The following is a 112,096-nucleotide window of genomic DNA, read 5'->3' as shown; positions in this document are numbered from 1 at the left end:
CTGGCGAACCTGCGCCTCGGGACGACCATCCTCACGGCCGCCCTCCTCGGGACCGTCGGCCTCGCCGTCGTGGCCTGGGATCCCCCGGTCGTCGTCCTCCTCATCGCAGCGGCAGGCTGGGGGCTCGCCTTCGGCGCCTACTCCGTGCTCTTCCAGGTGGCGATCGCGCGGGTCGCCGGGAACGCCGCGGACGCGGCCCAGTCGGCGCTCGTCACGGTGTGGAACTGCTCGATCGCCACCGGCGGGGCGGTCGGCGGGATCATCCTCGGCACCTGGGGTGCGTCCCTGCTCCTCCCGGCTGCGGCCGCGCTGACCATCGTCGCCATCCCCCTCTGCGCCGTGATCGCACGCGCCGTCCGCCGCGGGTGAACGACGGAGGACCCGGCACGCCGCAGCCGGGTCCTCCTAGACTCGATGCGATGCCCGTCCCGTTCCTGCACTCGCCGAACATCCTGTTCGACACGGTCGTGGAGCGCACGGAACGGCTGTCCCCCGGCTTCGTCCGCCTCACCCTCGCCGGTGCCTCGCTCGTCGACTTCGCCCCGTACGAGCGGGACCAGCGGATCAAGATCCTGCTGCCGGGAGACGACGGCGCGTACCCGGACGGACTCCACGACGGCCTGCCGGAGCACGCGTGGCGGCGCGCCTGGCGAGCGCTCCCACCGGCGGACCGCCCGGTGATGCGCAGCTACACCGCCCACCGCGTCAGGCCGGCGCAGCAGGAGGTCGACCTCGACGTGTTCATCCACGAGCCGGCCGGTCCGGCGAGTCGTTGGGCGCTCGGGGCGCGGCCGGGCGACCGGTTGCTCGTCTCGGGGCCGGACGTCCGTCGCGGCGACCCGACGCACGGTGTCCAGTGGGCGCCCGGTACCGCGACGACCGTGCTCATCGCCGCCGACGAGACGGCCTTCCCCGCCATCCACGGGATCCTGCGCTCCCTCGACGAGGACGTCCGCGCGCACGTCCTCCTCGAGCTCGGCGATTCCGCCGACACCGCCCTGCTCGGGCCACTGCTCGAACGTCACACGGTCGAGGTCCATGAACGGGCCGGGCGGCCGGGCGGTGACGCGCTCGTTGCCGGCATCGAGCAGTGGCTCCATCTGCACGGGTCGTCGGCGGCGACACTGGGCACTGACTTCGCCGCCTGGCTGGTGACCGAGAGCACCCGGATCCCCCTCCTGCGCGCTGCGACGACCGACCACGGGATCGATGCCGAGCGCGTGCACGGGCAGGGCTACTGGAACGCTCGCCCCAGAACCACGCCCGAATGAAGGTTATGCTTGCCTTACTCGGTCGCGTCCGTCGCGGCCCGTTCGAAAGGTGATCCGTGCCCCTCCCCCTCGCCCATCGTCGACGTCTCGTCGCCGTCGCCGCCCTCTCCATCGCCGCCCTCGGCCTCTCCGCCTGCAGCAGCTCGAGCGCCTCGACCCCCTCGGACACCGCGACGAGCGCGACCCACGTCATGGAGCACGCCCACGGCGAGACCAGCATCCCCGACGCACCCAAGCGGGTCGTCGTCCTCGAACCCGTGCAGCTCGACACGACCGTCGCGCTCGGCATCACCCCGGTGGGCGCAGCGGTGCTGAACGAGACCGCCGGCGTCCCCGCCTACCTCGGCGAGGAGGCCGCCGACATCCCCACCGTCGGGACCGTGGCGGAGCCGAACGTGCAGCTGATCGCCGCCGCGAAGCCCGACCTCATCATCGGCACCGAGTCACGGCACTCCGCCCTGTACGACCAGTTGTCCGAGATCGCGCCGACCGTGTTCATGGCGACGCAGACCGATCCCTGGCGCGACAACGTGCAGTTCGTCGCCGAGGCACTCGGTGACCCGGACGGCGCGGACGAACTCCTCGACGCCTACGACGCACGCTGCGCGGAGATCGCGAAGGAGCACGACACCGCCGGCAAGACGGCACAGCTGATCCGCCCGCGCGACGGCGTCCTCACGCTCTACGGCCCCACCTCCTTCGCCGGCAGCACCCTCGAATGCGCCGGGTTCACGACGCCCGAACACGCCTGGGAGGACATCTCCCTCGACCTCTCCCCCGAGCGCGTACTCGAGGCGAAGGCCGACCAGGTCTTCGTGACGAGCGTCGACCCCGACGACACCTCGACACTGCCGGCCTCCCTCACCGCGAACTCGGACGCCTTCCCCGAGCTGCACCTCGTCGACCAGTCCTTCTGGATCACCGGCGTCGGCCCCCTCGGCGGCATGGCCGTCCTCGACGACCTCGACCGGCTGCTCTCCGACGGGTCGTGACGAAGCCGACCGCGATCCTGACCGCCCGCGACACCTCGGTGAGCGGGCGGGCGCCGCAGCGACACCGTTTGCTCGTCGGACTGCTCGCGGGCGTCGCGGCGCTCGCGGTCGCCGTCCTCCTGTCGCTGTTCGTCGGCGCGAACCCGATCGCACCGGATGACGTCCGTGCCGCGCTCCTCGGCACGGGCTCGGACGAGGCGGACTTCGTCGTGTGGGATCAGCGGGTGCCGCGCACGGTCGCGGCGCTGGCCGTCGGCGCGGCCCTGGGCGTCGCTGGCGCGCTCATGCAGGCGTTCACCCGGAACCCGCTCGCCGACCCCGGCATCCTCGGGGTCAACGCCGGGGCAGGCTTCGCGGTCGCCGTCGGCCTGGCGTTCCTCGGCGTCCGGGCGCCGGGCGACATCGCCTGGCTCGCGTGCGGCGGGGCGCTCGTCGTCACCCTCGTCGTGTACGCGATCGGTTCGGGCGGGCGCGAGCAGTCCTCCACCGCTCGCCTCACCGTCACGGGTGTCGCCTTCGGCGCCGTGCTCGCCGGGCTGACGACGGGGATCGCGATCACGCACCCCGACGCGTTCGACCGGATGCGCGGCTGGAACGCCGGCAGCCTGCTCGAACGCGACCTCGGTGTCGTCGTGCCGGTCCTCCCCTTCCTCGCCGTGGGGCTCGTCCTGGCCGCGGCGAGCGCGCGGAGCCTCAACGCGATCGCCCTCGGCCCGGACGTCGCCAGAGCACAGGGCGTCAGCGTCACGCGCAGTCGCATCCTGGTGCTCGCCGCGGTGACGCTGCTCGCCGGCGGCGCCACCGCGATCGCCGGGCCGATCGCCTTCGTCGGCCTCGTCGTACCCCACCTCGTGCGCTGGTCGGTCGGCAGTGATCAGCGACGCATCCTCGGGGGTTCGGTCCTCGTCGGCTGCGTCCTCGTGCTGTGCTCCGACGTCGTCGGACGGATCGCGGTGCTCCCGGGCGAGATGCCCGTCGGGCTCGTGACCGCGTTCGTCGGGGCGCCCGTCCTCATCGCGCTCGCCCGACGCAGAACGGCCTCGGGCCTGTGAGCACGACGCGGGAACGGGAGACCGCACGTCCGATCACCGGGCGCCGACCGGCACGACGGACCCTTGTCGTCTGCGCCACCGCACTCCTGGCGATCGTCGTCGCGGCGATCGCCGGTCTCGCGCTCGGCGACTACCCGCTGACCACCGAGGAGGTGATCGGCGTCCTCACCGGACGCGTCGACGGCCTGGCCCGCACGGTCGTGCTGGACTGGCGCCTGCCCCGGGTCCTCGCGGCGATCGGATTCGGTGCAGCGCTCGGTGTCTCGGGAGCGATCTTCCAGACCCTCACCTGGAATCCACTGGCGAGCCCCGACATCATCGGCCTCGCGAACGGTTCGTTCACCGGGATGCTCGTCGCGCTCCTCCTCCTCGGCGGCAGCTGGCCGGCGTTGATGGCCGGGTCGTTGCTCGGCGGTCTGGCTGCCGCGGTCGCGATCTTCCTGCTGGCACTCCGCCAGGGCTTGTCGGGGTTCCGGTTCATCGTCGTGGGCATCGGCGTCTCGGCCATGCTCGCGGCATGCAACAGCTGGCTGTTGCTCCGGGCCGACCTCGATGTCGCGCTCTTCGCGGCGGCCTGGGGCGCGGGGACGCTCAACACCGCGACCGCGACCGTCGTGTGGCCGGCACTCGCATGCCTCGTGGCGCTCTTCGCGGTCATGCCGTTCGCCGCCCGTCCGCTCCGCCAGCTCGAACTCGGTGACGATGTGGCCGCCGCGACCGGGGTGCGCCTCACCCGCGAACGCGCCATCCTCATCGGCCTCGCGGTCGCGCTGGTGAGCGCGGTGACCGCCGTCGCCGGCCCGATCGCCTTCATCGCCCTGGCCGCTCCGCAGATCGCACGCCGACTGACCCGCTCGCCGGGGATCCCGCTGGTCGCGACGGGGCTCGTCGGCGGCGTCCTGCTCCTCGCGTCCGACCTCGTGGCCCAGCATCTGATCCCGCTGACGGTCCCGGTCGGCGTCGTCACCGTGGTCGTCGGCGGGCTGTACCTCACGCAGTTGCTGCTCCGCGAGCGGCGGCACTGAAGGTCGGGTCCGAACCACTCAGCGGGCGTCGTCGAGCTCCAGCAGTTCGCCGACCGTGCAGTCGAGCACCCGGCAGATCGCCGTCAGGGTCGAGAACCGGATCGCCTTCGCGCGGTCGTTCTTCAGCACCGAGAGGTTCACCACACTCACCCCGACGAGCTCGCTGAGCCGGGCGAGGGTGAGCCCACGGTCGGCGAGCAACCGGTCGAGGTTGCAGTGCACACCGGTCGCGACGTCCTCCTCGGGCGTCGGCACCATCAGACGAGTCCCTCGGTGTCGGCGCGCAGGCGCTCACCGGCGCGGAAGGCGATCGCGAGGCCGCCGACCGCCATGGCGACGAAGAACGGGATCCAGGTGAGCGGATACGGGGTCCCCTCGACGGCCCCGTCGGTCGCGACAGCGAGCGCGCCGTTCGAGGCCATCGTGCCGAACCAGGTGTCCGCGATCCACCCGCAGAGGATGGCGATCGAGGCGATCGAGAGCAGCCGTGCGTTCCCGGGTGCGAAGGCATCGCCACGCAGCAGACGGCGGAAGAAGCGGAACGCGCAGACGATGACCACGAGGTTCGCGATCGCCGGCAGGATCGCGGCGAGCAGCACACACACGAAGGTCGCCACCGGGAGGTCGGCGACGACGACCGAGCCCTGGTCGATCGTGAAGGCGCCGGTTCCTGCCGCACCCGGCAGGACCGTGTCGACGGCGTCGAAGAACACGGGCACCCGGGTCCCGTCGGTGCCGAAGACGTCGAGCAGCCGGAGGACGAGCATGACGACGACGGCCCCCGCCGCGACGACGGCGGCACCGAGCACGGACACGAGGTCGTTGCGGGTGGAGCGCTGGGTCTTCGCAGCCTGCCAGGCCGCGTGGTCGAAGCCGGACGGCGTCGGGCGATCGGTGGACTCGGTCATGATCATCACATCCATATCGATTGTCGTTGGTATCGATAAACGATATGCCGAGATCGATCAGAACGCAAGAGCGGGCGGAGAGCAGGTCCACCCGGCCGGATCACCCTGCTGATGACTCGTCGAGCGCGTCGAGCTCCCGCAGCGCCGCCTCGGCGCGCCCGAGTCGATCGGCCTCCGGCTCCTCCCACCATTTCGGGCCGCGTTCACCGAGCCCGTGCTTGGCGAGGCCGACCCGGCGGCGGGCAGCAGCGACCGCGTCGTCATCGCCTGCCCGCTTCGCGACGCCGACGCCGGAGCGCCCGCGGCCGAGGTGGGACTGGAGGGACGCGACGAGTTCCGACGGCAGACTCGGATCCGTCCGGCGCCAGCGTCTACCGTTCACGACGAACCAGTGGTCGTCCTCCCCCGGCCCGTCGTCCGATCGTGGCGTCACGGGTGCCTCCTGGAGACGACACAGGGCCCGGCCCACCGCGAACGCGGACGAGACCGGACCCTCGAGGTCATGATGGCGCGATCAGCCGTTCTTGACGGCGTCGAGCACGCCCGCCCAGCCGAAGGCGGAGATGGCGTCGGCGAAGGTCGAGTCACCGCGCCCCTCGCCGATCTGCTTGCCCGAGGCGTCGCGGACGACGACCGTGTGGTCCTTCTCGGCCTCGGTGCCGTTGCCCTCCTCGATGAAGTCGATGTGGATCTCGCTGTCACCGAGGGTGCCGGTGACCGTGGTCGTGGCGTCCTGCTCGGTGGTCTTCGTCGTGAGGAACGGACCGCCGCCAAGTGCCGCGAGCGCCTCGTTGATCTGGTTCGTGAGCGATGAGGTGTTCATGTGTCTCTCCCTACGGTGATGAAGAGTCCAGGCTAGTGAGCGGACCCGGGAACGGCGGGAGCATGGCGCTCGTGCACGAGATGTGCGATGGGGCGACCGGAGACGGCGACAGGACACGTCGGCCGGACTCGCCACAGGAGCAGAAGATCCGCCTCACGTCAACGGTCGGCGCCATCCAGGTGCGGTCGGAGCCACGAGTCGTAGGCTGCGAGCCACGCAGACCGGCACCCCGACACCGACGGGCCGGTCGACGAGACGAAGGAGACCCCATGGCCGGAGACACCGACCCCTACACGACCCTCAACAAGCTGCTCGCGGACTTCCGCTTCGCGATGCTCACCACGGTGGACCTCGACGGCAAGCTCGTCGCCCACCCGCTCACCGTCCAGGAGCGCGAGTTCGACGGCGACCTGTGGTTCATCGTCGGCAAGGACGCCTCCGCCGTGCAGCAGCTCGACGTCAACCCGAACGCCGGCGTCACGCTGAGCTCGGACAGTTCGTGGGTGTCGCTCGCCGGCACCGCCGAACTCGTCGAGGACCACGCCAAGCTGGAAGAGTTGTGGAACAGCGTCGTCGAGGCATGGTTCCCGGACGGCCCCTCCGACCCGCGCGTCGGTCTGCTCAAGTTCTCGGCCGACAGCGCCGAGTACTGGGACAGCCCCGGCGGCAAGATCGCGACCGCCGTCGCGTTCGTGAAGTCCAAGGTCACCGGCGAGACCTACGACGGCGGCGACAACGCGAAGCTCGACCTGTAACGAGCGGTCGCCTGAACACGTTCAGGCACGTTCGTCCGCCAGGACACCGGCGAGGATGCGGGCCGCTTCATCGAAGCGGCCCGCATCCTCGCCGGAGTAGTTGACTCTCAAATAGGGCCCCGCGGGTTCCGCAGGGAACCACTCGGTGCCGTCCGAGACGATGAGCCCGCGGCTCTCGCAGGTGCGGACCACGCGCGGCACATCGGTGCCCTCCGGGAGCCGCAGCCACAGGTTCAGTCCACCGAGCGGCAGCCGCTCGAGGTGCGCCGTCGGGGCGTGCTCGCGCAGACTCGCGACCAGCAGGTCCCGTCGAGCACGGAGGAGCGGTCGCAGACCGCGGAGGTGCGACCGCCACCCGGGCTGGGTGACGACGTCGAGGGCGGCGGCCTGCAGGACCCCGCTGATGTACATCGACTCGGCGGCCAGGTCGGCCAGGATCCGGTCGTGGGCCGGGCCCCGGGCGATGACGGCGGCGACGCGCAACGCGGGCGAGACGCTCTTGGTCAGCGACCGCAGGTAGATGACGTGGCCGTCGTCGTCGAGCGCGGCGAGCGGCCGGGCATCGACGTCGATCGCGAGATCGTGGGCCCAGTCGTCCTCGACGAGGAACGCGCCGTGTCGCCGGACGATCTCGATGATCGCGACCCCCGTCTCCGGCGACCAACGACCTCCGGTCGGATTCGCGAAGGTCGGCTGTGCGTAGAACGCCCGCGCACCGGTGTCCTGGAACGCGCGCTCGACGACGTCCGGGTCCGGTCCGTCGGGACCGGTCGGCACCGGGACCAGCGTCACGCCCGCCTGCTCGGCCGCGAGGATCGCGCCCCAGTAGCTCGGCGACTCGATGAGCATCGGCTGCCCAGGGCCGACGAGTGCCCGGAAGATCGAGCTGAGTCCACTCTGACTGCCGGAGATCACGATGACGTCCCGGGCGGTCGGCGGCGCGACCCCGGGCGGTGCGGCTGCCGCGAGGTCGGCTGCGAACCACGCCTGGAGCTCCGGCGAGCCGGCCGCCGGCGATCGGGTCATCGCCACGTCGGTGCGGGCGGCGCGCGCGAGCGCGGCGCGGACCAGCCGTTCAGGCAACAGTTCTCGGGCGGGGTATCCGGAGTGCATCGCGATCGCGGCGGGTGCGACCGACCGTTGCGCCGAGGACAGCGCGCCAGAGCGCCACGGGAGCGCGCCGAGCGCAGCGGTCTGCCAGCCGTAGTCCACCGACCGCGCCGGACGAGCCGCCCGCACGAAGGTGCCGACGCCCGGCCGACTCTCGATGAGCCCTCGCCCGGCGAGCTGGCGCATCGCGTTCTGGACGGTGACGGGGCTCGCTGCGAACTCGGCGGTCAACGCCCGGTTGGAGGGCACGCGTGCACCCGGAGGAGCCGCTGCGATCCAAGCGGTCATGGCGGCGACGATCCGCCCGGTGCTATCGTTATCCATGAGTCCACAGAGTAGCGTTATCGCTACACCGACGCGAGTGTTATCCCCCAGCGGGCTCGGCTGGGGTGCCCTCGGCGTCCTGGCGTTCTCCCTCACGGTCCCCGTCACCAAGGTCGCCCTCGTCGGCCTCTCGCCGCTCTTCATCGGTTCCGGGCGCGCGGTCGTCGCAGCCCTGCTCGCCGCGATCACCCTCGCCACCCTGCGAGCGCGGCGACCGACCGGTGTGCAGTGGGCGCGCGTCGCGATCGTCGCCGGCGGCGTCGTCGTCGGGTTCCCGCTCCTGACCTCCTTCGCGCTGACCACCGCTCCCGCCGGTCACAGCGCCGTGGTGATCGGCCTCCTCCCGGCGGCGACGGCGGTCGCCGCCGTCCTCCGGGGCGGCGAGCGGCCGACGCGTCGCTTCTGGATCTTCGCCGGCTCGGGCGCGGTCGCGGCGATGGTCTTCGCCTCGGTGCAGCACGGCGGCCTGGCCCCGATGGCCTGGTCGGACCTCCTCCTGCTCGGCGCCGTCGTCGCAGCCGCGATCGGCTACGCGGAGGGCGGACTGCTCGCACGGGAGCTGGGCTCCTGGCAGACCATCTCCTGGGCGCTCGTCGTGGCATCACCGCTCATGGTCGCCCTCACGGCACTCGCGGTCGTCCAGCAGCCGCCGACCGCAGCCATCGGCAGCTGGCTGGCGTTCGGCTACCTCGGCGTCGTGAGCATGTTCCTCGGCTTCTTCGCCTGGTATCGCGGACTCGCGATCGGCCCGATCGCCCGGGTCAGCCAGATCCAACTCGTCCAGCCGGTGCTGAGCATCGTCTGGGCGGCCCTCATCCTCCGCGAGCGACTCGACTGGGCCACCGTGCTCGGCGGGCTCGCGGTCATCCTGTGCGCCGGCCTCGCCGTCCGCACCCGTCTCGACCGGAAGTGACCCCACCATGCGCCACACCCCCACCTACCTGATGACCGACGTCGACGAGGTCAAGCGCCTCATCCGCAACCACCCGTGGGCGACGTTCGTCTCGCCTGCGAGCACCGGTCTCGTCGCCTCCCACTACCCGGCGATCCTCGAGGAGGACCGGGACGAGCTGTCGATCGTCAGCCACTTCGGCCGACCGGACGAGCGCTCGCACGAGCTCGGCGAGCACGAGATCCTCGTCATCATCCAGGGACCGCACGACTACGTCTCGCCGAGCTGGTACCCCGAGGGCCAGCTGATCCCGACCTGGAACCACGTCACCGCGCACCTGTACGGCACGCCCGAGGTCCTGAGCGAGGACGAGAACTACGAGATGCTCTCGCGACTCACCGACCACTTCGAGGACCATCGACCGGACGGCCGCCACCTGTCCCAGGACGAGGCCGGCACCCGGCGCGCAGCGAAGGGCACGGTCGGCCTGCGCATGCGTGTCAGGCGGTTCGACGCCCGCGCGAAGCTCAGTCAGAACAAGGCGCCCGAGGTGGTCGACGACATCACCGCGCACCTTGCGGAGCGGAATCCGGCACTGGCCGAGGAGATGCGCCGTCAGCAGGATCGGCCGCCGGCGAGGCAGTGACCCGACGGGCACCGATGCGACCGCGGGCGTCGCTCACAAGCACGAGGGCGACGCCCGCCGCGCTGAGCAGGAACCCGCCGGCCGTCAGGAGCGTGAACGGCTCCCGGAACAGGAGCGCACCCACGACGGCGGTCGTCGGCGCGACGAGGAACAGGAGCGCGTTGAGGACCGTGACCCCGATGCGACGCAGCAGCCACCAGTAGAGCCCGTAGGCCGAGAGCGTCGGGACGAGCGCGAGGAAGAGCGTCGTCAGCCAGAAGGTCGCGCCGCCTGGCGGCACCGCCTCACCCGTCGCGAGGGCGAGCACCGCGAGGAGCACCATGGTCGCCGTCGCGTGGACGGTCAGCGTGAGGAGGACCGGGGATCGGTGCAGCGAGCGCCGTTCGAGGATCGTCGCGGTGATGAGGCTGGCCATGGCGAGTGCGGGCAGGGCGTAGGCGATCGGCGGCGCGTCCGAGGCGCCGAACTGGGACTGCACGATGAGGAACACCCCGACCGCGCCGATCCCGAGTCCCAGCCACTGGGCACCCGGCACCCGCACGTGCAGCAGCGGTCCGGCGAGCGCCGCGATGACGAGCGGCTGGACGGCGTCGATGAGCGCGGTCGTCCCGGTCGAGATGCCCACGGCGACCGAGGCGTAGACGAACACGACGTAGCCGAACTGCGCGAACAGGCCGATGACGAGCTGCGAGCGCAGCTGAGCCCGGGTGGCGTTCCGCCACTGCCCGCTCAGCACCAGCACGATCGCGAGCCCCACGGCGAGCGGGACGAACCGCCAGAGGAGCACGGTGAGCACCGGCACGTCCTCGGTTCCGATCTTCGCGACGATGAACCCGGAGCTCCACGCGAGGACGAACCCGATCGCCGCGAGGGGGACGATGACGGCACGGATCATCCGCGCCACAGGTATACCGATCTGTCTACTCATCCCCGCAGTATACAGACTGGTATAGTTTTCGCATGACGGCCGACACTCCAGAGCTCGCACCCCTCACGCCGGGCGCCCGACGCGTGCTCGACGCCGCCTCCGTGCTCTTCTACGAGAACGGCATCCACGCGGTCGGCGTCGACACCATCGCGGAGGCGGCCGGGGTCACGAAGAAGACGCTCTACGACCGTTTCGGCAGCAAGGAGGCCCTCGTGCTCTCCTACCTGCAGCATCGCGACGCGCGCTGGCGCATCTGGGTCGACGAGTTCCTCGCCCGGCATCCGGAACCCGGGATCGACCGGGTCCTCGCGATCTTCGACGCGGCGATCGGCTGGTCGGACGACAACAGCCCCAAGGGGTGCAGTGCCGTCAACGCACGCGCGGAGATCCCCGACCACGCGACGAGCGGCCTCGTGCTCCCCGAGGTCACCCGGCAGAAACAGTGGCTGCTCGAACGCTTCGCCGAGCTCATCACCGAAGCCGGCCTGTCGGACGCCGGAGCGCGCGCCCGCGAACTCATGTTGCTCTACGAGGGCGCGATCGTGACGGTCGGGATGCGCACCTTCCGCGAACCGTTCGAGACCGCCCGCGCGATCGCCGGTCGACTCCTGGCCGCCTGACCGGAGCCGGGCGCGGCCTGTCGGCGACCACTCGACATCGCGTAGGGTCTCGGGATGGACTTCACCGACGACGCCACCGCCACCGACCGCATCGCCATCGTCACCGGGGTCGGGCGCCGCCGCTCGATCGGCGCGGGACTCGCCACCGGTCTCGCCGCGGACGGCTGGAACCTCGTCCTCAACGCCTGGCGACCCTACGACGACCGCGTGGGCTACGAGCGGACCCCCGACGACCCCGAGTCGATCGCCGACGAGTGCCGTGCGCTCGGTGTGACCGTCGAGCTCGTGCTCGGTGACCTCGCAGACCCGGCGTTCCCGGCCGAACTCGTCGAGCGCGCGGCGCAGCTGGGGCCCGTGTCGGGGCTCGTCATGTCGCACTGCGAGTCGGTCGACAGCTCGATCCTCACGACGGACCTCGACAGCTGGGACCGCCACTTCGCCGTGAACGCGCGGGCGACGTGGCTCCTCATCAAAGCCTTCGCCGAACAGCTCCCGGTGCAGGAGACGCCGCCCCGGGTGGCCGGTCGCATCGTCGCGCTCACGAGCGACCACACCGTGCACAACCTGCCCTACGGGGCCAGCAAGGGTGCGCTCGACCGCATCGTGACGGCCGCGGCGGTGGAGCTGGGCGACCGCGGGGTGCGGGCGAACGTCATCAACCCGGGTCCGATCGACACGGGCTGGATGACCGACGACATCCGCCGCTGGGGAGCCGAGGCGACGCCCGCCGGCCGACTCGGCACGCCGTCCGACACCGCCGACCTCGTGCGCTTCCTGTTCTCGCCTGCAGGCTCCTGGATCAACGGCCAGGTGCTCTCGAGCAACGGCGGATTCAACGTCGGTTAGGAACGCGTCCACCCGTCGACCTGCGCGCGGACACCGGCGATGTCGGCCGGCATGACGCGACAACAGCCGCCGACGACCGTCGCCCCGGCCTCCAGCCAGGCCTCCACCTCGCCGACCCCGGCGGCTCCACGCCAACAGCGGGCGTCGGCGTCCCAGCGCTCGCCCGAGTTCGGGTAGACCACCACCGCCTTGTCCGTCACGGACCGCGCAGCGGCGATGGCCGGGAGGACCTCGTCCGGGTGCGAGCAGTTGACACCCACCGCCTGGAACTCGTCGATCCCGTCGACCAGTCGGAAGCCCTCCGCCATCGGCTCGCCCGAGCGGAGACGACCACCCTCCACCGTGAACGACAACCACGCAGGCACTCCCGAACCCCGCACGAGCTCAGCGAGCGCCGTCGCCTCGTCGAGCGTCGGAATGGTCTCGAGGGCGAGGAAATCGGGGGCCGCGTCGACCAGTACGGCCAGACGCCGCTCGTGCCACCGCCGGAGCTCGGTCCGGCTGAGACCGGAGGAACCCTCGTACTCCGAGCCGTCGCCGAGCGTCGCGCCGTACGGACCGACCGACGCGGCGACGAGGAGCGGGCCGTCGGGGTCCGATTCGGCCCGCGTGTCGCGCGCCCCACGCGCCAGCTCGACGCTCGACCGCAGGAGCCGTTCGGTCTCCGGAACCGAGATGCCGATCCGATCGAACGCCTCGAAGCCGACCTGGTACGACGCCGTGATCGCGATCTGCGCACCCGCGGCGAAGAACTCCTGATGAGCATCCTGAATCGCCCCAGGATCGTGCGCGAGCAGCGCGGCGCTCCAGAGCACGGTGGACACGTCTCGGCCGCGCGCCTCGAGCAGCGTCCCGAGACCGCCGTCGACCGTCCAGATGCCGCGCCTCAGGTCCATACGTCCCATTGTGCTCGCGTCGCAACCCGATGAGGCGCCACTGGACACCTGGTATCGTCTATACCCGTCCAGAGCCGAGAGGACGCGTTCTCCCCGAGAACGACCCGCCACCCGACGTGCAGCTCCCCCGAGCTCCGTGCCAGTGCAGCATGGCGATCCTCCGGCATTTCTCGGGCACTGAGCGACTACGCGAGTGCCGAACGATTCAACACGACTGTCAGGAAACGAGTACTGCTTGTGAACTCCAGCGACAACGCGGCATCATCGTCCCCCGCATCCCCCTCCCCCAGAACCGGCCGGAAGCCGGCCCGCAAGACCAGGCGCCTCCGCGTCGACGACGTCCTCGTCGTCAAGACGTCCAAGGTCCGCACCGCCATCTCGGGCACCGTCGTCGGCAACTTCATGGAGTGGTTCGACTTCGGTATCTACGGCTACCTCGCGGTCACGATGACCGTCGTCTTCACCGAGGGCCTCCCTCCTGAGGCCGGCATCCTCGTCACCCTGTTCGGTTTCGCCGTGTCGTTCCTCGTGCGTCCGCTCGGCGGGCTCGTGCTCGGACCGCTCGGCGACAAGATCGGCCGGAAGAAGATCCTCTTCCTCACGATGTCGATGATGGCCGCGGCGACCGCCCTCATCGGCGTGCTGCCGACCGCCGCCCAGATCGGGCTGTGGGCGATCGCCCCGCTGTACCTCCTCAAGATGATCCAGGGCTTCTCGACCGGCGGCGAGTACGCCGGCGCGTCCACCTATGTCGCCGAGTTCTCGCCCGACCGCCGACGCGGGTTCTGGGCGTCCTGGCTCGATGTCGGGTCCTACGTCGGTTTCGCGGCAGGCGCCGGGACCGTCGCCCTCACCACGCTCATCGCGGAGGGCCTCGCCGGCCCTGACGCCATGACCGAGTTCGGGTGGCGCATCCCGTTCCTCATCGCCCTGCCGCTCGGTGCGGTGGCGGTGTGGTTCCGCCTCAAGATCCCCGAGACCCCGGCCTACGAGGTCACCGAGACCGCCGGTGGCATCGAGGCCGAGCACGAGGATCCCATGGCCCGCCAGGGGATCTTCGGGATCTTCCGTCACTTCTGGCGCCAGATCCTCATCGCGATGGCGATCGTCGCGGCGACGAACACCGCCGGCTACGCGCTCACGAGCTACATGCCGACCTACCTCGAGAAGGACGTCGGGGTCTCCAACCTGACGGCCGCGGTCGCGACCATCCCGGTCCTGCTGATCATGTCCGCCTGCCTGCCGCTCGTCGGTCGGATGTCCGACAAGCTCGGCCGCAAGCCCGTCTACCTCATGGCCGTCGGTGCGACCCTCGCCCTCATGGTGCCGGCGTTCGCGGTCATGCAGATCGGTGAGATCTGGGCGATCTTCATCGCCCTGTTCATGGTCGCCGCCCCGGTCGCCCTGTGGGCGGGACCGTCCGCGGCCTCGCTGCCGGCGTTCTTCCCGACGGCGTCCCGCTTCGGCGCGATGGCGATCGCCTACAACCTGTCGGTCTCGCTCTTCGGAGGCACGACGCCGCTGTTCAGCGAGTTCCTCATCCAGGTCACCGGGAACACCTTCATGCCCGCGTTCTACATCATGTTCTTCGCGGCGGTGGCGGGCGTCGGCGTGCTCACGATGCGGGAGACGGCTCGTCGTCCGCTCATCGGCTCGGTGCCGACGGTCGAGACGAAGGCCGAGGCGGTGGAACTCGTCAAGGGGCAGGACGACAACCCGCTCATCGACACCCACACGATGCCGCTCGACATCCTGCCCGCCGCGTCGACCACCGGCGCCGCGGCGGACGGCCGGGACGGACGCGTCACGACGCCCGCCGGCTAGCGGGTTCGTCGACGCGTTCGTCGAGGACGACGCGTTCGGTGATCACGATCGGGGCGGGTGCGCGGTGCGCATCCGCCCCGTCGCGTCCGACCCGTTCGAGGAGCGCGGCCTGCCAGCCGCCGCTCGCGACCGGCTTCGCCGGGGCGGACGGCACGGTCGGGTCCTGGTCCTCAGCCGCCGGCTCGCGCGGCGCATCCGGCCCACGTTCCTCGACGAGGGCCTCCTGGACGATCCGTCGGGGATCGAACTGTCGAGGGTCGAGGCGTTTCCACTCGGCCGGGTCGAACTCCGATCCGAGCTCCTCGGCTGCTCGCGCCTTGGTCGTGGCGACGAGGTCGCGGACGGTGCGGACGAGCACTCCGAGTCGCTCGGCGTACACCGGCAACTGTTTCGGGCCGATGAGCACGGCCGCGAGGACGCCGATGACGATCAGCTTGTCCATGGTGAGTCCGAACACGATGCGCTCCGATGATCAGGCAGCCGGAGTGTCGGCGCGGGGGTCGGTGTCGGCCGACACCTCGTCCTTCAGGATGCGTGCCGACTGCCCGACGCTGCGGGCGAGGCTCGGGAGCTTCGCGGCACCGAAGAACAGCAGGATGACGGCGAGGACGATGAGGGCGTGCCAGCCGGTGAGGTTCTGGAGGAATCCCATGACGGGTCCTTTCGGGTCGATGCGGGTCGGGACAGGAACGCGTGGAGGTGCCGCGGTCAGCGTCCGCTCGGCGGCGTTCCTCCGCCGCCGCCAGCCCCGCCACCGCCGGACGGGGCAGCACCGGCGGTCGGCGTCGTCGTGGTGTCCACCCGGACGGTGAGCGCCACCTGATACCCGGAGGTCGCGTCACCCGTCACCGTCGCGAGTTGCAGGGCACCGCCGTCGTCGCCGAAGACGTTGTCGTCGTCGAGACTCACCTGGGCGAGGTTCGCGCTCGAACCGTCGTAGCCCGACAGGGCGTAGACGGTGTCGCACGCCGCCTGCGGGAGGGCGACCTGCGAGGTCGCGATGGCGTTCGCGGAGTCGGAGATGTCCGCGACCGTGGGGTACACCTCGAAGTGGATGTGCGGCCACCGGCCCGAATAGCAGGCCGGGAAGATCGAGGTGTACGAAACGGTCCCCGAGCTGTCGGCGACCTGGACGCCGCGGAGGTAGGTCTCGTCCTCGATCCCGTCGGAGTACATCGAGTAGCCGCCCGACGCGTCGCAGTGCCAGACGTACACGGCGACGTCGGCGAACGGGGCGTCACCGTTCGCCATGTCGAGGATGGTGAGCGAGAGGGCCATGGGGACTCCGCTCGCGGTGGTGTCCGACCCGATGCTCGACCGGATGTCGCTGCGGACGATGCCGGACTCCTCGAGCACGTCGGCTCCGTTGGAGCCGTCGCCCGGGTAGGGGCCTGCGGTCTCGTCGGGGATCTCGCCTGATGGGAGGTCGCCGGTCGCGGTCGCGGTGCCCGTGTCGGTACTCGCGGCGCCGGAGCTCGTGCTGCTGCTGCCGGACGCCCCGGTGGAGCAGGCGGCGAGCGCGACGGCCCCGACCCCGGCACCCACGAGGCTCAGCACCGTGCGCCGGCTGACGAGGGTTCCGAGGTCGAACGCGACGCCCTGGTCGACGACCTCCTCGTCGGCCCGGTCGAGCAGACGGCCCTCGTAGGCCGGGCCGTCCGGGGTGGTCTCGGGTGCTGGGATCCTGCTCATGGTGCGCCTCGCCTTCGTCTGCGATCGGTGGTCTCGATCGGTCGTGAGACGAGCATCGGCGTGGCGGCTATGGGCTTCCTATGAGCCGTCCATACGTCGTCGATGGGTCTGCTGGGCGGTTGCCGAGCCCGTGGATCAGCGCGGGGTGGCCTTGAGTCCGTTTGGCGGCCCGTCGCGGTCGGACGCGGTGCGCGGGACGTCGTACCGCACGAGGGCGTCCGCGCGTTCCAGGCTCGGTTGCACACTCATCAACACCCGCTTGAGCGGATCGATGTCCCAGGCGATGACGAAGTACGCGTCGGCACCACCCCGATCACGGCGCCGTTCGATGACCGCCTTCGGGATCACGGGATCGTTCCGCATCACGAGCCACGTGTCGTGGTCGAGGCGGATCGGACGCGGGCGGGTCATGGATCGAACATACGTTCGAATGTCGCGTGAGGCAAGTCGATACTCGAGCTGCTTAACTTTGCTTAACCGCTTGACCACCTTCACTGCGCCTCGCTACGGTAACTGCGTAACCGATTAACCACTCACTGCAGAGGACGTCATGAACCAACGAGGGTTCCACCAGCCGAACGGCGCATGGGTCGGAGACGTCATCCCCTGGCAGGAGGACGGTGTCTTCCACCTCTTCTACCTGCACGAATCGCGTCGCGTTCCCAAGATCGGCATGCCGTGGCATCGCGTGACCACCCGGAACCTCGTCGACTTCGACGAGCTCGGTGAGGCACTGCCGTCGGGCGGACCGTCCGCGCCGGACTTCAACGTCTACACGGGCAGCGTCATCCTGGACCCCGATGGGATCCACCACGTCTTCTACACGGGACAGCACCCGGAGCGCCGCGGTGCCGACGGTCTGGCGCTGCAACTCGTCATGCACGCCGTCAGCACCGACGGCATGCGCACCTGGGAGCGCCGGGAGGCCGACACCTTCGGCGCCACCGCAGGATATGAGACCGCCGACTGGCGGGATCCCTTCGTCTTCTGGGACGAGGACGCGGCCGTCTGGCGGATGCTCATCACCGCCCGACACGCACACGGCCCGGAACGGCGTCGCGGCGTCATCGCCCAGTGCACCTCCACCGACCTCTCGACCTGGGAACCCGTCGAGCCGTTCTGGGACCCGCGCCGCTACATCGCCCACGAGTGCCCCGAGGTCTTCCAGTGGGGCGACTGGTGGTACCTCGTGTCCTCCGAGTTCAGCGAGTCGTTCACAACGCGCTACCGGATGTCGCGCACCCTGCACGGTCCCTGGCTCGTCCCCGAGCACGACACGCTCGACGGACGCGCCTACTACGCGGCGAAGTCCGCCGCCCGCGACGGACGCCGGTTCTTCTTCGGCTGGATCGCCTCGCGTGAGGGAGCCCACGACGCGGGCGCCTGGCAGTGGGCCGGCACCATGTCGGTCCTCGAAGCGGAGCAGCGTGCCGACGGCACCCTGGCCTTCCATCCGCCCACCGAACTCCGCGACACCTTCGCGCCCGCCGACGAGCCGACGGACACCGTCGTCACCTCGGGCACGGTCCTGAGCGCCCCCGACGGGTACGCCGACGCCCTGTCGGCCGTGGACGCACCGAGTTCCTTCCGGCTGGTCGCCCGGTTCGACATCGCCCCCGGCACGACCGAGTGCGGTGTCCTCCTCCGCGCGAGCGATGACGGCGACGAGGGCTACGTCCTGCGCCTGGAGCCGAAGCGCGACCGCCTCGTGTTCGACCGCTGGCCCCGCTCCAGCACCGGCACGGAGCAGTGGCAGATCTCGGGCGACGTCCCGTTCGTCGTCGAACTCGAACGCCCCTGCCACCTCGCCCCCGGCTTGCACGAGCTCGAGGTGATCGTCGACGGCGACCTCTGCGTCGCGACCGTCGACGACGCGGTCGTCCTCAGCACGCGCCTCTACGACCGACCGGCTGGTCGCGTCGGCGTCTTCGTCGGTGAGGGGACCGTCACCGTCGAGGCGTGCACGCTCCTCGAGCGCGACGGCGGCGACTCCGACGACGACCCCACCTCACACCGACTGCTGACCAGCACCACGTCCTGATCCCGACACCACGCTCCGCCCGCCTGCACCACCACCCGCACACCCGCACCCACCTGTGATCGATCAACGGAGATTCCGACCATGCCAACCACCGCACGCCCCCGCACCATGCGCCCCACCCGCAGCACCGCCTTCGTGGCCCTCGTCGCCGCTGCAGCACTCGCCCTCTCCGGCTGCGCCGGCGGATCGAGCGCCACGGACCCGACCGACGTCGATCCGAAGGGCGACATCGTCCCCCGCGAGATCTCGTGGCTGCTCTCCCGCCCGGCCGACGGCGGGGTGATCACCGCGATGGAGCAGATCGCCGACGAGTACGCGAAGGACCACCCCGGCTTCTCGCTGAACCTCATCACGACCCCCGACCGCCCGTCCTACATCCAGAAGTACGAGACCCTGGCGGCCGCGAACAAGCTCCCTGAACTCTTCGACACCGACGCGACACCGTTCGCGCAGAAGCTCGCGAAGCAGGGCCGCATGGTCGACGTCGACCTGCTCCTCGAGGACCTCGGTCTCGCCGACTCCTACCGCGAGGCTGCGCTCAACTACCAGCGGTTCGACGACGGCTCGCTCTACATGGTGCCGTTCGAGTTCCAGCTGGAGTTCTTCTGGTACAACCGCTCCCTGCTCGAGGACGCCGGTGTCACCGTCCCGGCCACGCTCGACGACTTCCCCGCCATGTGCAAGGCGCTCCGCGCCAAGGGCGTCACCCCGATCGCGCTCGACGGTCAGGACCAGTGGCCGCTCGAGCGCTACATGGCCTACTACCCGTTCCGGATGGCGGGTCCCGAGTACATCCAGGACCTGAAGGCCGGGAAGGCCTCCTTCTCCGACCCGGCCGGGAAGGCCGCGGCCGAGTGGCTGTACGACCTCGGGCAGGCCGGCTGCTTCCAGGAGGGCTTCTCCTCGACCGGTTACGCGGACGCGCAGGCGCTCTTCACCTCGGGCAAGGCCGCGGTCTACAACATCGGCACGTGGGAGCTCTCGAACCTCGCGACGGATGCGCTCGACCCCGGCGTCCGTGACGCGGTCGGCACCTTCACGCTGCCGACCATCGACGGTGCCGTCACCGCCGACAACGAGTACGTCACCCCGTCCGGCATCGGCATGGCGGTGAACGCGAAGACGTACGACCCGCTCGTCCGCGACTTCCTCGCGTTCGCCCTCGAGCGCTACCCGGAGCTCTACGCGGCGACTGGCGCGCTGTCGCCGACGACCTCCGCGCAGACCACCGTCCCCGCGAACGCGACCGAGCTGTACGCCAGCTCCGTGGCCCAGGCCGACGGCGTCGGACCGGCGATCGCGATGCCCTGGGACACCCAGCTCGATCCGGCCACGAACACCCGACTCCAGCAGGAGCTGACCCTGCTCGTGCAGGGCGACATCACGCCGGACGAGTTCATCGCGACGATGGACGCGGCCCTCACGGAGAACGTCGATGACTGAGCTCACCCAGACCGCGGTGGGCGCGGCACCGGCCCGCCCACCGCGGCGGCGGAAGCCGATGTCCACCTCGATGCTGCCCCGCCGGTCGACCTTGTCGGTGCTCGTGTTCCTCGTGCCGCCGCTCGTCCTCTACGGTGTGGCGGTGCTCCTGCCGATCGTGCAGTCGCTGTTCCTCAGCCTCTTCTCGTGGGACGGCATCACGGACATGGTGTTCGTCGGACTCGACAACTACGTCAAGATGCTCACGCGGGACGACGTCTTCTGGACCTCCTTCGGCAACGCCCTCGGCTACCTCGCGATCTGCCTGGTGCTCCAGCTCGGCGGCGCGCTCCTCGTCGCCGGACTGCTCACCGCCCTCCCCCGGGCCCGCGAGCTCGTCAAGACGCTGTACCTCCTGCCCGCCGTCATCTCGACGGTCGCGATCGCCATCCTGTTCCAGCGGCTGTACGCGCTCGAACCGGTCGGGCTGATCAACCAGCTGCTCGCGTGGGTCGGACTCGGCGACCTCCAGACGGCCTGGCTGTCGAACGTGCAGACCGTCCTCGCCGCGGTGTCGATCCCGGAGGGCTGGCGGTTCACCGGCCTGTACATGCTCATCATCTACGCCGCCCTCATGGCCGTGCCCCGCGACCTCGAGGAGGCCGCCCGGCTGGACGGCGCATCCTGGTGGCAGATCTTCTGGCGGATCCGCTTCCCGTACATCCGGCCGGTGTGGATCACGACGACGGTCATGGCGACCACCTTCGCCCTCCGCGGCTTCGACATCCCGTACCTGCTGACGAACGGCGGGCCCGGTCAGTCGTCCGAACTGCTGACCACGTACATGTACAAGACGGCGTTCGTCCACACGGACTACGGCTACGCCAGCGCGATCTCGATGTTCATCGTCGTCGAGTGTCTCGTCGCCGTCGGCCTCATCTTCCTGCTGCTCCGACGGAAGGACAAGTCATGACCGCCACCCTCCCCGCCCGGCCGACCGAACACGTCGCGCCCCCGGCGGCGTCGACACCGAAGCGGAAGCCCCGGCACACCCCGCGCGTGCGGGTGCAGCGGACGATCCTCACCGTGACCGTCGTCGCGATCGTGCTCGTCCAGGTCTACCCGCTCGTCTGGTTGCTGGTCACGAGCTTCCGGACGGCGGCCGACTTCGCCGGTGGCAACCCCTTCGCGCTGCCGTCCGAGTGGACGCTCGACAACTACGCAAGGGCGTTCTCGACCGGCAACCTCGGGCTCAACATCGTCAACAGCCTGATCGTCACCCTCGGGTCGAGTGCCCTGATCGTCATCGCCGGCATGATGGCGGCGTACGCGCTCCAGGTCCTCGGGTTCCGGTTCAGCGGGCTCGTCCGCGGTCTGTTCCTCCTCGGCATCATCGTGCCCGTGCAGATCGCGCTCGTCCCCCTGTTCATCGACTACTCGCAGGTCGGCCTGCTCGACACCCACCTGTCGATGATCATCCCGCTGGCGGCGTTCGCCCTGCCGATGGCCGTGTACCTGTTCTCGTCGTTCTACGAGTACATCCCGAGGGAGATGTACGAGGCCGCGTCGCTCGACGGGGCGGGTCCGTACCGGATCTTCGGCCAGATCACGTTCCCGCTCTCGGTCAACACGATCATCACCGTCGTGCTCGTCAACAGCATCTTCATCTGGAACGACTTCATCTTCGCGAACACCTTCGTGCTCTCCGACGGATTGAAGACCATCCCGCTCGGCCTGCAGAACTACATCGGGGCGATGGGGAACACTGATTGGACGGCGACGTTCGCCGCCGTCTGCGTCACGGTCACACCGCTGCTGTTGGTGTTCCTCGTGTTGAACAAAGCGATGATCAGCGGCCTCGAGAGCGGAGCGACCAAGGGATGAGCAGCACCGACCAGCCGAAGCCCGGCTCAGACCACCCGAAGAACACCTCGGGCATCACGATGCGCGACGTCGCGAAGGCCGCCGGCGTCTCCGTGGCGACCGTCTCGCACGTCGTCAACGACAAGCCGGGGTCGCGGATCGGCGAGGACGCCAAACGTCGGGTGCACGAGGCGGTGGCGGAGCTCGGCTACCGGCCGAACGCCCTCGCGAAGACGCTGTCCCAGGGGCACTCCCGGTTCATCGGCCTCGTCGCCGACGCGATCGCGACCACCCCGTTCGCCGGCCAGATCATCCACGGCGCCCAGGACGAGGCGTGGCGCCACGGCTACGTCCTGCTCGTCGCCAACACCGACGGCAACACGGCCGCCGAGGAGGAGGCGATCGCGATGATGCTCGAGCACCAGGTCCGCGGGATCCTGTACTCCACCTGGTTCCACCACGAGATCACCGTGCCCGAGGCGCTCCTCCAGACCGACACCGTGCTCGTGGACTGCTACGCCGCGGGCAGCGGGCTCCCGGCCGTCGTGCCGGATGAGGAGCAGGGCGGGCGGACCGCGACCGAGGCGCTGCTCGCGGCCGGCCACCGACGGATCGCGTTCGTCAACACGACGACCCCCTCACCGGCGCAGACCGGCCGGCTCGCCGGGTACCGCTCGGCGCTGCAGGCGGCGGGAGTGGCGTTCGACGACGCCCTCGTGTTCCCGGCATCACCGGAGCAGGAGGGTGGGTACGCGGCGACCGCCGAGGTCGTCGACTCCGGCGCCACCGCGGTCTTCTGCCACAACGACCGCGTGGCGATGGGACTCTACGACGGGCTGCGCGAGCGCGGACTGCGGATCCCCGACGACATGGCGGTCATGGGGTTCGACAACCAGGACGTCATCGCCGCCCACCTCCGGCCGCCGCTGTCGACGGTCGCCCTCCCCCACTACGAGCTCGGAGCGGCCGGCGTCCGTCGGCTGCTCGGTCTCGACGCCGCGCTGCCCGCCGGGCCGCAGCTCATCGCCTGCCCGGCCGTCCCGCGGCACTCCGTCTGAGGGCGTGACCGTGCACGACGAGCAGCACGCCCTTCCACGGCCCGGCTTCCACCTGACGCCACAGCGGAACTGGATGAACGACCCGAACGGCTTGGTCTTCCATCACGGGCGGTGGCACGCGTTCTTCCAGTACAACCCGGAGGGTGGCGACTGGGGCAACATGAGCTGGGGTCACGCCTCGAGCGTCGACCTGCAGCACTGGGACGAGCATCCGGTAGCCCTGCGGTACACCGCCGAGGAGCAGGTGTACTCGGGATCCGTGGTCGCCGCGGGTCCCGACGGGCGCCTCACGGCGTACTACACGAGCGTGTCCACCGACGGTCGGCAGGCGCAGTCCCGGGCGACCAGTGACGACGACGGGCTCACCTGGCAGCGCGACCCGGAGAACCCGATCCTCGACCGCGGCTCGCACGCCTTCCGCGACCCGAAGATCATCCGGTACGAGGACGCCGCGGGTTTCCGCTGGATCATGCTCGCGGTGGAAGCCGTGGAGCGCCAGGTCCTCGTGTACTCCTCCACCGACCTCCGCACCTGGGAGCACCTCAGCACCGTCGGTCCGGTCGGTCCCACCGGCGTCGTGTGGGAGTGCCCCGACCTCATCCCGCTCGCGGTCGACGGCCGCCCGGACGAGGTCCGGTGGGTCCTGCTCCTCAGCACCAACCCGATCGGCGACGTGCAGGACCCGGACGGGTCGTCGATGAGCTATCTCGTCGGCGACTTCGACGGCTCGGCGTTCACGCCTGAGCGGGCCGAGCTGCAGCGGCTCGACCACGGTCGGGACTTCTACGCGGCGGTCGGGTTCGACCGCGCTCCGGACGGTGAAGCGGTGATCCTCGGTTGGATGGGCAACTGGCGCTACGCCGCCGACCTTCCCGCCTCGCCGTGGCGGGGCGCGATGTCGCTCCCCAGACGCCTGTCCTTGACCACGGTCGACGGCGAGCAGCGACTCGTGCAGGAGCCACCGGCCTTCGTCAGGGAACGACTGGCCGCGATCGACCCGACGACCGTCGCCGTGTCCTCGGACGCCGTCGACCTGGTGCTCGAGGGTGACGGCGTGGTCGAGTTGCGCTGGGATCCGTCGGTCACGGGTGAGTTGCGGCTCCGGCTGACGGCCGACACCGACGGTGCGGTCCTCATCGTCCACGACCCGGCGACGGCGTCACTCTCCGTCACCCGGTCGGGCGGTGCCATGGACACGGTGCACCCCGACTTCGCCTCCACGAGCATCGTTCCGCTCGTCGGCGACCCGCCGGCTCGACTCCTCCTGAGCCTCGACGGCCCGCTGCTCGAGCTGTTCGTCGACGGCGGTCTCGCCACCGTCTCCGACCTCGTCATCCTCGGGAGCGGACGACCGACGCTGACCCTCGCGAGCGAACGCGCCAGTCCCGTCTCGGTGGCCGTCGCCGTCCTCGACCGGGCGCCCGCCACCGACCAGGTGCACGCGCTCGCCTGAGCAATCCTCCACCGCACGATCCAGCACCATCCCGCCACGGGTGCCTTCGGCGCGCCCGCGGCACCGACGAAAGGAACAGCAATGACGCACGACCTCTCCCGCCGGACCGTCCTCCAGGGCGCCGGCCTCGGGGCGCTCGCCCTGTTCGCGAGTACCGGCACGCCCCTCGCCGCCCAGGCGGCGACCACCGCCCAGGCGCAGGCCTCCCTCAGATCGGTGTTCCACATGACGCCGCCGTCGGGGTGGCTCTGCGACCCGCAACGACCGGTGTTCACGAACGGCGCGTACCAGCTGTACTACCTGCACTCCGGCCAGAACAACGGTCCGGGCGGTTGGGATCACGCGACGACGACCGACGGCGTCGCCTTCACCCACCACGGGACCGTCATGCCGCTGCAGCCGGACTTCCCGGTGTGGTCGGGTTCCGCCGTCGTCGACACCGCGAACACCGCCGGCTTCGGGGCGGGTGCGGTCATCGCACTCGCGACGCAGCCCACGGACGGCGTCCGGAAGTATCAGGAGCAGTACCTCTACTGGTCGACGGACGGCGGCTTCACCTTCACGATGCTCCCCGACCCCGTGATCGTGAACACCGACGGACGTGCGGCCCAGACCCCGGCGGAGATCGACAACGCCGAGTGGTTCCGGGACCCGAAGGTCCACTGGGACGCGGCCAGGAACGAATGGGTGTGCGTCATCGGCCGGGCGCGCTACGCGGCCTTCTACACCTCGCCCGACCTCACGACGTGGCAGTTGCAGCACAACTTCGACTTCCCGAACCACGACCTCGGTGGCATCGAGTGCCCGGACCTGTTCCAGATGCGAGCGGGCGACGGCAGCTGGCACTGGGTCTTGGGCGCCAGCATGGACGCCTACTCGATCGGCCTGCCGATGACCTACGCCTACTGGACGGGCACGTGGGACGGGACGCGGTTCACCGCCGACGACCTCACCCCGCAGTGGCTGGACTGGGGCTGGGATTGGTACGCCGCCGTCACCTGGCCGAAGGCGGAGTCGCCCGACGACCGCCGGCTCGCGATCGCGTGGATGAACAACTGGAAGTACGCGGCCCGCGACGTCCCCACCGACGCCTCGGACGGCTACAACGGCCAGAACTCCGTCGTCCGGGAGCTACGACTCGAGGCGCAGTCCGGTGGTCGGTACAGCCTGCTCAGTTCACCCGTGGACGCTTTGGCCGGGTATGCGACCTCCACCGTCTCCCTCCCGGACCAGACCGTCACCGGGAGCGCCGTCCTGCCCTGGAGCGGCCGGGCGTACGAGATCGAACTCGACCTCACCTGGGACACCGCGACCAATGTCGGTCTCTCCGTCGGTCGTTCGGCGGACGGCTCTCGCCACACCAACATCGGGAAGGCCGGGGCCGAGCTCTACGTCGACCGCGCACCGTCCGACCTGGCGGGCTTCTCGCTGCAGCCGTACACCCGGGCCGCAGCACCGATCGACGCGGCTGCACGCTCGGTCCATCTGCGGGTCTTCGTCGACACGCAGAGCGTGGAGGTCTTCGTCAACGCCGGTCACACCGTCGTCTCGCAGCAGGTGCACTTCGCCGAGGGCGACACGGGGATCTCGCTCTACACCGACGGCGGACCGTTGACCGCCTCGGCGATCACGATCCGCGAGTTCGGCACGGCGATCTGAGGCCAGCGCGCGCATCCATACGTCAGGATGGACGGATGGATCTGCAGAACCTGGTCGAACACGGACGTTGGACGACAGCCCCTGCGGCGGTGACGACGGAGCCGGACGGTTCCCTGCTCGTCACCGCCGTCGAGGGAAGTGACGCCTGGCGGCACACCTCGTACGGTTTCGTCCACGACACGGAGCACGCGCTGATCGCGCCGATGCAGCGACGGGCGGCGGTCGAGGTGTCGTTCGTCCTCCACGGCTCCGAGCAGTTCGATCAGGCCGGCGTGTTCCTCCGCGCCTCCGAGTCGACGTGGATCAAGGCCGGGGTCGAGGTGTCCGACGGGGTCGCCCAGCTCGGCGCGGTCGTCACGCACGGCACCTCCGACTGGTCGGTGGCACCGGTCCCCGATTGGCTCGGACGAACGGTCACGGTGCGCGCGAGCCGCGACGGCGACGCCGTGACCGTGCGCGCGCGGGTGGACGACGAGGACTGGCGACTGGTCCGCGTCGCCCACCTCGACCCGGAGGCCGACGTCGAGGCGGGACTGTTCTGTGCGGCCCCGACGCGCGCCGGCCTCACGGTCCGGTTCACCGCGGTGCGTCTCGGTCGGCCGGACGACGCGCTCCACGGCTGACCGTCCGTGCGGTCGCGGCGTTGCGCTCGGCGAGCTGCGCGAACGCGGTGACGAGCTCGGGCGGCTCGACGACGTCGATGTCGGTGTCGAAGCGGTTCAGGGAGGCGGCGAGCGCCACCCACGACCATGCGCCGGCGGTGTAGCGCGTGCGGTCCGGGCCGAGGGGCTCGGCGATGCCGTCGCCGACGAACGGTCGGACCGCCTCGAACGGCAGGTGGAGCACGACGGTGCCGACACAGGGCCAGGCGTCGGTCTGCTCGGATCCCTTGAACCTCGCCGCCACGAACGCCTGCACGTCTCCACCCGGCACCTCACGCGGACGGAACCGCGGTCCGGTCGGCGTCCTCGGCACGATGCGGTCGGCGCGGAAGATCCGCCAGTCGTCGCGGTCGAGGTCCCAGGCCACGAGGTACCAGTGCCCCTGGGAGGTGACCAGGTGGTGCGGCTCGACGCGCCGAGGCGGTTCCGGGTCGTCGTCGGATCGCCCGAACCGGAGCACCTCCCGCGCGCGGATGGCCGCGGACAGCGTGAGGAGGACCGGCACGGCCACCTGCGGCGTCGGTCCGTCTCCGGCTCGGGGCACCGAAGTGACGTCGAGGGCGTCGAGTCGATGCCGCAGCCGCGACGGCAGGACCTGCCGCACGGTCGTCAGCGCTCGGAGCGCCGGCTCCTCGAACCCGGATCCCGCGACGGCCGTGGTCTGGAGGGCGACGGTGAGCGCGACGATCTGCTCGTCGTCGAAGAGCAGCGGCGGGAGTTCACTCCCGGCGTCGAGGTGGTACCCGCCGTCCGGCCCCATCGTGGCCTCGATGCGATACCCCATCTCCCGGAGCCGGTCGACGTCGCGGCGGATCGTGCGGTGGCTGACGTCCAGCCGGTCGGCGAGCAGGGCACCCGGCCAGTCGCGGCGCGCCTGCAGGAGCGAGAGCAACTGCAGGAGTCTGGAGGTCGGTGAGGCCATGGTGCGAGCGTAGTCCGAGTGCAGGACACGATCTGTCCTAGACGCCTGGGACAGTGGTGCTCGACCGGGAGGAGCCCGGCACGACTCGAGGAGCACACATGAGCATCACGACCACGACCCACCTCAACTTCCAGGGCGACGCCCGCGCTGCGCTGGAGTTCTACCAGTCCGTCTTCGGCGGGCGGACGACGATCGCGAGCTACAGCGACGTCGGGATGCCGAAGGACGCCCCGGGCGCCGACCTGGTCGTCTTCGGTCAGGTCGAATCCGAGGACGGCTTCCGGGTGATGGCGTACGACAGCCCCGGAGCTCCGGCGGCGTCCCTGATCGGCACCGGAACGACCCGCCGTGAGCACGGGGCGACCGTCACCGGACAGTCCTGCTTCGTCGCGGTGCGTGGCGAGACGCTCGCGGAGGTCGAGGTGTTCTGGAACCGACTCGTCGTGGGAGGTTCGGTCGTCGAAGAGCTCGCCGCGTCCGCCTGGAGCCCCGGCTTCGGCATGGTGACCGACCGGTTCGGCGTCACGTGGGTGCTCGACGTGGCGGCGGCCGGCTGAGGCGTCCACGCCCGTCCGGCGAGACAGGGAACGGGCCGGTGCGGACGATCACGTCCGCACCGGCCCGTTCCGGTCGTCGGGTTGCGACTCAGCGCACGGTGTCGAACCGCTGACCCTCGGGCTTCGAGGGCAGGAGGAAGAGGACGAGCAGGATGATGCCGCCGACCGACGGGATGAGCGAGAAGAAGTAGAACGGGCCGGGGAAGTTGGCGTCGTGGAGACGGCGCCAAGCGAGGGCCAGGTTCGGGACGATGGTCGCCAACCAGATGAGGCCGAGGAGGACGACACCCGTCAGGATCAGCGGAGCAGCCCCGGGGATCTCGAGGATGCCGGGCTGGGTGTAGTAGGTCCGAGAGCCGGTACTGCTGTCGAACACGACGGCCTCGCGCTGCGCGGCAGCGGATGTCGCGCCGATCAGGACGCCGGTGAAGAACAGGATGTTCGGGATGAGCGCGACGAGGAAGACGAACAGCGTGACCCACCAGTACTCACTCCGAGAAGCACGGCCGGTGAAGGTCGCGTACTTGCGGAGGTAGCGCTTGACCGCCTGCGGGAACGTCGCTCCGTAGAGCGGGAGCGTCAGGTCATCCGGGGAGGCGGCGCCGTGGATCGGAGCGGGCGCGTACGGCTGCTTGTACGTCGGCGTCGCGGGGTAGTCAGGGGTGGCGTTGGAACTCATGGTGTCTTTCGATCGAGGTACTCGGTAATGAGACCCTGGCATAACACATGTCCACCTCAGAACAACTTGCGCGACCGACCGACTTCGGGCATGCTCCGCGGTATTTCGGTGATCCTCATCCAGCCCCGAGCACCCGCTCCGGCCTCCGGTCCTGAGCCTGTCGAAGGGCACACGAGGACCCTTCCACAACCGACCCGACTCGGCATCTGGAATGTCAGTGGTCCATGGTGGACTCGTCCCATGACCGAGACCACGCTCAGCGCGATCCGCGCAAGCGACGAATACGCCGCGCGTCTCGCGGAGTTCTCGGATGAATGGGCGGACCTCCACCGCCAGCAGGCCGTCCTCGACGCACGCAAGGCGCGTCTCCTGGCCCGCTCCGCTGCCTACGCGGACGCTTTCGCCGACGCCACCGTCCCTGCGATCTTCCCGCCGGCCGAACGCCAGGCCCTGTCCCGTCGCTCCACCTGTGCGGCCCTCGCGATGGCGACCCGGATCCCGGAGCGGACGATCCAGCGTGCGACCAACGACGCCGAGCGCCTCGTGAACGACGCACCGGCGGTGCTGGCGTCGCTCGAGGCGGGCCGTATCTCGGCGAGGCATGCACAGGTGATCACGGACCAGCTCTGCGACGTCCCTGCCGCTGGCCGGGCGGTGTTCCTCGAGCAGGTGCTGCCGGTCGCCGAAGGCGCGACCGTCTCGTACCTCCGGCAACGCGCCCGCGTCCTGCGCGAGCGCCTCCATCCGGAATCGATCACCGCCCGAGCGGTCCGCTCTGAGGCCGACCGTCGGGTTGAGTTCGAGCCGGCCGCCGACGGCATGGCCTGGGTGCACCTGTTCACCACCGCGCCGATCGCGCAGGGCATCATCGAGCGGGTCGAAGCGGCCGCCGCGGAGGCACGCCAGGCCGGCGACGCTCGCACCTGCGGACAACTGCAGGCCGACGCCCTCGCGGCGCTCGCACTGACCGGTGTGACCCCGGAGGACGTCGCATCGAACCCGGTGCTCCCGCATCCGATCGAGGTCCAGGAGCACATCAAGCCGACCGTGCAGATCACGGTCCCGGCGCTCACGATGGCCGGTGTCTCAGAGGCCCCTGCCACGCTGGACGGCTACGGACCCATCGACCCCGAGACCGCCGCACGCATCGCGGTGAACGCACCGAGCTTCACCCGGATCCTGGTTCAGCCGGAAACGTGTGCGGTCCTTTCCGTCGGCCGCAGTCAGTACCGCGTTCCGGCCGACCTGCAACGCGCGGTCCGGCTTCGGGACAGCACCTGTCGGGCACCGGGCTGCGGCAGACGGGCCAGAGCGTGCGATCTCGATCATTCGGTCGCGTGGGAGGACGGAGGGGCGACAGATGTCGGGAACCTCGCCTGCCTGTGTCGGCATCACCATCGCATGAAACATCTCCCCGGCTGGAACCTCGACCACAAACCGGGCGGCGTCCTCGAGTGGACGACACCCGACGGCAAACACCACCAGACGGAACCGGACCCCGCCCCGTTCTGACCCCGCCGACGAAGGCTCCTTCGTGGTCACTTCGACAAGCTCAGTGACCGGAGGAGGTTCAGCCGGAACGTCTCGGTCCCTGAGCCTGTCGAAGGGCAGTCGGGTAGGGACACCTCGGCGAGCGGAAGCGGTCCACGCGGGGCACTTCCGGTCCCGCCGCCGGCCAGAGCGCACGCCGAACCGTGTCCCGGAAAGCGCTTGCCGGGCGCACGCTCGCACCGGTAACCTCGTCCGGAACCCCACCCGGAAGGTCGCGATGCTGCGCCGAAACGACACCTCCACCACGCCGATGGTCGTCAATGACAACGCCGCCTGGTGTTGGTTCCAGGACGAGCGCGCACTCGTCGATCCAACGTCGAACCTGCTCGTCGTCGGCTCGATCGCGTCAACGGGCGGCGTCGACGGCGAGCAGCGCGGCGGCAACGTCGAGGTCACCGTCGTCGACCTCACCACCGGCACCGCCGACATCGTCGTCCTGCACGCACTCCTCGAGTCCGACGACCACGATGTCCCGGCTCTCTGGCGGCGGCGCGACGGGCGCTGGCTCGCGATGTACACCCGCCACAAGACCGACGACCTCACCCGCTGGCGCATCAGCGAACCGGATGACCCACGCCACTGGGGGCCCGAGCAGACGTTCGACTGGAGCGCCCACACCGGTGGACTCGGCGTGACGTACTCGAACCTCCACGAACTCGACGGCCGCATGTACTGCTTCGCCCGCGCCGTCAACGACGACCAGTGCGCGCTCGTGTCGGACGACGACGGCGACACCTGGAACTACGCCGGCAAGCTCTTCACACGGCCGAAGGTCGGTTACGTCAACGGCTACACGCGCTACGTCTCCTCCCCCGGTCGCATCGACCTCATCACCACCGACCACCACCCGCGCGACTACGACAACAGCGTCTACCACGGATTCCTCGACGCCGACGGGCTCCACCGGACCGAGGGCGCCGTCGTCGACCCGCATCCGTTGCGTGGCGACGCACCCTCGCAGGTCGAGCTCACCACCCTCGTCGCTGCCGGCTCACGAATGCCCGACGGCGGCACCTGGGCCGGCGACCGACTCTCCCACTGCTGGACCGTCGACGTGCGACGAGCCCCCGACGGCACCGTGGCCGCCGCCGTCTCCGCCCGCGCCGACGACGGACCAGCGCATCCGGACGAGGCGACCGAACGCCTCCGGCCCGTCCTGGACCACCGGTTCCTGTTCGCCCGCCTCACGCCCGGCGGCTCCTGGCAGGTGCACCCGCTCGCCCTCGCCGGCCCCGGCCTCCTCCCGCACGAACAGGACTACACCGGACTCGCCGCCATCGACCCGGACGACCTCGACTCGCTCTACGTCTCGACGCCGATCGATCCTCGGGACGACCAGCCGCTCGCCCACCACGAGATCTTCCATGGTCGCACCGGCGACGGCGGAGCGACCTGGACGTGGACGCCGCTCACGGAGGACTCGGACGTCGACAACCTGCGTCCGATCGTCGCACCCGGTGACCCCTCGACGGTCTCGCTCCTGTGGTTCCGCGGGAACATGGCGAGCTCGCAGGACCACCGGTGCGAGGCCGTCCTGCTCAGGCTGCCACGCACCGAGTGACGACCGGTCACTGGGCCAGGACACCTCGCCGCTGAAGTCCGAAACCTTCCGGAGCTCGGCCCGGACGAACGGCCAGCTCACGCCGCATGACGACCGGTCACTCCGGCCAGGACACCTCGCCCCTGAAGTCGGGATGCTTCCGGAGATACGCCTGGATGAAGGGGCAGTACGGGACGATCGTCAGTCCTCGCTCGACCGCATCGTCGAGTGCCGCGGCGGCGAGGACGCTGCCGAGCCCTCGTCCGCCGAAGTCCGGAGCGATCTCGGTGTGGGTGAAGAGGATGCGACCGGGCTCCTCCCGGTACCCGGCGATCCCGGCGACGCGCTCCCCCACCTGGATCTCGTACTCATGGCTGTCATCATTGCGGACGACCTGCGGGCCGTCCTCGGGTGTGCTCGATGTCGACATCGGGGCTCCCTTCCGTTCGTTCCCCACTGTACGTCGAGCGATCCGTCATGTGCTGTTTACGCAGGGGCCGATTCCGCAACGTGCCGGAAACACGCGCACAGGCCATCGGAAACACGCCGGTGTCACGCTGGGCGCACCCGACGCGCTCCAGCCGCGTCCCTGCGGAGAGGCACCTCGAATGGATCAAGGAAACACAGCGTTCATCCTGATATCAGCGGCACTCGTGCTGCTCATGACACCAGGGCTCGCGTTCTTCTACGGCGGCCTGGTCAAGGCGAAGAGCGTCATCAGCATGATGATGATGAGCTTCGGCGCACTCGGCCTCATCGGCGTCCTCTGGGTGCTCTACGGGTACGCGATCGCGTTCCCCGGCTCCGAAGGCACCGTCGCCCCCTGGGCGATCGACACGGGGAACATCGGCCTGACCGCCGCCCTCGAGACGCCTGAGGGAGCGGCCTACCCGCCACTCGCCTTCGTCGCCTTCCAGGCCACCTTCGCGATCATCACCGTCGCCCTCGTCTCCGGCGCCATCGCCGACCGCGCGAAGTTCGGCTCCTGGATGATCTTCGCCGGCATCTGGGCGACCGTCGTCTACTTCCCCGTCGCGAGCTGGGTGTTCAACTTCGGCCTCGCCGACGACGGCAGCTTCGCGTACGGCGGTTGGATCACGCACGGCCTGCAGGACGTCTTCGGCGTCGGCGTCATCGACTTCGCCGGTGGCACCGCGGTCCACATCAACGCCGGTGCTGCAGCCCTCGCCCTCGCGCTCGTCCTCGGCCGCCGCGTCGGGTTCAAGAAGGGCGTCCACGTCCCCCACAACCCGCCGTTCGTGCTCCTCGGCGCCGGTCTGCTCTGGTTCGGCTGGTTCGGCTTCAACGCCGGTTCGGAACTGGCGGCCGACGGCACCGCTGCACTCGTGTTCGTCAACACCATCGCGGCGCCGGCCGCAGCCCTGCTCGCCTGGCTCATCGTCGAGAAGATCAAGGACGGCAAGCCGACCTCTGTCGGTGCCGCATCGGGTGCCGTCGCCGGTCTCGTCGCGATCACCCCGGCGTGTGGTTCGCTGCACCCGATCTGGGCCATCGTCCTCGGCCTCGTGGCCGGTGTCGTGTGCGCCCTCGCCATCGAACTGAAGTTCAAGCTCGGCTTCGACGACTCGCTCGACGTCGTGGGTATCCACCTCGTCGGTGGCCTCATCGGAACCCTGTACCTCGGCTTCTTCGCCAACGGCACCGGCCTCTTCATGGGTGGTGACGCTTCGCAGCTGCTCGTCCAGGCGATCGCCGCGTTCGCCGTCCTCATCTACTCCTTCGTGCTCGCCTTCATCATCGGCTTCGCGATCGAGAAGACGATCGGCTTCCGCGTGAAGAACGAGGACGAGATCGCCGGCATCGACACCGTGGTCCACGGTGAAGAGGGGTATGTCCTGGTCGACACCAAGGCCTGATCCACCGGCCTGAACGACCTGCCCGACCCGACCCGACGAGGACGAGATGCGCGGAGCAGCTGGACCCGAACCGGCTGCCACCCCCGCTCATCTCGTCCTCGTCGACGTCGCGTCACGACCACCGGCCGACCCGGGCCCGCCCCGGCTCGTCCGGTTCGCCGACCTCGTCCGGCAACCACTCGACCGTGGCCGTGGCAGCGTGCGAGACGTCTGGACGAGCACCGACGTCGACCGCCTCATCCGCTGGCGACTGCAGGTCGTCGAGCTCCGTGACGCCGCCGGACTCATCGCCGCTCCCGACGACATGAACCACGCGATCGTCGGCTTCGCCGGCCCACAAGTCGCGGTCCGCGCGGGCGGGAACGAGCTGAACGGCCCCGGGCGCATCCTGCACCGCGACGAGGTCCTGACGGTCCGCGAAGCCTCGGTGCGCCTCTCGAGACCACGGCTCCGGGCCTCGGGGTCGAGCTCGATGATCCTGCTGAGCTACAGCACCTCGGAGGACCCGCCGACGCTGAGCTTCGAGCAGCCGGACGCCGCGCACGATCCCGCCGACGGCCTGCGGATCACCCTCGCCCTGCGCGGTCCGATCCGGCGCGGCGAGGGCGAGGTCCCGCAGGGTGCCGCACTCGTCTCCGCGCCGTTCGCCGTTCCGCCGCGCTACCGCTGAGCGGCCGAAGCCTGCATCGCAGCACGGCGCGCCTGCGCACGCTCCGACCTCCCACGGCCCGTCATCACCAGCATCAGGACACCTGTCCCCCCGAGGATGACGGTGAAGACCGCTCCGAGGCCCGTCATCCACTCGCCCTCGCCCCCATAGCCCTCGACGACCGCCGCACCCGGGTCTGTCGCCCGGTACACGATCACGACCTCGTCGCCGACGGACGGCCGGTCGCTGATGTCCCAGGACTCCCACACCGAGTGCACGACGTCGTCGGTGGACCGGTAGTCGACCCGGAAATCCAGGTCGGAGGCCTCGACACCGTCCTGCACTTCGGTGATCGTGCCGGTGGTGCGCGTCCCCGTCTCCAGCAACTGGTCGTCCGCAAGCCGGAGGCCGACGCCGATCGCGATCATCACCGGACCGACGAGGAGCATGCCCAGGATCAGCGCGGCGACGCCGAGACGGTTGCGGGTGGGATGCGACGCCGCGGCGGCAGGTTGCTTCTGGAGGTCCACCCGCCCATCTCAACACACGAGCGGTCAGGCCGATGCCTCCGACGCACCGGTCCGGCCGTCGGCGAACCGCTGTCGCGCGTGCTGCTGCCGCGACCCGACGGGCACCGCCTCGGTCGCCGCCGGGAGCCCCATGGACGGGGTCGACACGTAGATGCTCTCGGCGCGATCGACGAGGAACGTCTCGTGCCAGACGCCGACGGCCTTCGGCGCGGATCGGGCACGCTTGTTGAAGCGCGACCAGGCGGGCCGATGGGCGGAGGCCGGAGCCGACGCGTAGGCGTAGAGCTTGTCGATCGACGACCAGTACTGGACGAGGTACGGGCCGCTGGAACCGAGCAGGATGTGCGAACCGAGGAGCCCGGACTCCGGGTCGGACATGAGCTCCTGCAGCATGCGCGGCATGTCACCGAAGATCGGGAGCCACTTGTCCACCCGCCACCACTGGTTGATGGTCATTCCGATGTGGAACACGACGAGCTCACCCTCGTGACGATGGGTGATTCGGCCGACGACGACGCGTGACATAGACTGCTCCTGTTCGATAGTGACGCTATCCAAGTTGGATAGTAGCACTATCCAGACGAGGGGGACAGGATGAGGATCTCGGAACTCGCGGCGGTGTCCGAGGTGCCGGTGGCGACCATCAAGTACTACCTGCGCGAGCAACTCCTCCCCGAGGGCGAGCGCACCTCGGCGACCCAGGCGAGTTACGGCGACGCACACGTGTCCCGGCTCCGCGTGATCCGCGCGCTGCTCACCGCCGGCGTGAGCATCGCGGAGACCCGCAACGTCGTCGCCGCGCTCGACTCGCCGCCGGCGGGCCCCTACGACCTCCTCGGCGTCGCCCACACCGCCGTCACCCCGCGCCCGAGCGGTCCGGTCGACACCACCCGCGCACTGGAGCTCTACGAACGACTCGGCGGGATCGAGGCGCAGTGCGACCCCGGACTCCTCGCCGGCCTGGCCGGGGCCCTGGATACCCTGGAACGAGCGGGCTTCACCGTGCCACCCACGGTCCTCGACCGCTACGTCGTCGCAGCGCGCCGCATCGCCGAAGCCGAGATCGACGGCATCCCCGCGGACTCCCCCGAGCTCGCGGTGCAGTACATCGTGCTCGGCACCGTGCTCACCGAACCGCTGATCCTCGCCCTCCGTCGGGCGGCCCAGCAGGTGGTGTCGTCGGAGCGGTTCGCGGGGACGGGAGCGCCGGCAACCCAGCCGTCCTGAGGCTCAGGCGCCCAGCGCCTCAGGCGTCGAGTTCCGCCGAGGTGGGCGGGTTCGCCCCCGGCCGCGACACCGTGATGCTCGCGGCCCGCGCGGCGCGGTCGAGCAGCTGCTGCAGCACCTCGTCGGACACCCCACGAAGCCGTTCCTCGACCCCGGGCCCCGCGATACCGGCGGTCAGCAGTCCGTCGATCAGCGCACCCATGAACGTGTCGCCGGCACCGACGGTGTCGGCCACCTGCACCCGCGGCGTCTCGATCTCGAGCACGGAACCGTCTCTGACCGCGACAGCCCCGTCACCACCCATCGTCACGACCACGAGTCCCGGCCCGGCCGCGACCCACTCCCGAGCGGCGTCGACCGGTGCCACACCGGGCAGCAGGAACGCGACGTCCTCGTCGCTCGCCTTCACGACGTGCGCACGCGCGATGCAGTCGAGCGCCGCCTGACGGACGCGGGCCGCGTCGTCGATGAGCGACGGCCGGATGTTCGGGTCGTAGGTGATGAGCGCCGAGGGACGACGCGCCTCGACCAACTCGCGGAGGCGGTCGGCACTCGGCTCGAGGACCGAGGCGATCGAGCCGGTGTGGACGACGGCGGCGTCCGGCGCACCCGCGGCCTCCAGATCGAGCGAGAGGTCGAACTCGTAGGTGGCCGCGCCCTCGGCGTCGAGGGTCGCCTGCGCCGTGGACGTCCGGCCGGTCGGAGCGGACACGAGGGTCACCGCGGACGCGTCGAGCCAGGAGCGGATCGCCACGCCTCGCTCGTCGTCGCCCACATGGGTCACCAGGGCCGGGGCGCGGCCCAGCCGACCGAGGGTGATCCCGACGTTCGCCGGGCTGCCGCCGGGACTCTCCGCCTGCGTCCCGTCGAGCCGCCGGACGATGTCGATGAGGGTCTCGCCGGCGATGAGGACGTCGGTCGTGGGGGCTGCGTGCATGGCATCTCTCTCTGCTGGATCCGAGGGTCGGGTGGCGTCAACCGGCGTCGGTCGACACCGCGGCGATGAGCGAGTCGCGCTCGATGATCGGCATGGTGACCAGCTCGTGCCCGAGGGCGTGCTGACCGAGGAGCATCGAGGCTCCGAGCGCGCCGATCTCCTGGTAGGGCAGCCGTGCGGTGGTGAGGCCCGGGCGCAGGTAGCCGGCGAGGATCTCGTCGTCGAAGGAGACGACGGAGACGTCCTGCGGGATCCGACGTCCCTGTTCGAGCAGCACCTGGTAGGCACCGAAGGCGACGCCGTCGTTCGCGGCGAGGATGGCCGTGACGTCCGGGTGGCGCTCGAGGAGCGTGGCCGTCGCCTCGTAACCGGGTTCCGGCTGCCACTCGACGATGTCGACCCGAGCAGGTTCGATCCCGGCCTCCGCGAACGCCGCGGCGATGCCTGCGAAGCGGAGTGCCACCGTGGCCGTCTGTCGCGGATCGTCGATGACGTCCTGCGGCAGGTCGCCGACCACGCCGATCCGTCTGTGGCCCGCGTCGACGAGCCGTTTCGCGACCGCGTACCCGGCCGCACGTTCGTCGGGCAGGACGTTCGCGTGTCCCGAGGAGGACGCTCCGTTGAGCACGACGACGGGGACACCGGTCGAGGTGGCGGGGAGGTCGATGAGGCGGGCGCCGAGGAGGCCGATGAGGATGCCGTCGACCCGGTGGTCGATCATCGTCTCGAAGGCGCGGGCGAGACCACCCTCGATCCCCTCGGTCTCCGCGATGAGCATCGTGTGGTCGTGGGCCTTCGACACCTCGAGCGCACCGCCGATGAGCCCCGAGGCGTGCCGGGTGAGCGTGACCTCGTCGGAGATGAACCCGATCGTCCTGGTCTTCCCGCGGCGCAGCACCTGGGCCGCGGGGTTCGGGCGGTAGTCGAGCTCCGCCGCGGCGGCGCGTACCCGTTCGACGGCGTCCGCGGACAGCCGGGAACCGGGGCGGTCGTTCATGATCATGCTCACCGCGGCCTTGGACATGCCCGCGCGCTCCGCGACGTCCGCGAGGGTCGTGCGGCGGCGTTGCGTGGACATGACACTCCCTCGTGCGGTTTGCTGAATCAGTTCAGCATATCGCGCGGAGCTGTGTTATGTTTCGTCTGCTGAATCCGTTCAGCACCTCCATTCACGGCTCATCGTCCGCGCCCTGCGAACGGTCGGCCCCGATTTCGCAGGAGCAACAACGTGGTTGATCTGAGTCGCAGGGCGGCACTCGCCCTGCTCGGTCTCGGTCTGGCGGGCACGGCCATCTCCTGGCCGCGCCTCACCGGCGGAGACATCCCCGGCCGAGGTGACGACGCCCTCACCGTCGCCCTCTTCGGCACCGCCCAGGACGCCGCCGCCCGGCAGTCGCTCGTGGACGGCTTCCAGAAGCTGCACCCCGACATCCCCGTCCGGATCATCGCGATCCAGGGCCAGGACTGGGGTAACTTCTTCGCCAAGATCCTCACGATGGTCGCGGCCGGCACCCCGCCGGACATCGTGTCGGTCGCCACGGAGGGCACGCAGCTGTTCGCCGAGCGACTCGCCCACCCGATCGACGAGTACGTGCAGCGCGACGCCGCCGAGCTGCAGGAGTACTTCGACGACGTGAACCCCTCGCTCATCGAGTCGTTCATGTACAAGGGCAACCTGTTCCAACTGCCCGACAACTTCAACGCGGCGAACATGTACTACAACACCTCCGCGTTCGAGCGGGCCGGCCTCGAGCGCCCGCGCGACGACTGGTCGGTCGAGGACTTCTTCACCGTCGGCCGCACCATGCAGGCCAGTGCCCCCGGCTCGTTCCTGCCGTACTTCTGGAACAACCGTCTCTGGGGCGGCGTCGTGCCCTGGTTGTACATCAACGACACGAGCTTCCTCACTGAGGAGAAGGCACCCGGCGGCGACTGGATGTGGTCGAAGTTCTACCCGGACGAGACCCCGCGTGGTGGCGGATACCTGTGGGAGAACGCCGACGCACTCAGCGACCGCACCGTCGAGAGCTTCGAGGTCCTGCAGCGCATGGTCTCCGAGGGCATCGCCGCGAACCCCGCCCAAGGCGGCGGCAACGAGCTCGTCTCGCTCTTCTCCCGCGGCTCGGTCGGCATGACGCCGGCCGGCGGGTTCTGGGTCAAGGGCCTCAACGACGCCGGCCTGGGCGACGACGAGTACGACGTCACCTACTTCCCGAAGATGCGCGGCCAGCGCCACCAGTTCGGAGCCGGCGGCTACGCGATGATGCAGACCTCAGAACGCAAGGACGAGGCGTGGGAGTGGATGAAGTACTGCATCTCCGTCGAGGGCATGTCGATCGCGCACAGCCAGCCCGACTCGTCGCTGCCTCGGCGCTCGCTCAACGCCGAGCTCTACGGCGGTGACATCGGCCCGAAGCACTGGGAGGTCTTCTACGACACCCTCGACCGGTTCCCGACGACCGGCCCGATGCCCGCACCGCCCCAGCAGGCGGCCGTGGAGTCGGCCCTCATCAAGAACGTGGTCGGCACGATCACGAACGGCCCGAACGGCGTCCGCCGCGGCCTCGAGACGATGCAGCGGGACCTCGAGCTCGCGCTGAAGGGACGATGATGGCACTGCAGTCACCGACGGCGACCCGGGCACTGGTCGTCCCGCCCGAAGCCGAGACCGGACGCCGCAAGCGTGCCCCTCGCGGCAGCCGACTGCTCGTCTGGGTGTTCCTCGCCCCGACGCTCATCGGCCTCGGACTCTTCAGCTTCGTCCCGATCATCGGGTCGTTCGTCCTCGCCTTCTTCCGGTGGGACATCATCTCGGCACCCGAGTTCGTCGGCGTCGGCAACTTCGTCGACCTCGCCGCCAACCCCACGGTGCGCGTGTCCTTCCTGAACACGGTCGGCTTCGTCGTGGTGGCGGTCACGCTGCAGCTCGCCGTCGCCCTCCTGCTCGCGATCCTCGTGCAGTCGCGGATGCCGGAATGGCTGCGTACCTTCTTCCGCTCCGCACTGTTCTTCCCGTTGGTGTTGTCGGCCGCGTCCGTGTCGCTCGTGATGTCGTACCTGTTCAACCAGGAGTTCGGCCTCGTCAACGAGTTCCTCGGACTCTTCGGCGTCGGGAACATCGGCTGGCTGACGACCGGGTTCGGCGCGAAGATCGTCGTCCTCCTCGTCTACGTGTGGCAGAACTTCGGCTTCACCTTCCTGCTGTTCATCGGTGGACTGGCCGCGATCCCGCGCGAGGTCTACGAGGCGTCGTCGCTCGACGGCGCGTACGGCTGGAGCCAGTTCCGGAACGTCACCCTGCCCCTCGTGAGCCCGACGATGCTCGTCGCGTCCGTCATGGCCATCATCAGCGCCCTGCAGATCTTCGACCAGCCGTACGTCCTCACACGAGGTGGTCCGGGAGACGACACCCGCACCGCGGTGATGGTGATCTACGAGTCCGCGTTCCAGCAGCTCGACTTCGGTCTCGCCGCAGCGATCGGCATCGTGCTGACGCTCCTGATCATGCTCGTCACCGCCGCACAGTTCCGACTGAGCAAGCGTTTCGTCTTCTACGGATGAGGTCCCAGATGTCCATCGCAGCAGTCACCCCCGACTCATCACGCCGCCGACTCGCCACGGCCGGGAAGTTCCTCGTCCTCGTCCTCGCCGCGTTCCTCACGCTCGCGCCCGTCGTATGGACGCTCATCACCGCGCTCACCCCCGCGAACGTCGACACCGGGCAGACCGAGTTCGGCCCGGGCGCGTTCATCGACGTCTTCCAGAAGATCCCGATCCTGCTCTACACGTGGAACAGCGCACTGGTGACGCTCCTCATCGCGGCCGGACAGATGCTCAGTGCGGCGATGGCCGGCTACGTGTTCGCGCGCTTCGACTTCGGCGGCAAGCGCATCCTGTTCGGACTGATCCTCGCCACGATGATGGTGCCGATGCAGGTGACGATCGTCCCCGTGTTCATGCTCATCCGCGGCATGGGACTGTCGGACACGCTCCTCGCGCTCATCATCCCGATGATCCCGACGGCGTTCGGCACCTTCCTCATGCGGCAGTACTTCATGGGGTTGCCGCCGGAGCTCGCCGAGGCGGCGCAGATCGACGGCGCGGGACCGTGGAAGATCTTCTTCCGCATCTACCTGCCGCTCGCCGCCCCGGGCCTCGCGATCGTCGGCATCCTCGCGTTCAACTACCACTGGAACGAGTTCTTCCGACCACTGATCCTCACGATCAGCGAGCAGAACTTCACCCTCCCGCTCGGGCTCGTGACCCTGCAGGGCAACCTCGGCACCGGGTCGGTCGCGACCGTCCTCGCCGGTGTCGTCCTGTCCATGATCCCGGCTGCGCTGGTCTTCGTCTTCGGCCAGAAGCCGCTGCGCGAAGGGCTCACCGCCGGCGTCAGCAAGTGACCGGCACCACCGCCCTCCCCTCGATCCGACCGATCTCGAACCGAAAGGAAGCCATGACCGGCCTCCACGCAACGCACGTCCTCGACCGCGGCTTCCCGCTGCTGCACCCCCGACCCGAGGCCGGGTGGTTGAACGACCCCAACGGCATCATGTTCGTCGACGGTCGCTGGCACGTCTTCTTCCAGTACAACCCGGGGTCGGCCAGGCACGAGGACATCCACTGGGGTCACGTGAGCTCGCCGGACCTGCTCGCCTGGGAGGAACACCCGGTGGCCCTGGCTCCACGCCCGAACACCACCGACGGCTTCGGCTGCTGGAGCGGCGTCGGGGTCGTCGATCAGGGCCGGCCGGCCGTCGTGTACTCGGGCGCGCGTGATCGACACGGGTTGTCGGAGGTCGTCGTCGTCCACGGCCCGGCGGATGCGCAGGACTGGAGCGGCGAACGTGTCGTCGCGGCCTCGCTCCCCGCCGATGAGCGCGTGACGATGGTGCGCGACCCGTTCGTCTTCGAGCTGGGTGGGCGCCGCTGGGCGATCCAGGGCGCGGGTCGCTCCGACGTCGGTGGCGCACTGCTCCTCTACGGCGTCGACGACCTCGACGCCTGGACCGAGGAGGGGTACCTGCTGACGGCCGAGGCGCCGGTCGTCTCGGAGCTCGCTCCGTGCGAAGGGTGGGAGTGCCCCCAGCTCGTGCGCGTCGGCGACGACTGGGTGCTGCTGGTCTCGCTGTGGCTCGACGGCCGTCCGCACCGCGGGGTGGCCTGGGTCCTCGGCTCGATGGAGCTCGACGAGGCCACCGGGCGACCCGTGTTCAGAGCCCGCCGGACCGGCATCATCGACGAGGGGTCGAGCTTCTACGCGCCGCAGGCCGTGCAGTCCGACGGCTCGGACGGACAGTCGGAGCGGGTACTGCTCTGGGGCTGGGCCCAGGAGATCGCACCCGAGGGCGTGCGTGGCCGGACGCAGGCGGACACCGAGGAGCAGGGGTGGTCGGGCATGCTGACGTTCCCGCGCGAGCTCGTGGTCCGCGGCGACGAGGTCGAGCTGATACCGGCGCGGGAGCTGACGAGGCTCCGTGCCGAGCTCGTCGACGCGGCGGAACTCCCTGATCAGGCGGAGGTGCGACTCACAGGCGCAGGCACGGCCTCCCTCGAGCTGGAGGGCTCGGACACGCAGCTGATCTGGCGGGGCGAGCTGATCGAAGGCGACGAGGTCCGGATCCTCATCGACGCGTCCATCGTCGAGATCCACCACACCGGGCACCCCGCTCGGACCTTCCGCGCGTATCCGGCCGATGGCGAGCGGTACGCCGTGCGGCACGACGCGGGGGTGCGAGCCGACGCCTGGTCGCTGGCCCTCCCCGTCGCGGGCGGCGTGTCGGCGTCCCACTGACGCGGAGACGCGGTGACGCGCAGCGCTGGGTGCGCCGCGCGTCACCGCATGCGGTTGCCGGACCTACTTCGCGAGGAACTCCAGGACGGCCCGGTTCCATTCCTCCGCGTGGCTGACGTTGACGCCGTGCGGCGCACCCTCGACGACGTACAGCGTCGACGACGGGATCGCCGCGTGCGTCCGTGCACCGGAGCCCTCGAAGGGGACGGTCGCATCGCTGTCGCCGTGGATGACGAGGGTCGGGACGGTGACGTTCGGCAGGTCGTCGCGGAAGTCGGTGTTCGCGAACGACGCCATGGCCTCGAGTGCGGCGGGCTTGAACGCCTGGTGCGCGAGCGCGAGGGCCTCCTGACGCTGCTCCTCCGTGACCTTCAGCTCGCCGTCCACTGAGAAGAAGTCGGTCGTGAACTGGTCGTAGAACGCGTCCTGATCCGCCGTGAGCCCGGCCGTCATCTTCGCGGCCTCGGAGACCGGGAGGGGCCCGTCAGGGTTTCCGGCCGTCTGCAGCAGGTACGGCGGAACCGCGGAGGCGAAGACCGCGCTGTGGATGCGCTCCGAACCGTGGCGGCTGAAGTACCGGGCGACCTCACCGCCACCCATCGAGAACCCGACGAGCGTCACGTCGCGCAGGTCGAGCGCTTCGAGCACCGCCTGCAGGTCGTCGGTGAGCCGGTCGTAGCCGTAACCGGTGAGCGGCTTGTCGCTGCGACCGAAGCCGCGGCGGTCGTAGGTGATGACGCGGTAGCCTGCGGCCTCGAAGGCCGGGACCTGTTCCTTCCACGACGCACCGGACAGAGGCCAACCGTGGATGAGGACGACCGGGCGTCCCGTGCCACCGGTGTCGTCGACGTGCAGGTTCGTGTCCTTCAGCAGGCCGTGGTGTGCGGTGATCTCCGTCATGGTGCTCCTCTCCCGGGCCGCGGTTCGCGGCCACTTAGACCAGCTTCGGCGGAGGCGGCGCGAGCGGATGGGGGCTTGCGAACCGCGAGGCGATGTCCTATCCGCTGAAGACTCCGGCGACGTTGCGACCAGAGACGTTCACCGCTCGGTCGGGAGCAACCCCAACCGCCGCGCGGTGGCCAGCGCGTCCTCGCGGGAGTCGACGCCGAGCTTCCGGTAGACGTTCCGGAAGTGGAACTTCACCGTGTTCGCGGACACGTACAGCGCCTGTGCGACGTCCTGCCGGGTCCGGCCCTCCGCGGAGAGCTGCAGGATCCGGCGCTCGGTGGCGGTGAGCTCCACGAGCTGCACGGTCTCCGGCGTCGGCTCGGGACTCGAGGCGAGCGTCCGCTCGATCCACGCGTGGGTCGCACTGGGCGACATCGTGCCGAGGAGGTGTCGAAGCGGCCTGCGCGGCGCGACCACGAAGGGCGTGAGCATCCCGGTCCGCGCCGTCGTGGCGATCGCCTGGAGGAGGTGCCGCCGACCGTCCTCGTCCGAGTCGTCGGCGAGCGCCGAGGTGATGAGCAGCTCCGTCTGCGCACCGGCGTCGATGCGCTCCTCCGCGAGCCCGGCGGTGGCGAGTTCCCGCGCGAGGGGTTTACGGTCGGTCAGGAGCGCGAGCCGCGAGGCGACCGCCGCGGTGTGGGCGTTCCGGTCACGGCCGTCGAGGAGGACGCTGGCCTCCGTCGGGCGGTCGAGGGCGAGGAGGAGTGACGCTTCCACGGCGTCGAGGAGTCGCTCCGATCCGGCATGACGCAGGCTGCGACCGGCGAACACGCGGGTGCGCTCGATGAGCTGCAGCGCCGCCCGTCGATCGCCCCACAGGAGTGCGTGCTGCGCCTGCGCGTAGGTGATGAACGGGGCCCAGGACCGCTCGCGGTTGACCTGGAGCTCCAGCGTCGCGAGCGCGGCCTCCGCCGCCGCACGGTCGACGCGGGCGATGGCGATCAGCGCCCGGGCGATGGACCCGGACAGTTGGACCAGGGGCACCATCCACCCGTGCGCGCCGCCCCCGTCGTCGTGGCGCTCGAGCCAGCGGTCTGCCTCCACGATCTCGCCGCGCACCGCGTAGAGCAGGGCGAGCTTGCCGGAGGCGTCCCCACCGTTCCGGCCGTCCCAGGACTCGTGCCGGAGCTCGTACGCCTCGCGCAGCACGAGGCTCGCCTCGTGGAGGTCTCCCACGAGCAGTTTCGTGATCCCCACCTGCAGCAGGGCGGTGGGGACGCGGGGCGCGAACTCGGTCGGGCGGTGCACGCGGGCTCGGCGAGCGAGCTCCTCGGTGATCCGCGCGTAGTGCAACGCCCGCTGGTGCCGGCCGTGCACGCGGTAGGCGATCATGAACGCCGTCGATGCGCTCAGGCTGATGCGCGCGAGCTCGGAGCGGGCGCGGTCACGGATGTCGTCGGGATCAGTCGGGAGCTGGAACCGCCCCACCGACTGGTCGAGTGCGTCGGTCTCCCCGCGGATGTTGAGCCGGATCTCGCGGACGGCGAAGACGATGGGGTGGTTCGAGAGCACGCGCGCCGGGAGCGCCTGCAGCGCGCGGTCGAGCGTCGCGAGGTCGAGCGCCATGAGGATCCCCCACTCGTACTCGATCACCGAGACGACCGTGTCCCAGTCCTCCTCCTGGATGGCCGTGGTGAGGAGACGGGTGACCGGGGCGACGTCCGTGGGGTGGAGGAACCCCGCCCCGAGGGAGGGAAAGTACCTCTTCCGACCGGTGTGCACGGGTCAACCCTAAGTGACCGCCACCTGTCGGGGAACACCCGGGGCAGGATGCGGGGTGGTCTTTGGCCGATCCGCCCGGACCGCGTCGGGGTTGCCGCTCTACTGATCCTCGGCCCCGCAGCTGGGGCCAGGTTTTCGGCGGCAGCACCGCCGCTTCACGGGGAAGGCGACACACATGCAGCAGCACACGGGTCGAAGGAGTCACCGCGCACGGTGGCGGAGCCGGTGGGGGGCTCCGTCCGCCGGTCGCGCCTCCATGGGGATCATCGGGGTGACCGTCCTGTCGGCGCTCTCGCTCGTCGGGGTCGGGTCGAGCGCGCAGGCGCTGCCGGGGACGCCGGGGACGCCGCAGTCGGGCTCGGTGGTCTACTCCGAGGACTTCGAGAACGGCGTGACGTCGCCGACGTACCTCGAGGACTACGTCGGAGCCGACGGCACGCGGTACACCGCCGACGCCTCCTGGCGCGACCACACCCAGTGCAACGGCAACATCACGAGCTTCGCCTCGTCCGCGGAACCGCAGTGCCTCGCGGCATCGGCGTCCGGCGAAGGGCGCACGCGGCAGCTCGCCTGGGCCCTCGGCGCCGGCGACACGGCCAACCACTCCGTGAGTGCCTGGACCTCGCAGCAGACCCTCACGATGAACCCGCCGAACGCGGTCGAGTTCGCGACCGTCGACCCGATCGCGCTCACGAGCGCCGGCCGGTACCTCACGACCTCGGTGGATCTCGCCGCGGTGTCCTGCAACGCGTCGCAGCAGCCCGTCCTCGAGTTCTTCCTCACCGACGACCAGGGCGGCGCGCACTCCGTCGGGGCCGTCAACGGCTGTACCGCAGCCGGCTCCCGGTCCGTCACCGCACCGGCCACCGGCGCGGCCGGGGCCGACAACGTCCGTGTCGGCACCTACGTCTCGCCGGGAGCGGTCCTGCTCCCCGGCGCGACCGTCGGCATCGTCGCCCGCAACCTGACCGGTGGCGGCACGGCCGGCAACGACCACGCCTTCGACAACATCCAGGTGCTCGACGTCTCCCCGCAGTTGGACAAGTCGTTCAGCCCGGCGAGCGTCGTCGCCGGTGAGACGTCCACGCTGACCCTCACGATCACCAACACCGACGAACTCGCGGCGAAGAACGGCTGGTCCTTCACGGACGCGCTGCCCGCCGGCCTGACGATCGCCGACGGCGACGCGTCGACCACCTGCCCGTCGGGTGTCGTCACCGCGCCCGAGGGCGGCTCGTCGATCGACGTCACCGGGAACCTCAGCCAGGGCATGATCTCCTGCGCCGTGACCGTCGAGGTCACGTCGCCCGTCGCCGGGACGTTCACGAACGGGCCCGACAACATCACGAGCGTGGGCCTCAACCCGCCGGCCGACGCCACGGTCGAGTTCGTGCCGCAGGCTCCCGCGATCACCGTCGTGAAGTCCGCGTCCCCCGTTGCGGCGGAGTACGCCGTCGGCGACGAGATCACCTACTCCTTCCTCGTCACCAACACCGGCAACGTCCCGCTCACCGACGTCCAGGTCGACGAGGGCACGTTCACGGGGACCGGCGAACTCTCCGACGTCGTCTGCCCGGCGGGAGCCGCCTCGCTCGCGCCCGCGGCGACCGTCACCTGTGAGGCCACCTACACGATGACGCAGGCCGACATCGACGCCGGTACCGTCTCCAACTCGGCCACCGCGACCGGGACACCGCCGCAGGGCCGGCCGCAGGTCTCACCGCCGTCGGAGGTCACCATCCCGGGCGTGGCCCAGGCCCCGGCGCTCTCCGTCGCGAAGTCGGCGACGCCGACCACGGTCGCGCACGCCGGCGAGGACGTCACCTACTCGTTCCTCGTCACCAACACCGGCAACGTCACCCTGACCGACGTCTCGATCGTCGAGGGCGAGTTCACCGGCACCGGCGAGCTCTCCGACGTGGTGTGCCCGGCCACAGCCGGCTCGCTCGCCCCGGCGGCGACCGTCACCTGCGAAGCGAGCTACACGGTCACGCAGGCCGACGTCGACGCCGGCTCCGTGACCAACTCGGCGGCCGCGACCGGCACCCCGCCGGCAGGCGGCGCTCCCCCGGTCTCACCGCCGTCGGAGACCACGGTCGAGTTCCCGGCAGCGCCCGCCATCACGGTGGCGAAGTCCGCGACGCCTACCACGGTCGCGAACGCCGGCGAGGACGTCACCTACTCGTTCCTGGTCACCAACACCGGGAACGTCACGCTCGCCGACGTCTCGGTCGTCGAGGGCGGGTTCACCGGGACCGGTGAGCTGTCCCAGGTCGTCTGCCCGCCCGCGGCAGGCTCGCTCGCCCCGGCGGCGACCATCACCTGCGAGGCCACCTACACGGTGACCCAGGCCGACGTCGACGCGGGATCGGTCACGAACAGCGCGACCGCGACCGGCACCCCGCCGAACGGTGGCACGCCCCCGGTCTCGCCGCCGTCGGAGACCACGGTCGCGTTCCCGGCGACACCCGCCATCACGGTCGTGAAGTCGGCCGATGCAGTGGCCCAGGGCGGCCTCGCGGTCGGCCAGGTCGTCACCTACTCCTTCCTCCTCACCAACACCGGGAACGTCACGCTGACGAACCCGACGGTGGTGGAAGGGGAGTTCTCCGGCGCCGGCGAGCTGTCCGACGTCGTCTGCCCCGCCGAAGCCGCTTCGTTGGCACCGGGCGCGACGATCACCTGCGAGGCCACCTACACGGTCGTGCAGGCCGACGTCGACGCGGGCCTGATCACGAACTCGGCGACCGCGACGGCGACGCCGCCGAACAGCGTGAACGGTGTCCCGCCGGTCTCGCCGCCGTCCGAGGTCACGATCCCGTCGCCGCCCGTCCCCGGTCTCTCGGTGGTCAAGACGGCCGACGTCGAGCGGGCCACGACTGCGGGACAGGTCATCACCTACTCGTTCCAGGTGACGAACACCGGCAACGTCACGCTGCGTGACGTCGCGGTCCAGGAAGGTGACTTCACCGGTACCGGGACGCTCTCCGCGATCATCTGCCCGACGGGTACGGCGCTCCTCGCCCCCGGGCTCCAGGTCGTCTGCACCGCGACCTACACGGTCACCCAGGCGGACCTGAACGCGGGCTCGATCCGCAACACCGCCTTCGGGACCGGCGTGACGCCGGGCGGCGAGTCGTTCACCTCCGACCCGTCCACGGCCACCGTGAGCACGCCGGGTCCGGTGCTCGCCTCGACCGGAACGACCATCGCACCGCTGGTGGTCGGGGCGGCGGTCCTGCTGTTGCTCGGTACCGGGCTCGTCACCCGACGCCGCCTCGTCACCGGGCGCTGACCCGGACCTGACCGATCGGGCGGGTCGAGCCTTCGGGCTCGGCCCGCCCGTCGTACTTCCACCACCACTACCCTGTTGAGGCCATGAGATCCGCGACCACCACGACCCTGCTGCGCTGTGCGGCCTTCGGCGCCGTCGGTGCCGTCATCCTCTTCCTCGTCAGCCCGCTGACGTCGACCGCCGCGGTGCTCAACCCGGTGCTCTACGCCGCGATCGCCGCCGTCACGATGGTGATGCCGATGCTCGCCAGGCGCTGGACGGGCGTCCCCGGTGCGACGGTGCTCACTGCAGCCGTCACCGGGCTCCTCGCACTGCCCGTCACGGCCCTCGGCCCCGCGATCATCGTCGCGCTCGTCGTTCCGGCAGCGGCGATCGACCTGGTGCTCGCGCGCCGCCGTCACCCCGCCCGCGTGACGACCTGGCTTGCGGCGGCGGTTGGCGGCGTCGCGATCTGGGCGCTGTCGTTCGCGGTGATCTCGCCCGACCTCGTCTCGCCGGTGCTCGTCATCGTGCTGCTCGCGGTCCGCGTCGTGAGCTACGTCCTCGCCATGGAGCTGGCCGGTCTCGTCGCCGGGCGTCTCCGCCGTTCCGGCATGCGATCCGTGCGTCGCGGCGACGCCCGCCGAGGATCCTCCGACGCCTGATCCACGTCAGCGTTCGACAGCGGCGTTCCACCGGGGGCGGTCGGGGTCGGCGTCCCACTCCTCCAGCACCGCTGCTCCGGAGGCGACCGGGAAGGTCGTGATCAGGCGCTCGTCGATGCCGTACACGAGCGCGACGGCATCGGTGTCCGTCGGGTCGCCGAGCGCCAGACGCATCCGACCGGACGGGCCGTCGGCAGTCCGTGCCGGTCGTGCGAGCAGGCCCTGCGCGGCCGCCGTCACCCGCGACAGCAGGGACGACGCACGGGCCCACGGGACGAACTCGTCGTCGGGGAGCCCGAACGCGCGCGCGAGCGTTCCGTCCAGCCAGCGGTCGCGCTTCAACCCGTACGGCGTCGGGACCGCCGAGAGCAGGTAGCCGTAGACGTGGAGAAGCCCGGCGTTCCCGACCGGCCATGCCGCTGCGAGGCCGGCGCGCGCATGGAGCGCCTCGAAGAGCGCACGAGGGATCACCGGCCCACCCGTGTGCTCGTCGATGACGGTCGACGCACCCCAGGAGGCGAACCGGCGGGCCGCCGTGTCGTCGTCGATCGCCGCACCCAACCAGGAGTGCTCCTCGAGCACGGCCGAGGGTTCGGTCTCTGCTCGTCGCGCGAGCTCCGTCATCATCACAGCACCACAGCATAGGCGGCTCGTGCGTCGGTGAATTCACCCGCCGTTCACCCGCCATGGTGATTGCGTCCACACTCGCCATACATGATGGACGCAGCGTCCGCAGGAGCGGCCGTGTGAACGAAACGCTCAGAAGGAGCGCCTGTGGCCCCCACCATCCTCTTCGATTTCGACGGCACCCTCGCCCTCGGCGACGGGCCGATCACGGCCTTCGCCCGCGCCATCGCCGAGCGCACCGGCGATTCCGAGTTCGCGATGCGCGCCGAGGCCGCCCTCGCCGCGTTCTCGAACGGCGAGACCGACGCCCGCGACGGCTACGACGCCGTGACCCGGATCGCCCGCGAAGCCGGCGTCGGTGCCGACGTCATCGGCGCGTCCTACGACGACTCGCGCGCTCTGCTCGGCTCGAGCGAGGCGGCGGTCGACTCCCCCGAGGGCCTGCCCGCATTCCTCGAGACGCTGGGCGCCCACGCCCGACTCGTCCTGGCCACGAACGCCCCCGGCGACGGCATCACGGCCCTCCTCCAGTCCTGGGGCGTCGCCGAGGCGTTCGACGCCGTGCACTTCACCGTCGGGAAACCGGCAGGCCTCGTCCCGCTCATCCGCGACGCGCTCGCCGCCGGCCCGGTCCTCGCCGTCGGCGACATCGTCGAGAACGACCTCGCTCCCGCCGCCGAACTGGGCGCCGACACCGCCCTCGTCGGCGCGACCTTCGAGCGCTCGACGGCCACCGCCACGATGCGTGGGCGCTCGCTCGCCGACCTGTACGACCAGATCATCGCGTGGGCCGCAGCCGCATCGCGTCTCCCCGACGCCTCCCCGACCTCCAGTCCCGCTCCGTCCGCCTCCTGATCACCCTCCACCCTCGAAAGGCATCCCGAACATGCGCAAGACCCTGCTCCTCACCGGCGTCGCGGCCGTCGCCGCCCTCGCCCTCGCCGGCTGCAGCCCCGCCGCCTCCTCCCCGTCGGCCACAGGCACGGCGTCCTGGCCCGACTCCATCACCATCTCGCTCGTGCCGTCGGTGGAGGGCGAGGACCTCGCCGAAGCACTCGACCCGCTCACCAGCTATCTCTCGGAGAACCTCGGCATCGAGGTCAACGGCGTCGTCGCGACCGACTACGCCGCGACCGTCGAGGCCCTCGGCAGCGACCAGGCACAGGTCATCATCACCGACGCCGGCTCGCTCTACAACGCGACCGAGCGCTACGACGCGAACCTCGTCCTGCGCGACGTCCGCTTCGGCGCCACCTCGTACGCGTCGGTCGCCTACACGAACAACCCCGACAAGTACTGCGCCGAGGCTCCGGTCATGGTCACCTACGCGGCGAGCGACACCCCGCTCTCGTACTGCAACGGCATCGAGCCCGGCGCCGACGCTGCGACCGGCTCCGGGCCGGCCGCGCTCAAGGCCCTCGACAAGATCTCGAAGGGCACCAAGGTCGCCCTGCAGGCCGCGACCTCGCCCGCCGGGTACCAGTACCCCGTGGTCGCCATGCGTGACGCCGGCATCGACACCGACGCCGACATCACCCAGGTGCCGGTCGAGGGCAACAACAACGCGGTCCTCTCCGTCTACAACGGCGACGCCGAGGTCTCGTTCGGCTACTGGGACGCGCGCACGACCGTCCTCAAGGAGGCGCCCGACGTCGCCGACAAGGTCGTCGCGTTCGCCTATACCGAGATGATCCCCAACGGCGGCGTCGCGGTCTCGAAGTCGCTCCCGGCCGACCTCACGAAGCAGCTCACCACGCTCATGGCGGGCTACGCGGACTCCTCCGATGCGGCGAAGCAGGTCATGTTCGACCTCGTCGGCCTCTCCGGCTGGACCGACAAGACCGCACCGGACGAGATCACCCGCTACGGCGAGATCCTCGACCAGTTCTCGAACTGACCCGCTCCAACCGATCGACCCTCTCCAGGAATCCGGTGCATGAACACTGATCAGCATCGCGCGGAGGCCCGAGCCCAGCTCGCGGCCTCCGCGTCGTGGTCCATCCGTCTCGACGACGTCTCGGTCACCTACCCGAACGGCACGAAGGCGCTCCGCAACGTCTCTCTCGACATCGCCGCCGGGGAGATGGTCTCCGTCGTGGGGCTCTCCGGCTCCGGCAAGTCGACGCTCATCCGCACGATCAACGGCCTCGTGCCGGCGACGAGCGGGACCGTCGCCGTCGGGCCGCACACCGTCACCGGTCTGCGCGGCAGACAGCTCCGTCGGCTGCGCGGGCACGTCGGCATGATCTTCCAGGGCTTCAACCTGGCCGACCGGACGAGCGTGTACCGCAACGTGCTCGTCGGCCGGTTCGCCGGCACCCCGACGTACCGGAACCTCCTCGGCCTGACGACCGCCGCCGACCGGGAGCTCGCCCTGCGCTCGCTCCAGTCGGTCGGCATGCTCGACAAGGTCTGGACCCGCGCGGCGCAACTCTCCGGCGGGCAGAAACAGCGCGTCGCGATCGCCCGCGCCCTCACGCAGCAGCCGAGCGTCATGCTCGCCGACGAGCCCGTCGCGAGTCTCGACCCGCCGACCGCGCACACGGTGATGAACGACCTGCGCCGGGTGAACACCGAGACGGGTCTCACGGTGCTCGTGAACATCCACCTCATGGACCTCGCTCGCACCTACACGACCCGCATGATCGGGCTCCGCGACGGCGAACTCGTCTATGACGGCTCCGCAGCCGACGCGACCGAGGCGGACTTCGAGCGGATCTACGGTCGCCCCATCCAGCCCGACGATCGGCTGGACCGATGACGGCGACCAGGACCGACGTGCAGCTGCCGCCCGGGACCGACTGGCAGCTGCCGCCCAGGCCGAGCACCCGGCTGCGGACCGCGCTCATCATCGGGGCCGTGGCCGCCTTCACGATCGCCACCTGCCTCCCGGCGATCGGCGGCGTACAGCTCGACTTCGGCGCGCTCATCTCCCACTGGGACAACGGCTCCGGTCTGCTCCTCCAGCTCTTCCAACCCGACGTCGCCTTCCTGCCACGGACGGTGCAACCGATGCTCGAGACGCTGCAGATGGCGCTCGTGGGTGCGGTGACCGCTGCGCTGCTGTCCGTCCCGCTGACGCTGTGGGCGGCGGCCCCGACGAACCCGAACGGCCTGTCGCGTCGCATCCTGCGCGCGATCGTCAACGTCGTCCGAGCGGTGCCCGACCTCGTCTACGCGACCATCCTCGTCGCCATGGTCGGCGTCGGTGCGCTGCCCGGCCTCCTGACGCTCTTCCTCTTCGACCTCGGCATCATCGTCAAACTCGTCTCCGAGGCGATCGACTCCGCCGACCACCCGTACATCGAGGCCGGCAAGGCCGCCGGTGGGACGCAGACGCAGATCAACCGCGTCACCGTCCTCCCGCAGGTCTGGCCGCTGTTCGCGAACCAGTGGCTGTACACCCTGGAGCTCAACGTCCGCATCTCCGCCATCCTCGGCATCGTGGGCGCCGGCGGCATCGGTCGGCTGCTCGACGAGCGGCGCGCGTTCTACGCCTACGACGACGTCTCGGTCATCGTCCTCGAGATCCTCGTCGTCGTCGTGCTCATCGAGGTCGCGTCCAACCTGTTGCGGAGGCGACTCGTATGACCGCGACCGATCCGAGCACCGTGCTCCCCCGCCGTCCCTCGCGGCTCGTCCCGACCCTCGCGGCCGTCGCCGTCGGGATCGTCGTCATCGCCGCGACCGCCGGCCTGCCGATCGACTGGCGCGACCTCGGGACCGTCCCGGCGCAGCTCGTGCACTTCGGCGGGCTCATGTTCGAGAGCCCGAACTGGGAGAAGCTCCCGCGGGCCCTCACCGAGATGTGGCGGTCGATCTCGATGGCCTGGATCGGCGCGATCCTCTGCGTCCTCGTCTCGATCCCGCTCGGCATGCTCGCCGCCGGGTCGGTCGGTCCGGTCTGGCTGCGGCTGCCGCTGCGTGGGGTGTTCGCCGTCATCCGCGCGGTCCCGGAGGTGATCATCGCCCTCATCCTGCTCACGATCACCGGACTCACCCCGTTCACGGGCGCGCTGGCGCTCGGGATCGCCGGCATCGGCACCCAGGGGAAATGGGTCTACGAGACGATCGAGTCCGTGCAGGAGGGCGCCTCGGAGGCCGTCCGCGCTGCCGGAGGCGGTACCGCCGAGGTGACGCGCTGGGCGCTCTGGCCCGCCGCCGCACCGGCACTGCTGTCGCTCGCGCTCTACCGGTTCGAGATCAACATCCGCACCTCGGCGGTCCTCGGGCTCGTCGGCGCAGGCGGGATCGGCAGCATGCTGGCGAACTACACCAACTATCGCCAGTGGGATACAGTCGGGATGCTGCTGATCGTGGTGGTCGTCGTGACCATGACGATGGACGCGATCTCGGGTGCCATCCGACGCAGGATCACCCGGGGCCCCGGCATCGCCCGCACCACCCGTACCGCCCTTCCCGCCCGCACGACGAGGAGCCGCAATGTGGACAGGGTCCGCTGACGCCCCGCCGACGGCCAGGATCGCGATGCTCGCGCCGTCGCTCCAACCCAGCGAACGCCGGGTGGCCGAGACGGTGGCCGAGGACATCGAGGCGAGCATCGAGCGCACCGCCCAGGAGGTCGCCGACCTCGCCGGTGTCGGCCGCGCCACGGTCATCCGCACCGCGCAGTCGCTCGGGTACGAGGGCTACCCGCAGCTGCGGGTCGCCCTCACCCGCGAGGTCGCGCTCGGGACACCGACCGCCCGCGACGACGGCGACGACACGATGCTCGGCACCCTCCGCGGGGCCATCGACCACTTCGCCGGTCGCCTCGGCCAGACGACGTCGGCGATGACGGAGGAGACGCTCGAACGGTTCGTCCGCGTGCTCGACGAGGCGCCGAGACTGCTCATCGCGGCGAACGGCCTCTCCTCACCGCTCGGTTCCGATCTGGCGATGCGGCTCATCTCCGCAGGCCGGCCGGCCGAGTACCTGCCCGACACGCTCGGGCAGCAGATCGCGGCCACCCACCTCGGCCCGGGCGCGGCGTGTCTGGTCCTGTCGGGCTCGGGCGCGAACCGGGCGTCCGTCGACGTGGCCGCGGCAGCTCGGGCGAGTGGCGCGACCGTCCTCGCGATCACCTCGTTCCCGCGCTCGGCCGTCGCCGAACTCGCGGATGTCGCGCTCGTGGTCGCTCCCATCGACGCGACCTTCCGGGACGAACTCGTGCACACCTCCCGGGCGGCCATCATGCTCGTGACGGAGTCCGTGGTCGGCCTGCTCGTGGGCCGACGGGGCGATCGTGCGCAGCGCGCCCAGTCGGCGACGCTCGCGGTCATCAGCGGCTCGCTGTCGGACGACGCCTCGGAATGACCCGGCTCGGGCAGACCGGCTCGGACCGGTGCCGGGATCCGCGAGAATGTTCCCCATGCCCCGTCATCGACTGCGTCGTCACCTGGTCACCGCCGTGATCGCGGCCACCGGTTCCCTCCTCGTCCTCACGGGCTGCGCCGGCCCGGCGACGACGCCGACCGCGGACACCGACGCGACACTCCGCGTGGGCCTCGTCCTCGAGCCCTCGGACCTGAACATCCGCACGACCTCCGGCGTCGCACTCGAGCAGGTCCTCATCGACAACGTCTACCAGGGGCTGGTCTCGCGCACGACGGACAACGAGATCGTCGACACCCTCGCCGAGCGCCACGAGGTCAGCGCCGACGGGCTCACCTACACCTTCGTCCTCCGTGACGGCGTGACCTTCCACGACGGCGCTCCACTCACCACCGCCGATGTGGTCGACTCGCTCACGCAGGTCCAGCAGAACGAGGCGTTCGTCGACCACCTCGACCTGGAGCAGCTCCAGAGCATCACGGCGGTCGACGAGCGCACCGTCCGGCTGCAGCTCAGCTCCCCCGACTCCGACCTGCTGTGGGCACTGACGGGTCGTGCGGGGCTCGTCCTCCAGGCCGGGACGGACAACGACCTGTCGACGACGGCGAACGGCACCGGGCCGTTCACGCTCACATCGTGGAAGCAGGGCGACAGCATCACCGTCGAGCGGAACGACGACTACTGGGGCGACGCTCCGAAGGTCCAGGAGGTCGTCTTCAGCTACATCCCCGACGCGTCCTCGGCCGTCAACGCGACCCTCGCCGGCGAGGTCGACGTGCAGATCGGTCTCGACGCGAACCTGCGGGACCAGGTCGAGCGTGCCGACGGCCTGACGATCGTCGAGGGGAAGACCACCGACAAGTACACCCTCGCCTTCAACAACCAGCGCGCGCCCCTGAACGACCCCCTCGTCCGCCAGGCCCTCCGGACGGCGATCGACCACGCCGCCATCGTCGAAGCGGTCGGTGGCGCCGCGGCCCTGCAGTACGGACCGATCCCGGAGCTCGACCCCGGCTACGAGGACCTCAGTGACGTCGTGGGCTACGACCCGGACGCGGCGAAGGCGCTCCTCGCGCAGGCCGGCCAGGAGGACCTCGCGCTCACGCTCACCGTCCCGAACCACTACGGCACCGCCGCGACCAATGTCCTGGTGTCGCAGTTCAAGGCCGTCGGCGTCACCCTCACGGTCGACAGCGTCGAGTTCCCCACCTGGTTGAACGACGTCTACACCAACCACGACTACGACCTCAGTCTCGTGAACCATGTCGAGGCACGCGACTTCCGGCACTGGGCGGACCCGGACTACTACTTCGGCTACGACAACCCGGCGGTGCAGTCGTTGGTCGCCGAGGCGAAGGCCGCGATCGACCCGAAGGTCGCCGACGAACGACTCCGCGAAGCCGCCGCGCTGGTCTCGAAGGACCACGCCGCGGACTGGCTCTACACCGGGATCACCCTCACCGTCGTGCGCGACGGCGTCACCGGCTTCCCCACCGACTTCGTCAGCGAGCACCTCGACCTCCGGGACGTCGCCGTCACCGACTGATCGGCGGCGGGAGGCTAGTCGCGACCGGCGGCGCGCGTGGCGGAGGACACCAGGTCGTCCTTCGGCAACGCCGTGCCGTCCGTGAGGGCCTGCGTCCAGGACGCCGTCGTCGCCACAGCGGCGAAGTTCGAATCCAGCAGCGCCATGAGGGTCGTGTGCACCGTCTTCGCGTCGACGGACCCGGCCGCGTTCTCGAGGTTGATGGCTCCGGTCGCGTCGGAGAGCACCTCGACGTCGATACCGAGTTCTTCGGCGCCTGCTGCCGAGGCGATGACGCAGTTGTTGGTCATGTACCCGACGAGCGTGATGGTGCCGACGCCCTGCTCGCGCAGCCACGCCTCGAGCTCGGTCCCGGCGAAGACCGAACCGTACTGCTTCACGACGCCCTTCCAGGACGGCTGCACCCGGCGGGCGACCTCGGGGTGCAGCTCGAACGCACTCGTGTCCGGATCGAAGACCGGGGCCCCGCTGCCGGATGAGTGCTGGACGACCACGACGGGGACTCCGGCCGTCGTCGCCGCATCGATGGCGTCCGCGATCCGTGAGATCGACTCGTCGCGCGGCGGGTACTGGATCGCGAGCGGACCGGCGAAGTACTCCTGCTGGACGTCGATCAGGATCAGGGCGCGACGGGTCGTGGTCACGGAGAACTCCTCGGTTCGGTGATGGCATCCACACGACGCCGGTTCCATCCTCCCGCGGAAGCGGACGACGCGCGCCACCGATAGTCTCGGCGCATGGGGATCAGGGGTGCGGGGATGCGTTCGGTCGGGATCAGTACGGGACTCGCCGTGATGGTGGCGCTGTCGGCATCGGCGTGCGCGTCATCCGCGACGCCGGACGCGTCGCCGACCTCAGCCGCACCGAGCACCCCGGAGTCGACCGACCTCCTCGCGTGCAGCGACCTCGCATCGCTCGACACCGTCGCCGGCGTCCTCGCCGCTGAACCGGCTGACGTCCTCGAGGCCGTGCAGCCGTCCGACGCCGTGGATCTGGCCGTCCTGACGGCGGCCGGCGGGCTCGCCTGCTCCTGGCGGGTGGGCGCCGGACAGCAGATGATCGGCGATGGAGCGGGCGACTGGGCCTACCTCTCGATCGAGATCCTGCCGGGCGCTGCCGACGACTGGGCGCCGCCCTACGCCGGCGACACACCGTCCGAGGACACGAGGACGATCGCCGGTGTCGAGGCGACCACCTCGTCGGGCGAGACCGGATGGCGCGTGTCCGCTCCCGTCGGCTCGGCCTGGGTCGAGCTGTCGATCACTGCCTCCGGGCTGACCTCGACCGGCAGCCGGTTCGACGGCACGCCGTCGGGCGAGGTCCTCGACAACCTCGCCTCGGCGGCGGAGACCACCTTCTCGACGGTGGAGCCCGCCTCCGAGGCTCAGCTCGCCTGGCCTGCGCTCGCGCCACGCGAGGGCGACGCGAGCTGCGACGGCGGGCTGGACGAGGCCGGGATCGTCTCAGCACTGCAGTACGGCGAGGCCACCACCACCTACACCGTCATCGACCCACGGGCCCAGCCGATCGGCGATCTGGAGGATGCCGCGAGCGCCCGCGTCGGTGCGTTCAGCTGCGAACTCTTCGCTGAGGGTTTCGGGTACACCGACATCCTGGTCGTGCGCGACGGCGCGACGATCATCGACGAGCTGGCAGCCCGGCCCGACATGGCGGCGGCCCTCGAGCCGGTCATCCTCGAGGGCGCGGTCGACGGCGAGTCGGCGTTCGTCGCGCGCCGCATGGACGGTCCGCGGTCGCCGCTCTACCTCACCGTCGGTGAGACGTTCTACGCCGTGAGTTCCGGCGACGGTGCACAGACGGTCGCGGAGGCGATCATCGCCCAGACGCGGTGACGGCCGGCAGCGCGATCACTCGGTGTCGAAACCGCAGGTCTGGATGGTCCAGGCGATGAACGCCTGGTAGTCCGGGTCGGTCGCGGCGCTCTGCACGGCCTGTGACTCGGTGAACCTCGGGTCGAGCCCGACGTCGGAGACGAGGCTGTCGGCCGGGAACTCGGCGAGGATCGCGGCGGTCTCCTCAGCGGAGGTCGCGAAGACCTCGGCGCCGGCTGCGACCTCGGCGCTCACGCCGTCCAGGGGCAGGAGGTCGCGGATCGTCGTGACCTGCGCCTGCACGGCTTCGAGGTCCTCGCCGACGGTGCCCGACTTCGCGGTCGCCGCCGCGCGGTTGGCCGCGCAGAACGCGGTGTAGTCGGCGGGCCCGTCCGCGGCATCGGCGGTCGCCGTGGCGGTGGGGGTCGACGACGGCGCCGCGGAGTCGCGATCCCCGCTGGACGGTGCCGAGCATCCGGCGAGGAGTCCGGCGACGAGGAGCCCGGAGCCCCAGACGAGGGCGAGTCGGCTGCGGTGCGGTGCGGTCATGGACGAGGTCCCCTTCAACGATCTGCGAGTCGGCGCCATCCATGTTGCCGTACCCGCGGGCGGTCCGGAAAGCCCGCTGCGCGGTGCGGAGCGCCATCTCGTATCGTTGATCGACGTGAGCACCTCCCTTCCCACGACCTTCCCGCTGTCCACCGATCGACTCGTCCTCCGCCCGCACGAACCGTCGGACGTGGCCTGGTTGCTCGCGGTCTACGGACGGCCGGACGTCGCCACCTACCTCCTCGACGAGCCGTGGACGGAGGAGGTCGCGCGGACGAAGAGCGCCGAGCGGCTCAAGCGCACCGGCCTGGACAGCCCGTCGCGTGCGCTCGCGCTCATCGTCGAGCACGAGGGTGCGCCGGTGGGCGAGGTCCTGCTCTGGTACACCGACCACGAGCGGGGCGTCGCCGAGATCGGTTGGGTCCTCGACCCGGCACACGGCGGCAAGGGGTTCGCGGGCGAGGCCGTCGGCGCGGTCCTCGACCTCGCGTTCAGCACGCCGGGGATGCACCGGGTCGCCGCGCAGATGGACGGTCGGAACACCGCATCGGCGCGGCTCGCCGAGCGGGTCGGCATGCGGCGCGAGGCCCACCTCCGGCAGGACTGGTGGAACAAGGGCGAGTGGACCGACACGGTCGTCTTCGGCCTGCTGGCGAGCGATCGCGGCTGAGGCCCGTCAGCCGACCTTCCCGACGACCGCACCGCGGTCGTCGGACTCCGTCATCGAACCGATCCCGCGCTGGGGACGGCGTGCACGTCGGTGATGCCACGCTTCGCCAGCGAAGCCGGATCCGCCGCGGTCCGAGACGTCACGACGGTGACTGCCTCGCCCTGTTCACGCAGCTCGTGCCAACGCTCGAACACGACGCCACCCGGTGCGAGGTCGGACCGAGCGATCGGGAGGTCGTGCTCGTCCACATCGACGACGACGCCGACCGTGCGTGCGAGCACCCGGTCCCTCGCGCTGCCGCGCGCGTCCGCGACGAGCTCGGCGAAGCGACGGCCGAGCGGCTTGACCGCGTTGTCCACGTCGAGCAGGCCGAGCGAGTACTCGAGGTCCTTGTAGTCGCCGAGCGACCGGGACACGTCGTGCGAGCACCACCAGGTGATCCCGTACAGACCGGGCGAGGAGAGCGCGGCCTCCACCGTCCGGGCCGCGAACTCCGGCATCTCGGTGTCCGCCAGGTTCATCGACGGAGCACCGACCTCCTGCAGCCACACCTGACGCCCCGAGTCCGTCGCGAACGCCTTCGACAGCTCGATCATCCACTCGGCGTGGCGGACGGACTGCGGGGACAGCCCGCCGTAGCGCTTCGCCGTGCCGTTGAAGATCCAGGAGTGCACGGTCGTGATGTCGCCGAGCCGCGAGGCATGCACCGGGAGGAACGGATGCCCGTCCCGATACCAGAGGTGATCGTTCTCGCTGTGGGTGAGCAGGTGCCGGGGATCAGGGTCGACCGGCGCCTCCAGGAGTCTGGTCAACCAGTGCGCGACCTGATCGCTGTCAGCGGGCATCGCGGCCGGATTCGGTGGCTGGAACTGGTTGAGCTCGTTGCCGAGGGTCAGGCCGATGAGGTTCGGGCGGTCCCGCACGGCGTCGTAGACGGCGGACACGAGCGCGGCCTGCGCGTCGACGGCGGCTTCGTCGACGAACATGTTGCCGTCGTGCCAGTTGACGAGCCAGGCCGGGACGAAGTCGAACCCGGACATGTGCCCCTGGATGACGTCGACGGCGATGTCGAGTCCGAACTCGGCGGCGAGGTCAGCCACGAGCGCGATGTCGTCCAGTGCCTGACGCCGGATGAGCGTTCGGTTCGGTTGCAGCACCGGCCAGAGCGGGAACACCCTGACGTGGTCGAGACCGAGACCGGCCAAGGCCTCGAAGTCACTGCGGACGACGTCGGCGTCGATGCCCATCCACTGGAACATCCAGTCCTTGGAGGGTGTGTAGTTCGCTCCGAAGCGCGGAGTGTGGTCGGTCACGGTGTCACTCGTCCTTCTCGATCGGGGTCTGGTCCGGGGCCTGCGCCCGCGCGGTGGATTCCCGCACGATGAGTCGTCGCGCCGAGACGGTCTGCGAGGCGACCCGCTCGCCGTTCACGAGCCGCTCGAGCAGTTTCACCGCCGTCCTCGCGCTCTCCTCGACGGGAGCGTCGAGCGCGGTGATGCGGGGACGCACGAGGGTCGACACCCACGAGTCCTCCCAGGCGATGACGGAGAGCTGCTCGGGGACCCGGACGCCCAGCTCCGGCGCATGCGCGATGATCTCGGCGGCCATCGCCTCGCTGTCGACGAGCAGTGCCGTGGCCGGGCCGGAACGCCGCAGCACGTCGGCGACGGGATCCTCGGCGGACGGTTCCCAGTGCAGCACCGTCGGCGTCATACCCCGACGTTCCGCAGCCTCCACGAAGCGACGGTCTCGTTCCCTGGAGTGGACGAGGCCCGGAGAATCGCTCACGCGGGAGATCGCGCGGTGACCGAGTGCGGCGAGATGCTCCAGCACCTCCTCGTAGGCCGCGTCGTCGTGCACCGTGACGGCCGGCACGAGATCGTCCACCGGCGCACCGAGGAGGACGGCCGGCGCACCCAGCTCGCGCACCTGCAGGATCCGGGGGTCGTCGTCGCGGACGTCGACGAGCAGGAACGCGTCCACCCGCTGCTCGCTCCACCACTCACGGTAGACGCGCTCCTCGTCGGTGTCCCGCACGAGCGTGAGCGACAACGACCAACCGATGGCTGCGAGGGGCTCGGTGAGACCGGCGATCAGCCGCATGAAGAAGGGGTCGCGCTCGAACGTGTCGCCGGAACGCGTCACGACGAGGCCGAGACTGCGCCCGCCGCGGCCGCTGACCTTGCGACTGGCGTAGTTCGGCCGCCAGTGCAGTTCGTCGGCCGCGCGGCGGATGCGGTCCGCTGTGGCCGTGGACACGTTCGGTCGTCCGTTGAACACGTGCGACACCGCCGACGGGGAGACCCCCGCGCGGGCGGCGACGGCGGCAATGGTCGCGCGAGCCGGTTTCTTGTCGTTCATCGTGTCCGAGAGTAAGGGCTTGACCGGATCTTGTAAAGCGGTATACATTGACCGCACGTTGATGTGTACCGCTACACAAGCGCCACGCGGAGAACACGATCACGTCCCATCCCGACGCACCGCAGCTCTCAGGAGGTCTCATGACCGATGGCATCAGCAGACGTACGTTCCTCGGCACGGTGATCGGGGGCGGGGTGATGATCCCCCTGCTCACGGGATGCGGCCCCCTCGTTCCAGCGTCCGGCATCCCCGGGTCGATCTCGGTGCACACGCAGTTGAGCGGAGCCGTCTCGGGAGCGCAGGTCTTCTCCGATGTCGTGGCCGCCTACTCCCGAGCGACCGACCGCGCCGTCGCCCTCCTGAAGAACGGCTCCGACCTCCCCATCGTCTTCGAGACGAGCTCGCTCGCGGGCAAGGAGGCCGACATCGCCATGGTGAACCTGCAGGGACGCACGCTCTCCTGGACCCGGCTCGGCGCCACGATCCCGGTGGAGGATCTGCTGGACGACTGGGGCCTCCGCGACAAGATCATCCCGGAGGCGCTCGAGGAGTGGACCGACGAGGACGGACACCTCCGCGCGTTCCCCTTCACCCGGACCAACTGGCCGGTGTCGTTCAACACCGGCCTGCTCGCGGAGGCGGGCGTCGACGTGCCGACCACGTCCGACGAACTCATCCTCGTCGCCGACGCCCTGCGGTCGAAGGGCATCGGGCCGGTCACCGTCGGAGGATCGGACTGGAGCGGGCAGAAGCTGTTCCTGCAGATCCTGCAGGGCTTCCTCACGAAGGACGAGGCCACCCGAGCGTTCTCCACCGGCAAGCTCTCCGAGTTCCCCGGAGCCGTCGCCGGCGTCGAGCACTTCGTCGAACTGCGGGATGCCGGCGTGTTCGTCGACAACGTGCAGGGGTACACCTCCGACTCGGAGCTCACGCAGTTCAACACCCGGAAGGCCGCGATCGTGCCGGCGATGTCGTCCGCCCTCGCCCTCGTCCCCGCGGAGCGTGCAGCCGAGGTGACCGTCGGCGGATGGCCGACACCCTCGCAGGGAGGCGTCGTCGACCATCCGACCGTCATCCAGAGCTACAACGGACACGGCATCTGGATCAGCGCGAACGGCGCGGAGAAGCTCGAGCTGCTGAAGCCCTTCATCCAGAACCTCTACTCCCCCGAGGTCACGAGCGAGTTCATCCTCGGCTCCGGTCGCGACATGAACCGGATCACGGACGTCGTGAGCACCGACTTCCCCCTCGTCGCGCAGGCCTCGCAGCTCACCACCGATCAGGTGACCCCGGTCATGCTGCCCGATCTGCTCATCCCCGATGCGGTCTTCGAACCGATGATCCGGGTGACCGCGATGGCCTATGGCTCCGCGAACGCCGACCAGATCATCGACCGGTTCGAGCAGGCCTACGACGCGGCCTGAGGGCCCGAAAGGACATCATGACCGTGCTCGAAGTCACCCCCACGACGGGACGACCCGTCTCCGCCCGACCACCTGGCGCTCGTCCGCGTCGCTCTCCGCTCCGGGAGCGCTTCCCCGGCCTCGCCCTCCCGGCGCTCATCTGGTACGCGGTCTTCATGATCGGGCCGGTCGTCGCGATCTTCGTGATCGCCTTCCTACGCTGGCCGGGGATGCTCGAGACCCCGTCGTTCGCGGGCCTGGACAACTTCAGCGTCGTCTTCGCGGACGCCACCTTCTGGGCCGCCCTCGGCAACTCCGCCGTCCAGATCGTCGTCGGACTCCCGATCATGATCGTGCTGGCCTTCCTCCTCGCCTTCTACGTCGTCCAGAAGCCCCGTGGGCACCGCGTCCTGCGGTACATCCTGTTCATCCCTGCGCTGATCTCGGCGCCGGCGACGGCCATGGTGTTCTACGCCATGCTCAACCCGGACGGACTCGTCAACGGCCTGCTCGCGCCGCTCGGCCTGGCGGGCAACGCCTGGCTGGCCGACCCGTCGACCGCGCTCGGCGCCATCATCGCCGTGGAGCTGTGGAGCGGCATCGGCTACTCGGCCGTGCTCATCGCCGCCCGTCTCGACGGCGTCGACACGGAGATCGTGCAGGCGGCCCGCGTGGACGGCGCCTCCGACTGGCGCATCGCCTGGCGCATGTACTGGCCCATCGCCCGCGACTTCATCGGCGTGGTCACCATGCTCCAGTTCCTGTCGCTGCTGTTCAACTCGGCGCAGACGGTCCTCCTCCTCACCCAGGGCGGTCCGGGCACCTCGACCATGACGCTGTCGTACCTCATCTACAGCAAGGCGTTCGTCGAGACGGACCTCGGCTACAGCCAGGCGGTCGGTGTGGTCCTGTTCGTCCTCGGGCTGCTCGGCATGTGGCTCATCCGCCGGACCCTGCGCGCCACCCACTGATCGGATCAAGGAGACTCTCATGGCATCACGCACCGTCCTCCCCCTCCGTGATCGGGTGGGGTCCCTCACGAGCGGCACCCTCGCCTGGCTGTACGCGGCGATCCTGCTCATCCCCTTCTACTACTTCATCTCGTCGTCCTTCAAGACGAACGAGGAGATCTTCGAGTCGCCGCTGGCGCTGCCGACGTCGTGGGACCTCTCGAACTTCGCCACCGCGTTCCGGCAGGCGGACCTCGGGCTCGCGATCGCGAACTCGGCGCTCACCACGGTCAGTGCACTCGTGCTCACCCTGCTGCTCGCCCTCCCCGCGGCGTTCGCGCTCGCACGGGCGCAGGGCCGGTTCGGGAAGGTCATCGAGAACGTCTTCAACCTCGGCTTCCTGATCCCCGCCTTCGCGGCGTTGTTCCCGACGTTCCTCCTCGCCGCCGCCGTCGGGCTGTTCCACACCCGCACCTTCGTCGTGCTGCTGCTCCCGGCCACCGCGCTCCCGCTGTCGATCGTGATCCTCACCGCGTTCATGCGGACCATCCCGCGTGAACTCGAGGAGGCCGCGTCCATGGACGGCGCATCCACCCTGCAGGTCCTGCGTCAGGTGTACCTCCCGATCTGCATCCCCGGCATCGCCACGGTGCTCCTGCTGAACTTCCTGTCGTTCTGGAACGCCTACCTCTATCCGCTGATCCTCATCGGCCCCGACACCGCCCAACGCACGATCCAGGTCGCGTTGCCGACGCTCAAGGTCGACGCCGGCACCGACTACGGTGTCCTCATGGCCGGAACCCTGCTCACCCTGCTTCCGGTCTACCTCGTCTACACGGTCCTCCAGAAGCAGATGCAGAAGGCGCTGGTGTCGGGAGCGGTCAAGGGATGACGCGGTCGTCGGCCGAGCTGAGCCTGCGCGAGCGGATCGGCCAGATCAACCAGCGTCTCAAGGGGTGGGAGGCCGTCGAATGGGTCGACGGCGCCCCGCGCGTCACCGACGTGCTCCGGCGCGAGGTCGACCGGTGGGGTGGGATCGGCGCGATCTACGGCGTCCTGCGCGCCGACCCGTGGTCGCAGGTGCGCTGGCAGAACGGCGTCCCACCCGAACGGAGCGCCGAGGCCTACGCGGCGGTGCAGGAGGTCGTCCGAACCCGCGGATCCGGCCTCCCGACGCTCTTCGTCGAGGAGGTCCCGCACGGCCTCATGGCGCTCGGCGGCACCACGCTCCCGGTGAACCTCGCACTCGGTGCCGGGATGGACGTCGACCTCGTCGAAGGCCTCGGCGCCGAGGTGGCCGCCGAGGCCCGGGCGCGAGGCACGCACGTGGCGCTCGTCTCCGGGCTCGACGTGCTGCGGGATCCGCGCTGGGGTCGTGCGGAGGAGTGCTTCAGCGAGGATCCGGCGCTGGCAGCGCTGCTCGTGGAGGCGACCGTGCGGGGCATGCAGGGGCGGAACCCGCACGGGCGGCTCGCCCACGACCGCATCGCCGTGGTCGCGAAGCACCTCGCCGGGCAGGGTGCGGGCATCGGCGGCCGGAACGGATCCGGTGCTCCGATCGGACGCCGCGAGCTCGGTGAGATCCATCTGCGGCCGGCGTACGTCGCTGCTCGGGCCGGCGTGTCCGGGTTCATGGCGGCGTACAACGACATCGACGGTGTCCCGTGCAGTGCCAACGCGGACCTCCTCACCGGGGTCCTCCGCGAGGACTGGGGATGGGAGGGCATCGTCATGGCCGACGGCACGGCGGTGGACCGGTTGCGCGACAGTACGCCCGATCCGGCGAGCGCCGCGGCACTCGCCATCACAGCGGGGGTCGATCTGAGCCTGTGGGACGAGGCCTTCACGCACGTGGAGGAGGCGGTCGAACGCGGACTTCTCGGTCAGACGCTCGTGACCCGTGCCGCCGACCGGGTCCTCGCGCTGAAGCGGCGTGTCGGCCTGCTCGAGGAAGCGCAGCCGGAACACGCCGTCGCAGGTCCGGCCGAAGGTCGCCCTCCGAGGGAGTTCCTCGAACTCGCGCACCGCGCGGCGGCGAAGTCCTGCGTCCTCGTGCAGGACGATGGCGTCCTCCCGCTCTCCGCGTCCGCGGTCGTCGCCGTGATCGGCCCGAACGCCGACGATCTCGAAGCCCAGCTCGGTGACTACACGCCGCCGCGGCGGGACGACGACCCGCAGGCCTCCACGGTGCGATCCGCACTCGAGGCACGGCACGGTACGGGCCACGTGCGATACGCGCAGGGTGCCTCGCACCGTTCCCGGCTTCCCGGTGACGCCGCGGAACAGGAGGACGCGGCGCTGTCCGGGGCGGACGCCGCGGTCGTCGTGTTGGGTGGGACGAGTCGACGACGCTACGACGACGAGTTCGCCGACAACGGCGCCGTCGACGGCCCCGCTCCCGACACCACCAACGGCGAGGGTGTCGACCTCGCGCGCCTCGCCCTACCCGAGTCGCAACTCGACCTCCTCCGTGCCGCTCGGGCAGCCGTCCCCGTCGTGATCGCGGTGCTGATCGACGGCCGCCCGCGCCCGCTCGAGCCACTCGTCACGCTGGCCGACGCACTGATCGTCGCCCCGTTCCCCGGCCCGAACGGTGGTGCGGCGATCGTCGACGTCCTCGCGACCGGCGTCGGTGGCGGGTTGCTCCCGGCGACCTTCCCCTCGACCGACGGCGTGTGGCCCGTCGCGCACGACGAGCGTCGAGAGACGGCCCGCGGCTACGTCGACGCCCGCCATCCCGTGGGCGGACTGTTCGGCAGTGGCGCCGCCGCCGTGTCGGTCCGGCTGCGTCCCGTCGAAGCGACGCTCACCGCGGAGGCGCTGCGCGAGGGAGGCACGGTCACGCTGACCGCCGACCTCGTCAACGACACCGATCGGGCTGTCTCCCTGCCGGTGCCGCTCTACGGCCGCCGCCATGAGCTCGGCCTCCGTCCGCGCCGGCGCAGTGTGCTCGCGGTCGAACGGGTCGAGGTCGCTGCCCGGTCGACGGCAGTCGTGCGGTTCACCCTCGGTCTCGACGAGCTCGGCTCCTGGGCGAGCGGTCGCCCGGTGCCCGCTCCCGCGGAGGTGGTCGCCTGGACGGCCCCGAGCCACGATCCTCCGTCCGACGCCCTCGTCGTGCGGATCACCGATGAGGAAGGAGACACCGGATGGGGACACTGACCGCCTTCGCCCCGGACGCCCGCACCCGTGAGCTGCTCGCCGACGCGGCCGTGGAGGTGGGACGGGTCACCGACGGCTGCATCGGCGACCTGGTCGGCCGGGCGCTGCTCGCCACGCTCACCGAGACCGTCGGCGTCGATCCCGCGGGACGGGTGTTCGTCATCACGGGCGACATCCCGGCGATGTGGCTCCGCGACTCGACGACCCAGCTCACCCCGTATCTGCGGTTCGTCGAGCAGAGCGGGCAATTGGCCGACCTCGTGGAGCAGGTGGTCCGCCGGCAGTTCGGGTTTATCGCCCATGACCCCTACGCGAACGCGTTCAACGACGGACCGACGGGTGCCCGCTACGATCCCGCGGACGTGTGCGAGGATCCCGAGGTCTGGGAGCAGAAGTACGAGGTCGACAGTCTCGCCTACCCGGTCACCCTCGCTCACGCGCTGTGGCGCCGGACCGGACGGACCGGATTCCTGCTCGACGCGCCGACGCCCGGCGTACTGCGGACCGTCGTCGATCAGCTCCGCGCGGAGCAACAGCACGAGACGTCTCCGTACCGGTTCGAACGGACGACCACCATCCCCACCGAGACGCTGCCGCGTGGCGGCCGGGGTTCCGCGGTCGCGCACACCGGCATGACCTGGAGTGGATTCCGCCCGTCCGACGACGCGTGCACGTTCGGGTACAACATCCCGGCCAACCTCTTCGCCGCGGAAGCGCTGCTCTCGCTCGCCGAGATCGCGGCCGAGGTGCTCGACGATGCCACCCTGGCCGACAACGCCCGCGCCCTCTCCGCCGAACTCGTCGCCGGCGTCCGGGCGCACGGGATCGTTCCCGGCCCGGACGGGGTCCCGATCTACGCCTACGAGGTCGACGGGCTCGGGGGCAGCCTCATCATGGACGACGCGAACACGCCGTCGTTGCTCTCGCTCCCCCTGATCGCACCGACCGTCCTCGATCCGGCCGTCTGGGCGGCCACGCGCGACGTCGTACTGAGTCCGGCGAACCCGTACTGGTTCGAGGGCTCGGTGTTGCGCGGCGTCGGCAGTCCGCACACCCGTGATCGGCGGGTGTGGCCGATCGCACTCGCCGTGGAAGGACTGGTGGGCACCCCGACCGACCGTCGCCGCCTGCTCCGCATGATCGCGGACACGGACGCCGGCACCGGCCGGGTGCACGAGAGCATCGACGTCGATGATCCCGCCGTCTTCTCACGCCCCTGGTTCTCCTGGGCCGAGTCGATGTTCTGCGAACTCGCCCTCACCGTCGTGGACGACGAGCGATCGCGCCCGACGCGCTTCGCCTGACGCGGTTCGACTGACAAGGTTCGCCCGACGACTCAGCGGCGCTCCGGGTCGGTGATCAGCAGCGGGTTGTCCGTTGCGAGACGCTCCAGCACCTCGTCCGTCGTCGACCGCTTCGCCTCCTCGACATCGGTGTCGGTCAGCGCGACGGCCTGCCAGAAGGCGACCCGGCCGTTCGGCGTCTCGATGGGTTCGACCACCGGGTCGAGTCTGACGGCGAGCGTCGTGAGGGCACCGTCGGGGTCGTCGGTCACGCCGTTCGCGAGTCGGATGCGATCCCCCAACCACAGCTCCTGCGGTCCGCTGCGCACGTACTGCGCCAGCACGACGAGCGCACGGTACGGCCATTCAGGCGGGGTCTCGTCGGTCGGTGACCGGCGCACGCGTATGGTCAGCTCGTATCCGAATCCACTGGTCGTCGGATCGTCGGAGTCCTTGCCCCACAGCTCCGTGAGCCCGTAGGTGACGTAGAACCAGTGGTCGGGCCCGGGGAGCGCCGAACACCCTTGCAAGGCCGAACCGAAGTGCAGTCCGGGCGAGTAGGCGACGTGGAATTCACGGGCCCCGGGGTAGTGCTGCGAGACCGCCTGCGTGACGGCGTCCCATCCCCGCTCGTCGAGGTCGTCGAGATCGGCTGGGCCGGCCGCCGCGGGATCGGGCGCGGCGGGCGGCGTCGGTGGCTGCTGGCGTTTGCGTCGGAAGAAGCCCATGCGACGAGTGTAGGCATCGGTCACTCGGACACGCCCATCGAGGTGGACGCGCGCGCCGACTGGCCCGTCGGATGAGGCGGATCACGGGTGCCGTCCATCGGTCGCGGCGGCGATACAGTGAATTTGCCCGACACCGGGCGGGACACCTGGGAGGCCCGATGCCACGTTGGATCGAAGGCACCGAGCGCCACCCGCGGCTCGGCCTGCTGAGCCGGAGTCAAGGACCGCTGGCGCTGGGGGTCGGGATCGTCACGGCGATCGTCGGCATCACCAGTCCGGCCGTCCTCCGTGTCACCGAACTCCAACTGGCGTGGGCCGTGATGGGACTCGCGCTCGTCGCCACGCTCGTGCTTCCGTGGGAGCGGATCGCCCGCCCGTGGGCGCTCACCCTGGTCAGCGCAGACCTCGCCGTCGTGGGACTCGTGAACCACGCGGTGTCCCCCGTCCTCGGCGCCTCGATCGTACTGCTCGCCTTCCCCGTGCTCTGGCTGTCCTACAGCTTCGGACGCCTCGGCGTCGTCCTCGCTCTCGTGGGGAGCGTGCTCGTCGTCTGGCTGCCCAGCCTGCTGTACGGCGAGGGCCCCGTGAGCACGCAGGACGTGAGCGAGCTCATCGCGCTCACCCTGCTGCTCGTGCTGGTCATCCTCGCCGTCGGCCTGCAGTCGCAACGGTTCGAACGCGCCCAGGCGAGCGTGCGGGCCGAAGGCGAAGCGAAGGTCGAAGCCTTGGAGCGGCAGAACCGGCTGGCCGTGATGCTCCGCACCGTCGCCGACGAGGTGAACGTCGGACTGGTCTTCTTCGACGAACACGGCACCGAGATCCTCAACAACCGACTCGCTGTCGAACTCGCGACACTGGCCGGCTACGACGCGTCGACCGGGGGCGCCCGCTTCATCTGGGCGGCGGACGGCCTCACCCCGCTGGCGGTGGAGGACCAACCGGTCCTGCGGGTCCTCGACGGACAGGACGTCCGCGACTTCTTCTACTGGGTGGGGCCTCCCGGCAGGCAACGAGCCCTCGTCGCGAACGGTCGGCCGGTCAGTGGCGCAGACGGGGCACCGAATGGGGCGGTCCTCGTCGGACAGGACGTGACCGAGCTCACCGAAGCCGTCCGGATGCGCACCGAGTCACTGACGAGCCTGAGCCACGAACTGCGGACGCCCCTCACGAGCATCCTCGGCTATCTCGACATGCTCGACGACGACGCGGGCGTCGCACCCCGGGTGCAGGCCCAGCTCGCCGTCATCCGCCGGAGCGCCGATCATCTCGGGCGTCTGGCTGAACAGTTCCTCGCGGCGAGCGCACCCCACCTGGAGATCACCGACGAACCCGTCGACCTCAGCGCCATCGTGCTGGAGGCGGCCGACGAGCGACGACGGCTCGGCCTGCCCGACGGCGTGGAGCTGCGCACCGCTGCCGTGCCGACGCTGCAGTTCGTCGGCGATCGAGCACGTCTCCGGGAGTTGCTCTCGATCATGCTCGACAACGCGGTGACCTACACCCGTGCCGGCGAGATCTTCCTGAGCGTGCGCTCGGACGGCGTGGACGCGATCATCCGCGTCACCGACACGGGGATCGGCATCCCGGCGGACGAACTCACCCGGGTCTTCGAACGGTTCCACCGAGCCGGGAACGTGCGCGAGGAGACGATCCGCGGCTCGGGCCTCGGGCTCACCATCGCCAGATCCATCGCGCAGGCGCACCGCGGCACGATCGAGGCCTTCGCCACCGGTGACCCCGGAACGACCTTCATCGTCCGACTCCCGCTGGCCCGCCGGAACCGCTCGGCCGGCTGACACCGCCGACGAGGCGTCTCAGTCGGCCAGACGGGATCAGTCGATGTCCCCATCAGTGCCGGGCATGCGGCCGGGATCGATGCCCAGGCGTTCCTCGCTCCGCTCCACGTCGGCGAACCGCTGCCCTTCGACGACGAGCAGCACCTTCTTGGGCACCGTCTTGAGCCAGATCCTGCCGCCGTTCGCCAGTTCCCAGTACGGGTCGCCTGCCTGGGAGCCGGAGGGCTGACCAAGGTGCGCGCTCAGCGCCGACTGCAACTCCTGAGCGGCACTCCGCAGCCCGCCGGGGTCGTCGCTCTTGTCGGAGACCGCGATCACGACCTGGGCGATCGCTTCATCTGCGACGAGCGAACGAACGGTCGGCAGGTTCACGGGATACCCGGAACGGTGCTGGACACCGCTCGACGTCTCCAGTTTGAGCTGCCACCCGAGACGCTCCGCGAGCGCCTTGAAATCGTCGCGACCGAGCGGCCACGACACCAACGCGAAGGCTTTGCTGACGGCATCGATCTGTGCGTCCGTGGCTCTGGCGAGTGCATCCATCCGGTCATCCTACGGCGGCCTCCGCACCTGCTTCGGCGGCGGACGAGGAGCCTCCCGAAAACCAGAACAGCCGCTGACCTGGGTGTTCCAGGGCAACGGCCGGGTCGAGCTGATGGAGCCGCCCAAGGGAATCGAACCCTTGACCTTCTCATTACGAGTGAGATGCTCTGCCGACTGAGCTAGGGCGGCGCGTGCGCTGGTCGCCCGGCGCACGAGTATCCATGTTAGCGCAGCTTTTGGACCGTCGTGTACAGCTCGGCGAAAGAACGACGGATCCGCTCGGCGAGGGACCCGGGCGTCGGCGCATCGGCCCAGCAACGCCACGCGTGGCGCAGGCCGGCGAAGCCCACCATCGTCACCATCCAGCAGCGGTCGAACAGCGCCTCGGCGTCCTCCGCGAGCGTCGGGTCGTCGTTCAACACCCGGCGCTCGACGACCTTGTAGAGGCCCTCCTCGAAGCCGCGCATGCTCGCGATCCGCGCACCGAGCAGGTGCGGGTGGTCGCGCAGCACGTCCTTGCGGAGATGGTGGATCTCGACGTCCTCGTCGGCGTCCCCCACGGTCCGGGCCAGGAGCTCCCCCAGATCGGTGAGCACGTCGGTGGTGGGCCCGGCGGTCAGGAAGGCGTGCAGGGCGTCGCCGTCCGGGATCAGCGGGATGTCGCCGATCAGCGCCTCCTCCTTCGTCCCGAAGTAGTTGAAGAACGTCCGCGGCGAGACCTCCGCCCGACGGCTCACCTCCTCGACCGTCACGTTCTCGAGCCCCTGCTCACTCGCAAGCGTCAGCACCGCGTGCTGGATCGCCCGACGCGTCGCGAGCCGCTTCCGCTCGCGGAGCCCGAGTTCAGCCGGCGCCGTCATGGTCATCAGGATCCCGCCGTCAACTGCACATCGGGTCCTTCGACGGCACCGTGCCGTCGATGAGGTACTGGTCGACCGCCTGGTTCACGCAGTCGCTGCCCTTGTTGTAGCCCGTGTGACCCTCACCCTTGTAGGTGATCAGCTGACCCTTGTCGAGCTGCTCCGCGAGGTTCTGCGCCCAGACGTACGGCGTGGCCGGGTCGTTCGTCGTCCCGACGACGAGGATCGGCGCTGCGCCCTTCGCGTGGATCTCCCCACGCTCGGTCCGCGTCTGGTACGGCCAGTTGGCGCAGAACGTGTCGCCGTAGGCCATGTACTCGCCGATCACGGGAGCCGCCTCCTCCAGCTGCTTCGCTTCGTCGGCCATCTTCGTCTTGTCGTCGTCGTAGCTGTAATCGAGGCAGTTGATCGCGTTGAAGGCCTCGGTCTGGTTGTCGGCGTACTTGCCGGACTCGTTGCGACCGTTGTAGCCGTCGGCGAACTGGAACGCGATGTCGGTCCCGCCCTGCATGACCTCGTCGAACATCTGGCTGAGGTACGGCCAGGCATCGGCCTGGTACAGCGGGTAGATGATCGCCGTGAGCAGCGTGTTGCCGCCCAGCTCACGTCCGTCGTCACCGGGGATCGGGTTCGCGTCGACCTCGTCGAGGAGCGTCTTGATCTCGGTCATCGCACTGTCGACCGAGCCACTGAACGGGCAGTCCTTGCCAGTCATGCAGTCCTCGAGGTAGGCGCGCAGAGCACTCTCGAAGCCCTTGGCCTGCTCCTTGACGACCTCGAAGTTCGACGTCGACGGGTCGATCGCGCCGTCGAGCACAAGGCGCCCGACGTTCTTCGGGAAGAGCTCCGCGTACGTCGCACCGAGGAAGGTGCCGTACGAGTACCCGAGGTAGTAGAGCTGCTTGTCGCCGACGGCGGCGCGCAGCATGTCGAGGTCCTTCGCCGCGCTCTGCGTGTCGACGAACTCGAGCATCTTGCCCGTCTCCTCCGCACACGCGTCGCCGAAGTCCTTCGCGGCCTTCTCGTTCGCGGCGATCCACTCGTCGGAACCGCGCTTCCCCGGCGTGACGTCGTACAGGTAGGCGTCCATCTCCGAGTCGGTCAGACATTTCACCGGCGTCGACTTCCCGACACCGCGGGGGTCGAAGCCGACGACGTCGAAGTTCTCCTGGAGGTCCTTGTCGACCGCGAAGTCGAGGCTGTCGGCGACGAGGCTGTAACCGGAACCACCCGGGCCGCCGGGGTTCATGAAGAGCGAGCCGATCGGCTTGCCGTTCGTGGCCTGGTGCCGCACGAGCGCCAGGGAGAGTTCGCCGTCCGAGGGGTTGTCCCAGTCGATGGGCGCCTTCGCCGTGGCGCACTCGAAGCCGTCGGCACAGCCGCTGGTCTTCCAGTCGAGCTTCTGCTCGTAGAAGGGCTTCAGCTCGGCGTCGACGTCGCTCGTCGCCGGCGAGGAGGACGACGTCGTCGGCTCGGCGGCCTTCGGCGGCAGGAAGGCGGTCACGCACCCGCTCAGGGTGAGCGCCGCGACCGCGAGACCGGCCACCAGGGCGACCCGCGCCGTACGGCGCGCACCGGGACCCCTGCGACGGGATGCACCGGTCGATCCCGTCGAGTCCGACGACTGCTGCCTGGGCGAAGTCACAGAGGCTCCCTACCGGACCGCCGACACGAGCATGGCCTCCAAGGCCAGCGCCGGGGCGACGTTCCCTTCGATTCGTGTGCGGGCGACGGAGATCGCCTCCAAGGTTTCGATCGTAACCGCAGGCGTCGTCCGGCGAGCGGCTTCCTCGAGTTCCGGACGCAATTCACGGTTGATGATCGTGGCGTCGTGCCCCAGCTGCAGGAGCACGATGTCTCGGTACAGCGAGAGCAGGTCGACCATGATCCGGTCGAGGCCGTCGCGCAGGCTGCGGGTCGCGCGCCGCTTCTGGTCCTCCTCCATCGCCCGCACCTGCGAGCGGAGGGCCGGCGGGACCGACTGGCCGGGCTCGACGCCGAGCGAGCGCAGGGTGCTCTCCCGCTCCGCCTCGTCGCGCAGCGAGGTGTACGCCTTCGCGTCGTCGCCCGCCAGCTCCAGGAGGCGACCAGCGGTGACGACCGCCTGGCCGGCGCTCCGGATGTCGAGCACGGCACGGAGCGTGGACTCACGGCGCTGCCGCGCGCCGGGGTCGGTCGCGAGGCGGTGGGCCATGCCGACGTGGCTCTGCGCCTCGCGGGCGGCGCGTTCGGCGAGCTCGGGCGCCACGCCGTCACGCCGTTCCAGCAGCTCCGCGACGTCGTCGATGGTTGGGACGCCGAGGCGGACCGAGCGGACGCGCGACCGGATGGTGGGCAGCAGGTCGGCCTCGCTCGGTGCGCACAGCACCCAGATCGTGCTGCTCGGCGGTTCCTCGAGCGACTTCAGCAGCAGGTTGGAGGTGCGCTCGGTCATGCGGTCGGCGTCCTCGACGACCATGACGCGGAAGCGACCGACGGACGGCGCGCGGTAGGCGTTCCGGACGAGGTCGCGGACCTCGTCGATCGTGATGATCACGCGATCGGTGCTCAAGGCGGAGAGGTCAGGGTGGGTGCGGGCCTCCACTTGACGACGGGTGACGTCGTCGCCCCCGGGCTCGCGGCTGAGGAGCGCGGCGGCGAAGGCGTAGGCGAGGGTCGACCGGCCGGAACCGGGCGGCCCGGTGATGAGCCAGGCGTGGGTGAGGCCCTTGGGCGTGATCGGGTCCGACGCCGACTGGAGGAGCTCGATCGCGTCGCGTTGACCCGTCAAGTCGGTCCAGGAAGCCATGCGTCCAGGATACCGGGCGGTACCGACGTGAGCCGGCGGAGCCCTTCGACAGGCTCAGGGACCGAGAGGATGTGCACTCAGAGGAGCGGCGCAATGCGGGCCTGGATGTCGGCGGCCAGTCGCTCGGGCGGGAGCGCGGCGTCGACGACGAGGAACCGCTCGGGCTCCGCGGCCGCGAGGGCCAGGAACGACTCCCGCACCCGGGTGTGGAAGTCCTGCGCCTCCGCCTCGAGCCGGTCGAATCGCTTGTTGGCGTTGTCGAGACGGCCGCGGGCGACGGCGACGTCCAAGTCGAGCAGGACGGTCACGTCGGGCAGGAGGTCCTCGGCGGCCCAGAGCGAGATGTCGCGGATCTGCTGGGCGTCGAGCACGCGTCCGCTGCCCTGATAGGCGACCGACGAGTCCAGGTACCGGTCCTGCAGGACGACCTCGCCCCTCGCGAGAGCCGGGCGCACGACGGTGGCGATGTGGTGTGCGCGGTCCGCCGCGTAGAGCAGGGCCTCGGCACGTGGGCTGATGTCGCCTCGGTGATGCAACACGATCTCGCGGATCTCGACACCGAGCTCACTGCCGCCCGGCTCGCGGGTCCGGACGACCGTCCGCCCCTGCTGCTCGAACCAGTCGCTCAACAGCCGCGCCTGCGTCGACTTCCCGACGCCGTCGCCACCCTCGAGGGTGATGTACAGGCCCCGAGGGCGTCCTCCCCCGCTCACGTGACGGCGTCGGCCTTCGCCGCGGCCGCCTTGTTCGCGGCGCGCGTCGCGGCAGCCTTCTTCGCCGCTTCCGAACGGGCGGTCGACGTGGCCGACGCGGACTTCGTGGCCGTCGCCTTGGCGGTCCCCGTCTTCGCGGCGGGGGTCTTCTTGGCCGGAGTCTTCTTCGCGGGTGCCTTCTTCGCGGGAGCCTTGCGACCGGCCTTCGGCTTCGCCGGGCCCTTCGCACGCTTGTCCGCCAGGAGCTGGACCGCTCGCTCGAAGTCGACGTCCTCGACCTGCTCGCCACGAGGGATCGTCGCGTTGGTCACGCCGTCCGTCACGTACGCGCCGAACCGGCCGTCCTTGATCTTGATCGGCTTCCCGCTCTCGGGGTCGGCCTCGAACTCCTTGAGGGCGCTCGACGCCTTCCTGGCTCCGTACTTGGGCTGGGCGAACAGCTCGACGGCACCGGCGAGGTCGACCGCGAAGATGTCGTCCTCGGAGGTGAGCGACCGGGTGTCGGTGCCCTTCTTGAGGTAGGGACCGTAGCGGCCGTTCTGCGCGAGGATCTCCTCGCCCGACTCGGGGTCGGCGCCGACGACCCGCGGCAGGTCGAGGAGCTTGAGCGCGGTCTCGAGGTCGATGGTCGCGAGGTCCATCGACTTGAAGAGCGATGCGGTGCGCGGCTTCTCGGCCGCCGCCTTCTTCTTGGCGGGGGCCTTCTTCTTGGCGCCCACAGCAGGTTCGGTCACCTCACCGGTCGCCGTGTCGACGGAGAGCTCCGCCTCGGGCTCCGGGTCGACCTCGGTGATGTACGGGCCGAAGCGTCCGTCCTTCGCGACGATCTCCTTACCGGTCGTCGGGTTCACGCCGATGACGCGGTCGCCGACGACGGGTGCGTCGATGAGCTCGTGCGCCTTCGCGGGCGTCAGCTCATCGGGTGCGAGGTCCTCGGGCAGGTTGACCCGACGCGGCGTCGGGGCTTCCTCCCCCTCGGCCGGCGGCGGACCGTCGGGCGTGACCTCGAGGTACGGGCCGTACTTGCCGATCCGGAGCGTGACGCCGTCGTCGATGACGATCGAGTTGATGCGGCGGGCGTCGATGTCGCCGAGGTTGTCGATGACCTGACGCAGGCCGCGACCCGAGTCGTCGCCGAAGTAGAAGCCCTTGAGCCAGTCGACGCGGTCGACCGAGCCGCCGGCGATCCGGTCGAGGTCGTTCTCCATCTCAGCGGTGAAGTCGTACTCGACGAGCTCCTCGAAGTACTCCTCCAGGAGACGGACGACGCTGAACGCCACCCAGCTGGGGATGAGCGCCTGGCCACGCTGCGTCACGTAGCCGCGGTCGATGATCGTGGAGATGATCGATGCGAAGGTGGACGGTCGGCCGATGCCGAGCTCCTCGAGTCGCTTCACCAGGCTGGCCTCGGTGTAGCGCGGGGGCGGCGAGGTCTCGTGCCCCTTCGCCTCCGGGTCCTCGATGCCGAGCTGCTGGCCTTCGGTGAGGGGCGGCAACTTCGCCTCGGACGCGTCGTCCTGGGAGTTGCGGTCCTCGTCCTGGCCTTCTTCGTAGGCGGCGAGGAAGCCACGGAAGGTGATGACGGTGCCGGAGGCGGTGAACTCGGCGCGGCCCACGTCGGTCTTCGACTCGAGCGTGATCGTCGCGGTCGAGCCCTTCGCGTCGGCCATCTGGCTTGCGACGGTGCGCTTCCAGATCAGGTCGTACAGCTTGAAGTCGTTGCCGCGGAGCGTCGACGCGAGCGAGGACGGCGTACGGAAGGTGTCGCCCGAGGGACGGATCGCCTCGTGCGCCTCCTGCGCGTTCTTGCTCTTGCCGCTGTAGAGGCGCGGCTTGTCGGGCACCGTCTCGGCACCGTAGAGGGCAGCGGCCTGCTTCCGCGCCGCGTCGATCGCCTGCTTGCTCAGCGACGGCGAGTCGGTACGCATGTACGTGATGTAGCCGTTCTCGTAGAGCGACTGCGCGACACTCATCGTCTGCCGTGCGGAGAACCGAAGCTTGCGACCGGCCTCCTGCTGGAGCGTGGAGGTCGTGAACGGAGCCGCCGGCCGGCGGGAGTACGGCTTGGACTCGACGGAGAGGACGGTCGCCTTCGACTGCTCGAGTGCTGCGGCGAGCGCCGTGGCCCGGTGTTCGTCGAGCGGGACGGCACTGCCCTTGAGCTGTCCGAGGTCGTCGAAGTCGCGGCCGGTGGCGACGCGGTCGCCGTCGAGCCGGACGAGGCGCGCGGTGAAGGGCGCTCCGGTGGCGTCTGCTTCGGGGAGGAAGCGGGCGATGACGTCCCAGTAGGAGGCGGCGCGGAAGGCGAGGCGCTCGCGCTCCCGGTCGACGACGAGTCGGGTGGCGGCGGACTGCACGCGTCCGGCGCTCAGTCCGGGGCCGACCTTGCGCCAGAGCACGGGCGAGATCTCGTACCCGTAGAGACGGTCGAGGATCCGGCGGGTCTCCTGGGCGTCGACGAGGTCGGTGTCGAGGGGCCGCGTCTTGTCCTTCGCGGCGAGGATGGCGTCCTTGGTGATCTCGTGGAAGACCATGCGGCTGACGGGGACCTTGGGCTGCAGGACCTGCAGGAGGTGCCACGCGATGGCTTCGCCTTCGCGGTCCTCATCAGTCGCGAGGAGGAGTTCGTCGGCGTTCTTGAGTGCGCGCTTGAGGTCCGCGACGGTCTTCTTCTTCGCGTCGGAGACGACGTAGTACGGCTCGAAGCCGTTGTCGACGTCGACCGAGAACTTGCCGAGCGAGCCCTTCTTGAGCTCGGCGGGAAGGTTCTTCGGCTCGATGAGGTCGCGGATGTGACCGACCGAGGACAGCACCTCGTAGTCGTCACCGAGGTATCCGGCGATCGACTTCATCTTGGTCGGTGACTCTACGATCACGAGTTTCTTGCCTGCCACGAGGCTCCTTCCATCAGGCACACCATACACACGTGCACAGCAGGCTTGTCCAATCGTGGGGCGGCCACGCGCGTGTCCAACCCCTTGCGTTCTGCGGCGTTCGGAGCAGAATGTCTGCCATGAGTACCCAGACGAGTTACACCGTGAAGTTGACCGACGGTCCACTGGAGGGCAAGACGATCAGTGCCCGACTCAGCGACCATGGATCACCGACGCCCACCGTCGACGTGCCGAGCGGCACCGCCGGCAAGGTCTACCGGTACGCCCGGACGACCGGCGAGGAGTACGACGACTCCGGCGCCCCGAGCGCGGTCGACTACCGCTTCCTGGAGGCGGTCTTCACGACCGGCTCCGGTCAGGACTGACCGGTCGCACCGCTACCTCTTAATAGGTGGCGGTCACGGGCACCCCGGCGACGGCGACGGACTCCTCAGGAGGAGGTCCGGCTCTTGCAGCGACCGTGATGGCGCCGAAGGCCGTGTCGACAGTGGCGTCGACGAGGACGGTGACGCCCTCCACACTGCAGGTGCCGAGCGACGCCGCATTACGCGCCGCGACCATGCGAGCAGTTTCGCAGGGGAAGCCTGGGAGCCTGCCGGACGCGGTGTCGGCTGCCGCCAACGCGGCTGCGTCGGCCGCGTTCGCCGCTCGCTGATGAGCGGCGAAGAGCGTCACCACGGGCAGCGTCGCGAGGAGGACGGCGATCAGGGCTCCGAGGACGCCTGCCGCCAGGACCGACCCGGCTCCGGTCTCGTCGTGCAGGCCTTCCGTCGCGCGGAGGGCGATACGGCGCAGCTGCACGTTCACCGGCCGCCACCCATGGCGCACGAGGAGGCCGATACCGGGACGATGCCGGCCAGGCCGGATCCGCCGACGGCGTCGACCCGCACGCAGACGAGGTCGCCTTCCGCCCCACTCGTCATGGTCGCCCCCGGTAGGACGCGCTCGACTCGACCCGCCGCGGTCCCGGCGTCGTCGCCTCGCCCCAGACTCCGGGCGGCGTCCGCAGCCGCGTCGGTCGCGCGGAGCTGGGTCAGCCCGACCTGCACCGCGGAGAGCCCCATCGCCAGCACGAGGACGACGGCAGGGACGACGACCGCGAACTCCGCCGTCACCGCGCCATCCTCCGAACGCCATGTCGGCACCTGCAGCCGCACGGCTCAACCGTTCGCCGTCAGGGCTCGTCGGACGAGGTCGGTGAGGATGCCCCGCACCTCGTCTCCGCGGAGGATGGCGACCAGGAGACCGGCGAAGCCGACGGCCGCCATGGTGGCCACCGCGTACTCCGCCGTGGCGGACCCCCGTTCGTCCTGCAGGACGCGCCGCACCTCGCGCCTGACGCTGTGCTCGACTCGACGACCGATCGTGATCATGATGTTCCTTCCCCGCACCGGAGTGCTGCGCTCGTGGCACGAACACCTCCATGTTCTGCGACCGCGTCCAACGATGCGCAGGCGGATCCGACGTCGGCGACGGGCCGCGTCGACCGGCCGGTTGTGGAGCGATCTCGCCTTGCACCCGACCGCTATTCATGCTTGAGTAATAGTCATGGATGAACAGCTGGCGGCGCGCGACTCGCAACTCCTCCGGGGCGTGTTGCCGATGCTCATCCTGTCCACCGTGCACCGCGGTGAGACCTACGGGTACGAGCTGGTCGAACGTCTCCGAGCCCTCGGTCTGGCCGATCTGGCGACCGGCGTCGTGTATCCGGTCCTCAGCCGGTTCGAACGCGACGGACTGGTGACCGCGCGTCGGGTCGCCTCCTCGGGCGGCCCAGCACGGAAGTACTACGCGATCACCGAACGAGGAGACGCGGCGAGGCTCGACGCCATCGCCCGCTGGAGGGCGATGACCGACATCGCCGAACGAGGAATTCACCCTGAAGGAGCATCAGCATGATCGACCAGAAGCACCCGACGGCGGATGACCTGCTCGCCGAGCGCGCTGCACGCGGACTGAGCTTCGCGGACCGCTGGCGACGCGACTCGTACCTGCAGCGCCTCGACTGGCACCTCGAAGCTGTGGTCACGGGGCGGGAACGCCGCGCGATCATCCGTTCGCTGCGAGACGAACTCTCGGTCGATCGGCGACCGATGACGATCGCCCTGGCCGACCTCGGCTCACCACGCGCCCTGGCCGCCCGCTACGCCGACGACCCGGCCCGATTGCGACCGACCTGGTCGATCGGGGTCATCTGGGGCGGCGTCGCGATCCTCGCCTACTGGTTCTCGTTCGCCCTGTTCACCCTCGGGATGCTCGCGGTGGTCGAGCAGTCGACACTCGATGAAGCGCACGCACGGTTCTTCTTCGTCGACGTGCTCGCCTTCGCCAACGAGGACGGCATCGGCGTCGGCTGGTCCGGCGACGTCGCGTGGATCCTCGTGCCACTCGTGATCATCGCCGTCGCCGTGCTCGTCGGAGCACGCTGCTGGCGCGCACTGCCACGCTCCCGCGACTGAAGCAGCCCCGCGACGGAAGCAAGCAGGTCGGCGTCGAACCGTTGGTCAGAACCCGAGCGTCGTCGAGGTGACGACGCTGAGGAGGAGCGGAGCCACACCGACGAGGAGGAAGGCCGGCAGGATGCAGACCCCGAGCGGGATCATGAGGCGGGTCGCGAGGATCGCTGCAGCCCGCTCGCCATCGGACCGTGCCTGATCACGCTGCTGCTCCGCCTCGCTGCGGAGCAGCTCACCGGCGGGGATCCCGGCCCTGGCCGAGAGCGCGAGGACGCCCGTGATCGTGGCACCGTCGTAGGGGACGGCGAACCGCTCGCACGCCTCCTCGACGATCGACCGGGCCTCCGGCGCCGCTCCCCCACCCGCCATCGCCACCGCGACGAGGTCGAGCGACAACCCCGGCGCGGGGTCGCGCCTGGCCGCCCGTGCACTGAGCGCCGAACTCCAGCGCGCACCGACGATGAGGAACACCACACCGGCCGCGAGACAACAGAGCCCGGGAGGTGTCGCGAAGAGCGTCCGCAGCGTGTCGAAGCCGAGGGCCATCCCGAGGAGGACGGCGACGAGCGGCAACCAGAGCACCAGCCTCGCCGTCGCGGACGCTCCGGCGAGCGCCGTGCCGACGTCGCGACCGATGCGGTCCAACTCGCGCAGCGACCCGGCGAGGTCGCGCAGACAGACGCCGAGCGGCGCTCCGCTGATGGCCGCGACCTGCCAAGCGGCGGCCAGCCCCGCCCAGGCCGTGCGCGCGCCGGCACTCGTCTCCTGATCAGCGATGGCGGCGATCGCCGCCGGCAGGTCGCCGCCGTGCGCGGCAGCCTCGGCCACCGCTGACAGCACCGCCGCGTCGGCCCGATGATCGCTCGTCGGGCCGGCTTCGTCGTCCGGTCCATCCGCCGCGAGGCCGACGGACACCGATGCTGATCGCGTTCGCGCATCGGCGTCGGCTTCCAGGGCGAGATGCCTCCAGGCGCTGCCGGGTGCGACACCGGCGCCCAGCAGCACGGCCAGACGACGGGTGGTGCGCGCCACGCGGGCGGGACCGTCGTCATCGGGCGGAGCCGCGCCGGGAAGCGCCGCGAGCACCCGCCGCAGGACCCGCAGCCGGGTCACGGCAACTCCTCGACGGAGAGGCGGTCGTGTTCGTCGATCAGGAGGCGGCCGACCGCCACCACCTGCCGTCCGACCGGGAGCCGTGCCAGGTGCACGACGAGTCCGATCGCGCTCGTCGCCTGACGGGCCACAGCCTCCTGACTCATGCCGGCGAGCGCACCGAGCGCTTCCAAACGGGCGGGCACGTCGGTCACGGAGTTCGCGTGGAGGGTGCCTGCACCGCCGTCGTGCCCGGTGTTGAGCGCCGACAGCAGCTCACGCACCTCGGGCCCCCGGCACTCGCCGAGGACGAGCCGGTCGGGACGCATGCGGAGCGCCTCGCGCAGGAGGCGTTCGAGGTCGATACCGCCGGCCCCCTCCAGGTTGGCCTGGCGCGACTGGAGGGCGACGACATGCGGGTGGAGGATCCGCAGCTCCGCGACGTCCTCGATCACGACGAGCCGCTCGGCTGGCGAGGCGAGGCCGAGCAGGGCGCCGAGGAGCGTCGTCTTCCCGGAGCCGCCCGCACCGGTGATGAGGATGTTCGTCCGGGCCGCGACGGCGTCGCGCAGCAGCTCGGCGACCGCCGCCGGGAACATCCCGGAGGCCTGTAGCGCATCGAACCCCAGCGCTTCGTCCCGTGGCACCCGGATGGACAGGAGCGTCCCTCGCGTCGACACCGGCGGGAGGACCACGTGGACCCGCACCCCGTCCTGCAGACGCACGTCGACGCACGGCGTCGCCTCGTCGACGTGCCGCCCGCCCCTCGCCACCAGGCGCACCGCGAGCGCGCGGATGGTCGCCTCATCGGAGCGCCATCCCGCCTCCCGGACGAGCCCGGCACCGTGGTCGAGCCAGAGGCCGGACGAGCCGTTGACGAAGAGGTCGGTGACCCCCGGATCGGCGAGGTAGGGCGCGAGCGCGCCGAAGTCGGCGAGCGCCGTGACACCGCGCGACTCGCCTGCTCGCGCGGGCTCGGCGTCGACCGCCGCCTCCGGCGGATCGGGCGGGGCGGCCTCGGGCGGGACGGAGACGACGAATCGATCGGACATGCGGCGAGCGTAGAAGCCCAGGCTCGAACCCCGAGGCGCGGAGGCGCGGACCTCGCAAACTCACGAGACCGGCTTCGCTTGTGGAGCGTCGTCGGCGACCCTCAGTGCACCTCAGCGGCCGATCGTCGAGGCGCGGATGACGAGGTCCGCGGCGATCACCGGGGCGGGTGCCACCGTCCGACCCTCGATCCGGGCGAGGAGTTGGTCGGCGCCTGCGCGACCGAGCGCCTCACCGGGCAACCGCACACTCGTCAACGGCGGGTCGCTCACGACCGACGACGCCAGGTCGTCGAACCCGACCACCGCGAGCTCACCCGGCACCGGCATGCCCATCGCACGCGCCGACTGCAGCACCCCGTACGCGTGCGTGTCGGTCGCGCAGACCAACGCGGTCACCCCGGCGTCGCGCCACCGCGGCCAGCTGTCGACGAACGCCGCGGCCGCCGCTTCGAGGTCGATGATGCTCTCCGCGCGATCGTCGGCGTGCACGCGCATCCCGCGCACGGCGGCCTCGCGCTCGAGCAGCAGTCGACGCAGAAGGAACGTGTCCGTCGCGGTGCGCCCACCGAGGTACCCGAGCTGACGGTGACCCAGGACGTGGAGGTGGTCGAGGAGCGCTCGGACACCGCCGAGGAGGTCGAAGTCGACGGACACGGCACGTCGGTCGGCGACGACGGCACCGGACGCGGCCTCCGCCGTCGTCATCGGGAGGCGGGGTGCGTCGAGCAACACGAGCGCGGTGTCGAGCCTGAGCTCCTCGAGGAAGGCCTCGCTCGGCGCGTCGACCACGAGCCCGGCCGGTCGGAGGGCCGCCAATCGGCCGAGCGCCGCCGCCGTGGGCACGTCGCCCTCCCCGGTCACCGACACGAGCAGCTGGTAGGCGTCGCCGAGGCCGGCCCTGAGCCCCCGGATCACCGCACCGAAGTAGGGGTTCGAGGCATCCGGCGTCACGAAGACGACCAGGTTGCTCGACCCGCTCGCGAGCGCCCGCGCGGCGTGGTCGGCGACGTAGCCGAGCTCGGCGATCGCCTGGCGCACCCGTTCGGCGTTCTGTGCCGACACGTGACCGGCGTCCTTGCCGTTGGCGACGAGCGACACGGTCGCGACCGACGTCCCGGCCCGCTCCGCCACCATCGCCGCCGTCACGCGACGGGCGGCGCGTGGCCGGGGATCGTTCGGTTCGAGGGGCACCCGTCGATCGTATCGGGGCCGCGGAACCCTGGGCCGAACGACCCGGTTTGGCGAACCTAAAGCGCTTGACGTAGGCTGCTCCCGGCGGACCTGAAGCGCTTTACGTGACCTGCCGCCCGCTTCCCCAGCACCCCAACGATGTGGAGAACCATGCCCCGCAAGATCATCCTCGACTGCGACCCAGGCCACGACGACGCGATCGCCATCCTCCTGGCACACGGCAACCCCGAGATCGAGCTGCTCGCCGTCACGACCGTCGTCGGCAACCAGACGCTCCCGAAGGTCACCCGGAACGCCCTCGCCGTCGCCCGCATCGCCGGGATCACCGACGTGCCGTTCGCCGCCGGTGCCGACCGCCCGCTCGTGCGCCCGCTCGAGAACGCGCCGGACATCCACGGCGAATCGGGCATGGACGGCCCCGTCCTCCCCGAACCGGCGATCGCCCTCGACGACCGGCACGCCATCGACCTCATCATCGACCTCGTCATGTCGCACGAACCGGGCGAGATCACCCTCGTCCCGACCGGCGGCCTGACGAACATCGCCCTCGCAGCCCGCAAGGAGCCGCGCATCGTGGAGCGGGTCAAGGAGGTCGTCCTCATGGGCGGCGGCTACCACGTCGGCAACTGGTCGGCGGTGGCCGAGTTCAACATCAAGATCGACCCCGAGGCCGCGCACATCGTCTTCAACGAGAGCTGGCCCGTCGTCATGGTCGGCCTCGACCTCACGCACCAGGCCCTCGCCACCCCGGAGGTCGTCGAGCGGATCGCCGCGATCGGCACCGGCCCGGCACGCTTCGTCGAGGAGCTGCTCGAGTTCTTCGGCACCACCTACAAAGACGCGCAGGGCTTCGACAGCCCGCCCGTGCACGACCCGTGCGCCGTCGCCTACGTGATCGACCCGACGATCGTGCGGACCGTCAAGGTACCGATCGACATCGAACTCACGGGCACGCTCACCCTCGGCATGACGGTCGCCGACTTCCGCAGCCCGGCTCCGGACGACTGCAGCACCTGGGCCGCGACCGAGCTCGACCACGCACGCTTCTGGGGCCTCGTCACCGACGCCCTCGAGAACATCGGGGAGATCGAGCTGTGAGCGACCTCCTGAACTCCACGAAGCGCGCCGTCCGCGTCGGTGCCCTCATGACGGCGTTGCTCGCCGCCTGCGTCGCGTTCCAGTTGAACGCCAGCATGCTGAGCCCCGCGCTCGTCAGCATGGCGCGCGAATTGCAGACCGACGACGCCACCATCGGCCTCTCGCAGACCATGTTCTTCACCACGGCGGCGTTGTTCTCGGTCTTCCTCCCCCGCCTCAGCGACATCGTCGGCCGGAAGCGCGTCCTGACGGGCATGCTCGTCATCATGCTCGTCGGCACCGTCGTCGCGGCCCTCGCCGTGAACGTCGAGATGCTGTTCGTCGGCCGCATCATCCAGGGCGTGTCCGGGCCGGTCGTGCCCATCACCCTGCTCATGCTGCGCGCCGAGGTCACCGACCCGAAGCGGTACGGCGCCATGATGGGCCTCATCACCGCAGTCAACGGCGGCATCGCCGGGATCGACGCTCTCGCCGGCGGATGGCTCGTCACGAACCACGGCTTCCGATCCGTCTTCTGGACCATGGCCGTCGTCGCAGCCGTCGCGATCGTGTTCGTCGTCCTGTGGGCCGCGAACTCGCAGCCCTCGAAGGGCACGAGGATGGACTGGTGGGGCGTGCTCCCGCTCGTCGTGTCGATCGCCGCACTGCTCACCGCGTTCAACGAGGCCGGCAAGCTCGCGGCGGCGAACTGGTTGCTCGTCGGCGGGTTCATCGTCGTCGCCCTCGTCGCATTCGCGATCTTCTGGACCGTCGAGAACCGCGTCGCCGAGCCACTGGTCGCCACGAAGTACCTCCGCCAGCGCAGCACCTGGGCACTCCTGCTCACGACGCTGCTCACGATGACCGGGGTCTTCGCCGTCGCCAACGGCCTCGTCACCTCGATCGCCCAGAACGCCGACGCGGGCTTCAGCATGGAGGCCGACCTCGCCTCGCTCGCGTTCCTGACGCCGTACGCCCTCGTCGGCTGGCTCGTCGGCCCGTTCGCCGGTCGTCTCGCGCCAACGCTCGGCTACCTGAATGTGCTCCGCATCGGTCTCATCGGCAGCATCGTCTCGATCGTCATCATGGCGCTCGTCGGCGTGCACTCGCTCCCCGTGCTCATCGCGACGACCGTCCTCATCGGTGCGACCTACGCGGGCATCGGCAACATCATGCTCAACGGGCTGGGCATCGTCCTGTCGCCGAAGGAGAACCCGGGCTTCCTGCCCGGCCTGAACGCGGGAGCCTTCAACCTGGGCGCCGGCCTCAGCTTCGTCGTCCTCCCCGCCGTCCAGATCGCCGTCGCGCCCGCCGGAGGGACGTCGACGGCCGGGTACACGAGTGCCATGCTGGTCGGCGCGGGCATCACCGCGGTCGCCCTGCTGGTGTCGTTCCTCATCCCGAAGCCCGCCAGCGCCGAGGTCCGTCCGCCCGAGACCGCCTCGGCAGCCTAGGAAGGTCACCATGCAGAGTCCACGCATCGTCGTCGTCGGGTCCTTGAACGCGGACCTCGTCATCCGCACGGCACGCTTCCCGCAGCCCGGGGAGACGCTCACGGGATCCGAACTCGCCGTCATCCCCGGCGGCAAGGGCGCCAACCAGGCCGTCGCCGCGGGCAGACTCGGCGGCGACGTCACCATGGTCGGCGCGGTCGGCGACGACGCGCACGGGTCCCTCCTGCTCGAGTCGCTGTCGAGCTCCGCGGTCGACGTCACCCGGATCGCCCGACGTGACGACGTCGCGACGGGCACCGCGGTGATCACCGTCGACGACGCCGGGGAGAACACGATCATCGTGTCGCCCGGGGCGAACGGCACCCTCACGCCGGATCGGATCGGCGAGGCGTGGACGGCGCTCGACGGTGCCGGCGTCGTCTGCCTGTGCCTCGAGGTGCCGATCGACACCGTGCTCGAGACGGCCCGGCGTGGCGCCGCGGCCGGCGCGCTCGTGCTCCTCAACCTCTCCCCCTACGGTCCGGTGCCGGAGGAGCTCCTCCACGCGACCGGCGTCCTCCTCGTGAACGAGCACGAGGCGGCCGACCTCGCAGGGGTCGACCCGGAGGAGGCCGGGTGGGAGGCGACCGCCACGGCGCTGCGCAGCCACGGCATCCGACGAGCCGTCGTCACGACCGGGGCCGCAGGCAGTGTCGTGATCGACGGCGAGGCCGACCCGACGTCGGTTCCGTCGCCGACGGTGGACGCCGTCGACACCACCGGCTGCGGCGACGCGTTCATGGGTGCTCTCGCGCTGCGACTCGCTGCCGGCGACGAGCTCGTCGACGCGGCGCGATTTGCCTCGACCGTCGGCAGCTACGCGGCGACCGGCGCCGGCGCCCAGGCGTCGTACCCCGATCAGGAACAGCTCGCGGCGTTCCTCGAGCAGCGATGAGACACGGGGTCCCGCGTGAACCGACGCGGGACCCCGTGTCGCCTCAGCCGGCGGCGATCACCCAGAGGTAGAGCACCGCGGCAGCAGCGATCGCCCAGCTCGTGAAGCTGCCGACGAGGAACTCCTCAGCCTTGCCGCCGACCCCGCGATCCTCGGAGATCTCCGGGAAGCGCACGATGCCCTTCGCAGCGACGAGGGCGGCGATCACCATGCCGGTGCCACTCAGCGCGAGGACGACGATGAAGACGCGTTCGAGCGGGCCGATGAGTCGGCCACCGAGCAGCTGTGTCGTCGGACGCCGCGGCGTGGCGCTCTGCTCGACGGTCCCCAACTCGCGTCCGCGGATCATGACCGTCCAGGCGGAGGCGGGTGCCGCGGTCGGTTGCGGCTCGTCGTCCTCACGCGCGCGGCGCAGTGACGCCCGCACGATGAGGTTGCTGCTCCGCGTGAGGAAGACGAGCGTCGACCCGGCTGCGACGGCGAGAACCAGGGGCACCTCCTGCAGCACGCCGAGGTCGAAGCCCGCGTAGACCTGTGCAGCGGGGCTGTCGGCGGTCCCGCCCGCCCCGAACACGAGCGTGGAGACGACGACGAGGAGACCGAGCAGGAGCACGGGCCAGAACCCGCGCGGTCGTGACGCGTCCGAGGACGGCATGGCCACGATCCATCCGAGGGCGACGAGGCCGGTCAGTGTCGGCCACCACCAGTCGAGCCCGAGGCCCAGCACGGCGAACAGCCACACCACCACCAGCCCGATCACCGGGGACCAGCGCGGGCCGCGGACCACACCCCGACAGAGGTCGGCGACCCCGATCATGAGCAGCAGGACGGCCGTGATCATCGGGCCGGCGATCCGGCGAGCAGGTCGAGGGCCGAGACGAGCGCGGCACCGCCCGATCGTTGCAGGTTCTGCGACACCGCGGACTGCGAGATGCCGGCTTCGGCAGCCATCGACTCCTGCGATCGGCCGAGGAGCGCGCCCGCGGCGAGCTGTCGCTGTCGGGGGTTCCGCATCTGATCGATCGTGTGGTCGCGCAGGGTGAGGAGTGCGTTCACGATGGCGTCTCCGTCCTGGGGCGCTTCGCCCTCGAACCACGATCGCAGGTACGGCTGACGTTTGTCCTCTCGCCGATGCGCCTCGTCGATGGCGGCTCGGGCCCGCCACCAGGCGGAACCGTCCTGAATGCGGGCCTCCTGCCCGGCGTCGATGTCCGTGACCTCGCCCCAGCCGAGGCCGAACCGGCAATCGACCTCCGCGGGGAACAGCAGTCGCGCGAGGGTGGTGGCTCGCAGTGCGGTTGCGACATCCGCGTACACGACCTGGAACTCGTCGCCGACCGTGGGACGCAGCGGCTGCTCGGCGGGCCAGGTGGCCTCCACCTGGAGGAAGACGTCCTGGATCGCGCGCTGAGCTCGGGTGCGATCGTCGAGACGGCGGGAACCGACGATGTCGACGACGACGGCCAGGAGGAGAGCGGTCATCTCAGAAGCATAGAGCTGATAGTGGCAGAACTATAAGCAATAATCGAATACTCACCGGTGGCCACCTGCCGCCGGCGCCGGAGACAGAAGAAGGCGGCACCCATTGGGGGGAATGGGTGCCGCCTCTACAGTGCCGGATTGGGGGGAATCGCTGGCACTGCATGCACGAATGTGTATTCGGCCGGGTCCAAGTGTACGCCAGTGAACGGGGAATACAAGCGCTCAGACGACCCCAGATCGAGTGGTTTCCCTACCATGCCCAGATCATTCACAGACTGGGCCCGAGAATTTGTTCGGATGAGTGACAAATCCGCAACCGGGAACGCGCTACGCTCGTGCATGGCACGGACTCGACCCGCCTCGGCAGGTCGGGTCAGGAACGCGGATTCGCAAGGGAGCGAGACACACACGATGAGCACGCAGATCGACAGCCTGATGCACGAAGACCGACGATTCCCACCGTCGGAGGAGTTCGCCGCGCAGGCGATCGCCAGCGCCGAGCTCTACGAGCGGGCGTCGAGTGACCGGCTCGCCTTCTGGGCCGAGCAGTCCCGCGAGCTGCTCACGTGGAGCAAGCCGTTCACGAAGACCCTCGACTGGTCGAACCCTCCCTTCGCGACCTGGTTCGACGACGGCGAGCTGAACGTCGCCTACAACTGCCTCGACCGGCACGTCGAGGCCGGCAACGGCGACCGCGTCGCCCTCCACTGGGAGGGCGAGCCCGGCGACACCCGCACCATCACCTACGCCGAACTCACGGCAGAGGTCAAGCGCGCGGCCAACCTGTTCACCAGCCTCGGCGTCGAAGCCGGCGACCGGGTCGCCATCTACCTGCCGATGATCCCGGAGGCGATCGTCTCGATGCTCGCCGTCGCGCGCATCGGCGCGGTCCACTCGGTCGTCTTCGGCGGGTTCAGCGCGGACAGCCTGCGCTCCCGCATCGACGACGCGGAGGCCAAGCTCGTCATCACCGCCGACGGCGGCTACCGCAAGGGCAAGGTCTCCGCGCTCAAGCCCGCCGTCGACGCGGCGCTCGCGAGCCGCGGCGAGCTGCCCGAGCAGGCGACCGTGGATCACGTGCTCGTCGTCCGTCGCGGCGAGAACGAGGTCGACTGGACGGCCGGACGCGACCTCTGGTGGCACGAGGCCATCGCCGACGCCGAACCCGAGCACGACGCGCAGCCGTTCCCTGCCGAGCAGCCGCTCTTCATCCTGTACACCTCCGGCACCACCGGGAAGCCGAAGGGCATCCTGCACACCTCGGGTGGCTACCTGACGCAGACGGCGTTCACCCACAAGAACGTCTTCGACCTGCACCCCGAGACCGACGTGTACTGGTGCACGGCAGACATCGGTTGGATCACGGGCCACAGCTACGTCACCTACGGCCCCCTCGCGAACGGCGCGACGCAGGTGCTCTACGAGGGCACACCGGACGCCCCGCACCCGGGACGCTGGTGGGAGATCATCGAGAAGTACGGCGTCAGCATCTTCTACACGGCTCCGACGGCGATCCGCTCCTTCATGAAGCTCGGCCGGAAGATCCCGAAGCAGTTCGACCTGTCGTCGCTCCGCCTGCTCGGCTCGGTGGGCGAGCCCATCAACCCCGAGGCGTGGATGTGGTACCGCAAGATCATCGGCAACAAGGTCGCGCCGATCGTCGACACCTGGTGGCAGACGGAGACCGGGGCGATCATGGTGTCGGCCCTTCCCGGTGTCACGTCGACGAAGCCCGGTAGCGCGCAGGTCCCGATCCCGGGCATCGCCATCGACGTGGTCGACGACGCCGGTGACGCGGTCGGTGCCGGCGGCGGCGGACTGCTCGTCGTGACCGAGCCCTGGCCGTCGATGCTCCGCGGCATCTGGGGCGACCCCGAGCGGTTCAAGGAGACCTACTGGGAGAAGTTCTGGGACGTCGAGGGCGGCCCCTTCTACTTCGCCGGCGACGGCGCACGGCTCGACTCGGACCGCGACGTCTGGCTGCTCGGCCGTGTCGACGACGTCATGAACGTCTCCGGACACCGACTCTCCACCGCTGAGATCGAGTCGGCGCTCGTCGCCAACGAGATGGTGGCCGAGTCCGCCGTGGTCGGTGCGGCCGACGAGACCACCGGGCAGGCGGTCGTCGCCTTCGTCATCATCAAGGAGTCCCACCTCGAGCAGGCGTCCGGACTCGCGGACATCACCGGCGCGCTCCGCAGCTGGGTCGGCGAACAGATCGGTCCGATCGCCCGCCCACGCGAGGTCTACCTCGTGAACGAACTGCCGAAGACGCGCTCGGGCAAGATCATGCGCCGTCTCCTGCGCGACGTGGCCGAGGGCCGCGAGGTGGGCGACACGACGACGCTCGCCGACACCACGGTCATGCAGATCATCACCGACAAGATGGTGAAGAACACGTAGGTCGATGCTCCAAACACGAGAGCCGGACGGAATCAGTCATTCCGTCCGGCTCTCGTGCATGTGGCGCGGGGAGGCGCTACGCGAACTCGACGATGAGCTCCACCTCGACGGGCGAGTCGAGCGGGAGCACGGCGACGCCGACGGCAGAGCGGGCGTGCACGCCGAGGTCGCCGAAGATGTCGCCGAGCACCTCTGACGCACCGTTGATGACGCCGGGCTGGCCGGTGAACGCCGGGTCGGAGGCGACGAAGCCGACGACCTTCACGATGCGGGTGACGCGGTCGAGCGAACCGATCTGGCTCTCCACCGCGGCGAGCGCGTTGAGGGCGCACGTCCGGGCATAGGACTTGGCGTCGGTGGGCGAGACGAGTCCGTCGCCCTCACCGACCTTGCCGGTGGCGGGGAGCTTGCCGTCGGTCATGGGCAGCTGGCCCGAGGTGAAGACGTGCTCACCGGAGACCACCGCGGGGATGTAGGCCGCGACGGGCGGGACGACGGTGGGCAGGGTGATACCGAGCTCGGCGAGTCGGTCGGCGATCTGGGACATGGGGGTTCCTCCGGGGCGTCGGGTCAGTCGGCGATGGGGCGCTTGAGGTAGGCGACGAGCCCACCCTCCGGACCGGTGACGACCTGGACGAGCTCCCAACCCTCCCCGCCCCAGTTGTTCAGGATGGCTGCCGTGTTGTGGATCATCAGCGGCGTGGTGAGGTACTCCCAGCGGGTCATGTCTCTCCTCGATCGGGCGCTCCGCACGGAGAGGCGGAGGCGCAGGGGATGGTCATGGCGGGCCCCAAGTGAAGCTCGCTCACAGTTTCCCCGCTTACCTTCGATCCTATGCCTGAACCACGTACCCCCGCGAAGACGGTCGCGCAGAGCGTCCTCGGCTTCGTCGGCTTGAGCGTCGCCGCCGGTGTGCTCGCCACCGCCGCGGTCACCCCTGCCATCGCGATGACCGGTCTCGCCACCTCCACGGGCATCTCCGTCTTCGACGGCCTCCCCGACTACCTCCAGCTCGACTCACTCGCCCAGAAGTCGAGCATCTACGCCAAGGACTCCGCCGGCAACCCGGTGCTCCTCGCCTCCTTCTACGACCAGAACCGGATCGAGGACAGCTGGGACCAGATCTCCCAGTTCGCGAAGGACGCCGCGGTCTCGGCCGAGGACCCCCGCTTCTTCGAGCACGGTGGCATCGACCTCGCGGGCACCGTCCGCGCGGTCGTCAACAACGCCGCCGGTGGATCGACGCAGGGTGGTTCGTCGATCACGCAGCAGTACGTGAAGAACGTCCTGGTGCAGAAGGCCGAGGCGATCCCCGACAAGAAGGAGAGCGACGCGGCCTACGAGGAGGCGACCGCGACGACCCCGGAGCGCAAGCTCAAGGAGATGCGACTCGCGATCGGTCTCGAGAAGACGTACGGCAAGGAGGACATCCTCCGCGGGTACCTCAACATCTCCGGTTTCGGCGGACGCGTCTACGGCATCGAGGCGGCGTCCAACTACTACTTCAACACCACGGCGGCGAACCTCACGCTGGAGCAGGCGGCGACCCTGCTCGCGATCGTCAACAACCCCGAGAACCTCAGGATCGACAAGCCCGACAGCGCCGACAACGGCGCGGCCAACGGCTACGCCCTGACGAAGACGCGACGGGACTACGTCCTCGACCAGATGCTCAAAGAGCAGAAGATCTCCAAGGAGCAGCACGACACCGCCGTGGCGATCCCGATCACCCCGACGATCGTGCCGCCCGTCACCGGCTGTTCCGCGGCCGGGTCGTCCGCCTACTTCTGTGATTACGTGACGAACGTGCTGCAGAACAACGAGATCTTCGGCGCCACACAGGACGAACGGTGGACGAACTTCAAGCGCGGCGGATACAGCGTCTTCACGACCCTCGACCTCGACCTCCAGAGCGCCTCGCAGGCGGCGATCGACGAATACGTCCCGAAGACCACCACGGAACTCGACCTCGGTGCCGTCTCCGTGAGCGTGCAGCCCGGGAGCGGGCGGATCCTCGCCATGGCCCAGAACAAGGACTACTCGCAGGATCCCGATGTCCTCGCGACGGGCTCCAACTACAGCGCCATCAACTACAACACCGACCAGGCCTACGGCGGCTCGGCCGGCTTCCAGCCCGGGTCGACGTACAAGATCTTCACCCTGACGGACTGGCTGAAGTCGGGCAAGGGCGTCAACGAGTCGATCAACGCGAACCGCAGATCCGACTGGGGGACCTTCACCAACAGTTGCGTCCCGGGTGGGACGGAGCAGGCGGAGGCCGGATGGAGTCCGCGGAACGACGAGGGCGAATCAGGGTCCTACACCGTGAGACGTGCCACGCAGCAGTCGATCAACACCGCGTTCATCGCGATGGCGCAGGAGCTCGACCTCTGCGACATCAGCAAGACCGCCGAGTCGATGGGCGTGCACCGTGCCGACGGCGCGCCACTGAACAACTCCCCCGCGACCGTGCTCGGCACGAATGAGGTCGCCCCGCTGAGCATGGCGACCGCGTTCGCGACGCTCGCGGCCGGCGGCAAGACCTGCGACCCGATCGCGATCGACTCGATCACGAAGCCCGACGGGTCGACTGCCGAGGTCCCCTCCGCGAACTGCCGCCAGTCGGTCGATGCGAAGGTGGCGGCCGCGGCCGACGACGTCCTCCAGGGCGTCGTGTCGAGCGGTACCGCGTCCGCCTCGGGCGCCCGCACCGACGGCGTCGGTGAGCTGATCGGCAAGACGGGGACCACGGACAACGCCGAGGCGACCTGGATGAGTGGCGCGAGCACGACCGTCGCGACGGTCGTCGGCACCTTCAACGTCAGCGGACACGTCAACCTCCGCGACACCTACATCGACGGCACCCAGGTCGCGTCCATGCGGCACTACATCTGGCCGGAGGTCATGTCGGCCGCGCTCGCCAAGTACCCGGGCGGCGACTTCCCTGAGGCCGACCGAGCCACGCTGCAGGGCGACGGTTCCGGCAGCAGCGGCGAGGACTCCACACCTGCTCCGACACCCACGACCGACCCGACGCAGGCACCGAGCGAGGCGCCGACACCGGCGCCTGGCGACGGTGGGGACACCGACGGGACCGGCGAGAACGGTGGTCCGGCAGCCCCGGGGAACGGCAATGGGAACGGCGGCGGTGCCGGGAACGGAAACGGGAACGGCTCACCCGGATGATCCGAGACGGCTGCCGGGCGGACGCCGCCCGGCAGCCGCCCCGGGCCGCCCCGGCGGCAACGATCGGGTTTCAACGCGGCGCTGAGCGGGCCTTTTTCAGGATTGTCGCTTAGCATCGATCCATGCCTCAACAACATCGCACGGCCACCGGTGTGCTCGGCGGCTTCCTCGGCTTTCTCGGCCTGAGCGTCGCAGCGGGTGTCCTCGTCACCGCCACGGTCACCCCGGCCCTCGCCGTCACGGGGATGGCGACCAACAGCACGATCAACGTGTTCGATGGTCTGCCCGACTACCTGGCCCTCGACGAGCTGGCGCAGAAGTCCAACATCTACGCGACCGACAGCGCCGGTAACCCGCAGCTGCTCGCGTCCTTCTACCAGCAGAACCGCATCGAGGTCGGCTGGGACCAGATCAACCAGTTCGTCAAGGACGCGGCGGTCTCGGCCGAGGACCCGCGCTTCTACGAGCACGGCGGTGTCGACCTCACGGGTACGATCCGAGCCGTCGCGATCAGCGCGACCGGCCGCGACCTCCAGGGTGGTTCGTCGATCACGCAGCAGTACGTGAAGAACGTGCTCGTGCAGAAGGCCGAGGCCATCACCGACGAGGCCAAGATGAAAGCCGCGTACGAAGAGGCGACGAAGGCGACCCCGGAGCGCAAGCTCAAGGAGATGCGCATGGCCATCGGCCTCGAGAAGCGCTACGGCAAGCAGGACATCCTTCGTGGTTACCTCAACATCGCCGGCTTCGGTGGCCGCACCTACGGCATCGAAGCCGCAGCCAACTACTACTTCGCGACCTCCGCGGCCAACCTCAATCTTGAGCAGGCGGCCGCGCTGATGGCGATCGTCAACAACCCGGAGACCCTGCGTCTCGACCGCCCGGACAGTGAGACCAACGGTGCGGCGAACGGATACGCGCTCACCCTCGAACGGCGGAACTACGTCCTCGATCAGATGATCAAGGAGGGCAAGATCACGCAGGAGCAGTACGACGTCGCGATCGCGACGGCCATCACGCCCACGATCAACCCGGCGAGCACGGGTTGCCAGACGGCCGTCAACGTCAGCCCCGGCGCAGGGTACTTCTGCGACTACGTGACGCGCGTGTTCCAGAACAACCCGATCTTCGGGGCCACCGAGGACGAGCGCTGGGCCGCGTTCAACCGCGGTGGGTACAGCGTGTTCACGACGCTCGACCTCGACGTCCAGTACGCCGCCCAGACGGCGATCGACGAGCTCATCCCGCGGGTGAGCGACCAGCTCGACATCGGTGCCGTCTCCGTCACGGTCCAGCCCGGGACGGGGCGCATCCTCGCGATGGCGCAGAACAAGGACTACTCGAACGACCCGGACGTCCTGGCCACCGGCGCCAACTACTCCGCGGTCAACTACAACACCGACGTCGATTACGGCGGGTCCACCGGCTTCCAGCCGGGATCGACGTACAAGACGTTCACGCTCGCCGAATGGCTCAAGGAGGGCCACGGTCTGAACGAGGGCGTCGACGGTCGCAAGCGCTCGCCCTGGGGCACCTTCAAGGACTCCTGCGCCGACGGCGGGACCGTGTACGCCGGTTCCGACTGGAACCCCGGCAACGACGAGGGCGGCAACGGTGGCCAGTACACCGCGCTCCAGTCGACGAAGCAGTCCATCAACACCGGCTTCATCGCGATGGCGAAGCAGCTCGACCTCTGCGGCATCCGCAAGACGGCCGAGTCGATGGGCGTGCACCGCGCCGACGGCGGGCCGCTCCTGCAGTCCCCTGCCACCGTGCTCGGCACGAACGAGGTCGCCCCGCTCAGCATGGCGACGGCCTTCGCGACCTTCGCATCGGGCGGCATCACCTGCGACCCGATCGCAATCGACCGCGTGGTGAAGCCCGACGGCACCGAGGTCCCGGTTCCTCCGGCGAACTGTCGCCAGGGTCTCGAGGCGAACGTCGCCGCCACGGCGAACGTCGCCCTCCAGGCGACGTTCAACGGCGGTACGACGAGTTCGTCCCGCATCGGTGACGGCGTGCCCCTCATCGGTAAGACGGGTACCACCGACAACAACGAGGCGACGTGGATGAGTGGCGCGAGCACGAAGGCGGCGACCGTCGTCGGCGTCTTCAACGCGACGGGCCACGTCAACCTCCGCCGTACCTACTTCGACGCCGGGCAGGCCGCGACGATCCGTCACAAGATCTGGCCGCGGGTCATGGCGACCGCCAATGCGAAGTTCGGCGGCGACGCGTTCGGCGACCCCGATCCGTCGCTCATCAACGGTCAGTCGGTCATGGTGCCCGACGTCGCCGGGAAGACCATCGAGGAGGCCCAGAAGCTCCTCGAGGACGCCGGCTTCGGCTTCGCGAACGGCGGCGCCGGCGACTCTGCGCTGCCCGCGGGTCAGGCCGCCAGCACGAACCCCTCGGGTACGGTGCCGAAGGGCTCCATCGTGACCGTCTACACCAGCAACGGCCTCCTGGCGACCGTCCCCGACGTGAGCGGCGCGGCGAGCTACGACGAGGCGAAGGCGGCCCTGCAGGGTGCCGGGTTCGCGAACGTCGGCCAGAAGTGTGCGGTCGATCCCGCAGCGACGACACCGAAGGTGACCGGAGTCGATCCACCGGCCGGGACCGCGGCGCGCAAGGACGGCAAGGTGACGGTGACAATCTCGAAGACCAGCTGTTAGCGTTCCGACGCCGGCACGGAGGGCCCGATCGTTTTCGATCGGGCCCTCCGTCGTCTTCACGGGGCCCGCTCCGGGCGTCTTCGGAGGGGCCAGCGGGTACGCTCGTGGGACGGTCGGCACCACTCGACGACCGAGGAGGAGACGATCGATGGCGGCACCCATGAGCACCGGCGGCAGACTCGGAACGGCAGCGGCCGTCGTGGCAGGCCTCGGGGCCCTCACCTTCGGGTACGCGTCCGTGATCGAGCGCAACGCCTTCACGCTGCGCAGGGTGACCGCTCCGGTCCTCCCGCCCGACGCCGAGCCGATCACCGTGCTGCACCTCTCCGACCTCCACATGGCGCCCTGGCAGCGCCGGAAGCAGGCCTGGCTGCGGTCGCTGGCCGATCTCCGGCCGGACGTCGTGATCAACACCGGAGACAACCTGGGGCATGAGCAGGGCATCGACGGGATCAGGGCTGCGCTGTCGGTGTTCGCGGGGGTTCCTGGGGCGTTCGTGCACGGCTCGAACGACTACTACGGCCCGACCGCGAAGAACCCGTTCAAGTACTTCACGCAGACCTCGTCGAAGCACGTCTCACCGACCACCCTCGACACGGGCGCGCTCGAGCGGTTCTTCATGGACGAACTCGGCTGGATCGACCTCAACAACGCGGTCGGTGAGATCTCGGTCCGCGGGACCCGTCTCGACCTGTTCGGCGTCGACGACCCGCACAAGCACTTCGACCGTCTGGACACGTTGACGGCCCTCATCGACGAGCGGCTGGATGCCGAGACGTTGGAGACCGATGACCCGTCCCTGGCGCACACCGTGACGGTGGGCGTGATGCACGCTCCGTATCGTCGGGTGCTCGACGCCTTCGTGACCCAGGGTGCGCAGTTCATCTTCGCGGGTCACACCCACGGTGGTCAGGTCTGTGTGCCGGGCTACGGGGCACTCGTGACGAACTGCGACATCCCTCGCAAGCAGGTGAAGGGGCTCAGCGTCTGGCGCCACGCCCTCCGCTCGGCGTACCTGAACGTGTCCGCTGGCATCGGGACCTCCATCTACGCGCCCGTGCGGTTCGCCTGCCGGCCGGAAGCGTCGCTCGTGACGTTCCTTCCTCGTCGCACGGTGGTCTGACCAGGCCCGACTGCCCTTCGACAGGCTCAGGGACCGGGACCTTCCGGGCTGTGCTGTCGGGGTAGCGGGATGTGCAATCCGCCAGCCCAGCGGACCGCCAGCCCCCGAAAACAGAGAAGCCCGGCCAGACGATTTCTCGTCTGACCGGGCTTTGCTGTCGGGGTAGCGGGATGTGCAACCCGCCAGCCCAGCGGACCGCCAGCCCGAGAAACAGAGAAGCCCGGCGGATACTTGCGTATCTGCCGGGCTTTGCTGTCGGGGTAGCGGGATTTGAACCCACGACCTCTTCGTCCCGAACGAAGCGCGCTACCAAACTGCGCCACACCCCGATGGCCCGAAGGCCTTGTCTAGGATAGCCGATTTTTCAGCGGCTGTTCGCCACTTCCTGGAATCGGTGGATCCCGGACCGGATCAGCCGAGCGCCGCCATCGCCGCCCGGCCGATCCGTGATCTCACGCCTGCTGGCGGCGACGCACGACCACGGTGCCGAGCGCGGCAGCACCGACGGCGAGGAGCCCACCGGCCACCCATGGGAGGGCGGTTCCGGCGAACCCGGTGTCGGCGAGGGCGTTGCCCCCGGCAGACGGGTCGGAGGCCGACGCGGCGGCAGCAGCGGCGTCCGCGGGGTCCAGCACGGTGAAGTCGGACGAATCGGTCACGGCGCCCTGGGTCGCGGTCAACGTGTAGGTGCCCGCGGGGTCCGCAGCCGTGTCGATGGAGACCTGGATGTCTCCGGCGGCGTCAGCGACGGTCGACAGCGTGCGAGCGGACACGCCGGCCACCGAGGAGTCGATGGTGATCGACACGGTCTGGTTCGCGGCCCAGAAGTCCGAGCACGAGTACGAGACCGCCGCGCCGCGCGCGACGCTCGCCGGCGTGATCGAGTTACAGCTGCCTGGACCGTAGCTGTCGCCCTCGACCGCGTTGGCTGCGGTGGGCAGCGCGACGACGGCGAGGAGGACGAGTGCGGCGGCGGAGAGAGTTCGTTTCATGTGCGGGCCCCTAGGTGTGCGGATGGCGCATGCGCTGCGTGATGCGACATGCGGACACGGCCTGGAGCCGAGCGCTGTTCACTCGTGGCCTCCATGGCCGTCATCATGCTAGGGCAGCCGCTCGCTCGCCAGAGCTGGAAAACCGCGGAATTCCGCGGATGTGACCACCTTTGGGGGTACGCCCTGTCCGCCTGACGCCAGGCCGTGGTCCGAGCGGACGACCGCCCGGACCACGCATCCCGACCGACGGATCAGGCCGTCTTGCGGCGACGGATCGCCATCGCGCCGACGACGCCGGCACCGACGACGAGGAGGCCTCCGCCGATCCACGGCAGGGCTCCACCGTCGAAGCCGGTCGAGGCGAACTCGCGCTCCGAGACCTGGAACGAGGCGCTCTCCGTGGTGGCGCCCTGGGTCGCCGTGACCATGCAGGTGCCGGAGGCGGTCTTGCTGGTCTCGATCGTCACCGCGAACGCGCGGGCGGCGTCTGCGCTGAACGTGCCGGACGTGGGTACGGCGCTCTGCTCGGCGGCCTGCTCGGTCGCTCCGGCGGTGTTCGGCTTCGCAGCGGGAATGCTGCAGCCGGGCCCGGCGACGGTGACCGTCACCGGAGTGCCGGGGTCGAAGGTGCCGTCGCAGCGGAAGACGGTCGACTCCCCCTGGGTCACCGACACCGGTGTGAGGGTCGCACAGCCGGCAGGGCCGTAGGTGGACGAGTCGGTCGCTGCACTCGCGGCGGTCGGGGCCGCGAAGACTGCCAGGAGGCAGAGCGATGCTAGGGCAAGGGTGCGCTTCATGTTGATATCCCCAAGGAACGTCGAGTACCCCCTGCGTCCGCCGATTTCGGGTGGGCGTCCGCGCGAGGTTCCCCAGGGTCACGAATTCGGGTGCGTGGCTTCCTGAGGTGTTGTCATGCTATGTCAGGAGCCGCACCGAGGGAAGGCTGAAATGGTCGTTTTGCCCGTGATTCCGGGGGTTGTGACCAGGTTTGGGGGTACGTCGGAGGCCTTCGGAGCGAGCACGGTGAAGATGAGTTCCGTTGTCGCCCCCGGAGTGAGGGTCACGTCGGTCTGGGCGTAGAGACGACCGTTCGGGTCGGTCACGGCCTTCACCGGCAGGTCCTCGCCGTCGCTCGCACGGAGCAGGGTCGCGCCGAGCGGGCCGTGGATCACGACGCGCGTCGCGATGTCTCCCGCGGGGGTGCCGAAGCGCCCGCCGGCGGTCACGTAGTCCGGCAGGGAGGTTGCGGCGTCCGCCGGTGCGGTGGACGTCAGGGTGACGGCGACGACGTATTCGGCGCCCTGTTTCGTGCACCGGGCGTCGCGGATGTCGACCTTCGTCTCCAGGTAGTAGTCCATCTTCGCGCGGGTCAGGTCTTCGAGGTAGACCCCGGTGTACACGGCTGCGTCGTCGGTCGCCGGTGGGATCCCGGCGAGGCTCGTCTCGGCGATCAACGCCTGTTCGGTGGGGACCGCACTCCACACGTGGAGACGGTTCTCCGCACCGGACTCGGACAGGGCCTGGACGAGGGCGCCGGGGTCGGGCGAGCGGGAGATCATGCCCTCGAACACCGCACCCGAGACGGCGGCGAAGAACGCGTCCTGCACGAGCCGGTCCGGGAACCGCGCGTAGACGTCGCTCAGCAGCGTCTTCGCCGCGTTGTCGGCGGTGAGCTCGGTGCCGTCCGGGAGGGCGACGGGCCCGGTCGCCTCAAGCAGGTGTGCGAGGACGTAGGGGTCGACGGCGACCACGGTGTCGATGGGAACGCCGAACACCTGGGTCCCCATGGCTGCGGCGAGCTCGCCGGTGCGACTGAAGTCGACCGTGAGGTTGGTGTCCTGGATGTACCGGCCGAGGTTGTCGGTGTAGACGTTCTGCTCGAACGGGGTGAGCGGGAGTACCGGGGCGGGGAATCCGGAGAAGTCGTCGCTCCCCCGGGTGCCGACGAAGGAGATGACGCCGTTCTCCGCGTGGATGAGGGCCACCGCCCCGGCGATGCCGCCACTCGAGCGCAGCTCCGCGTTGTTCTGGATCATCACCATGATGTTCCGAGGCCCGGCCCCTCCCGCCATGTCCGGCAGGAGCGCCGTGGCCCGCGCCGCGGTGTCGAGCATCGTGGATGCACCGGTGATCGTGCGGGTGAGCTTCTCGACGGCGTCCGCGACCACCGGCAGCGCACCGTCCGTGCCGATCGTGTCCACGCGCCCGGCGATGGCCTCAGCCGCTGCAGACGCCTCGGCCACGGTCGGCGCGACGGCGCGGAGCGGCTCCGTCGCGATCGACCCGTCCCCGGGGAGCAGGGACGACAGGTTCACCTGATCGGCGATCTCGACGACCTTCGGCACGACGTCGACCGCGACGTCGTCGGTCGCAGCGGCGGCCTGTCGCACCGCGGAGAAGTTCACGCCGAGGATCGGGACCGCCTCGGCCGCCCGCCAGATGGGATCACTCGTCAGCGACACCGCCTCGCCGGTGTGCTTGGTGAGGGCACGCTGCGTGACCTCGGTGCCGCTCGCGTCACCCTTGAGCACGGCCGACTGGAGCGCCTTCGCCTCCGACTGGGCGGCTTCGAGCGCGTTCTTCGCCAAGGACGCCCGGACGCCGAGCCAGGCTCCGAGCGCGAGGACGATGAGGAGGACGGCGAGTGCGATCCACCACAGACGCGAACGCCGGCGGCCGGGCAGGCGGATGCCGGCCGTCGCCGGGCGTGGGTCAGCCAAGAGTGCTCCTTGTTCGGGTAGGCACAGCCTAACCGCCGGATGACGACCTCCGAGGGTCGCTGCACGCCCCCTTTCAGGGGTGGACGACGCACGCCACAGCAGGGCTCACGGCCGCTCATGGCCTACGATTGCGGGGTGCCGTCAGCACGCCCGTCGACCGATCTGGAGCCGCACCGCAGATGACCCGCACGCCGCGCATCGTGATCGGGATCCTGCTGCTGCTCTGCCTGTGCGTCATGCTCGGCATCGCGTTCTGGCCGACGCCAGTCGACGCCGACGGCCGGACGACGCTGCTGGCGATCCTCGATCGCTTGCAGGCCGCGGGCGCCCCGACCTGGTTCGACTACCGCTTCGTCGAATCGGCCGCGAACGTCGTGCTGTTCATCCCGCTCGGAGCACTGCTCGCCCTCGAGCTGCCGTTACGCCTCTGGTGGGTCGCACCGCTGACGACGACCCTGTTCTCGGTCGCGATCGAACTCGGACAGACCCTGCTCCCCGAGCGGGTCGCGACGATCGCCGACGTCTACGCCAATGCGGCCGGAGGGCTGCTCGGCGCGACGATCGTGCTCGTCGTCCGGCTACTCGTCACCGGTCACGGACGACCGAGACCGACGTAACGCCACCCGGCGCCCCGCCAGGCGTCCACGTCGAGGCAGTTGCGTCCGTCCACGATCGTCTTGCCCGCGGTCAGCTCGGCGACGGCCGAGGGGTCCAGGGCTCGGAACGCCTTCCACTCGGTCACGACCACGACGATGTCCGCGTCCGTCACGGCCTCTTCCGCCGAGTCAGCGAACGTCAGCTGCGGGTGGAGCCGACGCGCGTTGGGGACCGCTTCCGGATCGAAGGCGAGCACCTTCGCACCCAGTCCGTTGAGGCCGACGGCGACATCGAGGGCCGGCGAGTCTCGGACGTCGTCGCTGTCGGGCTTGAACGCGAGCCCGAGCACCGCGACCCGCTTCTGGTAGGCGCTCCCGCCGAGCTCCTCGACGACGAGGTCGATGACGCGCTGACGACGACGAAGGTTGATCGCGTCGACCTCCTTGAGGAAGGCAACCGACTCCCCACGACCGAGCTCCTCGGCGCGAGCGGTGAAGGCGCGGATGTCCTTCGGCAGGCAGCCGCCGCCGAACCCGACACCGGCGTTGAGGAAGCGGCGACCGATCCGGGCGTCGTAACCGATCGCATCGGCGAGCTCCGTGACGTCGGCGTCGGTGACCTCGGCGATCTCCGCCATCGCGTTGATGAAGGAGATCTTCGTGGCGAGGAACGCGTTCGCGGCGACCTTCACGAGCTCCGCGGTCGAGTACCCGGTGGCGACGAGCGGCGTGCCGGTGGAGAGTGCCTGCGCGTAGACCTCGTCGAAAGCGGCTCGAGCGACGGCGGCGTCTTCGGGAGCCGGCGGCAGCCCGTACACGAGTCGGTCGGGCGCGATCGTGTCCTGCACGGCGAAGCCCTCCCGCAGGAACTCGGGGTTCCAGGCGAGCACGGCGCCGGTCGGGGCGACGAGTTCGGCCAGGCGCGCAGCGGTGCCGACGGGGACGGTCGACTTGCCGACGACGACGTCTCCTGCCGACAGGTGCGGCAGGAGGGCCGTCACCGCGGCGTCCACGTACCGCAGGTCGGCCGCGTTGGAGCCGGACTTCTGCGGCGTGCCGACCGCGACGAAGTGCATGGTGGCCCCGGCCGCGTCGGCCATGTCCGTACTGAACCGCAGACGGCCCGACTCGACGCCGGCCAGCAGCAGCTCCGGAAGGCCGGGCTCGAAGATCGGCGAGCGTCCGGCGGCGAGCGCCTCGATTTTGGCCGGGTCCACGTCGATGCCGACGACCTCATGCCCGATCGATGCCATGGCGGCCGCGTGCACGGCCCCCAGGTAGCCGCAGCCGATGACGGAGAGCTTCATGCGTGTGATCCTTCGCTGATGGGAGGTGCGCTGGGTGTGCTGGACAGGCGACCGCCGGACTCCTGCAGGTAGCAGACGCCGCAGAGCGATTCGTAGGTGACGGTGGTGCCGTCGATGGCGACCTGGTCGCCGTCGAAGACGAACGTGTCGCCGAACCGGCGGCCGTTGAAGATCGCCTTTCGACCACAACGGCAGATCGTCTTGAGCTCTTCGAGGCTGTGGGCCACCTCGAGGAGGCGGCGGCTCCCGGGGAACGCGACGGTCTGGAAGTCGGTCCGGATGCCGTAAGCGAGGACCGGGATGCCCTCGAGCAGCGCGATGCGCAGCAGGTCGTCGACCTGTTCCCCGTGGAGGAACTGGGCTTCGTCGACGAGCAGGCAGCTGACGTCCTCGCCGGTCTCCTGCACGACGCGGCGACGGTGCTCCGCGAACACCCGGACGGCGTCGTCGTCAGGACCGAGCAAGAAGTCGGCGTCGCGGGTCACGCCGAGGCGACTGACGATGGCGGCGTCGCCCTTCGTGTCGAGGGACGGCTTGGTGAGGAGGACGCGGTGGCCGCGCTCCTCGTAGTTGAACGCCGCCTGGAGCAAGGCGGTGCTCTTGCCGGAGTTCATCGCCCCGTATCGGAAGTACAGTTTCGCCACCAGGCAAGCTTAGGGTTCCCAAGCTGCACCTGTCGCATCCGACGAGGGGCCGGGCGAGGACCCGTGTCGGGGCTACAGCGAGATGTCGAGGGCCTCGGCGGTGCTCTCGAGGACCTTCGCCGCCGTCTCGGGGACGTCGTTCAGCGTCGAGCCGTAGGTCGGGATCATCTCGCGGAGCCTCGGCTCCCACGCGGTCATCCTGTCGGGGAAGCACTTGCGCAGGACGTCGAGCATGATCGGCACGGCCGTCGATGCGCCGGGCGAAGCGCCCAGCAGTCCCGCGATCGTGCCGTCCGCACCCGTGATGACCTCGGTGCCGAACTGCAGAACGCCGCCCTTGGCCTTATCCTTCTTCATGACCTGGGCTCGCTGCCCGGCCTCGATGAGGTACCAGTCCTCGTCCTTCGCCGTCGGCAGGAACTCGCGGAGGCTGTCCATCTTCTGCTTGCGGGACTGCAGGAGCTGCCCGATGAGGTACGTGATGAGGCTCGGGTTGTCCTTCGCGACCGCCAGCATCGGGAGGAGGTTGTGCGGGCGCACCTGGGTGACGAGGTCGAGCATCGATCCGCGCTTGAGGAACTTCGGGCTGAACGTCGCGTAGGGGCCGAAGAGGAGGCTCGCCTGACCGTCGACGACGCGGGTGTCGAGGTGCGGGACCGACATCGGCGGGGCCCCCACCGAGGCCTGGCTGTAGACCTTGGCCTGGTGCTTCGAGACCACCGCGGGGTTGTCGGTGCGGAGGAACTGCCCACCGATGGGGAAGACGCCGTAGCCCTTGATCTCGGGGATCCCGGACTTCTGCAGCAGCTTGAGCGCCCATCCGCCGGCGCCGACGAAGACGAAGCGGGCGTTGATCTCCATCGGAGAACGTCCGAGCGTCTGACGGCCTCGGATGCGCCAGGTGCCGTCCTTCAACCGCTTGAGCGACCGGACCTCGTGGTTGGTGCGGACGTGGGCGTTCGGCGCCGCGCCGAAGAGCTTGTGCGTGAGCGAACCGAAGTCGACGTCGGTGCCCGCGGTGATCCGGGTGGCCGCGATGCGTTCGCCGACGGCACGCCGGTTGATGAGCAGTGGAGCCCACTCGGCGATGACGGCCGGGTCCTCCGAGAACTCGATGCCGGCGAAGAGCGGCTGATCCTTCAGCGCCTCGTAGCGTTTCCGCAGGTATTCGACGTCCTTGTCGCCGCGCACGAACGTCATGTGCGGGGTCGGGTTGATGAAGGTGTCGGGTGCGCCGAGCAGGCCCTCCTCGACGAGGTGCGACCAGAACTGACGGCTGAGCTGGAACTGCTCGTTGATGCCGATGGCCTTCGCCGGGTCGACGTGGCCGTGGGCGTCCTGCGGCATGTAGTTGAGCTCGCACAGCGCGGCGTGGCCCGTCCCGGCGTTGTTCCAGGGGTTGGAGCTCTCGAGTGCGACGTCGCTCAAGCGCTCGTACACCTCGACCTTCCAGTCAGGCTGCACCTGGTGGATGAGGGCGGCGAGCGTGGCGCTCATGATGCCACCACCAATGAGGGCTACGTCGATGGTTTCGGTCACCAGAGCAGTCTAGTCGCGGCGAGGCCCGAGCTCTCCACCCGCGTGCTGTCGCTGATCGCATGCTGTGAGATCGCTCGATGTCGAGACACTTCGGCCCGACTGCACGACCGCCGGGTCAGCGTCCGGGGAGCGCGGGGGTGAGGGCGTCGAGCTCCTCGAGCATGCGCTGCGCGAGGTGCGCGTACCCGGCGTCGCTCGGGTGGAGGCCGTCGGCGGATATCCACGTCGCCGGGTCCTCGTCCAGCCAGTGCGACGCCCCGGAGATGTAGTCGGCCCCGATGGTGTCGGCGGCGTCGTGCACCCATCCGATGATCTGTTCGACGGAGGCCGGTCGCTCAGCGGTGTACCACCAGGGCTCCACCACGATGATGCGGGTGCCGGGCAGCCCGTCGCGCAGCCGCTGGAACTCCGGCAGGATCGCCTCCCGGATCGCCTGCTCGTTGCCGGTCCACTCGAAGTTGTCGTTGATGCCGAGCGCGACGATGAGGACCTCGGGGTGCTGCGCGATGACGTCGGCCGTGACATCGCCGACCTTGTCGCGCTTTCGGACGAACCCGAGACCCGGGTAGCCGGCGTTGTACTCCGTCCAGCCCTCGGCCTTCGCGACGAGCGAGGACCAACGGGCGGCCGGCGACGACGCTGCCGAGCCCTTCGTGTACGAGTCGCCGTAGAACGCGACGAGCGGTCCGACGGCGACCTCGGACCCGGAGGTGTCGGCGCGGGCGACCGTCGTCTGCTGGACATCGGCACGCAGGCCACTCACGGTGATCACCGCGGTGACGGCGATGGCGGCCGCGATGAACGCGGCCAACCACCGTCGGCGCAGGCGTGGTCGCTGGCGGGCCATGTCGTCGTCCTCGATCGGGTGGAGGGAGGGCCGGTCAGACCGTTGCGGGCTGTGCGAGCAGCTCGGCGGCGACGATCTCAGCGATCTGCACCGCGTTGAGGGCCGCACCCTTGCGCAGGTTGTCGTTCGAGATGAACAGCGCGAGGCCCTTGCCGGCCGGCGCGCTCTGGTCGGGACGGATGCGCCCCACGAACGACGGGTCCGCACCGGCGGCCTCGAGCGGCGTCGGAACGTCCGACAGCTGGACGCCTGGAGCGTCACGGAGCAGCTCGATCGCACGTTCCGGCGACAGGTCGCGCGAGAACTCGGCGTTGATGGCGAGCGAGTGGCCGGTGAACACGGGCACGCGTACGCAGGTGCCCGACACGAGCAGCTCGGGGAGCTCGAGGATCTTCCGGCTCTCGTTGCGGAGCTTCTTCTCCTCATCGGTCTCGCCGAGGCCGTCGTCGACGATCGAGCCGGCGAGCGGGATGACGTCGAAGGCGATCGGGGCGACGTACTTGTCGGGAGCCGGGAACTCGATCGCCGAACCGTCGTGGACGAGTCGGGTGAGGTCGCCCTGGGCGACCGCGGCCTCGATCTGGCCGGCGAGTTCAGCCGCGCCGGCGAGCCCGGACCCGGAGACGGCCTGGTAGGTGTTGACGATGAGGCGGGTGAGCCCGGCCTCGGCGTCGAGGACCTTGAGGACCGGCATGGCCGCCATTGTCGTGCAGTTGGGGTTCGCGACGATGCCCTTGACCGCGTCCTTGATGGCGTGCGGGTTCACCTCGCTGACGACGAGCGGGACCTCGGGATCCATACGCCACGCGCTCGAGTTGTCGATGACGAGCGCACCGGCAGCGGCGAACCGCGGAGCCTGCGTGCGGGAGCCGGTCGCGCCGGCCGAGAACAGGGCGATGTCGATGCCGCTCGGGTCGGCCGTCTCGACGTCCTCGACCACGATGTGCTGGCCACGGAACGGGAGCGTCGTGCCCGCCGAGCGAGCCGTCGCGAAGAAGCGGATCTCGCTGATCGGGAACTCACGTTCCTCCAGCAGGCGGCGCATGACCTTGCCGACCTGACCGGTCGCTCCGACGACACCGACACGTACACCGTTGCTCATGGGGATTCCTCTGGTTTCAGGGGTTGTTGTGAACCATCTTGCATCAGGATCGGCCAGGCTCCGGCCCCTGAGCCTGTCGAAGGGTCGTTCCTCAGCCTGCCGAAGGGCGGGCTCAGCGGCCGGTGCCACCGTGGACGACGGCTTCGTCCTCGCCGTCGAGACCGAACGCGGAGTGGACCACGTTCGCGGCTTTGTTGAGGGTGTCGGCACGCGTCACGACCGAGATGCGGATCTCACTGGTGGAGATCATCTCGATGTTGATGCCCGCTGCGCTGAGCGCCTCGAAGAGCTTCGCCGAGACGCCGGTGTTCGTGCGCATGCCGGCACCGACGAGGGCGAGCTTGCCGATCTGGTCGTCGTGCTGGATGGCCGAGAAGCCCACCCGCTCCTGCTCGGCCGCGAGCGCGCGGAGGACCTGCTGCGCCTCGGGCTTCGGCAGGGTGAACGAGATGTCGGTGACGCCGGAGACGGCGGTCGACACGTTCTGGACGATCATGTCGACGTTGCCGCCCGACTTCGCGACGATCGTGAAGATCTCCGCCGCCTTGCCCGGCAGGTCGGGGACACCGACGACGGTGATCTTGGCTTCGCTGAGGTCGGTCGCGACTCCGGCGACGATGGGCTGCTCCATGGGTGCCTCACCTGCTCCTGGGTTGTTGCGGCCCGCGTCGTTGAGGACGAGCGTGCCTTCGTTGTTGTTGAAGGACGACCGGACGTGGAGCGTCACGCCGTGGCGGCGTGCGTACTCGACGGCGCGGATGTAGAGGACCTTGGCGCCCGAGGCCGCGAGCTCCAGCATCTCCTCGCTGGAGATGCGGTCGATCTTCCGGGCTTTCGGGACGACGCGGGGGTCGGAGGTGAAGATGCCGTCGACGTCGGTGTAGATCTCGCAGACGTCGGCGTCGAGGGCGGCGGCGAGCGCGACGGCCGTGGTGTCGGAGCCGCCACGACCGAGCGTGGTGATGTCGCGGGTGTCACGGTTGAAGCCCTGGAAACCGGCGACGATGACGATGGCGCCGTCGTCGAGGGCCTCGCGCAGGCGCACGGGGGTGACGTCGACGATGCGCGCTGCACCGTGCTGGGCGTCGGTGATCATACCGGCCTGGCTGCCGGTGAAGGAGCGTGCGACGTAGCCCATGCTGCTGATCGCCATGGCGAGGAGCGCCATCGAGATGCGCTCGCCGCTGGACAGCAGCATGTCGAGCTCGCGGGGCGCCGGGATGGGCGTCACCTCGTGGGCGAGGTCGAGCAGTTCGTCGGTCGTGTCACCCATCGCCGAGACGGCGACGACGACCTCGTTGCCCGCTTTGCGGGTCTCCACGATGCGCTTCGCCACGCGCTTGATGCTCTCGGCGTCCGCGACGGAGGACCCGCCGAACTTCTGCACGATCAATGCCATCGGATCTCCTGGGGAAGTCGGTGCGGGCACGAGCGGCCCAGCGATCATCCTACCCATCCGGGCATTCCGCGCCGTTCATGTGACGAAGGGCACCCTCACCCGCTCCGGGGAAGGAGATCCGCCCCGCGACAGGACGCTTCGGCCCGTTCGGTCCTGCTGTCGCGCCGATCTCCTGCGGTGGGGAGGCGGGTGGGCCTCGGTAGGGTTGGCCTATGCAGCAGGAAGACGCGCGGGTGCTCGCGACGGTGCGACGCCTCTGGCAGGGGCTCGCCTCGCCGACCGCGCGGTTCTCCGCCGGCCGCGTCGCCGTCGTCGTGAACGCCGGCTCGATGGCGTGCCCGCCCGGATGGATCGGCGTCGTCGAGATCGACGGCAGCGCCCTCGCGATCGTGCCCGACGAGGACACCGCCAGGCGACTCGCCATCGAGGACGAATCGCCGAGGAGCGTCGGGACGGTCGAGTTCCTCCGCTCGCGCGTGCAGGTCGCCGAGGTCCTCGGGCCGGCGACGCTCGACTACCTGCTGCCCGGGCGGTTCCGACCGGCCGAGGAGATCGACGTGGTGGCGAGCAAGGCGAGCGACCCGGCCATCGAGTCGCTGCTGTCGAAGGTGGGCGATGACGAGGCCTCGGAGAGCGGGATCTTCGGCATCACCTCGCCGCTGTTCTCGGTGCGCGAGCACGGTCGGGTCCTCGCCGTCGCCGGCTACCGGTCGTGGCCGTTGGGTGTCGCGCACGTGACGGCGTTGACCGCCCCGGAGGCTCGCGGGACCGGTCTCGCGACCAGGCTGGCCTCGACCGCGGTCGAGCATGCCCTCGCGGCAGGGCTCCTCCCCCAGTGGCGCGCCGCCGACACGAACCCCGGCTCACGCGCCGTCGCCCGCAAGCTCGGCTTCTCCGCGATCGGCCGGCAGCTGTCTGCCCGCCCGGTGGTCGCCGAGTGGCCGGCGCCCTCCGCCGACGCCTGAGGCGCGCCCAGCTGCCCTGACTCAGGAGTCCCTCGGCACGGCGCAACCCACCAGCCCCGACACACCGGACGACTCCTGAGAAAGGGCCGATGGCAAGAGGGAGGGGTGGAGGGGCGGGCGAGGAGGCGGGGTGGTCAGCCGCTGACGACGGTGCGACCCTCGAAGGCACGACCGAGGGTGACCTCGT

109 protein-coding genes and 2 tRNA genes (1 of these 111 cut by a window edge) are annotated in these 112,096 nt (G+C 69.9%); 58 read left to right on the top strand and 53 right to left on the bottom strand.

Annotated elements, in window-relative coordinates; genetic code table 11:
* The 5 genes in view from RWN05_RS14415 to RWN05_RS14395 are tightly spaced (at most 56 nt apart) and all read left to right on the top strand, a layout consistent with a single transcriptional unit that may run on beyond the window.
* Positions 1-369, top strand: partial view of an MFS transporter gene (locus RWN05_RS14415; protein WP_314140037.1) — the end only. Its footprint begins 828 nt before the window's first position; 369 of the gene's 1,197 nt are visible here — the last part of the coding sequence; its start codon lies off the left edge, out of view; its stop codon occupies positions 367-369.
* A 50-nt stretch (positions 370-419) separates the two neighbouring features.
* The gene (locus tag RWN05_RS14410; protein WP_079002924.1) at positions 420-1,271 is read left to right on the top strand and encodes a siderophore-interacting protein; all 852 of its coding nucleotides are present in this window, start codon (positions 420-422) and stop codon (positions 1,269-1,271) included.
* 56 nt (positions 1,272-1,327) lie between these two features.
* Entirely contained in the window at positions 1,328-2,263 is a 936-nt protein-coding gene (locus RWN05_RS14405) for an iron-siderophore ABC transporter substrate-binding protein (protein WP_079002925.1), read from the top strand.
* Positions 2,260-3,315, top strand: coding sequence for an iron ABC transporter permease (locus RWN05_RS14400; RefSeq protein ID WP_199687303.1), 1,056 nt, complete (start codon positions 2,260-2,262; stop codon positions 3,313-3,315). The genes RWN05_RS14405 and RWN05_RS14400 overlap by 4 nt, the downstream gene beginning before the upstream one ends.
* Positions 3,312-4,340 (top strand): iron chelate uptake ABC transporter family permease subunit, encoded by a 1,029-nt coding sequence (locus RWN05_RS14395; protein ID WP_314140035.1) that lies wholly within the window; start codon positions 3,312-3,314, stop codon positions 4,338-4,340. Before RWN05_RS14400 ends, RWN05_RS14395 begins: the two co-directional genes overlap by 4 nt.
* An 18-nt stretch (positions 4,341-4,358) precedes the next feature.
* Here the strand turns inward: RWN05_RS14395 and RWN05_RS14390 are convergent, their stop codons facing one another.
* From RWN05_RS14390 to RWN05_RS14375, 4 genes are all read right to left on the bottom strand, one after another.
* The gene (locus RWN05_RS14390) at positions 4,359-4,598 is read right to left on the bottom strand and encodes a helix-turn-helix transcriptional regulator (protein WP_079002926.1); all 240 of its coding nucleotides are present in this window, start codon (positions 4,596-4,598) and stop codon (positions 4,359-4,361) included.
* Positions 4,598-5,248, bottom strand: coding sequence for a DUF2975 domain-containing protein (locus RWN05_RS14385; RefSeq protein ID WP_139205314.1), 651 nt, complete (start codon positions 5,246-5,248; stop codon positions 4,598-4,600). Before RWN05_RS14385 ends, RWN05_RS14390 begins: the two co-directional genes overlap by 1 nt.
* A gap of 100 nt (positions 5,249-5,348) precedes the next feature.
* Complete coding sequence (locus tag RWN05_RS14380) at positions 5,349-5,681, bottom strand: biopolymer transporter Tol (protein WP_079002927.1); 333 nt, start codon at positions 5,679-5,681, stop codon at positions 5,349-5,351.
* Between the two features lie 81 nt (positions 5,682-5,762).
* Positions 5,763-6,071 (bottom strand): hypothetical protein, encoded by a 309-nt coding sequence (locus RWN05_RS14375; protein WP_064294727.1) that lies wholly within the window; start codon positions 6,069-6,071, stop codon positions 5,763-5,765.
* Positions 6,072-6,340: 269 nt separating this feature from the next.
* Here RWN05_RS14375 and RWN05_RS14370 point away from each other — a divergent pair, with 269 nt between their 5' ends.
* Positions 6,341-6,826 (top strand): pyridoxamine 5'-phosphate oxidase family protein, encoded by a 486-nt coding sequence (locus tag RWN05_RS14370; RefSeq protein ID WP_064294726.1) that lies wholly within the window; start codon positions 6,341-6,343, stop codon positions 6,824-6,826.
* Between the two features lie 21 nt (positions 6,827-6,847).
* Here RWN05_RS14370 and RWN05_RS14365 read toward each other — a convergent pair whose 3' ends face one another.
* Positions 6,848-8,260, bottom strand: coding sequence for a PLP-dependent aminotransferase family protein (locus RWN05_RS14365; protein ID WP_079002928.1), 1,413 nt, complete (start codon positions 8,258-8,260; stop codon positions 6,848-6,850).
* Here RWN05_RS14365 and RWN05_RS14360 point away from each other — a divergent pair.
* The gene (locus RWN05_RS14360) at positions 8,259-9,173 is read left to right on the top strand and encodes a DMT family transporter (RefSeq protein ID WP_079002929.1); all 915 of its coding nucleotides are present in this window, start codon (positions 8,259-8,261) and stop codon (positions 9,171-9,173) included. The two genes, RWN05_RS14365 and RWN05_RS14360, sit on opposite strands and share 2 nt — an antisense overlap.
* 7 nt (positions 9,174-9,180) lie before the next feature.
* A complete protein-coding gene (locus tag RWN05_RS14355; RefSeq protein WP_079002930.1) occupies positions 9,181-9,798 on the top strand; it encodes an FMN-binding negative transcriptional regulator in 618 nt (205 codons plus the stop codon).
* Here RWN05_RS14355 and RWN05_RS14350 read toward each other — a convergent pair.
* The gene (locus RWN05_RS14350) at positions 9,716-10,726 is read right to left on the bottom strand and encodes a DMT family transporter (RefSeq protein ID WP_314140031.1); all 1,011 of its coding nucleotides are present in this window, start codon (positions 10,724-10,726) and stop codon (positions 9,716-9,718) included. The genes RWN05_RS14355 and RWN05_RS14350 overlap by 83 nt on opposite strands.
* Before the next feature lie 32 nt (positions 10,727-10,758).
* On the opposite strand from RWN05_RS14350, the gene RWN05_RS14345 reads away from it, so the two are divergent.
* On the top strand, positions 10,759-11,346 hold the full coding sequence (locus RWN05_RS14345) for a TetR/AcrR family transcriptional regulator (RefSeq protein ID WP_079002932.1): 588 nt from the start codon (positions 10,759-10,761) through the stop codon (positions 11,344-11,346).
* A gap of 54 nt (positions 11,347-11,400) precedes the next feature.
* Complete coding sequence (locus RWN05_RS14340; RefSeq protein WP_314140030.1) at positions 11,401-12,192, top strand: SDR family oxidoreductase; 792 nt, start codon at positions 11,401-11,403, stop codon at positions 12,190-12,192.
* Here RWN05_RS14340 and mmuM read toward each other — a convergent pair.
* Entirely contained in the window at positions 12,189-13,088 is a 900-nt protein-coding gene (gene mmuM, locus RWN05_RS14335) for a homocysteine S-methyltransferase (protein ID WP_240555506.1), read from the bottom strand. The genes RWN05_RS14340 and mmuM overlap by 4 nt on opposite strands.
* A 237-nt stretch (positions 13,089-13,325) precedes the next feature.
* On the opposite strand from mmuM, the gene RWN05_RS14330 reads away from it, so the two are divergent.
* On the top strand, positions 13,326-14,912 hold the full coding sequence (locus RWN05_RS14330) for an MFS transporter (protein ID WP_314140028.1): 1,587 nt from the start codon (positions 13,326-13,328) through the stop codon (positions 14,910-14,912).
* Here the strand turns inward: RWN05_RS14330 and RWN05_RS14325 are convergent.
* The 4 genes from RWN05_RS14325 to RWN05_RS14310 form a co-directional block, all read right to left on the bottom strand.
* Positions 14,893-15,369 (bottom strand): hypothetical protein, encoded by a 477-nt coding sequence (locus tag RWN05_RS14325; RefSeq protein WP_079002936.1) that lies wholly within the window; start codon positions 15,367-15,369, stop codon positions 14,893-14,895. The two genes, RWN05_RS14330 and RWN05_RS14325, sit on opposite strands and share 20 nt — an antisense overlap.
* 15 nt (positions 15,370-15,384) lie before the next feature.
* The gene (locus RWN05_RS14320; protein WP_079002937.1) at positions 15,385-15,564 is read right to left on the bottom strand and encodes a twin-arginine translocase TatA/TatE family subunit; all 180 of its coding nucleotides are present in this window, start codon (positions 15,562-15,564) and stop codon (positions 15,385-15,387) included.
* 56 nt (positions 15,565-15,620) lie between these two features.
* On the bottom strand, positions 15,621-16,604 hold the full coding sequence (locus RWN05_RS14315; protein ID WP_079002938.1) for an intradiol ring-cleavage dioxygenase: 984 nt from the start codon (positions 16,602-16,604) through the stop codon (positions 15,621-15,623).
* 135 nt (positions 16,605-16,739) lie between these two features.
* Positions 16,740-17,015: a hypothetical protein gene (locus RWN05_RS14310; RefSeq protein WP_064294714.1), complete on the bottom strand. Its 276-nt coding sequence runs from the start codon at positions 17,013-17,015 to the stop codon at positions 16,740-16,742.
* Between the two features lie 139 nt (positions 17,016-17,154).
* Here RWN05_RS14310 and RWN05_RS14305 point away from each other — a divergent pair, with 139 nt between their 5' ends.
* From RWN05_RS14305 to RWN05_RS14270, 8 genes are all read left to right on the top strand, one after another.
* The gene (locus tag RWN05_RS14305; RefSeq protein ID WP_079002939.1) at positions 17,155-18,645 is read left to right on the top strand and encodes a glycoside hydrolase family 32 protein; all 1,491 of its coding nucleotides are present in this window, start codon (positions 17,155-17,157) and stop codon (positions 18,643-18,645) included.
* 81 nt (positions 18,646-18,726) lie between these two features.
* Entirely contained in the window at positions 18,727-20,088 is a 1,362-nt protein-coding gene (locus tag RWN05_RS14300; protein ID WP_254628360.1) for an ABC transporter substrate-binding protein, read from the top strand.
* A 70-nt stretch (positions 20,089-20,158) separates the two neighbouring features.
* The gene (locus tag RWN05_RS14295; RefSeq protein WP_314140057.1) at positions 20,159-21,040 is read left to right on the top strand and encodes a sugar ABC transporter permease; all 882 of its coding nucleotides are present in this window, start codon (positions 20,159-20,161) and stop codon (positions 21,038-21,040) included.
* Complete coding sequence (locus RWN05_RS14290; protein WP_121294010.1) at positions 21,037-21,951, top strand: carbohydrate ABC transporter permease; 915 nt, start codon at positions 21,037-21,039, stop codon at positions 21,949-21,951. Before RWN05_RS14295 ends, RWN05_RS14290 begins: the two co-directional genes overlap by 4 nt.
* Positions 21,948-22,988, top strand: a complete 1,041-nt coding sequence (locus RWN05_RS14285) for a LacI family DNA-binding transcriptional regulator (RefSeq protein ID WP_121294009.1) — start codon at positions 21,948-21,950, stop codon at positions 22,986-22,988. Before RWN05_RS14290 ends, RWN05_RS14285 begins: the two co-directional genes overlap by 4 nt.
* A gap of 4 nt (positions 22,989-22,992) precedes the next feature.
* Positions 22,993-24,441 carry a glycoside hydrolase family 32 protein gene (locus tag RWN05_RS14280; protein ID WP_314140025.1) on the top strand — a complete coding sequence of 483 codons (1,449 nt, stop codon included), beginning with the start codon at positions 22,993-22,995 and terminating at the stop codon, positions 24,439-24,441.
* Positions 24,442-24,522: 81 nt separating this feature from the next.
* Positions 24,523-26,100, top strand: coding sequence for a glycoside hydrolase family 32 protein (locus tag RWN05_RS14275; RefSeq protein WP_314140023.1), 1,578 nt, complete (start codon positions 24,523-24,525; stop codon positions 26,098-26,100).
* Positions 26,101-26,135: 35 nt separating this feature from the next.
* A complete protein-coding gene (locus RWN05_RS14270; protein WP_079002945.1) occupies positions 26,136-26,723 on the top strand; it encodes a DUF1349 domain-containing protein in 588 nt (195 codons plus the stop codon).
* Here RWN05_RS14270 and RWN05_RS14265 read toward each other — a convergent pair.
* Positions 26,677-27,684, bottom strand: a complete 1,008-nt coding sequence (locus RWN05_RS14265; RefSeq protein ID WP_079002946.1) for a YafY family protein — start codon at positions 27,682-27,684, stop codon at positions 26,677-26,679. The genes RWN05_RS14270 and RWN05_RS14265 overlap by 47 nt on opposite strands.
* 98 nt (positions 27,685-27,782) lie before the next feature.
* Between RWN05_RS14265 and RWN05_RS14260 the strand changes: the two genes are divergently transcribed.
* Positions 27,783-28,241, top strand: a complete 459-nt coding sequence (locus RWN05_RS14260) for a VOC family protein (protein WP_071259176.1) — start codon at positions 27,783-27,785, stop codon at positions 28,239-28,241.
* Positions 28,242-28,329: 88 nt separating this feature from the next.
* Here RWN05_RS14260 and RWN05_RS14255 read toward each other — a convergent pair whose 3' ends face one another.
* Positions 28,330-28,920, bottom strand: a complete 591-nt coding sequence (locus tag RWN05_RS14255) for a DUF805 domain-containing protein (protein ID WP_121294004.1) — start codon at positions 28,918-28,920, stop codon at positions 28,330-28,332.
* Between the two features lie 240 nt (positions 28,921-29,160).
* Here RWN05_RS14255 and RWN05_RS14250 point away from each other — a divergent pair, with 240 nt between their 5' ends.
* Positions 29,161-30,432: a DUF222 domain-containing protein gene (locus tag RWN05_RS14250; RefSeq protein WP_314140021.1), complete on the top strand. Its 1,272-nt coding sequence runs from the start codon at positions 29,161-29,163 to the stop codon at positions 30,430-30,432.
* 256 nt (positions 30,433-30,688) lie between these two features.
* Positions 30,689-32,032, top strand: a complete 1,344-nt coding sequence (locus tag RWN05_RS14245) for a BNR-4 repeat-containing protein (RefSeq protein ID WP_314140019.1) — start codon at positions 30,689-30,691, stop codon at positions 32,030-32,032.
* A gap of 97 nt (positions 32,033-32,129) precedes the next feature.
* Here the strand turns inward: RWN05_RS14245 and RWN05_RS14240 are convergent, their stop codons facing one another.
* On the bottom strand, positions 32,130-32,441 hold the full coding sequence (locus tag RWN05_RS14240; RefSeq protein ID WP_314140018.1) for a GNAT family N-acetyltransferase: 312 nt from the start codon (positions 32,439-32,441) through the stop codon (positions 32,130-32,132).
* 178 nt (positions 32,442-32,619) lie between these two features.
* Between RWN05_RS14240 and RWN05_RS14235 the strand changes: the two genes are divergently transcribed.
* Both RWN05_RS14235 and RWN05_RS14230 read left to right on the top strand, forming a co-directional pair.
* A complete protein-coding gene (locus RWN05_RS14235; protein ID WP_064294702.1) occupies positions 32,620-33,888 on the top strand; it encodes an ammonium transporter in 1,269 nt (422 codons plus the stop codon).
* Between the two features lie 46 nt (positions 33,889-33,934).
* A complete protein-coding gene (locus RWN05_RS14230; RefSeq protein WP_064294701.1) occupies positions 33,935-34,558 on the top strand; it encodes a hypothetical protein in 624 nt (207 codons plus the stop codon).
* On the opposite strand, the gene RWN05_RS14225 is transcribed toward RWN05_RS14230, so the two are convergent.
* Both RWN05_RS14225 and RWN05_RS14220 read right to left on the bottom strand, forming a co-directional pair.
* Entirely contained in the window at positions 34,549-35,067 is a 519-nt protein-coding gene (locus RWN05_RS14225) for a DUF3592 domain-containing protein (RefSeq protein ID WP_314140016.1), read from the bottom strand. The two genes, RWN05_RS14230 and RWN05_RS14225, sit on opposite strands and share 10 nt — an antisense overlap.
* A gap of 24 nt (positions 35,068-35,091) precedes the next feature.
* Positions 35,092-35,592, bottom strand: coding sequence for a DUF4188 domain-containing protein (locus RWN05_RS14220; RefSeq protein WP_079002952.1), 501 nt, complete (start codon positions 35,590-35,592; stop codon positions 35,092-35,094).
* 69 nt (positions 35,593-35,661) lie between these two features.
* Between RWN05_RS14220 and RWN05_RS14215 the strand changes: the two genes are divergently transcribed.
* Complete coding sequence (locus tag RWN05_RS14215; RefSeq protein ID WP_314140014.1) at positions 35,662-36,294, top strand: MerR family transcriptional regulator; 633 nt, start codon at positions 35,662-35,664, stop codon at positions 36,292-36,294.
* A 19-nt stretch (positions 36,295-36,313) separates the two neighbouring features.
* Here RWN05_RS14215 and RWN05_RS14210 read toward each other — a convergent pair whose 3' ends face one another.
* Entirely contained in the window at positions 36,314-37,231 is a 918-nt protein-coding gene (locus tag RWN05_RS14210) for a carbohydrate kinase (RefSeq protein ID WP_079002954.1), read from the bottom strand.
* A 37-nt stretch (positions 37,232-37,268) separates the two neighbouring features.
* Complete coding sequence (locus RWN05_RS14205; RefSeq protein ID WP_314140012.1) at positions 37,269-38,309, bottom strand: LacI family DNA-binding transcriptional regulator; 1,041 nt, start codon at positions 38,307-38,309, stop codon at positions 37,269-37,271.
* Between the two features lie 150 nt (positions 38,310-38,459).
* On the opposite strand from RWN05_RS14205, the gene RWN05_RS14200 reads away from it, so the two are divergent.
* Genes RWN05_RS14200 through RWN05_RS14185 form a run of 4 tightly spaced genes read left to right on the top strand, consistent with a single transcriptional unit; the run spans position 38,460 to position 43,025 of the window.
* Positions 38,460-39,842: an extracellular solute-binding protein gene (locus RWN05_RS14200; RefSeq protein ID WP_071259152.1), complete on the top strand. Its 1,383-nt coding sequence runs from the start codon at positions 38,460-38,462 to the stop codon at positions 39,840-39,842.
* Positions 39,842-40,792, top strand: a complete 951-nt coding sequence (locus RWN05_RS14195) for a carbohydrate ABC transporter permease (protein WP_079002957.1) — start codon at positions 39,842-39,844, stop codon at positions 40,790-40,792. Before RWN05_RS14200 ends, RWN05_RS14195 begins: the two co-directional genes overlap by 1 nt.
* Before the next feature lie 8 nt (positions 40,793-40,800).
* Positions 40,801-41,634, top strand: a complete 834-nt coding sequence (locus tag RWN05_RS14190; protein ID WP_079002958.1) for a carbohydrate ABC transporter permease — start codon at positions 40,801-40,803, stop codon at positions 41,632-41,634.
* Positions 41,635-41,687: 53 nt separating this feature from the next.
* The gene (locus RWN05_RS14185; RefSeq protein ID WP_314140010.1) at positions 41,688-43,025 is read left to right on the top strand and encodes a glycoside hydrolase family 32 protein; all 1,338 of its coding nucleotides are present in this window, start codon (positions 41,688-41,690) and stop codon (positions 43,023-43,025) included.
* A gap of 63 nt (positions 43,026-43,088) precedes the next feature.
* Here the strand turns inward: RWN05_RS14185 and RWN05_RS14180 are convergent, their stop codons facing one another.
* Together RWN05_RS14180 and RWN05_RS14175 are read right to left on the bottom strand one after the other, a co-directional pair.
* Complete coding sequence (locus RWN05_RS14180) at positions 43,089-43,925, bottom strand: alpha/beta fold hydrolase (RefSeq protein WP_064294694.1); 837 nt, start codon at positions 43,923-43,925, stop codon at positions 43,089-43,091.
* Between the two features lie 138 nt (positions 43,926-44,063).
* Entirely contained in the window at positions 44,064-45,695 is a 1,632-nt protein-coding gene (locus tag RWN05_RS14175) for a LuxR C-terminal-related transcriptional regulator (protein WP_314140008.1), read from the bottom strand.
* 271 nt (positions 45,696-45,966) lie between these two features.
* On the opposite strand from RWN05_RS14175, the gene RWN05_RS14170 reads away from it, so the two are divergent.
* Together RWN05_RS14170 and RWN05_RS14165 are read left to right on the top strand one after the other, a co-directional pair.
* Entirely contained in the window at positions 45,967-48,990 is a 3,024-nt protein-coding gene (locus RWN05_RS14170; RefSeq protein ID WP_314140007.1) for a hypothetical protein, read from the top strand.
* A gap of 83 nt (positions 48,991-49,073) precedes the next feature.
* A complete protein-coding gene (locus RWN05_RS14165) occupies positions 49,074-49,634 on the top strand; it encodes a hypothetical protein (protein ID WP_314140005.1) in 561 nt (186 codons plus the stop codon).
* 6 nt (positions 49,635-49,640) lie between these two features.
* On the opposite strand, the gene RWN05_RS14160 is transcribed toward RWN05_RS14165, so the two are convergent.
* Positions 49,641-50,258 carry an amino acid deaminase gene (locus RWN05_RS14160; RefSeq protein ID WP_314140004.1) on the bottom strand — a complete coding sequence of 206 codons (618 nt, stop codon included), beginning with the start codon at positions 50,256-50,258 and terminating at the stop codon, positions 49,641-49,643.
* 150 nt (positions 50,259-50,408) lie between these two features.
* On the opposite strand from RWN05_RS14160, the gene RWN05_RS14155 reads away from it, so the two are divergent.
* The 7 genes from RWN05_RS14155 to RWN05_RS14125 are packed head-to-tail and all read left to right on the top strand — an operon-like array spanning position 50,409 to position 57,141.
* Entirely contained in the window at positions 50,409-51,116 is a 708-nt protein-coding gene (locus tag RWN05_RS14155; RefSeq protein WP_314140003.1) for an HAD family hydrolase, read from the top strand.
* Between the two features lie 31 nt (positions 51,117-51,147).
* Positions 51,148-52,158, top strand: coding sequence for a phosphate/phosphite/phosphonate ABC transporter substrate-binding protein (gene phnD / locus RWN05_RS14150; protein ID WP_079002964.1), 1,011 nt, complete (start codon positions 51,148-51,150; stop codon positions 52,156-52,158).
* Between the two features lie 39 nt (positions 52,159-52,197).
* A complete protein-coding gene (gene phnC, locus RWN05_RS14145; RefSeq protein ID WP_071259130.1) occupies positions 52,198-53,022 on the top strand; it encodes a phosphonate ABC transporter ATP-binding protein in 825 nt (274 codons plus the stop codon).
* On the top strand, positions 53,019-53,852 hold the full coding sequence (phnE, locus tag RWN05_RS14140; RefSeq protein WP_314140000.1) for a phosphonate ABC transporter, permease protein PhnE: 834 nt from the start codon (positions 53,019-53,021) through the stop codon (positions 53,850-53,852). The genes phnC and phnE (RWN05_RS14140) overlap by 4 nt, the downstream gene beginning before the upstream one ends.
* Positions 53,849-54,724 (top strand): phosphonate ABC transporter, permease protein PhnE, encoded by an 876-nt coding sequence (gene phnE, locus RWN05_RS14135; protein ID WP_079002966.1) that lies wholly within the window; start codon positions 53,849-53,851, stop codon positions 54,722-54,724. Before phnE (RWN05_RS14140) ends, phnE (RWN05_RS14135) begins: the two co-directional genes overlap by 4 nt.
* Complete coding sequence (locus tag RWN05_RS14130) at positions 54,705-55,577, top strand: MurR/RpiR family transcriptional regulator (protein ID WP_314139998.1); 873 nt, start codon at positions 54,705-54,707, stop codon at positions 55,575-55,577. Before phnE (RWN05_RS14135) ends, RWN05_RS14130 begins: the two co-directional genes overlap by 20 nt.
* Positions 55,578-55,632: 55 nt before the next feature.
* Positions 55,633-57,141, top strand: coding sequence for an ABC transporter substrate-binding protein (locus RWN05_RS14125; RefSeq protein WP_314139997.1), 1,509 nt, complete (start codon positions 55,633-55,635; stop codon positions 57,139-57,141).
* 14 nt (positions 57,142-57,155) lie between these two features.
* On the opposite strand, the gene RWN05_RS14120 is transcribed toward RWN05_RS14125, so the two are convergent.
* Positions 57,156-57,785 carry an isochorismatase family protein gene (locus RWN05_RS14120; RefSeq protein WP_314139996.1) on the bottom strand — a complete coding sequence of 210 codons (630 nt, stop codon included), beginning with the start codon at positions 57,783-57,785 and terminating at the stop codon, positions 57,156-57,158.
* A gap of 93 nt (positions 57,786-57,878) precedes the next feature.
* On the opposite strand from RWN05_RS14120, the gene RWN05_RS14115 reads away from it, so the two are divergent.
* Positions 57,879-58,994 (top strand): hypothetical protein, encoded by a 1,116-nt coding sequence (locus tag RWN05_RS14115; RefSeq protein ID WP_314139995.1) that lies wholly within the window; start codon positions 57,879-57,881, stop codon positions 58,992-58,994.
* Positions 58,995-59,009: 15 nt separating this feature from the next.
* Here RWN05_RS14115 and RWN05_RS14110 read toward each other — a convergent pair whose 3' ends face one another.
* Complete coding sequence (locus RWN05_RS14110) at positions 59,010-59,522, bottom strand: hypothetical protein (RefSeq protein WP_082915949.1); 513 nt, start codon at positions 59,520-59,522, stop codon at positions 59,010-59,012.
* A gap of 115 nt (positions 59,523-59,637) precedes the next feature.
* Between RWN05_RS14110 and RWN05_RS14105 the strand changes: the two genes are divergently transcribed.
* Positions 59,638-60,192 (top strand): GNAT family protein, encoded by a 555-nt coding sequence (locus RWN05_RS14105; RefSeq protein WP_314139993.1) that lies wholly within the window; start codon positions 59,638-59,640, stop codon positions 60,190-60,192.
* A gap of 50 nt (positions 60,193-60,242) precedes the next feature.
* On the opposite strand, the gene RWN05_RS14100 is transcribed toward RWN05_RS14105, so the two are convergent.
* Positions 60,243-61,505 (bottom strand): glycosyl hydrolase, encoded by a 1,263-nt coding sequence (locus RWN05_RS14100; protein ID WP_314139992.1) that lies wholly within the window; start codon positions 61,503-61,505, stop codon positions 60,243-60,245.
* A gap of 4 nt (positions 61,506-61,509) precedes the next feature.
* Positions 61,510-62,553, bottom strand: a complete 1,044-nt coding sequence (locus RWN05_RS14095) for a LacI family DNA-binding transcriptional regulator (protein WP_071259110.1) — start codon at positions 62,551-62,553, stop codon at positions 61,510-61,512.
* Positions 62,554-62,693: 140 nt separating this feature from the next.
* Here RWN05_RS14095 and RWN05_RS14090 point away from each other — a divergent pair, with 140 nt between their 5' ends.
* From RWN05_RS14090 to RWN05_RS14070, 5 genes are read left to right on the top strand one after another with little or no spacing between them, the layout of a single operon-like run.
* On the top strand, positions 62,694-63,977 hold the full coding sequence (locus tag RWN05_RS14090) for an ABC transporter substrate-binding protein (RefSeq protein WP_314139991.1): 1,284 nt from the start codon (positions 62,694-62,696) through the stop codon (positions 63,975-63,977).
* 17 nt (positions 63,978-63,994) lie between these two features.
* A complete protein-coding gene (locus RWN05_RS14085; RefSeq protein ID WP_314139990.1) occupies positions 63,995-64,927 on the top strand; it encodes a sugar ABC transporter permease in 933 nt (310 codons plus the stop codon).
* 19 nt (positions 64,928-64,946) lie between these two features.
* Positions 64,947-65,798 (top strand): carbohydrate ABC transporter permease, encoded by an 852-nt coding sequence (locus RWN05_RS14080; protein WP_314139988.1) that lies wholly within the window; start codon positions 64,947-64,949, stop codon positions 65,796-65,798.
* Entirely contained in the window at positions 65,795-68,068 is a 2,274-nt protein-coding gene (locus RWN05_RS14075) for a glycoside hydrolase family 3 N-terminal domain-containing protein (protein ID WP_314139987.1), read from the top strand. Before RWN05_RS14080 ends, RWN05_RS14075 begins: the two co-directional genes overlap by 4 nt.
* Positions 68,056-69,372, top strand: a complete 1,317-nt coding sequence (locus tag RWN05_RS14070; RefSeq protein ID WP_314139986.1) for a glycoside hydrolase family 125 protein — start codon at positions 68,056-68,058, stop codon at positions 69,370-69,372. The genes RWN05_RS14075 and RWN05_RS14070 overlap by 13 nt, the downstream gene beginning before the upstream one ends.
* A gap of 32 nt (positions 69,373-69,404) precedes the next feature.
* On the opposite strand, the gene RWN05_RS14065 is transcribed toward RWN05_RS14070, so the two are convergent.
* Positions 69,405-70,079, bottom strand: a complete 675-nt coding sequence (locus tag RWN05_RS14065) for a suppressor of fused domain protein (RefSeq protein WP_314139984.1) — start codon at positions 70,077-70,079, stop codon at positions 69,405-69,407.
* A 158-nt stretch (positions 70,080-70,237) separates the two neighbouring features.
* Here RWN05_RS14065 and RWN05_RS14060 point away from each other — a divergent pair, with 158 nt between their 5' ends.
* A complete protein-coding gene (locus RWN05_RS14060; RefSeq protein ID WP_314139983.1) occupies positions 70,238-71,875 on the top strand; it encodes an ATP-binding protein in 1,638 nt (545 codons plus the stop codon).
* A 36-nt stretch (positions 71,876-71,911) separates the two neighbouring features.
* Here RWN05_RS14060 and RWN05_RS14055 read toward each other — a convergent pair whose 3' ends face one another.
* The 7 genes from RWN05_RS14055 to topA all read right to left on the bottom strand — a co-directional run bounded on the left by RWN05_RS14055 (position 71,912) and on the right by topA (position 79,631).
* Entirely contained in the window at positions 71,912-72,418 is a 507-nt protein-coding gene (locus RWN05_RS14055; protein WP_314139982.1) for a DUF6301 family protein, read from the bottom strand.
* Positions 72,419-72,531: 113 nt separating this feature from the next.
* Positions 72,532-72,607 (bottom strand) — tRNA-Thr (locus RWN05_RS14050).
* Positions 72,608-72,642: 35 nt separating this feature from the next.
* The gene (locus tag RWN05_RS14045; RefSeq protein ID WP_240555523.1) at positions 72,643-73,278 is read right to left on the bottom strand and encodes a TetR/AcrR family transcriptional regulator; all 636 of its coding nucleotides are present in this window, start codon (positions 73,276-73,278) and stop codon (positions 72,643-72,645) included.
* Between the two features lie 19 nt (positions 73,279-73,297).
* Entirely contained in the window at positions 73,298-74,923 is a 1,626-nt protein-coding gene (locus tag RWN05_RS14040) for an alpha/beta hydrolase (RefSeq protein WP_314139980.1), read from the bottom strand.
* 9 nt (positions 74,924-74,932) lie between these two features.
* Positions 74,933-76,066, bottom strand: a complete 1,134-nt coding sequence (locus tag RWN05_RS14035; protein ID WP_064294662.1) for a DNA polymerase III subunit delta' — start codon at positions 76,064-76,066, stop codon at positions 74,933-74,935.
* Positions 76,067-76,143: 77 nt separating this feature from the next.
* Positions 76,144-76,779 (bottom strand): dTMP kinase, encoded by a 636-nt coding sequence (tmk, locus tag RWN05_RS14030; protein WP_079003112.1) that lies wholly within the window; start codon positions 76,777-76,779, stop codon positions 76,144-76,146.
* On the bottom strand, positions 76,776-79,631 hold the full coding sequence (gene topA / locus RWN05_RS14025) for a type I DNA topoisomerase (protein WP_399543062.1): 2,856 nt from the start codon (positions 79,629-79,631) through the stop codon (positions 76,776-76,778). The genes tmk and topA overlap by 4 nt, the downstream gene beginning before the upstream one ends.
* Before the next feature lie 161 nt (positions 79,632-79,792).
* Between topA and RWN05_RS14020 the strand changes: the two genes are divergently transcribed.
* Positions 79,793-80,038: a hypothetical protein gene (locus RWN05_RS14020; protein WP_147427206.1), complete on the top strand. Its 246-nt coding sequence runs from the start codon at positions 79,793-79,795 to the stop codon at positions 80,036-80,038.
* Between the two features lie 19 nt (positions 80,039-80,057).
* Here the strand turns inward: RWN05_RS14020 and RWN05_RS14015 are convergent, their stop codons facing one another.
* From RWN05_RS14015 to RWN05_RS14005, 3 genes are read right to left on the bottom strand one after another with little or no spacing between them, the layout of a single operon-like run.
* A complete protein-coding gene (locus tag RWN05_RS14015; protein WP_314139977.1) occupies positions 80,058-80,480 on the bottom strand; it encodes an Rv3654c family TadE-like protein in 423 nt (140 codons plus the stop codon).
* The gene (locus RWN05_RS14010) at positions 80,477-80,788 is read right to left on the bottom strand and encodes a TadE family type IV pilus minor pilin (protein ID WP_285038887.1); all 312 of its coding nucleotides are present in this window, start codon (positions 80,786-80,788) and stop codon (positions 80,477-80,479) included. The genes RWN05_RS14015 and RWN05_RS14010 overlap by 4 nt, the downstream gene beginning before the upstream one ends.
* 45 nt (positions 80,789-80,833) lie before the next feature.
* Positions 80,834-81,046, bottom strand: a complete 213-nt coding sequence (locus RWN05_RS14005; RefSeq protein WP_314139975.1) for a DUF4244 domain-containing protein — start codon at positions 81,044-81,046, stop codon at positions 80,834-80,836.
* A gap of 175 nt (positions 81,047-81,221) precedes the next feature.
* On the opposite strand from RWN05_RS14005, the gene RWN05_RS14000 reads away from it, so the two are divergent.
* Both RWN05_RS14000 and RWN05_RS13995 read left to right on the top strand, forming a co-directional pair.
* Entirely contained in the window at positions 81,222-81,572 is a 351-nt protein-coding gene (locus RWN05_RS14000) for a PadR family transcriptional regulator (protein WP_079003115.1), read from the top strand.
* Entirely contained in the window at positions 81,569-82,132 is a 564-nt protein-coding gene (locus tag RWN05_RS13995) for a hypothetical protein (protein WP_314139974.1), read from the top strand. The genes RWN05_RS14000 and RWN05_RS13995 overlap by 4 nt, the downstream gene beginning before the upstream one ends.
* 45 nt (positions 82,133-82,177) lie before the next feature.
* Here RWN05_RS13995 and RWN05_RS13990 read toward each other — a convergent pair whose 3' ends face one another.
* The 3 genes from RWN05_RS13990 to RWN05_RS13980 all read right to left on the bottom strand — a co-directional run bounded on the left by RWN05_RS13990 (position 82,178) and on the right by RWN05_RS13980 (position 85,464).
* Positions 82,178-83,242 carry a type II secretion system F family protein gene (locus tag RWN05_RS13990; protein WP_314139972.1) on the bottom strand — a complete coding sequence of 355 codons (1,065 nt, stop codon included), beginning with the start codon at positions 83,240-83,242 and terminating at the stop codon, positions 82,178-82,180.
* Positions 83,239-84,273 (bottom strand): TadA family conjugal transfer-associated ATPase, encoded by a 1,035-nt coding sequence (locus RWN05_RS13985; RefSeq protein WP_314139971.1) that lies wholly within the window; start codon positions 84,271-84,273, stop codon positions 83,239-83,241. Before RWN05_RS13985 ends, RWN05_RS13990 begins: the two co-directional genes overlap by 4 nt.
* Before the next feature lie 111 nt (positions 84,274-84,384).
* Complete coding sequence (locus tag RWN05_RS13980) at positions 84,385-85,464, bottom strand: LacI family DNA-binding transcriptional regulator (protein ID WP_314139970.1); 1,080 nt, start codon at positions 85,462-85,464, stop codon at positions 84,385-84,387.
* Positions 85,465-85,614: 150 nt separating this feature from the next.
* On the opposite strand from RWN05_RS13980, the gene RWN05_RS13975 reads away from it, so the two are divergent.
* Genes RWN05_RS13975 through RWN05_RS13965 form a run of 3 tightly spaced genes read left to right on the top strand, consistent with a single transcriptional unit; the run spans position 85,615 to position 88,929 of the window.
* Positions 85,615-86,562 (top strand): nucleoside hydrolase, encoded by a 948-nt coding sequence (locus tag RWN05_RS13975; RefSeq protein ID WP_079003118.1) that lies wholly within the window; start codon positions 85,615-85,617, stop codon positions 86,560-86,562.
* Positions 86,559-87,995 (top strand): MFS transporter, encoded by a 1,437-nt coding sequence (locus RWN05_RS13970; protein WP_399543049.1) that lies wholly within the window; start codon positions 86,559-86,561, stop codon positions 87,993-87,995. Before RWN05_RS13975 ends, RWN05_RS13970 begins: the two co-directional genes overlap by 4 nt.
* A 10-nt stretch (positions 87,996-88,005) precedes the next feature.
* Positions 88,006-88,929, top strand: coding sequence for a ribokinase (locus tag RWN05_RS13965; RefSeq protein ID WP_314139969.1), 924 nt, complete (start codon positions 88,006-88,008; stop codon positions 88,927-88,929).
* Between the two features lie 43 nt (positions 88,930-88,972).
* Here the strand turns inward: RWN05_RS13965 and RWN05_RS13960 are convergent, their stop codons facing one another.
* Together RWN05_RS13960 and RWN05_RS13955 are read right to left on the bottom strand one after the other, a co-directional pair.
* Positions 88,973-89,770: a hypothetical protein gene (locus tag RWN05_RS13960; RefSeq protein WP_314139967.1), complete on the bottom strand. Its 798-nt coding sequence runs from the start codon at positions 89,768-89,770 to the stop codon at positions 88,973-88,975.
* Entirely contained in the window at positions 89,767-90,411 is a 645-nt protein-coding gene (locus tag RWN05_RS13955) for a SatD family protein (protein ID WP_314139965.1), read from the bottom strand. Before RWN05_RS13955 ends, RWN05_RS13960 begins: the two co-directional genes overlap by 4 nt.
* Before the next feature lie 411 nt (positions 90,412-90,822).
* Between RWN05_RS13955 and acs the strand changes: the two genes are divergently transcribed.
* Positions 90,823-92,814 (top strand): acetate--CoA ligase, encoded by a 1,992-nt coding sequence (gene acs / locus RWN05_RS13950; protein ID WP_079003122.1) that lies wholly within the window; start codon positions 90,823-90,825, stop codon positions 92,812-92,814.
* A gap of 76 nt (positions 92,815-92,890) precedes the next feature.
* Here the strand turns inward: acs and RWN05_RS13945 are convergent, their stop codons facing one another.
* Both RWN05_RS13945 and RWN05_RS13940 read right to left on the bottom strand, forming a co-directional pair.
* A complete protein-coding gene (locus tag RWN05_RS13945; RefSeq protein WP_079003124.1) occupies positions 92,891-93,361 on the bottom strand; it encodes a RidA family protein in 471 nt (156 codons plus the stop codon).
* 23 nt (positions 93,362-93,384) lie between these two features.
* Complete coding sequence (locus RWN05_RS13940) at positions 93,385-93,540, bottom strand: hypothetical protein (RefSeq protein ID WP_162852301.1); 156 nt, start codon at positions 93,538-93,540, stop codon at positions 93,385-93,387.
* A gap of 108 nt (positions 93,541-93,648) precedes the next feature.
* Here RWN05_RS13940 and RWN05_RS13935 point away from each other — a divergent pair, with 108 nt between their 5' ends.
* The 3 genes from RWN05_RS13935 to RWN05_RS13925 all read left to right on the top strand — a co-directional run bounded on the left by RWN05_RS13935 (position 93,649) and on the right by RWN05_RS13925 (position 99,798).
* Complete coding sequence (locus tag RWN05_RS13935; RefSeq protein WP_079003125.1) at positions 93,649-96,000, top strand: transglycosylase domain-containing protein; 2,352 nt, start codon at positions 93,649-93,651, stop codon at positions 95,998-96,000.
* A gap of 122 nt (positions 96,001-96,122) precedes the next feature.
* Positions 96,123-98,675, top strand: a complete 2,553-nt coding sequence (locus RWN05_RS13930) for a transglycosylase domain-containing protein (RefSeq protein WP_153303505.1) — start codon at positions 96,123-96,125, stop codon at positions 98,673-98,675.
* A gap of 148 nt (positions 98,676-98,823) precedes the next feature.
* Positions 98,824-99,798, top strand: a complete 975-nt coding sequence (locus RWN05_RS13925; RefSeq protein ID WP_314139964.1) for a metallophosphoesterase — start codon at positions 98,824-98,826, stop codon at positions 99,796-99,798.
* 255 nt (positions 99,799-100,053) lie between these two features.
* On the opposite strand, the gene RWN05_RS13920 is transcribed toward RWN05_RS13925, so the two are convergent.
* The 4 genes from RWN05_RS13920 to RWN05_RS13905 form a co-directional block, all read right to left on the bottom strand.
* Positions 100,054-100,127, bottom strand: a tRNA-Pro gene (locus tag RWN05_RS13920).
* A 123-nt stretch (positions 100,128-100,250) separates the two neighbouring features.
* Positions 100,251-100,790: a hypothetical protein gene (locus tag RWN05_RS13915; protein ID WP_079003128.1), complete on the bottom strand. Its 540-nt coding sequence runs from the start codon at positions 100,788-100,790 to the stop codon at positions 100,251-100,253.
* A gap of 251 nt (positions 100,791-101,041) precedes the next feature.
* Positions 101,042-101,587, bottom strand: coding sequence for a hypothetical protein (locus tag RWN05_RS13910; RefSeq protein ID WP_064296099.1), 546 nt, complete (start codon positions 101,585-101,587; stop codon positions 101,042-101,044).
* Positions 101,588-101,710: 123 nt separating this feature from the next.
* Positions 101,711-103,510: a DUF4012 domain-containing protein gene (locus RWN05_RS13905; RefSeq protein WP_314139962.1), complete on the bottom strand. Its 1,800-nt coding sequence runs from the start codon at positions 103,508-103,510 to the stop codon at positions 101,711-101,713.
* A gap of 179 nt (positions 103,511-103,689) precedes the next feature.
* Here RWN05_RS13905 and RWN05_RS13900 point away from each other — a divergent pair, with 179 nt between their 5' ends.
* Positions 103,690-104,127 (top strand): VanZ family protein, encoded by a 438-nt coding sequence (locus tag RWN05_RS13900; RefSeq protein ID WP_079003130.1) that lies wholly within the window; start codon positions 103,690-103,692, stop codon positions 104,125-104,127.
* Here the strand turns inward: RWN05_RS13900 and RWN05_RS13895 are convergent.
* The 6 genes from RWN05_RS13895 to RWN05_RS13870 all read right to left on the bottom strand — a co-directional run bounded on the left by RWN05_RS13895 (position 104,103) and on the right by RWN05_RS13870 (position 110,944).
* Positions 104,103-105,413, bottom strand: coding sequence for a UDP-glucose/GDP-mannose dehydrogenase family protein (locus RWN05_RS13895; RefSeq protein WP_314139961.1), 1,311 nt, complete (start codon positions 105,411-105,413; stop codon positions 104,103-104,105). The two genes, RWN05_RS13900 and RWN05_RS13895, sit on opposite strands and share 25 nt — an antisense overlap.
* Positions 105,410-106,057, bottom strand: a complete 648-nt coding sequence (locus RWN05_RS13890; RefSeq protein ID WP_314139960.1) for a thymidine kinase — start codon at positions 106,055-106,057, stop codon at positions 105,410-105,412. The genes RWN05_RS13895 and RWN05_RS13890 overlap by 4 nt, the downstream gene beginning before the upstream one ends.
* Before the next feature lie 72 nt (positions 106,058-106,129).
* Complete coding sequence (locus RWN05_RS13885; RefSeq protein WP_079003133.1) at positions 106,130-107,596, bottom strand: malate:quinone oxidoreductase; 1,467 nt, start codon at positions 107,594-107,596, stop codon at positions 106,130-106,132.
* A gap of 115 nt (positions 107,597-107,711) precedes the next feature.
* Positions 107,712-108,443: an SGNH/GDSL hydrolase family protein gene (locus RWN05_RS13880; protein ID WP_082916156.1), complete on the bottom strand. Its 732-nt coding sequence runs from the start codon at positions 108,441-108,443 to the stop codon at positions 107,712-107,714.
* A gap of 34 nt (positions 108,444-108,477) precedes the next feature.
* Positions 108,478-109,545 carry an aspartate-semialdehyde dehydrogenase gene (locus tag RWN05_RS13875; RefSeq protein WP_314139959.1) on the bottom strand — a complete coding sequence of 356 codons (1,068 nt, stop codon included), beginning with the start codon at positions 109,543-109,545 and terminating at the stop codon, positions 108,478-108,480.
* Positions 109,546-109,657: 112 nt separating this feature from the next.
* Entirely contained in the window at positions 109,658-110,944 is a 1,287-nt protein-coding gene (locus RWN05_RS13870; protein WP_064296092.1) for an aspartate kinase, read from the bottom strand.
* Between the two features lie 212 nt (positions 110,945-111,156).
* On the opposite strand from RWN05_RS13870, the gene RWN05_RS13865 reads away from it, so the two are divergent.
* Positions 111,157-111,909, top strand: a complete 753-nt coding sequence (locus tag RWN05_RS13865; protein WP_064296091.1) for a GNAT family N-acetyltransferase — start codon at positions 111,157-111,159, stop codon at positions 111,907-111,909.
* The last annotated feature ends 187 nt before the right edge of the window (positions 111,910-112,096 follow it).

Source organism: uncultured Plantibacter sp. (assembly GCF_963518075.1).
Classification (GTDB): Bacteria; Actinomycetota; Actinomycetes; order Actinomycetales; family Microbacteriaceae; genus Plantibacter; species Plantibacter flavus_A.
This window is presented reverse-complemented; position numbering and strand designations above follow the sequence as displayed.

What these genes read in the sequence shown, in the direction of transcription:
- RWN05_RS14410 (WP_079002924.1), top strand. Translation starts at nt 420, where the DNA reads ATGCCCGTCCCGTTCCTGCACTCGCCGAACATCCTGTTCGACACGGTC.
- RWN05_RS14390 (WP_079002926.1), bottom strand. Translation starts at nt 4,598, where the DNA reads ATGGTGCCGACGCCCGAGGAGGACGTCGCGACCGGTGTGCACTGCAAC.
- RWN05_RS14385 (WP_139205314.1), bottom strand. Translation starts at nt 5,248, where the DNA reads ATGACCGAGTCCACCGATCGCCCGACGCCGTCCGGCTTCGACCACGCG.
- RWN05_RS14375 (WP_064294727.1), bottom strand. Translation starts at nt 6,071, where the DNA reads ATGAACACCTCATCGCTCACGAACCAGATCAACGAGGCGCTCGCGGCA.
- RWN05_RS14370 (WP_064294726.1), top strand. Translation starts at nt 6,341, where the DNA reads ATGGCCGGAGACACCGACCCCTACACGACCCTCAACAAGCTGCTCGCG.
- RWN05_RS14360 (WP_079002929.1), top strand. Translation starts at nt 8,259, where the DNA reads ATGAGTCCACAGAGTAGCGTTATCGCTACACCGACGCGAGTGTTATCC.
- RWN05_RS14365 (WP_079002928.1), bottom strand. Translation starts at nt 8,260, where the DNA reads ATGGATAACGATAGCACCGGGCGGATCGTCGCCGCCATGACCGCTTGG.
- RWN05_RS14355 (WP_079002930.1), top strand. Translation starts at nt 9,181, where the DNA reads ATGCGCCACACCCCCACCTACCTGATGACCGACGTCGACGAGGTCAAG.
- RWN05_RS14350 (WP_314140031.1), bottom strand. Translation starts at nt 10,726, where the DNA reads ATGAGTAGACAGATCGGTATACCTGTGGCGCGGATGATCCGTGCCGTC.
- RWN05_RS14345 (WP_079002932.1), top strand. Translation starts at nt 10,759, where the DNA reads ATGACGGCCGACACTCCAGAGCTCGCACCCCTCACGCCGGGCGCCCGA.
- RWN05_RS14340 (WP_314140030.1), top strand. Translation starts at nt 11,401, where the DNA reads ATGGACTTCACCGACGACGCCACCGCCACCGACCGCATCGCCATCGTC.
- mmuM (WP_240555506.1), bottom strand. Translation starts at nt 13,088, where the DNA reads ATGGACCTGAGGCGCGGCATCTGGACGGTCGACGGCGGTCTCGGGACG.
- RWN05_RS14320 (WP_079002937.1), bottom strand. Translation starts at nt 15,564, where the DNA reads ATGGGATTCCTCCAGAACCTCACCGGCTGGCACGCCCTCATCGTCCTC.
- RWN05_RS14315 (WP_079002938.1), bottom strand. Translation starts at nt 16,604, where the DNA reads ATGAGCAGGATCCCAGCACCCGAGACCACCCCGGACGGCCCGGCCTAC.
- RWN05_RS14310 (WP_064294714.1), bottom strand. Translation starts at nt 17,015, where the DNA reads ATGACCCGCCCGCGTCCGATCCGCCTCGACCACGACACGTGGCTCGTG.
- RWN05_RS14305 (WP_079002939.1), top strand. Translation starts at nt 17,155, where the DNA reads ATGAACCAACGAGGGTTCCACCAGCCGAACGGCGCATGGGTCGGAGAC.
- RWN05_RS14300 (WP_254628360.1), top strand. Translation starts at nt 18,727, where the DNA reads ATGCCAACCACCGCACGCCCCCGCACCATGCGCCCCACCCGCAGCACC.
- RWN05_RS14295 (WP_314140057.1), top strand. Translation starts at nt 20,159, where the DNA reads ATGCTGCCCCGCCGGTCGACCTTGTCGGTGCTCGTGTTCCTCGTGCCG.
- RWN05_RS14290 (WP_121294010.1), top strand. Translation starts at nt 21,037, where the DNA reads ATGACCGCCACCCTCCCCGCCCGGCCGACCGAACACGTCGCGCCCCCG.
- RWN05_RS14285 (WP_121294009.1), top strand. Translation starts at nt 21,948, where the DNA reads ATGAGCAGCACCGACCAGCCGAAGCCCGGCTCAGACCACCCGAAGAAC.
- RWN05_RS14275 (WP_314140023.1), top strand. Translation starts at nt 24,523, where the DNA reads ATGACGCACGACCTCTCCCGCCGGACCGTCCTCCAGGGCGCCGGCCTC.
- RWN05_RS14270 (WP_079002945.1), top strand. Translation starts at nt 26,136, where the DNA reads ATGGATCTGCAGAACCTGGTCGAACACGGACGTTGGACGACAGCCCCT.
- RWN05_RS14265 (WP_079002946.1), bottom strand. Translation starts at nt 27,684, where the DNA reads ATGGCCTCACCGACCTCCAGACTCCTGCAGTTGCTCTCGCTCCTGCAG.
- RWN05_RS14260 (WP_071259176.1), top strand. Translation starts at nt 27,783, where the DNA reads ATGAGCATCACGACCACGACCCACCTCAACTTCCAGGGCGACGCCCGC.
- RWN05_RS14255 (WP_121294004.1), bottom strand. Translation starts at nt 28,920, where the DNA reads ATGAGTTCCAACGCCACCCCTGACTACCCCGCGACGCCGACGTACAAG.
- RWN05_RS14250 (WP_314140021.1), top strand. Translation starts at nt 29,161, where the DNA reads ATGACCGAGACCACGCTCAGCGCGATCCGCGCAAGCGACGAATACGCC.
- RWN05_RS14245 (WP_314140019.1), top strand. Translation starts at nt 30,689, where the DNA reads ATGCTGCGCCGAAACGACACCTCCACCACGCCGATGGTCGTCAATGAC.
- RWN05_RS14240 (WP_314140018.1), bottom strand. Translation starts at nt 32,441, where the DNA reads ATGTCGACATCGAGCACACCCGAGGACGGCCCGCAGGTCGTCCGCAAT.
- RWN05_RS14235 (WP_064294702.1), top strand. Translation starts at nt 32,620, where the DNA reads ATGGATCAAGGAAACACAGCGTTCATCCTGATATCAGCGGCACTCGTG.
- RWN05_RS14230 (WP_064294701.1), top strand. Translation starts at nt 33,935, where the DNA reads ATGCGCGGAGCAGCTGGACCCGAACCGGCTGCCACCCCCGCTCATCTC.
- RWN05_RS14220 (WP_079002952.1), bottom strand. Translation starts at nt 35,592, where the DNA reads ATGTCACGCGTCGTCGTCGGCCGAATCACCCATCGTCACGAGGGTGAG.
- RWN05_RS14215 (WP_314140014.1), top strand. Translation starts at nt 35,662, where the DNA reads ATGAGGATCTCGGAACTCGCGGCGGTGTCCGAGGTGCCGGTGGCGACC.
- RWN05_RS14210 (WP_079002954.1), bottom strand. Translation starts at nt 37,231, where the DNA reads ATGCACGCAGCCCCCACGACCGACGTCCTCATCGCCGGCGAGACCCTC.
- RWN05_RS14205 (WP_314140012.1), bottom strand. Translation starts at nt 38,309, where the DNA reads ATGTCCACGCAACGCCGCCGCACGACCCTCGCGGACGTCGCGGAGCGC.
- RWN05_RS14195 (WP_079002957.1), top strand. Translation starts at nt 39,842, where the DNA reads ATGGCACTGCAGTCACCGACGGCGACCCGGGCACTGGTCGTCCCGCCC.
- RWN05_RS14190 (WP_079002958.1), top strand. Translation starts at nt 40,801, where the DNA reads ATGTCCATCGCAGCAGTCACCCCCGACTCATCACGCCGCCGACTCGCC.
- RWN05_RS14185 (WP_314140010.1), top strand. Translation starts at nt 41,688, where the DNA reads ATGACCGGCCTCCACGCAACGCACGTCCTCGACCGCGGCTTCCCGCTG.
- RWN05_RS14180 (WP_064294694.1), bottom strand. Translation starts at nt 43,925, where the DNA reads ATGACGGAGATCACCGCACACCACGGCCTGCTGAAGGACACGAACCTG.
- RWN05_RS14165 (WP_314140005.1), top strand. Translation starts at nt 49,074, where the DNA reads ATGAGATCCGCGACCACCACGACCCTGCTGCGCTGTGCGGCCTTCGGC.
- RWN05_RS14160 (WP_314140004.1), bottom strand. Translation starts at nt 50,258, where the DNA reads ATGACGGAGCTCGCGCGACGAGCAGAGACCGAACCCTCGGCCGTGCTC.
- phnD (WP_079002964.1), top strand. Translation starts at nt 51,148, where the DNA reads ATGCGCAAGACCCTGCTCCTCACCGGCGTCGCGGCCGTCGCCGCCCTC.
- phnC (WP_071259130.1), top strand. Translation starts at nt 52,198, where the DNA reads ATGAACACTGATCAGCATCGCGCGGAGGCCCGAGCCCAGCTCGCGGCC.
- phnE (WP_314140000.1), top strand. Translation starts at nt 53,019, where the DNA reads ATGACGGCGACCAGGACCGACGTGCAGCTGCCGCCCGGGACCGACTGG.
- phnE (WP_079002966.1), top strand. Translation starts at nt 53,849, where the DNA reads ATGACCGCGACCGATCCGAGCACCGTGCTCCCCCGCCGTCCCTCGCGG.
- RWN05_RS14130 (WP_314139998.1), top strand. Translation starts at nt 54,705, where the DNA reads ATGTGGACAGGGTCCGCTGACGCCCCGCCGACGGCCAGGATCGCGATG.
- RWN05_RS14125 (WP_314139997.1), top strand. Translation starts at nt 55,633, where the DNA reads ATGCCCCGTCATCGACTGCGTCGTCACCTGGTCACCGCCGTGATCGCG.
- RWN05_RS14115 (WP_314139995.1), top strand. Translation starts at nt 57,879, where the DNA reads ATGGGGATCAGGGGTGCGGGGATGCGTTCGGTCGGGATCAGTACGGGA.
- RWN05_RS14110 (WP_082915949.1), bottom strand. Translation starts at nt 59,522, where the DNA reads ATGACCGCACCGCACCGCAGCCGACTCGCCCTCGTCTGGGGCTCCGGG.
- RWN05_RS14095 (WP_071259110.1), bottom strand. Translation starts at nt 62,553, where the DNA reads ATGAACGACAAGAAACCGGCTCGCGCGACCATTGCCGCCGTCGCCGCC.
- RWN05_RS14090 (WP_314139991.1), top strand. Translation starts at nt 62,694, where the DNA reads ATGACCGATGGCATCAGCAGACGTACGTTCCTCGGCACGGTGATCGGG.
- RWN05_RS14085 (WP_314139990.1), top strand. Translation starts at nt 63,995, where the DNA reads ATGACCGTGCTCGAAGTCACCCCCACGACGGGACGACCCGTCTCCGCC.
- RWN05_RS14080 (WP_314139988.1), top strand. Translation starts at nt 64,947, where the DNA reads ATGGCATCACGCACCGTCCTCCCCCTCCGTGATCGGGTGGGGTCCCTC.
- RWN05_RS14075 (WP_314139987.1), top strand. Translation starts at nt 65,795, where the DNA reads ATGACGCGGTCGTCGGCCGAGCTGAGCCTGCGCGAGCGGATCGGCCAG.
- RWN05_RS14070 (WP_314139986.1), top strand. Translation starts at nt 68,056, where the DNA reads ATGGGGACACTGACCGCCTTCGCCCCGGACGCCCGCACCCGTGAGCTG.
- RWN05_RS14065 (WP_314139984.1), bottom strand. Translation starts at nt 70,079, where the DNA reads ATGGGCTTCTTCCGACGCAAACGCCAGCAGCCACCGACGCCGCCCGCC.
- RWN05_RS14060 (WP_314139983.1), top strand. Translation starts at nt 70,238, where the DNA reads ATGCCACGTTGGATCGAAGGCACCGAGCGCCACCCGCGGCTCGGCCTG.
- RWN05_RS14055 (WP_314139982.1), bottom strand. Translation starts at nt 72,418, where the DNA reads ATGGATGCACTCGCCAGAGCCACGGACGCACAGATCGATGCCGTCAGC.
- RWN05_RS14045 (WP_240555523.1), bottom strand. Translation starts at nt 73,278, where the DNA reads ATGACGGCGCCGGCTGAACTCGGGCTCCGCGAGCGGAAGCGGCTCGCG.
- RWN05_RS14035 (WP_064294662.1), bottom strand. Translation starts at nt 76,066, where the DNA reads ATGGCTTCCTGGACCGACTTGACGGGTCAACGCGACGCGATCGAGCTC.
- topA (WP_399543062.1), bottom strand. Translation starts at nt 79,631, where the DNA reads ATGAAGTCGATCGCCGGATACCTCGGTGACGACTACGAGGTGCTGTCC.
- RWN05_RS14020 (WP_147427206.1), top strand. Translation starts at nt 79,793, where the DNA reads ATGAGTACCCAGACGAGTTACACCGTGAAGTTGACCGACGGTCCACTG.
- RWN05_RS14005 (WP_314139975.1), bottom strand. Translation starts at nt 81,046, where the DNA reads ATGATCACGATCGGTCGTCGAGTCGAGCACAGCGTCAGGCGCGAGGTG.
- RWN05_RS14000 (WP_079003115.1), top strand. Translation starts at nt 81,222, where the DNA reads ATGGATGAACAGCTGGCGGCGCGCGACTCGCAACTCCTCCGGGGCGTG.
- RWN05_RS13995 (WP_314139974.1), top strand. Translation starts at nt 81,569, where the DNA reads ATGATCGACCAGAAGCACCCGACGGCGGATGACCTGCTCGCCGAGCGC.
- RWN05_RS13985 (WP_314139971.1), bottom strand. Translation starts at nt 84,273, where the DNA reads ATGTCCGATCGATTCGTCGTCTCCGTCCCGCCCGAGGCCGCCCCGCCC.
- RWN05_RS13975 (WP_079003118.1), top strand. Translation starts at nt 85,615, where the DNA reads ATGCCCCGCAAGATCATCCTCGACTGCGACCCAGGCCACGACGACGCG.
- RWN05_RS13965 (WP_314139969.1), top strand. Translation starts at nt 88,006, where the DNA reads ATGCAGAGTCCACGCATCGTCGTCGTCGGGTCCTTGAACGCGGACCTC.
- RWN05_RS13960 (WP_314139967.1), bottom strand. Translation starts at nt 89,770, where the DNA reads ATGATCACGGCCGTCCTGCTGCTCATGATCGGGGTCGCCGACCTCTGT.
- RWN05_RS13955 (WP_314139965.1), bottom strand. Translation starts at nt 90,411, where the DNA reads ATGACCGCTCTCCTCCTGGCCGTCGTCGTCGACATCGTCGGTTCCCGC.
- acs (WP_079003122.1), top strand. Translation starts at nt 90,823, where the DNA reads ATGAGCACGCAGATCGACAGCCTGATGCACGAAGACCGACGATTCCCA.
- RWN05_RS13945 (WP_079003124.1), bottom strand. Translation starts at nt 93,361, where the DNA reads ATGTCCCAGATCGCCGACCGACTCGCCGAGCTCGGTATCACCCTGCCC.
- RWN05_RS13940 (WP_162852301.1), bottom strand. Translation starts at nt 93,540, where the DNA reads ATGACCCGCTGGGAGTACCTCACCACGCCGCTGATGATCCACAACACG.
- RWN05_RS13935 (WP_079003125.1), top strand. Translation starts at nt 93,649, where the DNA reads ATGCCTGAACCACGTACCCCCGCGAAGACGGTCGCGCAGAGCGTCCTC.
- RWN05_RS13930 (WP_153303505.1), top strand. Translation starts at nt 96,123, where the DNA reads ATGCCTCAACAACATCGCACGGCCACCGGTGTGCTCGGCGGCTTCCTC.
- RWN05_RS13925 (WP_314139964.1), top strand. Translation starts at nt 98,824, where the DNA reads ATGGCGGCACCCATGAGCACCGGCGGCAGACTCGGAACGGCAGCGGCC.
- RWN05_RS13915 (WP_079003128.1), bottom strand. Translation starts at nt 100,790, where the DNA reads ATGAAACGAACTCTCTCCGCCGCCGCACTCGTCCTCCTCGCCGTCGTC.
- RWN05_RS13910 (WP_064296099.1), bottom strand. Translation starts at nt 101,587, where the DNA reads ATGAAGCGCACCCTTGCCCTAGCATCGCTCTGCCTCCTGGCAGTCTTC.
- RWN05_RS13900 (WP_079003130.1), top strand. Translation starts at nt 103,690, where the DNA reads ATGACCCGCACGCCGCGCATCGTGATCGGGATCCTGCTGCTGCTCTGC.
- RWN05_RS13895 (WP_314139961.1), bottom strand. Translation starts at nt 105,413, where the DNA reads ATGAAGCTCTCCGTCATCGGCTGCGGCTACCTGGGGGCCGTGCACGCG.
- RWN05_RS13880 (WP_082916156.1), bottom strand. Translation starts at nt 108,443, where the DNA reads ATGGCCCGCCAGCGACCACGCCTGCGCCGACGGTGGTTGGCCGCGTTC.
- RWN05_RS13875 (WP_314139959.1), bottom strand. Translation starts at nt 109,545, where the DNA reads ATGAGCAACGGTGTACGTGTCGGTGTCGTCGGAGCGACCGGTCAGGTC.
- RWN05_RS13870 (WP_064296092.1), bottom strand. Translation starts at nt 110,944, where the DNA reads ATGGCATTGATCGTGCAGAAGTTCGGCGGGTCCTCCGTCGCGGACGCC.
- RWN05_RS13865 (WP_064296091.1), top strand. Translation starts at nt 111,157, where the DNA reads ATGCAGCAGGAAGACGCGCGGGTGCTCGCGACGGTGCGACGCCTCTGG.